Source organism: Arthrobacter sp. 05T444 (assembly GCF_056395905.1).
This window is the reverse complement of record NZ_JBFTKK010000010.1, coordinates 1-114,869: the sequence shown is the minus strand read 5'-3', so window position 1 is coordinate 114,869 and position 114,869 is coordinate 1. Positions and strand designations below refer to the sequence as shown.

Genomic DNA, 114,869 nt, shown 5'->3' with positions numbered 1-114,869 from the left:
TGTAGTCCAGGGCCGCGATGACGGTCTTTCCGGTACCCGTAGCGGCCACGAGCAGGTTGCGGTGGTATCCCTTGTCCCGCTCCGCTTCGAGGTCCTCGAGCATCTCTACCTGGTGGAGGAAGGGCTCGACTTCCAAGCCTGTTGCCGCATCCGGCGCAGCTGTGAGTTTGCCGCCGTTGCGGGCAAGTGCGGTGTCTAGCCTGTCGGCGTCCCGGTCGGGGTCATAACTGTGGAATGCGCGCTGTTCCCAGTAGCTGTCGAAGGTCACCTCAAACTTCTTCAGCAGATCAGGCGTTGCTACTGAGCTGAGGCGGACGTTCCACTCAAGGCCGTCGAGGAGCGCCGCGCTGCTGAGGTTGGAGCTGCCGACGTAGGCCGTGTGGAAGCCGGAGTTACGCCGGAACAGCCAGGCCTTCGCGTGGAGGCGCGTTGAATGGGATTCGTAGCTGATCTTCATCTCTGCGCCGTACCGCTGGACCAGGTGGTCGATCGCCCGTCGTTCCGTGGCCCCCATGTACGTGGTGGTGATGACACGGAGCCTGACGCCGCGGTCCCTGAGCTGCTCGAGAGCCGGCTCCAGGAGCCTCAGGCCGGTCCAACGGATGAAGGCGCAGAGGAGATCGACGGTGTCTGCCGATTCAATCTCCGTGCGAAGTTCGGCCGCAAGGTTAGGATCGTCCTTGCTGTTTGTTAGCAGGGCGGAGTCACTCAGCTTCGTCGTGGGACGGCGGAGTTGGCGGCGCTTGAGGGTGTCAGGGCGGTGGAGAGAGTGGAGTTGGGTGGGGCCCGGCGTGATCAGGTCGCTATGCTGCAGCTCGCGAAGAAGCCGGTTGGCCAGGGCGACACGGTCTTCTTTCTTGGCTTCAGCCAGGGCCGCTCTAACAATTTCCGCGATGTGGCGGCTAAGAATTTCTGGAGCATCATCAGCCGATACCTGCGTGAATACCGCGTTCAGATCAGCCATCGTTGCTAGCTTCTGACTCAGCTCGTCAGTGCGCAGTGCCTCATAAAGTCCCTCCGAGAGCGACGGCGCTGCCGGATCCCCATGCATTCTTTCCACTGCGCCAGGGTATTCCGTGATGGTGACAAATGACGAATAGCGTGAATTCCTGCCGCAATCACCAGCTCTGGCTAGAGTATGGCCATGACTATATCCGTGGCTGCACTCCTCGGAAAATGCGACTTGGAGTGGGCAGGCGTCGTCCAGTGGGGCGAGCAGATTCAGCTGGATCAGCCCGGCGTATACGTCGTTTCGTCGACTGCTGATTTGGAGGACTCTGTCGGACTGCTTCCGGGCTACAGCCCCGAACCTGCTTCCTTCAAGAATCTCCGACAGCTTTGTCCTGAGGTCATGATCGATGGCACTCCCGCGACGAATGAAGCTTTAACCCAACGAATCCAGGCCTTTTGGATTCAGGACTCCCCAGTTCTGTACAAAGGGCTGGCCGGGACCTCGGTGCAGAAACGCGTACGACGGTACTATGTGACCCGCATCGGCCAACGGTCCCCGCATGCCGGTGGCTGGTGGCTCAAGACTCTGAGCGGGCTCGACGATTTGTATGTGCATTATGCTCCAGCGTCGGATCCGGCAGCGGCGGAATCGTCCTTGCTGAGCGCCTATGCGGAATCGGTTCCCGTGGCCGTCCGACGACAGCTCTTCGACCCGGAACGCATTGCGCCATTTGCCAATGTGAACGTACGTCAAAGGTCTCCCAAAACGCCATGGCTTGGCCCGCTATAAGGTCGAACGGTCAGCCACCGCTTCGGTAAGCCCAAGAATGCGCTCGCAACCGGGCGGTCTTACGACACAAGAGTCATTGCCGATCTCTGCGCAGAATCACCAAGCTTCCAGTGCGAGCCATTCTGGCGGCACTCGCATCGAGTCTCAGGTGATCAGTGATGCCGACCGGACTCGAAGTAACCTGCGAATTCCAGCCCGTTCGAAATTTGCTTTGCCGTCTACGAATGGCGTGTCGGCTGTGAAGTATCGCGGAATAACTCGGAGGCGCGGTGGCGTGTGAATGGTTCTCGCTCCGGGACTATCGGTCTCGGCACGAACATCATGCGAACGCTCGGGATGCCCGGTCAAAGTGTTTGGATGACGGTGCACGGCACCACAGTGGAAATCGAAGATTAGGGGTAGACCGTTGACGCCGGGGTTCTGATTCCGGAGTGGAAAGGCATGCGCTGTACCTGACGACGCCTGGTTCTGATAAACAGGGTCTATGACGCAGCCTCACGTCTTTGTAACCATGGCCGACATCCTGCACCTGCAATGCGATGCATGGCTGCTTCCGACGGACTCACGGGTGAACATCCGCCCCTATTGGGAAAAGGCGCACCCTAACCTTCAACAGCTCGCCGACTCATCGTGTGCTGACCTCTTCCGTTCCGGACGATCCCACGCTGCGGCAATCCATGAGTGGGATCCGGAATTGCCCAGACCCGTCTTGACTGCCGTACCTACTGACAACCAGTGGTCACCGGACGTTGTCGCTGAACGGCTAGAGGCCTTCGTCGTAGCAGCTCTCCGTGTCCTGAACGGGCGCTTCAATCATCGTCCCTTCAGACTTCTGGCACTTCCGTTTTTCGGCACACAGGGAGGGGGTGCTGGCAATCACCTCGGAGCAGCTCTGCGTGCGATCTTGGACTCGATCTCAGACCTTGCCCTCCGGTATGAGGTGGATATCGTGCTCGTGCTTCGAGACCGGTCGGCCTATTCGTTGGCGCAGAAGCTCCGACGGGAAGTTGCCAACGATTCTTCATGGCGGTCTCTGGGCCCGCACCGGCATCAAACGGCTAAGACGCTCGGCCAACGGGCTCGTGACGGACAATTGGTGCCGTTCCTCGGCGCCGGTGTGAGTGTCAGCGCGGGGGCTCCAACATGGAAGGAGCTTCTGGGCCGTCTTCGAGATGGAGTCGACCTTCGAGACTTCCAGGCCTCAAACTTCGACTCGCTCGGACCGCTCGACCAGGCTGCAATTCTCGAGCAGTTTTACATCGAACAGCACGGATCCCGTGAGGCCTTTGGAAGGGCGGTTGCGGCCGCCGTCGATCTACCCCGTTACGGATTGGCACCCGCGCTCCTAGCGGGCGTTCCTTCCTCCGGGGCAATCACCCTTAACTATGATCGTCTCTTCGAAATGGCTTGCTCCGACGCACAGCGGCCACGGACTGTCATGCCCGAGAGCGTCCCCGCCGTCGGCAATAGGTGGCTCCTCAAGCTGCACGGATCCGTGAAACAGCCAGAGAGCATTGTTCTGACGAGGGACGATTACCTGGGATACAACAGCACTCGAGCAGCGCTGTCAGCCCTAGTCAAAGCACACCTGCTCACGCATCATTTGCTTTTCGTCGGATTTGGCTTAGCGGACGATCATTTCCACGAGATTGTCCATGACGTCCGCCGGGCGATCCCAGCGGCAAGCTCCGACGGTCATCAAATGGGAACGGTACTGTCTCTGTTTGATGAACCGCTGCAGCGCCTCGTCTGGGCCGGGAAGCTGGACATACTCCCGATGGCCGGTGCTGCTCCCCCTAAGGGCTCCATCGAGGAGGACATCCAGGCCGCGGTGGCAGCTGCGGGCCGTGAACTTGAGGTCTTCCTCGACATGATGGCTGCCTACGCGACAGACAATCACTCGTACCTACTTGCCCCTGCCTACAACAGGGGACTCAGCGACGGCGAGACAGAGCTTCGCCGACAGTTGCTTACTCTGGCCGGAGGGAAGAGAACCGCGGAAACATCAGAGGTGTGGCAGGTGATAGACCGCGCGCTTCGCGACTTAGGGTTGCGCGACGACAACTAGTTCGTCAGTGCGCATCCACGACTTGTAAGTGCTTCGAGACACTGCGCTTGGCAGCGCAGAAATCGTATAGGATTCCCCTGCAGGGAGGGGTCAAGCACTTGGCGACTCACTTCCTACGCCTTCTGGCAGTGAGATCAACACGACTGGACACATCTCACTCATGCCACCGAAGGGTTTGTTACCTGCAAAACAACACTCGCATTCTCTCAATGGGGAAAAATGAAAAAAATCGCCGCGACGCTCTTCGTCGTCGGAATCTCGCTCACTGCTTGCGCTTCACCGAGCTCGCCAGCCGCGACCGCTGAGTCCACGAGTCCTAGTTCGACCGCAAGTAATTCGCCCAGCCCCACTGTGGAATCAACCGCCACGCTGGAACCGGCGCCCGAGCCCACACCGAGCGTCAAGATTTACCGGCTGAATGAAGCGGCTGACCACGACGGCCTAGTAATCAAAGTGACGTCGGCAAAAGCCTCGCCAACACTGTTGATGAACACGTCGAACTACCGGCCCGACACCGACTTGGCAACGTTTGAGCCCGTACCTGCAAAAGCAGGGGCTGAATACCTCATCCTCACCACGCAGGTCACAAACAACACTAAAAAGGGCCTCGACCTGACCTGCGGCGGTCCAGTTCAAATCCGGGTCTATAACGCGGAGCAGCAGGAGTACACACCCGTCGACGATCTATACCAGATCAAGGGAAATCCGGAGTGCAACGCAAGCCTAGACCCAGGATTTTCAGCACCGATGACTTGGGCATTCCAGGTTCCAGCCAAGAGTTCAATAATCGCGGCTAGTTTTTATAACATCAACGATTTTGAGGCTGTAAATAGCGAGCCGACGCTCATCGCTCTTGATCCCAATTACTGACGGGACGAACCCGGCCTGACAGCGCCGTCCACTGAAGCTCCGCAGCGAAGCCTTGCTGCCCTTCGGTGGACGGCGCGCCCACGTCACCGGTAAATGCATTCTGGAAGCGCCGCAGGTTCCTCTAACTCATTGAGCAGTCGCCCGGCGAAGGGCACAGGGCGCGGCACCTCAAGGCGCGAAAAGCAGCTGGTTATCCCCGGCACCACAACCGCGACGGCCTCCCCCGCGTTCCGTCGGACATCTGCCCCGTCCCGGCCAACTGCGGTTCCATGGACCGCCGGAACGTGTCCCGCATCAGCGAGCAGCCACCCACTATCTCGTGCAGATCCCGCAGTTCCTTGAGCGTGAACGGTTCCTCCAGCAGCGCCCCAGGATCCGGCGCCTCCGCGTAGGCCGCACGTATCCATTCCACCGCCTTCGCCACGATCTCCGCATGGCCGTACGGGAGCCTGGCGATGAGTTCCGGTTCGCCGGAAACAGCAGCCAGCCGGATACCGTCGGACTCTAACGCACCCTCCAGCTCCGCCAGCGGCACCACGTCCACGTGCGCGACTGACAGCACCCAGCCCCGGTCATCCCGCTCAGGATCGTCGAAGACGTGCAGCTGCCGCGGCACCCGGCCCGGGATCCCCGCCTTCTCCCGTAAGCACCGCAACACAGCGTCCGCCAGGCGCTCCCGCTCGCGCAGGAAGGTGCCGGGCAGCGCCCACTCGCCGTGATGATGTTCTTCGCCCCGCCGTACCAGGAGAACCCGGAGCGCGCCGTCCTCAACGGTCAGCACCGCGGTGTCCACCGCCACCGACGGCCGCGGATAGTCGAACAGGGACGGGGCGGGAGAGTTCTTCGAGGCCTTCACAGCATTATTTATTTCAGTATTGCGTTAAAGATTCAAGCGGTGCATACTGATGTCAATTAGCTCAGATTTGAGCTAAAGATCTGAAGGAGGTCATCATGAACGTTCCACAACTGCACGTCGGGGCCGGCACCGCGCTCGGCCCCCTGAGCATCTTTCCCGTCTGGACAGCAGGCGCCGGCGAACTCGGCATCAGCAGCGGCACCCACGTCGACGTCGCCGTCACCGAGCTGGCCAGCGCTCCGCAGGTCGCCAAGCTCACCGTCACCAACAACGGCGCCCGCGCCGCCCTCCTGCTCGAAGGCGAGCTGCTCGAGGGCGGCCAACAGCACCGGACCTGCGCCCGGGATGTCGTCCTCGGGCCTGGCGAGACCCGCGACATCGACACCTACTGCGTGGAGGCCGGCCGCTGGGAAGGCGCGCACAGCCACCGCCGCCAGTCCCGTCGGGCGCCACTCAATGTCCGGTCCGAACTCGTCGCCACGCTTGCGGATCCGGGTGGCGCAGGCCGCCAGGGGCGCATCTGGAACCGAGTAAGCCGCTTCGACGCCGCCCGGGGCCGCTCCGCAACCAGTTCCCTGCTGGAGCACATGGACCGGTTCTCCGCCGAGCCCCGGCGGAACAGCCGGGTCGATGCCAACACCGCCCCGGCTCCGCTAGAGGGCCAGCGAGGCGTGGTGATAGGGCTCGGCACGCTGCCGCTCCTGCTGGAGGTCTTCGGCACGCACACGCTGTTCCGCCGCCATTACCGCCAGCTGGTCGAGTCGGTGCTGCTGGACCTGGAGGTCCTGCCAGCGCACGTGATGGCGTCAGGTCCGATGCCCGCGCAGCGGGCCCGTGACTTCGCCGCCGCGGTCCAGGCCGTGGAGTTCGGGGCGTTCGACGGCGGCATGCCGGCTCTTGAGGTCCGGAACCACGGTGCCCTGCGCAGCCGCAACATCGCACACACCGCTGGACACCTCGCGGCGGCGGGCATCGCCGTCGCCCTCCCCCAGCGCAAACCCGAGCTGGCCCACCTGACCGGCTGGAACACCAACCACCCCCTGATGGAGATCGCATGAAACTCAGCTCATTGCAGAAGGACCGCGCCGCCGGCGTCCTGGTCACCCTAGCCGCAGGCGACGCCCTCGGCGCCGGCTACGAATTCGGCGCACCGCTGCCCGACGGCACCGCGGTAAGCATGAAGGGCGGCGGCCCGTTCGGCTTCGCCCCCGCCGAATGGACCGACGACACGTCCATGGCCATCGCGATTGCCGAGGCCTTCCTCGATTCCTTCTCGGCGTCTGGCTCCCCTTCCGCGCTCGACGGAACCGTCCGGGCCTGGACGGCGTGGGCGGCGGACGCCAAGGACGTGGGGGCACAGACCAGCGCCGTCATCGCGGCGGCGCGCCGGGCAGCCACTGCGGCGGGCCGCAGCGACGTGGACGCCGCGGACTTCCTCTCCGCTGCCGCCGAGTTTCATGCCCGCACCGGCCGGAGCGCCGGCAACGGCTCGCTCATGCGCACCGCTCCCCTGGCGCTGGCCTACCTGGACTGCGACCCGGAGGAGTTCATGGCCCAGGCCGCGGCCGTCAGCGCCCTGACTCACGGGGACCCTGACGCGCGGGAGGCCTGCGGCCTGTGGTGCGTCGCCATCCGGCAGGCGGTGCTCAACGGCGAGCTGGATGTCCGGGCGGGGCTTGCTTTTCTACCGGCCGGGCGTGCGTCTGTCTGGCTGGAGCGGATAGAGGTGGCAGAGCGGTCCCGGCCGCGGGACTTCCCCCGCAACGGCTGGGTGGTGGAGGCATTCCAGGCAGCGTGGAGCGCCATCCACTACTCCTCCGCTTCCGCCGTTGGCCCCGCGCATCTCCGCTCTGCTCTGGAGGAAGCGGTCCGGGGCGGCCGCGACACGGACACGGTGGCCGCCATCGCCGGCGGGCTGCTCGGCGCCGCCTACGGCTACTCCGCCGTGCCGTTCGAGTGGCGCCGGCATCTGCACGGCTGGCCTGGGCTGCATGCACGCGACCTGATGATGCTGGGCATGGAGCTCGCGCGCGGCGAGGGCCGCCGTCTTGATTCCTGGCCGCGGGCCGCCGCGCAGGACTACAGCATGTGGGGACGTACCGAAGCGCTGGTCCGGCACCCGCACGACGACGGCGTCTGGCTAGGAGGGGTACGTTCCGTCGCCCGGGCGGCGGACTTGGGGATCGACGCCGTGGTGTCCCTCTGCCGGCTGGGCACGGAGGATGTTCCCTCAGTCGCCGCGGCGGACCACGCGACGTTCTGGGTGATCGATTCCCTTGACGCCGGAGACAACGCCCATCCCGACTTCGTGCTCAGGGAGGCCGCGGCCGCCGTCGAACGCTACCGGGCGGAAGGCAAGACGGTGCTGCTGCACTGCGTGCGGGCGGAGTCACGGACGCCTACTGTGGCGGCGCTGTATGGGGCGAAGGCCGCTGGCGTGACTCCACTGCGAGCACTGGAAGACGTGCGGCGGGTCCTGCCCGGAGCGCGGCCGAACCCGTTGTTCATGGAGCTGCTGGGCCGTCCGTAAACCCCAGCCGGCGGCGCGGCAGCTAATCCTGCATCACAGTTGCGAAATTGTCCGAACCTGCTGGTAAGAATGTGACCATGACAACAACTCCTGAACTCAGTCGGGAGCAGCGAGACGCCGCGATGGTGGAGCGCTACTCAAACGGTGAGACCCTCGACGCCATCGGGCAGAGCTTCGGCGTCACCCGCGAGCGCGTCCGCCAGATCATCGTCAAAGTCGGCGGTGCAAACGCTGAGGAATCCCGTCGGCAGCGAATAGCGGCCAAGGAAGCCGCACTCAAGGCTGCGCATGAATCGTTCCTTGCCCAGTACGCCGAACTCGCGCGTCAGATGGCCAGCCGCGGTGTCACCCGGCCGGACGCGATCCTGAAACTGCAAGCCCTCTACCCTGAGATTGACGTCGACTTGGCCGAGGATGCTTTGAAGTCGTGCACAATCGTCTTCGACAAGTACCAGGCCGAGGATATCTTTTCCAAGGAAGTCATCGCTGCCGGCATCTGGTACCTCCTCGGTTCGGAGCTGGGCCTGCCTCCCAACTTTGCTTACGCTGCTGTTCACCTTGACCTCGAGGTTGTCACCGAACTGCGGGCCGTTCTCTCTTCTGCGGAGGTCTCTGCAAGGGACACCGCCACGATCCTTGGAATCATCGGTGCCGCCCAGGAGCATGTAGTGCAGAACCCGGGCGTCAGCATCACCCGCAAGCGGTATGACGCCCTGCGCGAAGAGCTCGTAGGCGCCTTCGGGCTCGTGTCCAGGCAAGGTGCGACACCATGGCCGCCCACTCACCAGACTGTGACCAAACGCTTCCACGGTTGGAACGACGCCTTGGAGGCCATGGGCATCGGAACATCCTCTCTCGGCCGCAGCAAGGGTCTCCTAAAATTCACTGAAGCCCAGTACGCCGACGCCGTCAGCGACTTCTGCGTAGAGATGAACAGCGCGGGTCTGAAACCCACAGTTGAGCGATACGACGCTTGGGCCAAACTCGAGATCGCCGCTGGGCGCAACAGGCCCTCCGGTGCATCGGTGCGGAACATCTACGGGACATGGCTAGACGCTGTCCGTTCAGTTCAGAAGTAGAAGGGATGTCATGGAGGCAATTAATTCCGGCCCTATCATGAGTGGCATTATTCCTCCACCCGGCTGGTTCGTTGATCCCGACGCGTTGAGGAAGGCTTATCGGAGCGGCGATCCGTTTCGAACACTTGCGGCAGCTTTTGGCGGCAGCGTCAATGACATCTCCTACACGATTACGGACCAGTCAGATTCCGGAGACGACCTCGAGCGTTCAAGATCTATTCAACGGCGAAGCCTTGCCACCACCGGGGTGCTCGCTGGCCACGAAGACATGGTCGAAAGGCTGTTTGCAGCTGACATTTCTAGGGAAGACATACCGAAAGTTCTGTCAGCCCTCGGCATCGATGTGGATATTGACATCGCCGTCGAACTGCTAAACATTCCGGGTGTCCCCGGAGGCCAACTTGAAGAACCCCTCCCCCCGCGACGGCTGGGCGACAAACTCAGCCTGCTCTACATCACAGGTAAGTATCACGGAATCGAACCGGACTACGAGCTTGCGCTAGGCAAGATTTCACTTAACGCTGTAACAAAACTCCGGGAGCTTTTGCACCCGGTCCTCCCTTACCGGCGCCTCGCTGAGATCCTGGCAGTCATAGAGACAACGGCGCTCGCGATCCGGGCCCGAACGATCACGACACTCGCTTACGCCGATTACGACGCAACAGTCCAAACGCTCTCCCGGCGTCGGGTCACAGCCACAAACGATCCGGCTGACCCATGGCCGGTTCCCGCATCCACCCTCCGGCGAAGGTACGGTCATGGATTCTGGGAGGAAGCGCTGAGAGCAGCGGGTCTGCGGCTTGCCTCCGGCGCGGACCGCTTCAACGAGATCGATTATTTTGATGCCCTCGACAACTACACCGAAGAATGCATCGAATTCGAGTATCCGATGGACATCGAAATCTACGATCGTTGGGTCATTGCCGAAACGGCGACGCGCCAAGAACGCCCCTCAGCGGTGGAATTTATCCGCCGCTATGGGAGCTGGGCTGCCGCGCTAAACTCCGTCCTCCCGCAAGATGGCCAAGAGGAAACTAAACCAGACGACGGGGTGCCCAAGTACGTTGACTACGATTCCGGCTGGGGAACGTTGGAGGAGCTGGAGGAATGGGAGGAAAACCTGGACAACGACTGGCGGACCGCCGGGAAACTCATAGGCCAGCTCGTTGAAGCTATGCCCGCCGATTCTTTTCTGCATATACGATACGCCGCCCCCGCAGGTCGACAGCCCGCTCCGTACGCACGTGCGACGACCGGGTCCGAAGGGGTCTGCTGCGAAATTGTCTCGGATGCCGGTCTGACCCCGCACCAATGGCGCCTAAGCACGCATCGCCTATCCGATGACGGCTGGTCGGCTCCAAACGGAGATAATGTCAACTGGCACAAGGCAGGCGTGCCTCGTACTGAGGCCGCTATACAAATCCTCAACGGAATCCGTTTCGGTCGCGTCCCGGTGGAGGCGAGCGAGTTGGCGTGGAGCGTCGGGCATGTTCCGGATGGTTCCGGCCCCGCCAGCGGCGTCACGCTGGCGGCGGCTCTTCGAGGGGTGGTCCAGACCGTCGGGAATGCAGCTGAACAAACCGGGGAATCAGGACCATAACTTTTGCCGGACCATAAGGTCTAGGTGAGTAGATGCTGACGATTGTAGACAACCTCGCGGATCACATTGACATTCGACGATGTCATCGGCCCCATGGCGTGATGAGGCTGCTGCCACTGAGGTGCGGGGTGGGGAACCTGCGGCGCGGCCATTACAGGAGCGCTCTGGAAATGGTCAGTCCACTGCGTCCCGTCAAACCAGCGTTGGCGACCAGGAGTCGTTTGATCGTCGTACCATCCAGCTGGTGGAGTAGTCATAGAATTCCCGGCCTTCCCGTTCTAATGGCCACCCATGCCCGCGACTGCAGTGACTTTACTGCACTACGCTCCATCGGGTAAGAAGACCATGAAAAACTGGTCAACCACCTAAGATGATCAACAATGCGCGGCATGGTAGCCGTCATAGGGCATGGGGGCACAGTGAGGTGTATTCCGGAAAAACCGGAGTTCGGCGACGGACAAGTGGCCGAGAAGGTCGTGTGGGAGGCCCTTAGGAATAGCCTGCCGGATGACTGCGTGTTGGCCCATTCCGTCCAGGTACGGGATGGTCGCGCTGAGCATGAGATCGACCTGCTGGTGCTGTGGCCCGGGGTCGGCATGGCTGCGATCGAAGTCAAGGGCGGGAAGGTCGGCGTCGAGAACGGGCAGTGGTATCAGTCCGATAGGGGCGGTAAGCACGATATCAAGAGCCCTGTCGCGCAGTCCCAAGGGTCGTTGCACGCTTTCAGAAGCTGGCTCGAAAGCCGGATCGGCTCCCGGCTCAGCAGCCGCTTCGCCTACCTGGTCAGCCTTCCGTACACCGCCGTGCGCAGGGACTGGACCATGGCCGGGTGCCCCCGTTCGCTGATACTCGACGAAACGGACATGAAGTCACCGGCCGACTTGATCAGACAAGCCATAGAGCACGAAGGCAGCGGCGCCACCACCCTGGCGCCGGTGTTCCTGGAACGGATTCTTCCCCACCTCACTGGGGACCTAAATACTCACTCCGACGACTCAGTGGATCCACAGGAAGCCGAGGACGCGCAGGACCATCTCACGGAGCGGCAGGCCGTGCTGCTGCAGGCCACCAGGTCCCTGGAGCGGGTGAGGTTCACCGGCGGAGCGGGCAGCGGCAAGACCTGGCTTGCCCTGGAGAAGGCAAAGCTCCTCTGCAAACAAGGCAAACGGGTGGGCCTCTTCTGCTACAACAAGGGACTGGGCCAGTACCTGCAGCAGCAAGTATCCGGCTGGCGGCAGCAGAAACCTGTCTTCACAGGCGAATTCCACGAATATGTACGAGGGCTGGGCGTCCCGGACGGTTCTGAGCCGGACTACTTCGAGGAGGAAATGCCTCGTCTCCTGAAGGAGCTTGCGGCGAGCATGGACTCGCACGAGCGGCTGGACGCCGTTGTCGTTGATGAAGCGCAAGACTTTGCGCCGCTGTGGTGGGAGTCGCTGCTCGCCTGCACCACAAATCCTGACGGGGGCGAGGTCTACGCATTCATGGACGATCGCCAGGACGTCTACCGGAGGTGGGGCGGAGCAGCATCCGGCACTAACCATCCGACGGCTGATCTTGTGCCGATCCACATCGACGAGAATCTTCGGAACACCCGCAAGATTGCCGAGACGTTCAAGTCCTTCGCCGGCGAGCACTTCACGCCGCGCGGGGGTACAGGCCTCCCTGTCCGGAGGGTCGAATGCTATACCGAAGACGCCATCGAGGAGGCCGATAACTGCGTTGAGGCGCTCATGGACGAAGGCTGGGCCAACAACCAGATTGCTCTCCTGACCACCAAGTCGCGGCACCCGGAGCACCAGCAGTTCTTCGACAACGGCTCTATCGCCGAGTACTGGCTCGACTTCCACGCAAACAATGACGTGTTTTATGGCCATGTGCTGGGCTTCAAGGGCCTCGAGCGCTCCGTCGTGGTGCTGTGCGTCAACGGCTTCAAGGACATGGAACGGGCTGCGGAGCAACTCTATGTCGGGCTTTCCCGAGCGCGGAGCCTACTGGTGGTTGTCGGCGACGGCGCCTTGCTAGAGGAGGCCGGCGGCCGGGAGTTGAAGATGGCGCTGTCGAAGGCGGAGTCATGGCAGCCTCCTATGGCGTGACGCCACCGGTAGTCGCGCTTTGGCGAGCACGACGGCGGGCAGTTCAGTTTTTGTCAGACCCGCCCCATAGTCTTCACTCACTAAGTTCCAACCCGTCCAATGGGGGATGAAATGCCAGAACTTGCCGACGACGCGTCGCACCCGGTCACTACGCTGACCCGGGCGCCCGAAACGGTTACTGCCGCGTCAGTTCCGACTGAGTACGACTACGCCTTCCTCTACACCTGGCAGCAGGAGGCACTGAAGGCGTGGCACTCCAATGCACGCCGTGGAGTGATCGAGGCAGTCACCGGCGCCGGTAAGACGCGCGTCGGCATCGCGGCCGCGTTTGAAGCGGTCAGGCAGGGCATCAAGGTCCTCATCCTGGTGCCCACTGCGGAGCTCCAAGGCCAGTGGCTGTCCTCCCTTCAGCGTGACCTGCCCAGAGCCCGGCGCGGGGCGCTCGGCAACGGCCGCTCGGACTCGCTGGATCAGGTCGACATCCTTGTGGCGATTGTGCACTCAGCATCCAACCGGGAGACCCTGCGGAGCCACAAGGCCGGGTTGATCATCGCCGACGAGTGCCACCGCTACGCCGCGCCGATGTTCACCGGCGCGCTTCAGGAGGGATACGCCTGGCGGCTTGGGCTCACTGCCACCTATGAACGCTCCGACGGGGAGCACGAAAACCTGCTGACGCCGTACTTCGGAGGGGTCGTCTACAACCTCTGGTACGACCGGGCACTGCGGGACGAGGTGATTGCGCCCTTCGACATCGCGCTGGTCGGCGTCGACCTGACCGCTACCGAACAAGTGTCCTATGACGAGTTCTCCGACACGATGCTTGAGACGGCACGCCACTTGGAATCCTACGCCGGCATCCCGCGTCGGCCTTTCCACCAGTTCATCGCTGCGGTCGCTGCGCTGGCAGCGTCCGATTCCCCGAGCCGAGAGGCGACACTCGCCCGCAGGTACATGCGCGCCATGTCATCCCGACTCACGCTGCTGGCCGAGGCACGGACCAAGTACCTAGCCTTGGCCGCGTTGAAGGAGACCGTGGATCAGTCTCACGGCACACTTGTTTTCACCCAGACCCAGGAATCCGCGCGCCGGGCCGAGGAACTGTTCACCTCGATGGGCACCAAAGCGTCGGCGCTTTTCAGCGGTATGGCCAAGGATGACCGGAAACAGGGCATGGAGGACTTCCGCAGCGGTGCCTCGCAGATTCTCGCAGCGCCACGCCTCCTCGACGAAGGCATTGACGTTCCGGAAGCCGATCTCGGCATCATCGTGGCGGCCAACCGGAGCCAGCGACAGATGGTGCAGCGGCTGGGACGTGTCATCCGCAAGAAGGCGGACGGACGTGTGGGCCGCCTGGTTGTCCTCTACTCCAAGGGCACCGTCGAGGATCCGGATGTGCAGGGCGAGGAGTTCCTCGGCAAAGTGCTGCCATTTGCCCGCGAGGTCGACTTCTTTGACATCAAGACCGACCTCAGCCGGCTGCAGGAGTTCCTCCGCCAACCGGAGCCGGAGCAGCCGCCGGTTCCGGAGCCCGAACCGGTCACGCCGGTGGGTGGGAGCGGCACCCAGGCCGGGGAAATAAGCCCAGATGGAGCCGACCGAGAGCCGGGGGAGGATTTTCCAAGTGTCCCAGCGCCGGACAACCTCACCTGTGAACCGCTCCCCGGCGATGTGGACGAAGCCGAGCCCACGTCCTTTGATCTCGAAGACCACGAGTGGCCGGAGGAACTTGCCGGCGTGGAGGGCTTCAGCGAAGATGCCGTATCCGACTACATGCGGCGCGCCGGACGGGCTGATCTTCTGACTGCAGAGCAGGAAGTGGAGCTTGCGCAGGAAATCGAGGCGGGGCTTTTCGCCACGCACCTCTTGGGGGACGGCGCTCCCCGCGGCCGCCGGGAAGCACGGGAGCTCCGCGCGATTGCTTTGCTGGGTGAGCGCGCCGCCGACGCCCTGCTGGAGGCGAACCTTCGACTCGTCGTGTCGATCGCAAAACGGTACATGGGCCAGGGGCTGGATTTTCTGGACCTCATTCAAGAGGGGAATATCGGTCTGCACCGAGCTGTCTGCAAGTTCGACTACGCCTTGGGCTACAAGTTTTCGACGTATGCGACCTGGTGGATCCGCCAGGCCGTAACGCGGGGCTTGGCGGATCAGGGACGCCTGATCCGCCTTCCCGTTCACATGGTGGAGCAAATCCACAAGGTCCAATCGGTGCAGCGCTCGGCAGCCCTGGAGGGAGAAAACTGCAACGTTCAGGAAGTCGGCCGACGCACGGGAAACACCGCGGAGAAGGTCGAATACCTTCTGAACTTGGACAGGCCAGTGCATTCACTGGACATTCTTGTTGCAGACGGCCGAGGCGGATTCGAACCGCTGGCAGAACAATTGGTGGATCTTTTTCACGCGAACGTCATTGACCGCATCGTCAGCGAACAGCTGAAGGCGCAGATCTACGCAGTTCTCGACACTCTGACTGAGCGCGAGTCGGGCGTGATTGCACTGCGCTTCGGACTCGCAGACGGCGAGGAAAAGACGTTAGACGCAATAGGTAAGGTGTACGGGGTGACGCGAGAACGTATTCGCCAAATCGAATCCAAAACGATGAGAAAACTGCGTCATCCCTCACGATCTTTTATCCTGAAGGGATATCTGTCTGACTTCGAAGCTGCCGCCTCTGGCCCAAGCCTTGCCGGCTCGACTGAAAGCCCATCCGAAAAACTTGGTGACGCACCAGCGCCGGCCGCGTGAGACCTCTCCGCGAAGCGCGGGCGTCGGGCGTCACCGAGCCAGCGTATGCGGTGAGACACATTTGTCAGACCCTGCCGCTAGCGTGATAGAAACGACCACCAGTCAATGCATGGGGGATTAATGAAGATCGAGTTCGGGTGGCACCTGGACCGGGCGCCCTGGGCCTATACCCAACCGGGCCTCAACCGCATCCGCGTGGGCCGAAAAAACTTCACTGCGCTGCTGCAGACGCGCCTAGGCATCACTCGCCCTGACACCGGGCACGCCGAGCGTGTCAGCCAGTATCTGGAGCGGCTTCGGTCCGTTGACTCCTCCGGCGCGTGGTTCCACGACTCGTTCGAGGTTGACCCCTGGTCCACGGCGCAGGAGCTGCTCGCCGCCCGTGACGACGCCGTCGCTAACGGGTGGGATGGCTCGCTCTCCGAGTGGCAGCCAGGCCTGCCGGAACCCTCTCCGTTGCTGCGGACGCTGGCGGCAGCGGAAAGCGCGTGTGGGCAGCTCGCGCCCTCCTTGTCCGATGACGTCGCCGAGCTGGTAACGGCGCTCGACTCGCCCCTGCCGCTCGGCATCGAGGAACTCGTACTTCAGCACGCCGAGAGCACGTTCCCAAAGATCTGGCAGTGCATCATCGGCAAGCTGCGTGACCGCGGAGTCCGGGTCAGCGAAGCGATGCCCGCAAACCGCCAGCCACGGCTCACTATCCTCACCGCTGAAACGGAGTGGGAAGCCGCGGAACACAGCGCTCGGTGGCTCGCCGCCGGCGAGAATCAACGCACCGCCGTCGTCTCCTCAGACAACACTGCTGTCCTGGACGCTTATCTGACTGGCCACGGCCTGCCGGCTGTCGGCGTAGGCGCCCCATCCGTCTGGCACCCACAAGACCAGCTGATTCCGCTCTTTTTCGAGGTCATCTGGGCTCCTGCCAACGTTCAGCTCCTCGCCGAGCTCCTGACCCTGCCGGGCTCACCGGTGCGAGGGGCTGCCGCCCGCCACCTTCTTGGTGCTCTGGGGGCAGAGCCGGGGATCGGAGGCGAAGCATGGACTGCTGCTATCTCTGCCATCGCCGCCGACGAGCATCTCGGTCCCGACCTTGCGGCTGCGCTGGACCGACTCTTTTGCACTGGTCTTCTCGTCGAGGAAAACGGCGTGAGCGGCACTGAGCTTGCTGAAAGGGCAGGATGGCTCGCGGGCCGCTTGCGCGCCCGTGCCTCCAAAGACGACTCCGCCAAGGCCACCGCTTCCCTGTTGCAGCGGATCCTGGCACTCGTGGCACCGTTCCCGCGCGTCTCGCGCCGGGATCTGCGCCGCATCATCGCAGCCGTCATAACCCCTTCGTCGGGTGCGCTCAAGCCGGCAGAAGCTGCACCATGGTTGCGGCTCGGTCATCTGGCCGAGCTGACTGACGACGTTGACCAAGTGATCTGGTGGGGTTTCCAAAGCAGCCGGACGCCGTCCGTCCGACGCTGGGATGCCCACGACATCGAAGCCCTGTCCCGGGTGGGTGTATTCCTGCCAACGCCGGAAGAAATCAGTGCCTTGGAGATCGGCCAGACTCTCGCTGCCGCCAGCCGGGCCGGAGACCTGGTCCTCGTTCAGATCGAACAGCGCGACGGCGAGCGGGAGCAAGTCAATCCGCTGCTGGAGGCTTTCGCCGCTGCGCAGCCGAGCCTAGCCGAGGAGTCCCTCTCTGACCGTCTCGACGGGCTTACGCGCAGGCCCGGAGCACTCACTGACGCCACCGGCCGCTGGTCCCTCGCAGGCCGTCAGATGCAGCTCGCTCCGGTCGCCCAGCACCGCCCCGTCGCACCACCGGCCGTGCACGACGTCGGACCTAACCCTGCGTTCGTCCCGGACGGTCTCTCCTCGACGCAGCTGTCCACGCTGCTCGGCTGCTCGCTGGCATGGGTGCTCAAGCACAAATCTCGCCTCCGCGTCCCTGCCGCTGCTAGTGTGCCGACCGACAACCAGATGCTCGGGATCTTCGCCCACAAGGTTGCCGAGGTGCTACAGGTCCAGCTCCGGGCCGAACACCGGGCGGTTCCGGAGCAGGACCAGGTAAGGACTGCCGTCGACCGCCTCTTGCCGCAGCTTGCCTCAGAGCTGCTGCTGCCCGGCCAAAAGAGCCGTCTGGCCGGTGTGCGTGCCACCGTCGAAACCACCGTCATGACCTTCTTTGAACAGCTGCAGCGCGGCGGTGTGGTGCTGCAGGAGATGGAGAAGGGCTTCGAAAAAGACCTGCACTTCACCGCAGGGGGAAACAACTACACGGTCCCCGTCACGGGCCGGGCGGACGCGGTCGGCATCGACGCTGCGGGCCGGACCGTCGTCGTTGATCTCAAGTGGACCAACGGCGAGAAGTACCGTCGCGAGGAAATTCAGCGCGGGGAGGCCCTTCAGCTAGCGCTGTACCAGTGGGCCTTCAGCCCTAGCGAGTTGCCGCCGGACTCACCCACCGCTTATTTCATGCTCAAGCAGGGACGATTCGCATCGGCGCACCCGGAATTCGGTTCCACGATCCAGCCGATCCAGACCCCTTCGCGGCTGTGGCAGCAGACCATGCGGGCGGTTGATTTCACCGTTGAGGAAGTGCTCGCAGGACGGGTAACGGCAGCGGCGCCGGCAGCCAACTCCCTGGCTGATGACGAACCCGATGCGGCGGCAAGCGCAGAAGACAGCGACCGCCTGCATGTGAAGCCGAACTGCAAGTACTGCGACTTCGGCAGCCTCTGTGGACTTAAAGGGGATTACTCATGAACCTGCTGGACAACGTCACCATGGTTTCGGCGAGTGCCGGCACCGGGAAGACATTTACGCTCACAGGCAAGATTGTCGACCAGATCTCCACCGGGCTGCCGGCGGGGGCCATCATGGCCACCACCTTCACCAAGAAGGCAGCCGGGGAGCTGCGCGAGCGGATTGCGGCCCGTCTCCTTGAGCAGGCAGACGCCACGGACGATGCCGGTTCCGCGGCCGCGCTGCGGCTCGCCTCCCAGCAGTTGCCCGCGAGCCTCATCGGCACGGTCAACAGCGTGTGCGGCCAGCTGCTGCAGGAACACGCCATCGACGCCGGCCTGTCCCCTGCCCTTGAAGTCATCGGCGAGGAGCAACTCTCCAGTATTTTCCGCCTGGCCACGGATGAAGTCCTGGCCGAACACGCCCCCAGCATCCTGACCATCGCAGGACGCATGGGGACAGACGGCAGCGGAGCGCGGGACGCGACAACATGGCAGGATACCGTGCGGGCCATCGTGGATGCCGCCCGGACCAACCTGCTCGGAGCGGAGGACCTGGCAGCCTGCGCGGAACGGTCCTGGACCGGTCTCCGCGAGCTGCTCGACGCTCCCGGCGCAGACGAACGCGGTGAGTGGCTGCGGTCCCTGCGCAGCACCGTGCCCGATCTTGAGGCCATGGTCCGCGATGGCAAGACGCCTGCCGGGAAGAAGGTGACCACGACGTCGGCCATTTTTACCGAACACGTGCCCAAGATTCTCCACAAGATTGCCTCCATGGGTCCCGTGGAGGACATCTCCTGGGAGACTTGGCGAGGGGTTGTGGGGTCCGCAGCGCCGTCCGCAGTCAAAGCACTCTTTGCCCCTGTAACCGGCGCCATCAAGGAAGGCCTCCTCGCCAACCCCGCCTTCCACGATGATCTGGAGCAGTACATTCGGCGCATGTTTGCCTGCGCTGAAGAATGCCTCACCGCCTACTCGGACTTCAAACGGCTGCACGGCCTGATGGACTTCGTAGACCAGGAGACTCTGGTCCTGAAGCTTGCCCGGGAAAACGAGGCCTTCCGCCGCTCCTTCCCATCGCGCATCCGCTTCCTGGTGGTGGACGAGTTCCAGGACACCAGTCCTCTGCAACTGGAGCTCTTCCTTCAGCTCAGCAGGCTCGTAGAGGAAGCTGTCTGGGTGGGCGACCCGAAGCAGGCCATTTACGAGTTCCGGGGCACGGACCCCGAGCTCATGGAGGCTGTGGTCAAAGAAGTCAGCCACCGGGAGCAGCTGTCACACACGTGGCGTTCCCACCAGGCCGTCGTTGACCTGAGCAACGCGGTGTTCGAGCCGGTGTTCGAGTTGCACGGCATGCCGGCCGCGACCGTCCACCTTGAGCTCCCGGACGCTCATTCAGGTTGGTCTGCCGGTACGCTGGAGGCCTGGACGCGGCCGCAGACGAACGACGGCGAACGGCTGAAGGCAACAGCGGCCGGCGTGGCGGCCATGTTGGGGCGCCGGCCAGAGCTGAACCCCAGCGACGTCGCGGTGCTGGCCCGGTCAAACGCCGACTGCGTGGCACTTTCGGCAGCACTCCATGAGTTGGGAATCCGCGCCAGCCGCAATCCGCGCATGCTGTCCGACTCCCGGGAAGTGCAGCTGGCCCGCGCAGGCATGGCGTTCGTAGCTGACGGGTACGACACCGTCGCCCTCGCCGAGATCGTGGCCCTGCACCCGGGGCACTCCGCTAACGCAACCTGGCAGCAGGAGCTGCTGTCGGCCGCAGATCCTGAGCCCATACTCGGAAGGTGGAAAGAGGACCCCGTTCTCAAAGCCTTGGCTGCCCTCCGTGAACGGGCAGCAACAGCCACGCCTACGGAGGTCTTCGAGGCTGTGGTGGGTGCACTCGGGCTGCCCCGTTTGATCGCGGCATGGTCCTCCCCGGCCACCCGGTTGAGAAACCTGGACGCGGTCCGTGGTGTCATCAAGACGTACTATGAGCGCTGCCTCGCACTTCGCTCACCGGCAACCCTCCGCGGCTTCCTCACGTTCTTCGGCTCAGAGGAACAGCGGTCCGCCGACAACGCCGGAAGTGACGTTGTCAACGTCTTCACCTATCACCAGGCCAAGGGACTCGAATGGCCTGTCGTCATCCTCGAGGGGCTTGATAAGGACCTGAGGTTCGCGGCGTTTGGCGCAGCAGTAGAGCAGGACGGCGCCTTCGACCTGGCCCGACCTCTGGCCGGCCGCTGGATCCGTTTTTGGCCCAGCCCTTTCCCCTACAACGGGTCTACGCTCGATGCCCGGGGAAAGACGAGCGACGTCGCGAGCCGTGCTGAGGAACGCGACCGCCGGAACATGACCAGGCTCATGTATGTGGGCATGACCCGCGCCGTCGAAACCACCGTGCTTACCGGCCAGACAACGGCGCCGGGGCTGCTCAACAAGCTGGGTGTTCCGTCGCTCGTGTCGTGGTCGCCCGGCGACGGGGACAGCTCGGACGGTGCCATCCTGGTTGCAGATGGGACGATCCTCGCAGCACGCGTAGAAGAACTCGACCCCGTAGACGCGTCACTTCCGGCTGCAGCTCGGATGCCCCAGTTCTCCGATGTGCCCGTTGATCTACCGACCATGGTGCCACGTCCGGCTCGCTTCGCAGCGTCCTCCCTGGATTCCGCCGGACACGCAGCCTCGGTCAATGCTGTGGCAGAACTCGGTCCCCGGCTTGCGGAGCATGGATCGGACGACTGGGGCGCAGTCGGTAGTGCCGTGCACGCCTATCTCGGGACGCAGTTCTCGGTGCTCAACCCGACGGAACAGCGGGACCTCGCCGGGCGGATCGTCAAACGCTGGCAGGTGGAGGGAACGATCGACCCGTCACTGTTGCTCAGTGCAGGGATGAGGTTCGAGTCCTATCTGGACGCGGAATTCCCCGGCTGGGTCAGGCACCGCGAAGCCGCGATAGGGTGGCGACCGAACAACCAGGTCATGGAAGGCTGGATCGACCTGCTGTTGGAAGGTCCCGACGGATTCGTGTTGGTTGATCACAAGACCTACCCGGGCAATGACCCAGAAGGACATGTGCGCGACAAGTACCTTGGCCAGATGGCCGCATACCGGAATGCGGTTCTCGCCGCGACGGGGAAGCCCGTGCTGCGGACACTTATCCATTTCCCGGCGCTGGGACGCGTTTACGAGATCAGCGAGATTAATGACCAGTCTCTGACGATGAAGTAATGCCGCGGGCGGCACTGCAGCTCACTGATAAACGTGGAGTGCCGCCCCGTATCCGAGTGGCAGTCCGTGGCCGTTCAGCCAGGACACCATCACCTCTGAGGTTCCGGCCAGAGTCAGGTTCTGTGAAGCAGAGACACCTCCGAAGGGCCTGTTGCCGGCTTCATCTGATGCCGACCCCAACCCCACGCGCCAGTAGCGTGTGGTCCCGCGGCATATCTGGGCAACCTCCACCTGGTAGCCGCTTCCCGTGTTCATGGCTTGGGCATATCGCCCGATCGGCTGTCCATTGAGGCCCTTCGTTTGCACGACCAGCCAGTCGCCGTCGCGGGAAATGCCCTAAATCAGTGCGACCAGGTGGGACGCGGACTTCACATCGTGCCAATCTGTGTACAGCCGGTTGACCTGAGCTTTCCACTCCAGCGCTTCCTCCGGCTGAAGGTCCAGCATTAGCTCCAGCGCGGTCTCCGGACGGGTCATCGTATGCATCACGTCGGCTCCTTTCATTGTTGACCGATGCACCCATTGTCGGCGTCCCCACTGACATTTCTTCCGGCCCCCGTGTAGGCCAGAATGTCAGAGGCCGTTGATAGTCTGCCCGTGTCGTTGAAGAAGGGCCGCTGCCCCGGAAAAGGTGGTTCCAAATGGGAAATAACGAAGCCAACCCGGAAGTTCCTGCAGCGAAGGCGATCGCAACTATCGCGCACCGGTTCCAAACGGACAAGATCGGCGTGCCGTACATTGAGCACCCGCGCCGCGTGGCCGCGACGTTGAGTGACCCGAAGTAGGTCGCCGCTTGGCTGCACGACGTCATCGAGGACTGCGGCGTCGCCGCCAAGGATCTGGTGACCGCCGGCATCAGTGAAGAGGTGGTCGAGGCAGTCTGCCTGCTTACACGGACGGACGACAACGAAGGCGACGCGTGCTACGTGTCTATTCGCTCGAACCCGATTGCCTTGGCTGTGAAACTGGCCGACATCGAAGACAACACCGATCCGAAGCGGACGGCCAGCTTGGACGCCGCGCGTCGGCTAAAGCTTGCAGACAAGTACAACAACGCCCTGCAGTTGCTGGGCCGTTAGAGCCGGTTTGAACTCCCAATCCGGTCGGCCGCAGTCACCACCAGCGGTGCCGGCACTCCGGGTTCTGGCACGCCCACTTGGGAACGCCGATCTCCACCTTGCCGGTAGCGGGATAGACCCTAGGCTCGTAGTCCATGCAGCAGCCGGCGAACTCCGTCTTCGGGTGCTCGGCTATAACATCCGGCATGATCATTCCGTAGGCGATCCGCCAAGACTCATGCCCGCAGACCGGGCACTTGCGGGTAGCCGTGCGCTTCTTGGCGGACTTCAGTTCATCGGTCATACACGCAAATTTATCCTTGGGCACGCACATTCGCAGCAGTTACAAAAGTTGTAGAGCGCCTCATCAATTTTTGTAACTTCCCCGCCAGCGGTGCTCCATCAACACGGTCTCGATTTGTTTCTCTGGCATCAGCCCGAGTTGCACGATCACGGCGAGAATGACTACTACCTCCCCAAGAGTCGCTGACGGAGAGCTAACTGCCGACACCCTCGTGATTATGAACGACGCTCAGGGAGGTTTGTGGCCGTAGGGACCCCACACTTGCCTGTCAGGCTAGTGCAGCACAAATATTTATGCTCGTCCCGGAGCTCTTCAGTGATGTCAGTCGGAAACTCCCGTCATTGACCAGGGTGTAAACAATTCGCCCATAGAACTGCGTACTGCTAGGCCCCTTGGGGTTGTCGCTGGGAAAGAGAATGATGCCGGCGGTGCCGGTTTCAGTAACTGTCAATGTTCCATCACCGTTATCGACTGTGGTCCGATTAGAACCGGTGGGTCGGATGGTGAGCGATTTCCCTGTGTCCAAGTTGGTGTATGTAAGCGTGTAGCCTCTGCCAGCCTGCAAAATGCGTACGGGGTCGCCCTGCCTGTCGACAAACGTCCTGACGGTCACATTTGAACCGGTTGCCTCGATGCCCAGAGCGAAATCCTCGCACGCTTGACCGGCAGGCACTTCCGCAGCGAAGTCCTCAACGGGCGGTTCTTTTATTGGAGGAGCGGCAACTGCACCTTGGGTGCCGACCAGTAAGCCAGAAGCTACTAGGGCGGACGAAGCAAAAAGATGGGCTTTGGTGTACTTCATTAGTGTCTCCATGCTCGGCGGCCGTCTTTGGCCGCAAAATAACAAGGCAAGTGGCGCACCATAAAGTGCGCTTTTGGAGTCAGCGCTGCCGTTACTTTTGACGACAATGAGAGGCCTAGCTTATGTCCGGATAGCGAAAATATGAAGACCGCAGGGCTATTGATTAATACTTCTTTCTGCCTTTAATGCAGATGGCGCCGGATGGCTAAGTCGCCTTCCCCGCGTCGCCGGCCCACCGTCCGACGATGTCCCGTTCACTGCACGGGCTGACGATGATCGCGGCATAGACCGGCCGGTTTCGTGACCTGCCCGTCGCAGACCTGACGAGCTCGGTTCGATGGATATCACCCGGTAGGCCCGGGGTCTGCCACTCGACTATTCGGCGATGACCTTCTCCGTGATTCGGGAGAAGGTGTATTTTGACATATTCACGCCGCAAACCTCGCCGAAGTGGGGGGATGGCTTAGTTCTTGTCCTTGTCCATCATGGTTGCCGCGTGATTCTGGTTGTCATTATCCACGGCGCAAAGAACGCATCCCTGGCCCGCGCCGAGCACCGACTTTAAAGGTTGGCGATGCCCTCGGGGCTAGCCTGGCGTGTTAGATCTTCCATGCCATACTCGTCACATTTTCGGCGGCCAACCAAACGTGAATGCAACGTATATGATTCAGCATGTAGTCAGCAAACACTCAGATACCCCTAAGACATTGCCATGCGGAACGACCAGTTCTTTTTGTCGTGCCTAGCGCTATGCGATGAGTGCAGTCATTATTTTTCGGCAAGGAGTAACCACTTTGAACAACCCCACTGGCGCCGATTCGGCCACGGACAAGATCGAAGACCAGGATATGCATCCCGAAGCGGCTCCCGATTCTTCCTCCGATTCTATTCCGGACCAGGCGGAGGGATCCGTCGAATCTCAGGAACCACCGACGAAGGTATGCCCAAAGTGCAGCGTACAAACCCAAACGGCAGGCAATTTTTGTCCGCATTGCGGTGCTGGGTACACGGGCCAGCGTCGGCTCCCGAAGCTCAGCAAGCGCCTGGTTCTTATTGCTGTCGGCGTTCTGATTGCGGTCATTGCGGGCGTCTCGATTGCGCTTAGCATTCAACACGACAATCAGGTGAATTCCGAAAAGGCTGCCGCGGCTGCGGCCGCGCAGGCGCAAAAGGAACGGGAGGCCGAGGAAACCCGCGCCGCGGCCGCTGCGGCGGCATCGGCGGCCGCAAAAGAAGAAGCAGACTCTGCGGAGCGAGAGAAGCGAAAGACCATTGTCGCGGCACTGGAGGGGTCTGTTCTGAAAGACGCTAAGTCTCGTGTCGATAGCGGTGTCCTCGACGGGCCCATTACACGCGCATCGTGCACGCCGCTGGGCGGAGGATCCACAGACGATCTGACCGCAATCACCGGCACCTTTGAATGCATCGCCGTGAACAAAACCGAAGCAGATGGTTCAGCTTCCGGCTACCGCTTTTCGGCCACAGTTAACTGGAATGAAGCCAGTTACTCTTGGCACCTCGGCAGCTGATTTCTGCCCTCTCCCATGGATATGCCTGAAGCCTCAGGGAGCAACTAATGTAGAAAAAGGCGGGTCCGCTGCTTCATGCGGTGGACCCGCCTTTTTCAAGTGGGATTCAGCATCGTCTCATGACCTAAGGCAGCCGCCGTTGCCGGAACATCGGGAACAGCTCCCGCACGCTCGCCACGGTCTCAAGTGAAACATCCACCGCCCGCACCCCAGGCTCAAGCCCGAGATCGGCTTCAACGACCCCCATGGGATCAATCAGGATGCTGCGGCCCACGGAGACCGGGGGTGCCTGGCACACCCCCGCCACGTACACGCTGTTCTCGATGGCGCGCGCCGCATTCAGGGCCAGCCACTGCTCTGTCTTGTGGGTGCCCGGCACCCAGGACGAGCACACGAGCAGGACCTGGGCGCCGGCGTCGGCCAGTGACCTTCCCATCTCCGGGAACCGCAGGTCGTAGCAGGTCATCAGACCGAAGCGCGCTCCCCCGGACTCGAACACCACCGGACTGGTGGACGGACCCGGCTTGATGAACGTCGATTCGCCGAAGCCCTGCGCGTCGAAAAGGTGGATCTTCCGGTAGAAAGCCAGCCGCTCGCCGTCGGGCCCGAAAGCCACCAGCGTGTTGTAGGCCTTTTGCGGCTCCTCCGAGGTTTCCACCACGCCCGCCACCACCGCGATGCTGTGGCGGTGAGCGGTACGGGCCAGTTCCTGGCAGACGGGACCATCCAACGGCTCGGCCATCTCGGGGAACGTCGCGTCCACCTTCTTCTTCTCATAGGTGGCGTATTCCGGGAAGGCGACAAGCGCGGCGCCGTCGAGCGCGGCCGCGGCGGCGAACCGGTCGATCGAGGCGAGGTTTGCCTGGATGTCGGTGCCCGACTCCAGCTGCCCGAGCGCTATCCTCACGGTGGTTCCTTCCCTTCGGTCGGTCAGCGCGGTTCCGGCTGGCGGCCCAAATTCAGACGTCCGGCTCAGGCGGCCGCCTCCACCGTCGCCTTTTCCGTGGCCGTCATCTCCGGCGGTGCCGCCTTGAACCCGCGTGTGATCAGGGCCAGGACCACGATGCTCAGCACCAGCCAGGACAGTCCCAGCGTAATCGCGTTGCTGTCCAGCTGGGAGAGCAGGTAGGCGCAGACGATCGCTCCGATCACCGGGACCACCACGTAGGACACAACGTTCAGCTGGTGCCCGGCCCGGCGCTGGCGCACGTAGTGGAACACCACCGAGGCGTTGACCAGGGTGAAGGCGGTGAAGGCGCCGAAGTTGATGAACGACGTGGACGTGGCCACGTCCAGGAAGATCGCGATCAGGCCGATGATGCCGGTGACGATCAGGTTCACCACCGGGGTGTGGAACTTGGCGCTGAGCCGGCCGAAGACCGCCTTGGGCAGGACCGAGTCCCGGCCCATCGCGTACAGCAGGCGGGAGGCGCTGGCCTGCGCGGCGAGGCCGGAGGCGAACTGCGCCACCACCAGCCCGGCGAGGAAGACCGCTCCGAACAGCTGCCCGCCGATCTGCAGGGCGATGGAGCTGGCAGCGGAGGCCGAGTCCTCGAACACGCCGCCGGGGTGAACCAGCTGGGTCACGTAGGAGACGGTCACGAAGATGCCGCCGCCGATCAGGGCGATGAGCATGATGGCGCGGGGCATGTTCTTGCGCGGGTCGATGGTCTCCTCGGTGAGGGTGGTGACGGCGTCGAACCCGAGGAACGAGTAGGCGGCGATGGCCGCACCGGCGGAGATCGTGGCGACGCTGGACGTGTCGTTGAAGAACGGCTGTGTGCTGGCCAGGCCGCCGGCGCCGGAGGTGGCCACCACATTGCCGACGGACAGCGCCACAAAGAACACGATGACCAGCAGCTGGAACGCCATCAGCACGTAGTTGGCCTTGTCCGCCACCTTGATGCCCAGGATGTTCAGCCCGGTGGTGATGAGGATGAAGCCCACGATCCAGACCCCGATGGGGATGCCCGGGAACTGCGCGGTCAGGTAGGAGCCGCCGATCAGCCAGATGACCATGGGCAGGAAGAGGTAGTCGAGCAGGATGGCCCAGCCCACCAGGAACCCCACCCTCGGATCGATGGACCGGCGGACGTAGGTGTAGGCGGAACCGGCCACGGGGTACGCGATGGCCATCCGGCCGTAGCTGTGCGCCGTGAACAGCATGGCGACCATGGCCACCAGGTAGGCGGCCGGCGATGCCCCGCCGGTGGTTTCGGCGATGATGCCGAAGATTCCCAGGACGATCAACGGGGTCAGGTACGCCAGGCCGAACAGGACCAGCGAGGGCAGTTTCAGCGTGCGGGTGAGGGTGGGTGTTGTTGTCACGGGTGGTTCCTTAGGCGTTGAAGGTCTGGGGAGCCCAGATGGCGGGGCTGATCCGGCCCTGGTAAACGGGCAGTTCGATGGCGTCCTCGCCGTCGCGGAACTGGGACCAGGGGCGGTTGAGGTTTTCGGTGCCGTGCGTTCTGACGTGCTCGACGGCGGCAAGGTCCAGTTCCGCTGTCAGCAGCACCGGGGCGTCGTCGGGGGCCTCAGCCAGGGTGTTGCCCTCCGGGTCGACGATGATGCTCCGGCCCTTGCCGGTGGGGCCGGCGCAGTTGACGCTGACCACGAAGACCTGGTTCACGATGGCGTTGGCCTTGGCGAGCACCAGCTCCTGGCGGCGGTCCGGCGTCGTGGTTTTGACGACGTTGAGGATCACCTCGGCGCCCATCCAGGCGAGCTGGCGGGACACCTCCGGGAACCACGCGTCGTAGCAGATGTTCAGGCCCACCCTGCCGACGCCGGCGAGGTCCACGGTCGTGAACCGGTCGCCGGGATCGTAGGGCTCGAACGGGCGCCAGGGGAAGACCTTCCGGTAGTAGCCGGCAAGCTCCCCCTCCGGGGACAGGACCAGCTGGGTGTTGAACAGCTGCCCTTCCGGGCCGCGCTCGCACACGCTGCCCGGGACCAGCCAGATGCCCAGGTCCGCGGCAAGCTGCCGCAGCTCCTTGACCCGCGGCCCGTCCAGCGGCTCGGCGGAGGCCTGGAGTATTTCGGTGCGCTGCTGGTCGGGGTCGCCGTCGCCGAAGAGGTGCAGCTCCGGAAAGACGACCAGTTTGCTGTGCGGCTGGTCATCGAGGGCGGCTTTGACCTCGTCCGCGAACGCCGAGACGGGTTCGCCGATGAGCCGGGGCCTCGCCTGTGCGGCGATGAGGGGAAGGGTGCGTTGCATGGTGTTCTCCGCGTTGGGGATGTGATCTGGACTATATTAGATCAGAATGATCCAATTATGGGAAGAGGCGGGAATGGGCCGTAAAGTAGCGGATATGACCCGTCAGTTGGAGGACACCGCCGAGCCTTCGCCCATCGGCGCCGGCAGGCTGGCCGGCATCGACCGCCGCAGCGCCATCGACGCCGTCCGGCTGCGGATCGGCATGGCGATTTCGTTGGGGCTGCTGAAACCCGGCGAGCGCCTGCCCGACCAGGAGGACGTGGCCCTGGGCCTCTCGGTCAGCCCGATCACTGCCCGCCGCGCGCTGGCAAGCCTGGCGGAGCAGGGTGTGGTGGTCCGCCGCCGCGGCCGGGGCGGCGGAACGTTCGTGGCCGACGAGCCGCCGCGGAGCGTGCTGGCCGAACTCTCGGCTTCACCGGCCGAATCCCAGGCAGTGAACCGGCTGGTGGACCGGAGGCTGCTCTTCGAATGCGCCGTGACGCACTATGCGTCCATCAATGCCACGGCTGAACAGCTGGATGAGCTCGACCGATTGACCCGTGACATGGCCGAATCCACGGACTGGTCCGACTACCACCAGGCAGACGAGCAGTTCCACCAGCTGGTGGGCACGGCGTCGGGGCTGGGGACCGCCGTCGAGGTTTATTACGAGACGCTGGCGGAGCTCTACGCCTACTTCATCCCCTACCCGATCGAGCTGCTGCACAAATCAAACTGCGACCACGTCGCGCTTGTGGCTGCCCTGCGTGCCGGCCACGGCGACGAAGCGGTGGAGATCGCCCGCAAGCACGTGGACATCCTGCACCGGACCATGTTCATGGGCCTGGCAGCGCGAACGGACAAATGAGGGCCGCACTGACCGTGCCATCCGTTGCCGCCGCGCGGCCCCCTTGGCATACTGCGTGCATGCCTTCGCTTCCAGCCACTTCCGCCGAGGACGTCATCAACGAGCCGGTGCGGATCCAGTTCGATGCCTTCCTCGATGAGCACCGCAGCAGGCTCAATGCCTGCCTGGACGGCCTGACCGAGGAGCAGGCGCGCCGGACTTTGGTGCCCTCGCGGACCACGCTGCTGGGACTGGTCAAGCATGCGACCTTCGTGGAAAAGGTCTGGTTCGACGAAGCGATCACCTGCCGCTCCCGCGCAGACATCGGCATCCCGGCCACGCCGGACGAGTCATTCATCCTTAGTGACCAGGACACGATTGACAGCATCCAGGCCGCCCACCGCGACGCCTGCGAGGCGTCACGCCGGGCGGCATCCGCGCTGCACCTCGACGACTTTGTCAACGGGAATCGGCGGGGCCCGCTGCCGCTGCGCTGGGTGTACCTGCACATGCTGCGCGAGCTCGCCCAGCACTGCGGGCACGCGGACATTCTCCGCGAACAGATCCTCAGGGGCTGACAGGTTGGACTACAGCAAAGACCCGGGCGTCGACAACCTGCCGAGCCTGGAGACGTTTTTCACCCCATGGCACGCGGCCCTCTACTTAGGCATGCTGGCGACGGCGGCGTGGACCGCCGTCGTGATCTGGCGCAACCGGACGCCTGGGCAGCCGCTGCTGCAGGCGATTCCCCCGGGCTACCGCGGAACGGCGATGGGCGTGGTCCTGTTGGTCCGCGTGCCCGGGCGAGCGGGATGCGGGGGTTCCGGCCTGCTGAGGCAGCCAGCCGTCAGGGATTTCCCGTAAGCCTGGCCACGGCGGCAATGTCCTTGGGGGTCGTCCGGCAGCACCCGCCGAGGAGCCGGGCACCAAGTTCACGCCAGACGGCGGCTCCTTCGGCCAGGCTTGCGGGCTGCTTGTTGCCGGCTCCCCCAGATGTGTCCCCGGCCGCGGCCGGCCGCCACTTTTTGGTGACCGCGTCGTAGATTTCGCCAGAATTTGGATACGCGATCAGGGGCGTGTCCGTGGCTTTGCCCAGGGCGCCCAGGGCGGGGGAAACCAGCTCCAGCGGCACACAGTTCACGCCAATGGCCACGACGGACGGCTGCGCCCTGGCGAGCTTTGCCACCTGAGCCAGCGGTGTGCCGTCGCTGATGTGCCCTCCGTCCCGCAGCGTGAAGGAGAGCCAGCCTTCGACGTCGAACTCTTTCATGAGTGCCATCAGGGCCTCGGCCTCCGGCAAGGACGGCAGCGTCTCACAGGCAAGAAAGTCCGCTCCGGCGTCCACCAACGCGGCAATTCGCGGCCGGTGGAACTCCATGAACTCGTTTCGGCTGAGGAAGTAGTCTCCCCGGTATTCCGACCCATCGGCCAGGTATGCGCCGTACGGACCGACCGATCCTGCAATCAGCAGCGGGCCTGCACCCGGGTTTTCGGCCAGGTGCTCGCTGCGAGCCTCGTCGGCCAGGCGGACACTCAATGCCACCAACTCCAGGGCCTCTCCTTCGCCAATGCCGCGCCGCGCAAATCCCTGGGGTGTTGCCTGATAGCTCGCCGTGATCGCCACCGCTGCTCCGGCGCGGAAGTAATCGCGGTGCACTCGCTTGACGAGCTGCGGCTGTTCCAGGAGGACTTTGGCCGACCACAAGGGGTCGTCCAGATCGCAGCCGTGCGCTTCCAGCTCGGTGGCAAGTGCGCCGTCCACGGTCAGGATCGCTCCGGCATCAAGCATGCGGGAGAGCTTGGTGTTACTGGGCATTGTTTGGGCTCCAAGCGGTTCGTTCGTCCATGGCTGTCGGGCACGGTGCACGTGGTGCACGCGTTATGCACGATGGCTATGTTCATAATAAGCATTTTTCAATGCTTGTAATGATCATCACACCGTGCCACGATGGCATGCAAACACGTTACGAACCGATCAGGAGACTTCCCTTGAAGATTGAAATGAAGCCAGTACGCAAGCTGCGTGTGCATTGGCCCGTAGCTTCGGAAACCTTCTCGCGGCTCGCCAGCGGCGACGCAGAAGCATTCAAAGACGAAGCGGGCATTGCGGCCCTGCTCGACGCTGTCGCGGAATCCCCTGACCTCGGGGACTTTGGCAACTACCGGCATGTCTTCGAATCCGGTTTGGGTTTTGAGGGGTTCACTTGCGCTGAAGGCGCCAATCCTACGTTGGGGCAGGTTGGTCAGCAGACAATTTCGCCGACCCTCGTCTTGACGACGTATTTCGATGCTGCGCTCGACGACGCTGCCGTGGAACGCTTCCTGCAGCACATCGTGGATATCCACCCTTGGGAGGTGCCCGTCATTGAGCTGACAGGGCCAATCAGCGTTTCCAACACTGCCCTTCCTGCATTGGCTGAAAGCCAGGCCACGTCATGACTCAAGTCACCACAACCGCCCTCTGGGACGGCCTGCAGACGCTGATTGCCGGCAGATCATTCACTGACCTGACGCACGCCTTCCACCCCGGCCAGCCACACTTCCCGGCATTCCCCGACGAAATCAGGGAGCCCGTCTTCGATCTGGAGAAAGGTGACGGTTTCACCGCTCACCGCTACTCGATCATCGGACAATGGGGAACACACGTTGATCCTCCCTCGCATTTCATCTCAGGAGGAAGGACCCTGGACCAGATTCCCGTGGAGGAGATGGTCCTTCCGCTGGTCGTCTTGGACATCACCGAGCGCGTCATCGCTAATGCGGACGCCACTCCCAAGATGGAGGACGTCCAGGCCTGGGAACACCGCAATGGTGCCATCCCACCCGGGGCCTTTGTGGCATTGCGGACAGGCTGGAGTGACCGTTGGCCTGACGCTGCCGCCATGGCAAACAGGGACGATCACGGTGTCAGCCATACACCGGGCTGGTCGCAGGAAGTCCTCTCCTTCCTAATTGAGGAGCGGTCGGTTACCGCCGTCGGTCATGAGCAGACGGACACAGACCCGGGACTGGCCACATCCCGCCAGGATTTCACGCTGGAGACCTACGTCCTGGCACAGAACCGGTGGCAGATCGAGCTGATGGCGAACCTAGACGGACCTCCAGAAGCGGGCGCTGCCCTCATTGCCACTTGGCCCAAGCCACTGCGGGGCAGCGGTTTTCCTGCCCGGGTCTTCGCCATCCATTAGGAGGCGTTCCTCAAGTGACTAGAATCGGACCCATGTCTAAGACATCCAGCATGGGTCGGGGAATTATGGCTGTCCTAGCGGTGGGCTCCCGCAACGCAGAAGGCCTGCCTGGCGGAACGGTCGCTGATATAGCAACCGACCTGGGCAAGGACCGCAGCCAGGTTGCGCGCAGCCTGCGGACGGCCCAGCAGGAGGGGTTTCTGGTCCGCAAAGACCACCGGACCTACACCGTCGACTGGTCGCTCCTGACGGACGCGCAACTGTTGTCCGAACAACGGTTGCAGACCGACGGCGCCACCGCGCTGGCAGGCTTGGCCCGTGAAACTGATGAAGGATGCTTCCTTGGAATTCTGAGCGGAGACAGCACTGTCACCATCGGTGAGCATGTTCCGGCAAGTAGCAACATGATCGGTTCATGGCTGGGCCGGCCATACCCGGCCTACTGCAGCGATGCCGGCCAGGCTCTGCTGTGGGAAACGTCCGACGACGAGGTCCGGACCCTTTTCTCCGGTGTCGCTTTCGTGCGCCATGGCCCCAATACGCCCCTTGACGTGGAGGACTTCCTGTCACGACTACGCGCGGCCCGGGCGCGGGGATACTCCATCGTCGACGAGGAAGCCGAGCCGGGGCTGTATTCCCTGGCCGTTCCGATTCGGGACTTCAAGGGCGACGTGGTGGCAGCGCTGCAGGTCGTAGGCGCCAAGACCTCCCTGCAGCCGAGGTTGGAAGCCTGCGCCACGGCTCTCGTGTCCTGGGGAAGGTGGCTTGAGTCCATGCTGGGTCAGGTCCCGCCGAAGAATGAGCCTTAGCTGGCAACACCCTTCCGGCCAGCGCTGTTTCGCGTGCCGCCCTGGCAGGAGCCCAGCCGTTGGGCTGCTTCCCACAGGGCCTTTGCAATGTCATCTGCGCCGGACATGATCTCGGCCCGGCTGCCCAGGACGCTGAGCGCTGCAAGAACGGAACCGTCGTCGGTGCGGACCGGAACCGCCAGTTCGTAGACTCCATGCTCGAACTCTTCCTCCGCGACAACGAAGCCCCGCGCCCGGTCCCGGTCCATCAATTCGACGACTTCCTGCGGCGAATGGGCCGCCCCCGGACCGCCCACGCCAATGAAGTTGACGTCCGCAAGGAGGGCCTCAACGGCTGGCTGCTCCTCGTCCCACAGCAGGGCCCGGCCGGACCCGGTGCACCACACGGGTGTCACCATGCCGGGTTTCACGAAGCCGCCGGGAAGCGCGTCATTGCTGGAGGTCCGCAGGAGAATGACGCGGAAGCCCTCCCGGACGGAAAGTCTGGATCTCAGGCCGAACGAGGCCACCAAAGCCTCAAGTTCGGTTCTTGATTCGCGGACCCAGCCCGTATTCAAAGCGGCTGCCAGCGTAAAAAAACGTGGACCGGTCCGGAATGGCCCGCGTTCGACGCGTTCCAGCAGTCCCAGCTCGCACAATTCCTGAGTCAACCGGGAGACACGGCTTTGGTCCATCTCCAGCTCGGATGCGATCTGGGAAACGCCGAGTAGCCGCCTTCCCCACTTCTCCCGGTCTGCGACCAGCCGAACTATCCGAAGGCCTTGGGCCATGGATGACGCTTCCGCGGAAGAATCCATGCTCCGTGCTCCTTCCGCCAGATAACTACGCCTATTCTCACATGTCCCCACAGAACGCCGAGCGTGGTGGCGGGGGACGAAAGGCTCCCGCCACCAAGCTACGCGGACGATAGTTTGTGACGGCGTCAGGCGGGCTGGTTTGCGCGCGCCTTGCGACCGTACTTGAAGTAAAAGAAGGCATAGCAGGCGCCAACGAAAGTGAATCCGAAATAGAGCGCTGCCACCTGGTTCGGGTCATAGGCGATGCCGATGAGCGAGATGACACAGAGCGAGAAGGCCAGGACAGGCACCAGCGGGAACAGCGGGGCCTTGTAGGGAAGCGCAGCGACATCACCGCCGTTCTTGACGAAGGATCTCCTGTGGAAGAAATGCGAGGCGGTGATGGACATCCAGACCCCGACGACGGCGAATCCCGCGACCGATACGAGAGCCAGATATACCGTTTCAGGTGCAACGACGCTGCTGATGAGGGATGCCAGGCCACCGAGCATGCTGACGGAGAGTGCAGTCATGGGAATACCGCGTCGGGTCAGCTTCTTCAGCGCCCGGGGCGCATGCCCCTCGTCGGCAAGGGAGTAAAGCATCCGTGCGCAGGAGAAGAGGCCACTGTTACCGGCTGAAAGGAGTGCGGTGATGATGACGAAGTTCATGATGTCGGCGGCATAAGGAATGCCGATGGATGAGAAGACCGTCACGAACGGGCTTTCATCCAGCCCGACCTGCTCGAAGGGGACGGTGGCGGCAATGACAGCGATTGCCCCGACGAAGAAGATCAGCAGACGGATGACCGTGCTGCGCATCGCTTTGGGGATACTGGTGGCCGGGTCAACGGTTTCGCCCGCCGCCACACCGATGAGTTCTGAACCCGAGAAGGCGTAGAACACCGCAAGCGCAGTGACCAGGACACCCGTGAAGCCGTTGGGGAAGAGACCGCCGGAAGTGTTGAAGTTTTCAAACATGCTGGGATGGTTGGCCGCCTCGCTGAGCGGGTGGAAGCCGAACAGCGCCGCGCCGCCGAAAACGATGAGAACCACGATGGCGCCGACCTTGACGATGGCAAACCAGAACTCAGATTCGCCGAAGAATTTCGAAGAAACCGCATTGAAGCCGAACAGGACCGAGGCGAAGATAAGGCACCAGACCCAGACGTCAACACCCGGGAACCAGCGCTGCATCAGGAGACCGGAAGCCGTGAACTCCGATCCGATGGCCACCGCCCAGCAGAGCCAGTAGAGCCAGGCGGTGGTGAACCCGGTGGCCGGCCCGATCGACCTCGCCGCGTAGATATGGAAGGCCCCTGAGACCGGATAAGCGATGGCAAGTTCACCGAGGCAGGCCATCACCAGGTACACAACAAAGGCGCCGATGAGATACGCGATGACCGCCCCAAGCGGCCCGGCCTGGGAAATGGTGTACCCCGAGCTGAGGAAAAGCCCGGAACCGATCACCCCGCCCATGGCGATCATGACCAGATGCCGCGCCCCCATGGACCGCCGGAGCCCCGACTCGGTCGAGGGCGGAATGGTGGGCTGCGGTTCTAGCTGGACAGGTGATGACGGTTCCATGGTTTCTCCCAGGTGAGTGGCAGGTGTGATGCGAAGGATGCGCACGTGGCCTGGCGTGGGTCAAGCCGACTCGGGCTGCGCAGTAGCGACAGTGATGAAAGTAACACGAAACGGCCGTTCTGGTCATTAAAAACATCTTCACATGTCTATGTTGAACGTAAGTTACGTTCCGGTGTACATGCCGAATCGGCAGGCGGATGGTCAGTTCGCCCTGCTTTTCGGTCACAATCACATGCGCTGACGGACATGGAATGCGGTCAGCATTGGAGGACCGATGTAACTGACTGAAGGAGCACCATGACCACCTACGACATTGCGCTGATCGGCTTCGGCGGCGTCAACAGGACGCTGGCCGAACTGATCGCTACGCGTGGTGAGAGACTTCGTTCCGAACTGGGCTTCGGCCTGCGGGTCGTGGCCATCACCGACCTACGCTTCGGATCCTTGGTCCAGCCCGAAGGCGTGGACCTCTCCGTTGCCCTCAAACTGGGCGGCGACAATGAAACCTTTGCAGCGTACGGCGGATCCGCCGACACCAACAACGAATCCGTGATCCGCAACTGCCCAGCGGACATCATCTGCGAGGCCACCTTCACTAATCCCGAAGACGGCGAGCCGGCAGTTTCACATGTGCGCTGGGCACTCGAATCCGGCAAGAGCGTCTGCACCACAAATAAGGGCCCGGTTGCCCTCCGCGGCGCCGAACTGAGCGCCCTCGCCGAGCAGAACGGCGTGCACTTCGAGTTCGAGGGCGCCGTCATGAGCGGCACTCCCGTCATCCGCCTGGCCAAGAAGATGTTCGCGGGGCTGAAACTGAACGGATTTGAAGGCATTCTCAACGGCACCAGCAACTATGTGCTCGGGCGGATGGAAGCCGGCCTGGACTTCCACGCCGCCATCAGGGAGGCACAGGAACTCGGCTACGCTGAAGCAAACCCCGCAGCCGACATCGAGGGCTACGACGTTCAGCTCAAGGTCCTCATCCTCGCCAACGAACTGCTGGACGCCGGCATAGAGCTCAAGGACGTTCATCGGCAGGGGATCTCCACCGTGGCGTCGGAAGATATTCGGAAGGCAGCCCGCGAGGGGCGCCGCTGGAAGCTCATCGGCGCGGCACGGCGGAATCCGGACGGGTCCGTGACTGCAGGTGTATCCCCTGTATCGCTCCCCCTTGATCATGGGCTGGCCGGCGTTGCCGGCGCGACCAATGCCGTGTCCTTCGAGACCGATCTTCTGGGCGCAGTAACCATCTCCGGACCGGGAGCCGGGCGCGTGGAGACCGCCTACGCGCTGCTCTCTGACATCATCGCAATTCACGTAGCCAGGACGGAGGTATCTGCAAATGCCTGAATCCACGCTCTGTTCGGCAGAAACCGCGCTGCCACAGTTCCGTGACGTGACGAGCCCCTATGACGGCAGCGTGGTCGGCGCGGTTTCGCTGACCGATGCCACCGCCGGCAAGGCCGTGATCGAAACGGCCCGCGTCGGCGCCCGGAAGGCACGGGCCCTGTCCCGCGCCGCACGCGGGAAGATCCTGGACGGTGCTGCAACGGAGATCGAGCAGCGCAGCGAGGAGTTCGCACTAACGATTGTGTCCGAGGCCGGGAAGACGATCCGCCAGGCACGGAAGGAAGTGCTGCGGGCGGTCAACACGCTCCGCCTGTCCGCTGCCGAAGCGCGCCGGAACGCAGGCGAAGTCATCCCCTTCGACTCCTATGAAGGCTCAGAGGACCGTACCGGGTGGTACTCGCGCGAACCACTGGGCATCATTGCCGCGATTACCCCGTTCAACGACCCCCTCAACCTGGTGGCGCACAAGATCGGCCCGGCAATCGCCGGAGGAAACGCCGTGATACTCAAACCCTCCGCGCTGACGCCGCTGTCAGCCCAGCAGCTCGCGGACGCCCTCGTGAGTTCGGGGCTCCCGCCGGAGGCCCTCACAATTGTCCACGGCGGCCGGGAAGTGGCCGAAACAATCATCAGGTCCCGGGACGTACGAATGGTGTCCTTCACCGGGGGGTTCTCCACGGGTGAAAGCATCGCCCGCACGGCGGGCTTGAAGAAGCTGTCCATGGATCTCGGCGGAAACGCACCTGTGATCGTCCTGGACGATGCCGACATCGAAAATGCAGTGGAATCCTGCGTCTCCGGAGCATTTTGGGCCGCTGGCCAGAACTGCGTGGGGGTGCAGCGGATTCTCATAGCCGCCCCGGTGTACGGAGCGTTCCGCCGGCGCTTCCTTGAGGCGGCGGCCAGGCTGGTTGCCGGAGATCCTTTAGATGAACGGACGGACGTCGGGCCCATGATCAGCCCGGCTGCGCTGCATGAGCTCCAAACCAAGCTGGACGAGGCCCTCGGCGCCGGCGCCGTCCTTCTTTCAGGCAATGTCACGGACGGAAACGTGCTTCACCCGACCGTCCTGGAAGCGGTCCCGACGGACAGCCGGCTGTGGAAGCAGGAGGTTTTCGGGCCCGTGGTCATGTTCCGCCAGTTCAGCACGTTCGAAGAGGCCATCGAAGTCGCCAACGCCATCGAGTTCAGTCTTCATGCGGGCATCTTCACCGACTCCCTGGCCAGGGCCATGGACGCAGCCCAACAGCTCGAAGCAGGCGGCGTCATGATCAACGACTCCTCTGATTACCGCTTCGACGGCATGCCGTTCGGCGGGGCCAAGTACGGAAGCATGGGCAGGGAGGGCGTCCATTTCGCGTATGAGGAGATGACCCAGCCAAAGGTCATCTGCATCAGGAACTGATCGAACCGGAGGGGGCGCGGCGGCGCCGTGCGCCCCCTCCAGTTCCTCGCGGTGCTTCCCGCCGGAAGTGCGGACCTGTCCGGAGTCTGATCGCTTCACTCCGTGGCGCGGGCACCTCCGGGTCCCCGCCTGATGTAACTGGACAGCGTCATGGCCGTCACCGTGTCCGTGACGCCAGGAATGGCCGCAATCTGTTCCCAGATCTCCTGAACCCTCTCCAACGACCGGGCCTCGACCCTCACCAGCAGATCAAAGTCGCCGCTCACGACATCACACAAAACCACTTCCGGAATCGACCGCAGTACGGTGATGACGTCCGCCCCCCGCACCCGGTCCTTCCTGTAAACCATCAGGAAGGCGGACACCGACCCCTGCCCCGGTGGGCCGGCAACGATCGTGTACCCCTGGATATACCCTTGCCGTTCCATCCGTTCGATGCGTTGGCGCACGGCATTCCTCGACAGCAGGACTTTGGTCGCCAGCTCCGCGTGGCTCATCCGAGCGTTCTTCGTTAGCTCCGCAAGAATCCTCTGGTCTATCTGATCAAGACTCACTCGATCCATGCCTACCCTTCACACCAAAATTTTCCCCGGCACACCCAGAACCGAACCAACTCCACGACCGAAAGCACTCGAAAAATGACACTTCTGCAGCAAGACCGTCCACCTCTCACTGGCATTAGCTGCGTCCTGTTCGACATGGACGGGACGCTGCTGGATTCAGCACCCGGCGTTACGGCAAGTGCTGCCCGAGCCCTGGCAGCCGTAGGCGCGCCGGTCCCCGCGATGGACAAACTGCGGCAATTCGTCGGCCCGCCGATGATCGAGTCCTTCAGAACAGTCTCACAGTTGGACGACATAACCGCCCAAAGGGCCCTCCAACACTACCGCAAGGCATACGCCGACCACGGCGCTGAACAGTCTGGCCTATACGACGGGATCATCGAACTGCTTGACCACCTGCACTCGGCCGGCATGCCGATGGCTGTGGCCACATCCAAGGTGGAAGACCAAGCGGTAAGACTCGCACGAAGGTTTGGAATCGAAGGCCACTTCATCAACATCTGCGGGGCGTCCGACCGCGACGGAAGAGCGAGCAAGGCAGAGGTCATTGCCGAATTGCTGCTCCGCCTTCAATCCGAAGGCATAGACATCTCCAGTCCCGTAATGATCGGAGACCGGAGCAACGACATCGCCGGAGCAGCCCACCACGAAATCCCGACAATATTCGCGCACTGGGGCTACGGGGACGCGGGCGAAGCGTCGCAGGCGGCCGCCGTCGTCGCCTCGCCTGCAGCCCTGCTGCCACTGATCGTTGCCAACCGCCGCCCGTCGGATGACCAGCACAGTTCTGCCAAGAGGTCCTGGCCGTGATCACCGTGCTGTTCGAACAGGAGGGCTACCAGACGCTCTCCCGCCAGGCCGTGACGGACGGGAAGCTGCTGACCGTCACGGCCCGGTGGGAGTAATCAGGACCTCCGGGGGCCGTGAAGTTGCCAGACTTCAGTCGATGAGCACCGGAGGCTCGGCGCGCTCCGAAGACTCGACGCGGCCAGGGGCGGCGTTGGCAGAGCGCTTCATAGAACGGTGATGCAGCCAGTTTGCCACCGCCAAAAGCGCCACGAGTGCGAACGTGCTCAGGAGCTGGGGACGGGAATCCTCGCCGATGAATCCCACCGTGAAGATCGCGGCGAGGATGACCAGACCAAACACCGTGAGCCACGGGAAGCCGGGCATCCGCAGGGGAAGCTCCGTTCCCTCGCGGTCGGCGCGGAGGCGCAGCGCGAGCTGGGCGAGGAGCGCGGACGTCCACACCAGCAGGCAGGTCGAACCCACAATGTTCAGCAGGACGGGAAGGACCTTCTCCGGGAAGGCAAGCTCCAGCACAACCGTGACAACGCCGAAAGCGACGCTGGCCAGGACTGCGACTACCGGGACCCGGTCCTTGGACACGGAGGCAAGCAGACGCGGCGCTTCCCCGCGCTCGGCCAGGGAGTACGCCATCCGTGACGCGCCGTAGAGGTTGGCGTTGAGGGCGGAAAGCAGTGCCGCCACGGCCACCAGGGTGATGGCGGTGGCCGCGCCGGGCATGCCGGCCGCGTCCAAGACCGCGGCGAACGGGCTCTTCAGCCCGGCCGAACCGACGGGAACCACCGCTGCGATCACGAAGATCGCACCGATGTAGAAGACCAGGATGCGCCACAGCACGGTCCGGACTGCCTTCTTCACGCTGCGGGCCGGCTCCGCGGTCTCGGCTGCCGCAACCGAGACGATCTCGGTGCCGCCGAACGCGAACGCCACCACGAACAGTGCCGTGGCAATCCCGGCAAAACCGCTGGGTGCGAAGCCGGCTCCGGTGAAGTTGGACAGGCCCGGCGACTGCACACCCGGCAGCCAGCCGAAGAGCAGGGCAGCGCCCACCAGGAGGAACCCGACGATTGCTGCCACCTTGAGCAGGGCGAACCAGAACTCGAACTCGCCGAAGTTCTTCACGCTGGTGAGGTTCACGGCGGTGAGCACCACGATGAACACGAAGGCCATCAGCCATACCGGCAGGGCCGGGAAGATGGTGGCCAGCAGGCCGGCGGCACCGAGCGCCTCGGCCGCGATCACGACCACGAGCTGCAGCCACCACAGCCAGCCCACCGTGGCGCCGGCCACCGGCCCGTAGGCCTTGGCGGTATAGACGGAGAAGGCACCGCTGTCCGGATTGGCGGCGGCCATCTCGCCGAGGGCCCACATCACCAGGATGATGAGGGTGCCGGCCACGAGGTAGGAGATCAGCACGGCCGGGCCGGCCGCCTGGATGCCGGCGCCGGAGCCGATAAAGAGGCCCGCGCCGATGGCGCTTCCCAGGCCCATCATCGTGAGCTGGCGGGGTTTGAGTGCGGCGCCCAGGGGGCGGGCAGACGTCATTGTCTGTTGTTCCATGAAGAGTCCTCTGGTTGTAGGTGGAACGGATGGGATTTCAGGTCAGTCGGTTTTCAGGCCGTGTGGGCTTCCAGGAGCCGGAGCACGCGATCGTTGGAGCCTGCGTCGGCAACGGTGATCCGCACACCGTCCCCCTGGTACGCCCGGACCAAGATGCCCGCGCGGTCAAACGCATCCACCAGCCTCGCCCGAAGGCTTTCATCGGCACGGATCCACAGGAAGTTGCCCTGGCTCGCCTGGAGTTTCCAGCCCTGGGCTTCCAGCTGCGCGGCCATCCGTGCGCGCTCGTACTTGACGGCGGCGACGCGGGCTTCCATCTCCTCCCCCGCATCCAGCGAAGCGATGGCCGCCTTCTGGGCCAGCGCGCTCACGGAGAAGGGAAGGGCTGTCCGGCGCAGTCCCTCGGCGATGTCCGGTGCCGCCACGGCGTATCCCACGCGCAGGCCGGCGAGTCCGTACGCCTTCGAGAAGGTCCGCAGGATGCAAACGTTCGGGTACTGGCGGTAGAGCGCCAGGGAATCGGGGCCGCTGCCCGCTTCGGCGTATTCCACGTAGGCCTCGTCGACCACCACAAGGATGTCCGAGCGGACGGATTGCAGGAAGGCCTCGATGCGTTCTTGGCTGATCGGCACGCCGGTCGGATTGTTGGGGGTGCAGAGCAGGATAACCTTCGTGCGGTCAGTGACGGCCGCAGCCATGGCATCGAGGTCGTGCCCCTCAGCGGCGTCCAGCGGAATGCGGACCGGCCGGGCGCCTGCCAGCTCAACCAGGATGGGGTAGGCCTCGAAGGAGCGCCACGCGAAGATCACTTCATCTCCGGCGTCGCAAAGGCCGGTGATGATCTGCTGGAGGACGCCGACGCTTCCGGGTCCCACCGCTACCTCTCCGGCCGTGACGCCGAGGTGGCGGGCAATCCGTTCACGGAGTTCGACGGCGGCACTGTCCGGGTAGCGGTTCATGGTACCGGCCGCTGCGGCCACCGCGGCGGTGGCAGCGGGAAGGGGCTCGTAGTGGCTTTCGTTGCTGGCGAGGGCCGCAATGTCCATGCCGGCGCTGCGCCGGCCCGGGACGTAGGGCGGGAGGCCGGCCACCGCGCCTCGAAGGGTGGGAAGCGCGGTGTCCGGTGCGGTCAGGAGCTGATCACGGGTCATGAGGACTGATCATGATTGTGACCCGGCCCACATTGCAAGATACCCTCTACCCATTGGGACTTCTGCTCAACTTCTACTCTCTGTGGTGAAAATATGACCATCCCGAACCCCCGCACCGTGGATTCCCTCGACGGCAGGATCATCCTGGCGCTCGACAAGGATCCCGAAGCCAGCGCCCTGGCACTCTCCCGGACGCTCGGCGTCGCACGGAACACGATCCACGCCCGGCTGGCACGGCTCGAGCGCAGCGGCGCCCTCCGCTCCTTCAGCCGGCGACTGGATCCCGCCGCACTTGGATACGACCTGATGGCCTTCCTCTCACTGTCCATCAGCCAGACGCGGACAGGTGCAGTGGAAGACGGGCTCGCCGCTATTCCCGAGGTCATCGAGGTGCACGCCACCACCGGGGATGCGGACCTCATGGCCAAGGTGGTGGCACGCAGTACGGCCGATCTCTACCGCATCACCAACGAGATCCTGGAAATCGAGGGGATCCAGCGGACCAGCACGGCCATTTCCGTACTGGAACTCATGCCGCCCCGCTACGACGGCCTCCTGAGCCGGCTCTCCGAGCAGGAAACCCGCTCTTCCAACTAAGTGCGAGTGATGCACGCCACAATTGCGCATATTTTCAGTTGCGTCTGCAACTCTCTGCCAAATATCCCAATCAAACTCGACTCTCTTGCCTTTCTGCGGGCCTGCCCAGAAAATTCCTGCATGACTACTCTTACCGTCTCCGGCCGCGTGGCGCAGGTTCTCAGCAGCTATCTCAGCGATGTTTTCGGCGTGATGGGCAACGGCAACGTCTACTTCCTGGACGCAGCGGAACAGCTGGGCCTCCGCTTCTCCGCCGTCCGCCATGAAGGCGCCGCCATTGCCGCGGCCGACGCCTACTACCGGACGTCAGGACGTCTCGCAGCGGGCACCACCACCTATGGCCCCGGCTACACCAACGCACTCACCGCCCTCGCAGAGGCCGTCCAAGCACAAATCCCCGTCGTGCTGGTCACCGGGGACGCCCCGAGCAGCGGCGCCCGGCCCCAGGACGTGGACCAGGCGGCAATCGCCGCGGGCCTCGGCGCGGCGACCTTCACCGTCACCCGCGACGCCGCGGGCTCCATCACGCAGCAGGCGGTGGAGTACGCGCTGACCAAGCGGACCGCCGTCGTCATTGCCATCCCCTACGACCTCGCGGCACTCGAGGCTGCGGAAGAAGAACTTCCGGCCCCGTCGGCACCTCAGGTGACGGACGACGTCGACGGCGGACTCGGGCAGGTAGCCCGCCTGCTCGCCGTGGCGAAGCGGCCGCTGATCCTCGCCGGCCGCGGTGCGCATCTCGCCGGCGCCGGCCCAGAGCTCCGGGAGCTTGCCGACCGCCTGGGCGCGCTGACCGCCGGAACCGCCCTGGCGCTCAACCTCCTCGAAGGCGACGGATACCTCGGCGTCGCCGGCGGCTTCGGCACGGACACCGCGGCCGGGCTCATGGGTGAGGCCGATGTGGTCCTCGTGGCCGGGGCAAGCCTGAGCCCTTTCACCATGCGGTTCGGGCACCTGATCGGCCCGGACAGCACTGTCATCCAGATCGACACCGCCCTGCAGCCGACGCACCCCCGGGTGGACACCTTCGTCAGCGCGGACGTGAAGTCTGCTGCGGGACGCCTACTCCGGATCCTGGATGGCACGGCCTCGCCGGACGCCAGCCGCGCAGAAGCCTGGCGCGCGGAAGCCCGCAAACGCCTGGCCGAGGGACCGGCCCACCACCCAGGCTCCGACGAGACCCCGGACGGCCGGCTGGACCCGCGCTCCCTTGCCACGGCACTGGATGCCGTCCTGCCGGAACGCCGCACGGTGGTCCAGGACGGAGGGCACTTCGTCGGCTGGGCACCCATGTACTGGCGCATCCCGAGACCCCAGGACCTGGTCATGGTGGGGACCGCCTACCAGGCCATCGGGCTCGGCCTTGCCAGCGCCGTCGGGGCAGCCCGCGCAGTGGAGGACGGCCACACCCTGGTGCTGGCCTCCGGCGACGGCGGTTTCCTCATGGGCCTGTCCGACCTCGAATCGCTCATTGGTGCGGCGAGCAGCGCCGTCGTCGTGATCTACAACGATGCCGCCTACGGAGCCGAAATCCACCAGTACGGCTCCCAGGGCCTGACCGAAAAGCCCATGCTGATCCCTGAAGTGGACTTCAGCGGCATCGCCCGCGCGCTCGGTGCCGAGTCGGCGATCATCCGCTCCCTGGCGGACCTTTCCGCGCTCAAGGACTGGATCGACGCCGACGCCAGGGGAACCTTCGTGGCCGACTGCCGGATCACGTCGAGCGTCCGGGCCCCGTGGCTAAGCGAGTGGATGAAGGCCAAGCAGGAGGCGAAGGCGGCGGTGGCGGGCTAGCTAACCCTGGCGATAACGAAGTGATCAGGCATGCCAGGCGAATGCCACCCGCACAGTCCCGTTGAAACCCCTAGCCTTGGAACATCGGATACAAAGCCTCATCTGCTGTTCCAGGCTCCTGTTTCCGGTTAATCCTTGAAAACCACCCCGGAAAGGTATGTACCCATGCGGATACTCGTCGTCGGAGCCGGAGCCACAGGCGGGGCGTTCGGCACGCTCCTGCAGGAAGGGGGACGGGATGTCACCTATTTGGTGCGGCCGCGCAAGCAGGACGTCCTTCGCCGCGACGGGTTACGCTTCATCTCCCCCACCGCTGACCGGACGCACCCGGTAAAAACCATCACGGCACCGGACGGGTCAGAGGCCTTCGATCTGATCCTCGTCACGGTCAAAGCCACCGCGGTCGAGGGCGTACTCGGCGAGCTTGGCGCTTTCGTGGGGGCTGGAACCAGCATCATTCCCATCCTCAACGGCATGGCCCATGTGGACCGGCTTGAGCAGTTGTACCCGGGCCACGTGCTCGGCGGCCTGGCCCGGATTGTCGCCACTCTTGACGGCGATGTGGTCCGCCAGCAGATGCCCCTCACTTCCCTCACGGTGGGCGGGCTCAACGGAAACCTTGTCCCTACGGATGTTTCCGAGGCTCTGGACGTGCCCGGCGTCGACTTCTCGGTAGTGGACGACGTAGCCGGCGCCCTGTGGGAGAAATGGGTATTCATCGCGGCCGCGGGAATCGTCAACTGCCTGTTCCGGGCGCCGGTTGGACGGATCATCGAGGCCGGCGGGCGGTCCAGGATCCTGGAGGCCATCAGTGAAACCGAAGCGGTGGCGGCGGCGGCAGGACATCCCGTTTCCGACGCCGGTCATGCGCAGGCGGTCGGTATCCTGACTGAACCGGGATCGGCGTTCACTTCCTCCCTGTACCGGGACCTCAGCGCAGGGCTCCCATCGGAAGCCGAGCACATCCTCGGCGACCTTGCAGGCAGAGCCCGCAGCCTCAACGTCCCGACGCCACTGTTGGAGCTCACCCTCATCCAGATCAGGGCCAGCCTTCCAACCTGAACCACCACTCCGGCGCGGCCAGCAGGCGGCGGAGCCAGGGTCAAGAGCCGGCGAGCTGATCAACCGGCGACGCCGTGCTCTTCCCGCTGCCACAAGACCGGACAAGACCCTCTTCCCAGCAGAACTCGCGTCTAGGACCCCCCAATGGAACCTTCGTGGCCGACTGCCGCATCACGTCGAGCGTCCGGGCCCCGTGGCTGAGCGAATGGATGGAGGCCTCCCGGGCCGCGAAGGCTGCGGTGGCGGGGTAGTTGCCCGACTGGCACGAAAAAGGAGGCCGACGACGACACCCAGTGTCGCCGTCGGCCTCCTTTTTATGCCCGGCGGTGCTATCCCCCGCAGGCCGCTGGACCCTATGCCGCCATTGGAAGCGATACGTAGCTGCCCTCGATGACGCTGGCGGCAACAACGGGAGTGCCGTCCACTGTGACATAGCTGCCACGGGTGACGGGAGCCAGGTTTCGGCCGCCAGCGACGGTGACATAGCTGCCCTCGACGCCGGCGGGGACGCTGCCGGCGGGGAGAGTCGCGTAGCTGCCCCCGCGCACTGCGGTGTCAGCGGCAGTGATCCGGGTGGCGTTGTTGAGAGTGGTTTCGGTGGTCGATGAGGAGGTTGCGGGGCGTTCGGTCAGCAAAGTCATGAGTTCTCCGTGAGGTTTCGGGATAAGGGCCATACAGGTTCTTGTGCCGCTCAAGCAGGAGGGCGGTTGCGCGTCGTGTCGCTTGCCCCGCTGGCCCGGGTATGTTCACCGGTGCGGTACTCAAGGGCTACGGTGGCCTGTACCTAATTTTACGGCTTAATGTGAGCTACTCAAAATAAGGTGGGGAGACTCACGTTGCCAGCGCCGTCGGGGCAACCCGCGCGGTAGAGGACGGCCGCACCCTGGTGCTGGCCTCCGGCCGGCGGTTTCCTCACGGGCCTGTCCGACCTCGAATCGTTCATTGGGGCGGCACGCAGCGCCGTCGTCGGCACCCAGCCCACGCGCCGCCGTCGTACTCCCGACCGCGGCCGCTGGCCAGGTGACCTGACGACTACGCCCTATCGCACCGGACTATCGGCGAACAAGCCGCCACAGCGACGTGACCTCGGCCGTGCGCGCCTCGAACAGGGGATCGTCGCGGTCCGATGCCTTCGGATGCGTTGGCTTGGTGTCTAGCCGTTCCACAACCTTCAGCCCAGCCGCCGCGATGGCGGTCAGCAGATCGTCACGCGTCCGCAGGCCAAGGTGCTCGGCCAGGTCGGAGAGGACAAGCCAGGCCTCACCGCCCGGTTCCAGATGGTCGGAGAGTCCGTTCAGGAAGCGGAACAGCATCCTGCTCCCGGGGTCGTAGACGGCGTTGTCCAGGGTGGAATGCGGCGTGGCCGGAATCCAGGGCGGGTTGCACACAATGAGGGGTGCCCGCCCGGGCGGGAACATGTCGGTCAGGACGGCCTCAGCACGGTCCTGGACGCCGAGGTTCCGGAAATTCTCAGCGGCGCAGGCGATTGCACGCGGTTCATTGTCCGTCGCCACCACGCGGTGGACGCCACGGCGGGCGAGGACGGCAGCGAGCACCCCCGTGCCGGTTCCGATGTCGAACGCCAGCGTGTCAGAGGGCAGTGCAGCGGCAGCCACGAGATCCACATACTCGCTCCGGGTGGGGAAGAACGTGCCATAGTGCGGGTGGATGCGGCCCTGCAGGGCATCGACGTGGACGCCATTCCGTCGCCACTCGTGGGCGCCAATGGCCCCGACAAGCTCGTGCAGGGACACAATGGAAGGTTCGCCGATATCGCCGTACGCTTCAGCGGCGGCCTGCCGAATGTCCGGTGCGCGGCGCAGCGGCACCACCGGACCCGGATCAAGAGGAATCAGCAGCAGGCCGAGAATGCGTGCACGGTGCGAGCGGGACTGGCGGTGCCGATAGAACTTATCGGCCGGAGTTGCTGCGGTCTCTTTCTTTCCGGCGCCTATCCGCCGGTCCATGGCGTTGAGGATCTGCCGTGCGTTGTGGAAGTCACCGTGCCAGAGCATCGCGATCCCCTGTGACGCCATCCGGTTCGCATCATCGGCCGTGAGAGAGTCGGAGACCACTTCGACGCGCGTCGGCGCCGGTCTGCCGTTCGCCGAACGCCATCGCGCGGTCATGCTCTCACCAGCCTCGGCCCAGGTCACGACGGCGGGATCATTCATCGCAGCTGTGCGCGCGGGCTTGAGGACCGGCGTCGGGATTCCCACGGGAACTGGCTTGTCGGTAGTGATAAAGATCCATTCCAAGAGTCCGGGGGGCCAATCGGAGACTGACGATTGCGGCGGTGATTCGACAACGTGGATGGCTACGCCCAAGATTCCGGACCGTCATCCGGCCGCGAACCGAGCTTGGTTGATGGCCGCTGGAACCATTCAACCTGCATTGTCAGGATACAGGTGTGCGTGGCCGAGAGCGGCGCAACCGCGGCAGTATCCGATCTGCGCTGGGCGATCACGCAGCCGACGTGAACTCCCCGGCCAAACCGGGTGCCGTCGTCGTACGTGGATGACGGCGACACTCAGGGATCGCCTTGTTCCGTGGAAGTATTCACCTATGACTATCGATGGCGACACCGCCAAACTCCTAGCCTTCATTGACTCCCGCGGCATCGACGCCTCGACTGAGGTTAGCCGTGGTTGGGCTTCCATCGGAGCGATCATTGTCGATGCCTCCTTGCAGCGACGCCAAAATTACGAGGCAACCGTAAAGCCGCGCGTTGACGCTCTGGTTGCCTCATGGCCAGATGCAAGAACCACAAGTGGGTTCCGGAAACGTCTTGCTACGGGAACCCTCTCGGACGTCATCGATTGGCCATCGCCGGGCCGCCTCGCTCAGATAGACGACTTAACGTGTGTGTTTGAGGATCAGGGCATCGAAACTGTAGAGGAACTCCGCGCCAGACTCACTGACCCAGCAGAAAGGCCGGTTCTTCGTGATGCCCTCGCAGCTGTACGTCATGTGAGCCCTAAGACGCTGGACTACATCGACAGTCTCAGTGGACTCTCAACGGGGGTGACTACTGATGTGCGGATACGAAGAGTGGCCGAGACCGCCGGTATCGAGGACACCTCTTACGACAACATGTCGGCCGTGATCCGCGCTGCTGCAGACTCACGAGGGTGGCGCGCTGCGGACCTGGACGCTGCACTGTGGCACTTCGGTATTGAGAGCGCCCCGGCATCATCCACGTAAGGATTTGAGAACTCGTCCCCGGTCAGAGGCACGAACCTGGTATCCGTGGAACTACACCACCGCGGTCTAGTTCCGGCCCCGAACCGGTACACGGCAACGGGTAGGCCCGCAGGGCGCGATGCTGGCCGGCATGGACGGGGTGAATATGAGGCTGCGCGTAGTCTGGCCGGGACGCCAATTCCCATTGCTCCTCCCGTTCGTGGATCGCCCGCCCACGCCGGCAGTGACTACGGCCTGCTTTGGACCACCATCGCTCCGCTCGTCTCGCGGGTGGTTCCGGCCGACAGGGTGGGTAAAGCCCTAGCCATCGTCTTCAGCGGCAGCAGTTTGAGCATGGCCAGCGGGGCTCCCGTGGGCACGGCGCCCGGCGCCCTTCTCGGCTGGCGCGCGTCCTTCCTCTTCCTGGCCGGTTTCGCCCTGCTCCTGATGGGCCTGGCGCTGTAGTTGCTCCCGCAGGTCCCCCAGATCCCCGACGCCGTCCGCCCGTCACTGCGGTGGCCGTCGCCTGGCCGCTGCTGCTCATGGCGCACTTCGCCCTTTTCACCTACATCGCCCCGTTGATCCGCGAAGCGGGCCTGCCGGACTACGCCATCAGCCTCTCCCTCACGGTGCTCGGCGCGTCGGGCCTAGTCGGCATCTGGATTGCAGGCCTTACGGTGGATTCACTGCCGCGCCGTTCGCTGCTGATTACGACGGCGGCCGTCGCCGTTTCGATGCTCCTGCTCCCCGTGCTCGGGGTCACCCTTCCCGGCGCGATCGTGCTCATGGCCGTATGGGGTGCCGGCCTCGGTGCGATCGGCATCTACAACCAGTGCCGTAGAGAGCGCGGTTGGTCAGGGCCGGAAGCCAGGGAACCGGCGGCCCAGTACTGATAGGGCCGGCGTGCCGGCCCCTGCAGCGATGCGATAAACCAGACGCATGCTTGGCTGATCGCCCCGGAGTTAGGGCCTGCTCCGTGTGGTTTTAGCGTCCGTACAATAGCACCAAAAGGGCCGATGGAAAATTCGCCGTCCTTTGACTTCCTAGGGACGGCACAACGACCAGCGTTCTTCTGTTTTACCACTGTCGCCAATAAAGCCGCTCCGTATTCTGTTCCGCCAAGCTCGCCATGTTGTCGCGGACAGCGGGCCGTCTCTATGATCCCTCAGGTTTTGCTCAAGGTTTCCACAGCATTCGCTGAAGAACCAGAATCTTGAGTTTTGGTTAGGAGAGAATGATTATGTCGGGTTAGGCCATGGCACTGCTGTCACGGTCAAAACGCACAACCGACACGATAACGCTCCGTCACCTTGAAGAATCCCTAATTGGATTCCCTGGGGATGACCTTGTCCATGGGGGATTTAATCGGGTGAATGAAACTCTTGCCATCGGGGCTTCTTGTCCCTGGCTTTCGCCGGGTGCGGCGAAGGAGGTACGCCGCAAGCAGCCCTTGCTGTCACCACAGGGTGCTGCCGACGGTCACAGCTACAGCAACCGAGACGGCGGCGCCTGTTACGCGCCACTGTCCCTCCATGGTTAGCACTCGCTCCTGACTCCCCGACCGCCACCATTCCCGCCACCGTTGCGGGGATGAATGCCGAAGCCTTGGATAACGATTTCGTTGCCCTGGGGTTCACGAAGATCATCTACAAATTGGCGCGGGAAAGACGGTCTTGTTGCCGGGTAGCTGAACTGTCACTCGCACCGACAATCCGGGCGCAACGGTCCGTGGAGAAGCGGTTGTAGTTCACGTAACAAAATAAGGTGCATGCTGCGGCAGCCCTGCAATCCGCCCGCCAACTGGTCAGTGTTGGGGGCAACGCACAGTAGCGATCCGCGAAGTTCGCAACTGCATCAGAAAAGGGGAAAATATGTCCGACATCAAAAATGACACAGCATATTCGGCATTGCCGGAGCAGCCGATACACCACGTCCGGGTGGTCGAGGAAAAGCGCAAGAACGGCCTTGGCGTGGCGGCCCTCGTCGTGGGCATAGTCGCCGCAGTATTCAGCATCATTCCTCTCGTAGGAATGATCGCCTTCTTCCTTGGTCCGGTCGCGATCATTCTCGGCATCATCGCCTTCTTCCTTAAGAATCGGAAAAAGGGAATGGCAATCGCCGGATTCATCCTGGGTGTCGTCAGCCTCATCGTCGCCGGAATAGTGACTGCGGGTGTTAGCGCCGCCGCAAAGTCCATTGACGAAAGCATCAATGCCGAGCACACGGTGCAGTACGTGGTCACCACGTCAGGTCCGGCCAGCATTTCGTACTGGACACCGGGCGGAACCTCGACGGAAGACATCACGGCCGGATGGAAGAAGTCCATCACGTCGAAGGAGTTCAATATCACGAGTATCTCCGTCACCGGTAGCTACACTGACGCTTCCGGGGCCGTGACCTGCGAAATTCTGATCGACGGCAAGAGCGCAGGAAAGAACACGGGCAAGGGCACCGGCGCCCACGCTTCCTGCTCAGGAAGCACCTGGCAGAAGTAAATTTGCGGTAGGGCTGGTACTGGGCGCTGAACTGTCTGCCGGTACCAGCCCTGTCACGTCTGACCGTCCCGCCGCCGCCCCTCGATTCGCAGGCCATCGGCCAGCCCGGCGTGAAATCTGTGGCCATCGCGTGGCTGCTCGGCGTCGGGGATCATGAAATATCGGCAAGGAGCATCCCTTTGAGTAACCCCACTGGCGCCGACGCGCCAACGGAAGAGATCGCGAACCAGGATCAACAGCCCGAGCCGGCCGCCAGCACGACTGTCCCTTCCATTCCAGACCGTACGGCGGAGCCAGTCGAGCTCCAGGAACCCCCGACGAAGGTATGCCCTAAATGCAGCGTACAAACTCAAACTGCTGGCAACTTTTGCCCGAATTGCGGCGCTGCCTACGCAGGCCAGCGTAAGCTCCCGAAGTTCAGCAAGCGGGTCATTCTCTTTGCTGTCGGCATTCTGATTATTGCCATAGCTGGAGTAGCGATTGCACTTAGCATTCAACACAATAATCAGGTGAATTCAGAGAAGGCAGCTGCGGCAGCAGCTGCAGAGGCCCAGAAGGAACGCGAGGCCGAGGAAGCCCGAGCCTCTGCCGTCGCCTCGGCATCAGCGGCTGCAAAAGAAGAAGCTGACTCTGCTGAGCGACTGAAGCGGACGGCTATTGTCGCAGCGCTGGAGGAGTCTGTTGTGAAGGACGCCAAGTCTCGCGTCGATAAGGGTGTCCTAGACGGCCCCATTAAACGCGCATCATGCACGCCGCTCGGCGGAGGATCCACAGACGATCTGACTGCAATCACCGGTACCTTCGAATGCATCGCCGTGAACAAAACCGAAGCAGATGGCGCAGAGTCCGGCTACCGTTTTTCGGCTACAGTCAACTGGAACGACGCCAGTTACTCTTGGCACCTCGGCAACTGATTTCTGCCCGTCCCCGGGGATATACGCCTGAAGGCGATGGGGCCGTCCCGCCTAGCGGCCGGCAGCCCATCGCGCTCGCAAAGTTGACGACGAGCAGCATCAGGCGTTGGGCAAGCACGGCTCGCCGGTCGTCGTCGCCCTCGTCGTGACGCTGGCGGGCAGATGGCACGCTACCCGCCCGGCCGCAAAGAGCGCGGCTGGTCCGAACCGGAAGTCAACGAGCCGACGCTCCAGAGCTAAGAGGGGCGGTTGGCCGGCCCCCTCTTGATCAGATCGTTGTCTTTCCTGCTCACATGCCGGGTATCAGCCCCAGTTGCCCCATCATGGAGCCGACGTCAGGATGGGCGCGGAAGGAGACGGTCTTTCCGTCCCTGACGGACGCGAAGTACGTCCCGGGCCCGGCCACCGACTTGCCCATCGCCGGAATTTCCTTGTCTCCCATGTGGATCGGTCAGGTGTTGGTGCCGATGGAAGTAGATGGCGACGATGCCCAACGGACCCGCAACCAGGAACGGAATGCGCCAGCCCCACGCCTCCATCTGATCCTGGCCCATCGTGAGCTGAAGGACGGAAACCACCGCCGCCCCCACCGCAAAGCCGAGGTACCTGCCCGTGTCCAGGAAGCTGACAAAGAACCGCGGCGCCTGTCCGGCGAATGCTCACAGACGAACGTGGTGGCACCGACGTACTCGCCGCCGGTAGAAAAACCCTGCACCAGCTTGGTGACCACCAGCAGCACCGTGGCCCAGATCCCCAGCACCGCGTACCCCGGGAAGCAGGCCGACGACGAACGTCGCCGCGGCCATCAGCATCAACGTCACGGCTAGGCCCCCGTCCGCTCCGGCCATGGCCAAGGGGGCGCGAGCACCGTGCCCAGGGGCGTCCAGGTGGCGGGAGCACCCGGGGACTTTGCCAAATCTGCGGCTTTCTTGCGGCTTCCTTGAGTCGTCACCAATAGCGTGAGTCCGGTCACCTGCCGCAATCACTTTTCCTTGGGGGAAACATTGAACGATAACTCCACTATGCCCGCGCGCCCGAGGATTGGCTGGCGGCCAACGCTTCTCTTCTGGATAGTTGCAGCGATTGTGCTGTTGATTCTCCTGATCGCAGCCACTAGTGGCGGCTTTGCAGGTGTTTTGGTTTTTCTGGGCATCATCGCCTTGATCACCGGCCTATACGCATTGCTCTTTAAACGGCGGTCTTGGGTAGGCATTCCGCACCGAAAGAGCGCGCTGATAGTCACTGTGTCCGGCATTCTCGTATTTATGCTGGGCGGTGTCGTGGGAGCAGGTGCCACGCCGAACTCTAACGACAGCAGGGCATCCCTCGTGAGCGAGCAGCGGCCGACCGCTACCGCCACACCAACTGAAACGAATCCCGCTCAGTCCCCCTGTCTGACGGCCGAAGAATCCCGGACCTACAACGACGAAATCTTCATCTGCACCGAGGGCAGCGATCATCAGCTCGTGTGGCTCCCCGAGGCAGAATCCCGCAAAGTGGTAGAAGCACGTGATGCGAAGGCCAAGGCTGCAGCAGCGAAAATTGCGGCGGACAAGGTGGCAGCGCAAAAGGCGGCGGCCAAGGCAGCCGCCGATAAGGTTGCCGCCAAAAAAGCAGCTGCAAAAGCAGCGGCGGATAAGCTCGCTGCCGAAAAAGCAGCCGCCCAAGCGGCAGCGGCACGCGTGGCAGCACAAAAGGCGGCAGCACAAAAGGCGGCAGTAGAAAAAGCGGCCGCGGAAAAGGCGGCAGCAGATCAGGCTGCGGCGGCCCAGGCGGCAGCAGACCGTGCCGCCCAGCAGGCTGCCGCCGATCAGGCCGCGCAGCAGGCGGCTGTGCCCGCACCCGCTTCCGTCTACTACAAGAACTGCACCGCAGCCAGGGCCGCGGGTGCTGCGCCCGTGTATGCAGGCACCCCGGGATACGCGGCCCACCTCGACCGCGACGGCGATGGGATCGGCTGCGAATGATGGAGGTTTTCCCCCGACGAGGAAAGCCCGGCCCACCTGCACAATCTCATGGACGAGCGCGGCGGTGAAGCTGCCCAAGTGCATGAGCTGACGGCTTAACCGCTCCTGATACAACCGATAGACAAGCGGGCCCGCTGCTACATGCAGCGGGCCCGCCTTGCCGTCGTAGCCGGTCATCAGGCCAAAGCGCGCTCCCCCGGACTGTGTGCTGACCGAACTCTCGGCATCGCCGGCCGAGTCCCAGGCTGTGAACCGGAGGCTGCTCTTTGAATGCGCCGTCACGCACTACGCGTCCATGAACGCCACAGCTGAACAACTGGACGAACTCGATCGACTGAGCCGTAACTTGGCCGAAACCACGGACTGGTGGTCCGACTACTACCAGGCAGACGTGCCGGCGGCGCAAGGCGCGGTCCCGCCGTCGTCGTGGCCCCGCTGATCGCTCTGCAGTGGACCACGCTCACCGAGCTCTATGCCTATTTCATCCCCTACTCGATCGAGCTGCTGCACAAATCAAACTGCGACCACGTCGCGCTCGTGGCAGCCCTGCGCGCCGGCCAATGGGACGAAGCCGAGGTCGCCCGCAAGCACGTGGACATCCTGCACCGGACCATGTTCATGGGCCTGGCCGAGGGCGGATCCGCCTCCTCCTCCCCTGCCTAGAACACGGCCGCCCGGAATGCTCTGGAAAGCCCCTTTATTCCCTGCACAGGCGCGGTTTTCAGGAGTAGGATTTGGGCGTCGGCAGAAGTCCGGCGACTCCTGCCGCGAGGCCGGTTCTCCATCTGAAGAGCCGGTAACCAGCGTGAAAGGCAGACCAATGACTACCGCTTCACACCCCACCGAGCACCACCACATGATGGGGCTGTCCCTCCACAACACCGCCATGGGTCTTGGTGCGGTTTTCCTGCTGGTTGGAGTCCTCGGGTTCATCCCGGGAATCACCACCAATTACGGCGCCATGAACTTTGCCGGACATGAGTCCGGGGCAATGCTGCTTGGAGTCTTCCAGGTGTCCGTACTGCATAACATCGTCCATTTGCTGTTCGGCGCGGCCGGCATTGCAATGGCCCGGACCGCCCAGATGGCCCGCTGGTTCTTGCTCGGCGGCGGCGCGGTCTACGTGGTTCTGTGGATCTACGGCCTGTTCATTGACATGGACGGGGGCGCCAACTTTGTCCCGCTTAACACTGCCGACAATTGGCTGCATCTGCTCCTCGGCGTCGCCATGATCGGTTTGGGCCTCTGGCTCGGCAGGGATGCGATGGAGAGGACGAGGGGAAGCGCCACATAGCGCCACCCACGGTTCTGAATAACCGACGACGGCGGCCGTCCCCCGGGCGGGAAATCTGCACCGGGGACGGTCTGCCCTCTGCGTCCGCGGCTCCCGATGCTGCCTGAACACGGACGCGTATTCCCGGCTGATCCGGACTGGAACGTCACGTTGACGTGGCAGTCGTTCCTGTCCAGCCACCGATCCAACTGGCAAGGAGATCATCATGCTCGGAGAACAAATCGGGGAACTCAACGGCGAGACCATCAGCACGCGGGTTCTGGAAGACACTGGCCGCGGTCCGCGCACCGAAGTGACCGACCATCAGGTCGGCACGCTCTGCGGTGCCCAAGTTGACGTAAATGTCACCTATGTCGGCACGCTTCGCCCCAGCGGCACAGTCGTCGGCAACGGAAACGGATTTGTGGTCACCGCAAGCGGGCAGACAGCCACCTTCACCGGCCACGGTGTCGGTAGCTTCACCGGTCCGGGTCAACTCACCTGGCGGGGTGCATTGTTCTACGAAACGACTTCAGACGAGTTGAGCCGCCTCAACGGGATCGCAGTCTTGTTCGAGTACCAGGTGGCGGACGGCAAGTCCGAAGGCCGCCTTTTCGAGTGGAAGTAGAGCGACGTCGACGGTTCCGATCCTGCCTCCGCCCCAACGCCGGGCCTCTCACGCTATCCGCTAATTACTCCTGTCCGCGCCTTCCAGACCAGCCGGCCGCCGCGGAAATCCGATTCCCGGCCGCCAGGAACGGAGTACTCGTCTGTGACTGGATAGCCGAGCCGGCCTTTCTCCCAGCCCAGCGCCGCCCACTTGGCCCGGATCGCTCCGTGGACCTCATGCGCGCCGGTCTTCGGCGACCAGTAGATCGAAGCCCCACCCGAACCGGAGAAGTGGGTATACCGCCCTCCCCGGTCCGGGGTGCCCATCTCGTCAGTCAGCGGATAACCGAGCGGGCCCTTCTCCCAGCCCATCGCCGCCCACTTGGTCCGGATCGCTCCGTGAACCTCATGCGAGCCGGTCTTGGGCGACCAGTAGATCGAAGCCCCACCCGAACCTGAGAAGTGGCTGTACCGCCCCACCCGGTCAGGAGTGCCTTTCTCGTCACTGGTTGGATAGCCGAGCGGGCCTTTTTCCCAGCCCAGGGCCGCCCATTTGGTCCGGATCCCGCCGTGGACCTCATGCGCGCCGGTCTTGGGCGACCAGTAGATCGAGGCCCCGCCCGAACCGGAGAAGTGGCTGTACTGTCCCGCCCCATCCGCAGTGCCCGTCACGTCGGTGGTCGGATAGCCGAGCAGGCCTTTCTCCGAGCCCAGCGACGCCCACAAGGCCCGGATGGCACCGTGCACCTCATGCGCACCGGTCTTCGGCGACCAGTAGATCGAGGTCCCGCCCGAACCGGAGAAGTTGCTGTACCGCCCCACCCCATCCGGCGTGACCGTCACGTCGGTGGTCGGGAAGCCGAACGTGCCCGTGGCGCCGCCCGCCGCCTTGTAGCTGTTGTAGATCGCTGTATGGACCTCATGCGCACCAGTCGCCGGTGACCAGCAGATCACCCCGCTGACGAAGTCCTGGCACTTTCCATCCGCGACGGCGTACTGTCCGGTGAGCGCGCGCCCGAGGGACGACGCGGGGCGGCCGGCACCGATCTGTTGTGCCTTGACTGCGATTGGGTCGTCGGTGCCGTTGCCGGTGAGCATCACCTTCAGCGCGCCTTGGCCGTCATCGGTGGTGATCAGATAGAAGGTGTCCTGTGTGCCGGCCTGCCCGAGGGCGGTCGGCGTGAAGGTCACGCTCTGGAACGCGGATTCACCTGGCGGAATGGTGAGGCCCTCGGAGATGGGCGCGGTCGTCGAGAAGTCGCCCTGCGGCGCCTTCGCCTTGGTGATCGTCATCGGGATATTGCCGGTGTTGAGGATGGTGAAGTCCGCCGTGGCCGATGTTCCGACGGGGACGTCACCGAAGTCCAGCGAGGGCGGCATCTCCAGATGCGCCGTGCCGGACACGGCGGTCGCGGTCAGCGGCACGGTCACGGAACCGCGGTCGCTGACGATGACCAGCGAGTCGGCCACCGGGTCCGCCGTCGTGGGGCTGAAGGTCACAGACACCGGAACCGACGCGAGGGGTTGGATCTGCTGGCCCGCCACCGGCAGCGTGGTCGGGTCGACGCTAAGCTCCGCGTTGGCCGGCAGGGTGACGCCGGTGATCTCGACGACGGTCGCACCGGTGTTGACGATGTTGACAGTTTGCTGGCTGCTCGTCAGGGTCGGCACGTCAGTGAACTGGAGCGCGGCGGGGGTGGCGCCCAGGCCGTCTCGTGTGCCGACGCCGTGGATGCCCAGGAGCACGGTCTCGCCGTCGGCCGTAGTGACGGTCAGCGTGCCGTCAGCCTGCCCGGGAGCTGTCGGCGAAAAGGTCACCGGGGCGGTCAGGCTATCCCCACTCTGCAGGGTGCCGGTCAGGCTGCTCGAAGCTCCGATCCCGAACGGCGCCCCTGTTGTGACGGAGCTGAGCGTCACCGCCCGGGTGGCTGTGATCGTGACATTGCCGGTCTGGGTGGCGCCCACTTCGGCTGCGCCCAGGTCGGTGTCCGCCGCGCCCACGGCTGCAGTTGTCGGGGCGCCGAAGCCATGCACGTGGCCGTCGCGGGTGCCAACGTACACCCGACCGTTGTCAGTGGCCACCGAGGAGAACTTGGCGGCTGTGCCTAACGGGGCGCTGAACACCTGTTGGAGGGACCCGGTGGTGTCCGGGAGGGCGCGGTAGGCCCGCAGTTCCGCATTGACCCCGGTTGCTCCGGTGGAGTAGACCGCCCAGACGAGGGCGGAGGACCCGTCCGTGCCGGAAGAGGTCACCGCTGGCGCGCCGGAGGTGTACCCGAATGTGCCTGCGGACGTCCCGACGGAGGCGAGCAGGATCCCGCCCGTGCTGGTCGGCACAAGCTTGAACGCGCGCAGAAAACCCCTGTTCTCGACGGTGTAGAGATACCCGCCGTCGGCCGTCCCGAGAAACGCGGGCCGTCCCCACACCCCGTTGTACGGTCCGGCTGCGTCGAGGACTGCATCGGTTCCGCCCGGCCCCTGCGCCATGCCGCCCAGATTGTCCCGGTCCAGCAGGTAGACGTGGCCGTCCTTGCCGACCTGTGCCAGCAGGTGCGGGTGCTCGGCCGTGCCATAGCCGTCAGGGATGGCAACCGGGGCCCCGGAACCCAGGTCGGCGTCGCTCTGGTCCAGCTTGAGGTTGTTGGCGGGGCTGAAGAAGTCGGTTGGGCTCAGGTTGCCGTCGCTTCCAACCTGGACTCTGACCACCGATTCCGCCAGGGTACCGGGAGGCATGTTGCCCGGGCCAGCCTTCGGGGAGATGCCGTTCCCGGTGGCGAACAGGATTTGACCGGGGCCGTCGGATACCAGTCCTCCGCCGGACTGCCAGATCCCGCCCTCCGCGTTGGCGTTCCCTGATTCCGTGGCCCACATCGTTGTCTGCCGTCCGCTCGTGGACACCCCGATGACGTAGCCGACGAAGGGGGTGTAGTCGCAGTGGCTGGCGAAGCCCGCGTACACCACCCCGTCCATAAGCAGCAGTCCGGGCCGCTGCATGGCGGTCATCGCATTGAAGGGGCGGGTCGGATCGTTGGTGGGGGCGCCGCTGATGAGGACGGGGAACCCGGGCCTCTCCGCCCCGGTCACCTGGTCTAGGGAGTGCATGTACCAGTGCGGGAGCTGCGGGCTAGCTCCGTCGTTCGTCTTCGCCAGCAGGAAGACGCTGTTTGTCGCCGCGTCGAAGACCGGAGTGGAGGTGATTCCAATGTTGGGCGTGAGGTCACCGCAGCTGACGGTCGACGCCGGCCAGGCCGGCCCGAGGGAACGCTGCCACTTCGTCTCCCCTGTGACACTGTCCAGCCCGTAAACGGCGTTATTTTCCGTCGCGGCAATCACGGTGCCGCCGACAACGAGTGGCTGGGCGTAGACCTGCCCGTCCACCGCCGTGGAGAACAGCTTGCCGAAGTTCGACGACGAGACGGACGACGGCGAGAGCGTGCTCTCGGTGCTGTCCCACCCGGTCCGAAGCGTGTCGCGGCCAATCGTGCCGACGTCCGCGGCGGCGATTCCGCTGACGGACAGGCCGGCGAATGCAAGGGCTGCCGACAAAAGAGCACTCCACGCGCGTCGGCGCTGCAGCGGCAAAGAGCGCCGCGAGCGTCCTTCTCCCTTCGCGGCCTCGTTATACATTGCCGGCCCCATATGAGGAACCGTGGCCGCCGAAGCGCCTGGAGGACACCTTTGTAGCCGAGGCGCGAGTCAACGCCCCAGTTTCTCGTTGATCGCGCATGTTTGAGACCTGCTTCAGACCGTCGTTGGACTAGGCGCCGTGTCCGGTGCAGCTCAGTGCATCGGGCCCGGTAGTCCTGAGTGGGGCTCCCAAACCACCAACTTCAGGACCATCCCACTGTCAGCGTCGGGCCCTAGGAAAAAGTGGGAGTCGACCCGCAAGACACTCATTCCCACCCCCTAGGAAGGGGGTTGATGCGTCCCAGCCTGGTCCGCCGGAGGTGATCACGTTGGCTGCCGGCCGTAATGCCAGCGGCATCACCGTGGCGAAGCTCGCCGCCGGGCCCTGCTCCTAGGGATTCCACCCACGCCTAGTCAGAATGCGTAAAAGCAAGATAATGTATTCCTTGTCAAAGGATGCACATTCCTCCTGCCCGGCACAGCCGCCGACAGAGAAGGGACTGCGTCACCTCCCCGGCGCGCCGCCGCCGCGAAAGGAACCACCATCATGAACTACGCAAGCTTCGTATCCCCAGACGGCTCCCCCACCTGGGGCATCATCGCCGACGGACGCGCCTACGATCTCGGCCCCAGCGGTGCCAACCTGGCCCGCACGCTCCGCGCCGCCGTCGAGCAGGGCATCTTCGGCACCGTCGGCGAAGAGTTCCGCAACGCCACCTCCCGCGCGGAAGCGGACATCGAGTTCCTCCCCGCCGTCACGGATCCCGGCAAGGTCATCTGCATCGGCGTGAACTACCGCAGCCACCAGGAAGAGTCCGGCAAGACGGAGCAGAAGGCCCCCACCATCTTCACCCGCTTCGCCGACTCCCAGATGGGCCACCTGCAGCCGGCCCAGATGCCTGCCACAACCACCAAGTTCGACTACGAAGGCGAAATGGCCCTGGTCATCGGCAAGGATGCGTTCCACGTCGCCGAAGACGACGCCTTTGACTACGTTGCCGGCTATGCCGCCTACAACGACCTCAGCGTCCGCGACTGGCAGCTCGCGGCCTCCCAGTGGATCCCCGGCAAGAACTTCCCCGGCACCGGCGGCTTCGGCCCCTACCTCGTCCCGGCTGCCGACCTGGGCGACGTCAACGCACTCACCCTCGAAACCCGGGTCAACGGCGACATCCGCCAGAAGGCCTCCGTGGCCGATCTGTACTTCACCATTCCGCAGCTGATCGCCTACGTCACCGGCTTCACCAAGCTCTCCGCCGGCGATGTGATCGTCACCGGCACCCCCGGCGGCGTGGGCCTGTTCATGGAACCGTCCGGCCTGCTCTCGGAAGGGGACGTCGTCGAGGTGGAAATCACCGGTCTGGGCACCCTGAAAAACACGGTGGAACTCGTCTCCTGACCGGCTCTGCTCCCCCGACTGCACTCCTTAAGGAACGGAACTTTGATCGGCATGGACAAAATCATCGAAACAGACGTGGTTGTCATCGGGGCGGGCCCCATCGGCCTGGCCGCGGCGAACCTGCTGGCGGACCAGGGCGTCAACGTGATGCTCGTTGAACGCCATGCCGGGACAAGCGACGAACCGCGGGCCATCAGCGCAACCGACGAGACGCTGCGGGTCATGCAGCAGATCGGCATTCTGGACCGGCTGGCGCCAGAGATGCTCATGGACACGGGCGCCCGCTACTTCGGCCGGAAGGAACAGCTGCTGGCGGAGGTCTACCCCGCGAGCCCTCGGCTGGGCCAGCCCGGCAAGTCGCAGTTCGACCAGCCCGTGATGGAATCACTGCTCCTGGAAGCCGCCCGGGCCCGTCCGCTGATCGACGTCCGCTTCAACACTGAGGCGTTTCGCATCACGGACGGCCCCGGGCACGCGGACACGGTGCTGATCGACGACGACGGCAAGCACACCGTCCGCTCCAAATGGGTGGTGGCGTGCGACGGCGGCCGCAGCCCGGTCCGCTCCCAGCTCGGCATCCCGATGGAAGGTTCCACCCAGGTCCAGAAGTGGATCGTGGTGGACATCATCAACACACCGGGTGAGCCGGAGCGGTTTTCCGAGTTCCACTGCAACGGGACACGTCCCGTTGTGGTGGTCCCAGGGGTTAACGGCCGCCGCCGCTACGAGTTCATGCTCCTCCCCGGTGAGGAGGCCGCGACGGTGACCTCCCCGGAGGCCATCATCAGGCTGATCGCGCCGTTCCAGACGATCGTCGCGGCGGACATCCGCCGCGCTGCCGTCTACGTTGCCCACCAGCGCGTGGCCCTGAACTACCGCGTGGGGCACGTGCTCCTCGCGGGGGACGCAGCCCACATGATGCCCCCGTTCGCCGGCCAGGCCCTGAACGCCGGCATCCGTGACGTCGCCAACCTCGCCTGGAAAATCGCCGCCAACGTCCAGGGCACCGGAACCGATGCACTGGTGAACACCTACCAGGCCGAGCGGCGTCCGCACGCGGTGGACATGGTGCGCCTTTCCCACCGGATCGGCACAGTGGTGATGAACGTCAACCCCTCGCTCACCGCCATCCGCGACGCCGCCATCACCGCTTCCGGCATCGTTCCGGCCGCCAAGGCATGGCTCGCCGGCATGAAGTTCCTCAAGCAGCCGCACTTCACCGACGGCTGCGTGGTGGCCCCGGGCGCCGGTGTCCCGAAGGCAGCGGCCGCGCTGGTGGGCCGCTCGCTGTCCCAGCCGCAGGTCACCCTGCCCACCGGCGACGCCGTCCCGCTGGACGCCGTCCTCGGTACGGGGTGGGCACTCCTGCATTTCCCCTCTGACGGCGGCCCAGCCATTGTAGTCCGGCGCTTGGGCACTGAAGGGAACGGCACTGAGGGGAACGACACTGACGAGACCGACGACGGCGGCTCCCCCCTTGCGCTGTGCGGCGCCACCGCAGTGACCGACACCAGCGGTGCTTTCAAGGCTGTTGCCGGCAGCGGCGTAACCCTCGTGGTGCGCCCCGACCGCTACGTCGCAGCAGCCATCACCCCGGACACCGAGCAGACGGCCTTTGACGCGCTGGCCGCGTATGTGCCGGAGCTGCACCTCCTGCGGCACGCCGAAACAGGAACACCGGCTGCACGCTGACAAATAGACGGGCACAAAGGAGCGGGGAGGCCACGTGGCCTCCCCGCTCTTTTGCTGTCCCAGGCTGTTCCTGTACAAAGTGCAGCCGGGTACAGAACAACTGGTACAGAACGACGGCGGGGCCGCACCCGCCGGGATCGGAATCCCTGGGTGCGGCCCCGCCGTCGGGCTTCGAAGCTGCTGCTTACACCTCGCCGCCGTGGCGTTCGATGACGTCGCTGGCCAGCTGCTTGCCGAAGGATGTGTGCAGGCGGAGGGCCTCCGCCGCCCGCTCGTAGTCGTGGTCCTTCAGCGCCGCCGTGAGCTCGACGATGTGGCTGTGGTCCATCTTCCGGGCCCACTCCTCGCTGTTGAGGGCCTCGCGCCAGACCGTGCCGATTCCGAGGCGGCGGAAGGCGTCGGTGAGCTGGGCGGAGCCCGCCACGCTGACCAGGCGGTTGTGGTACTTCGCGTTCGTCTTGAGGAACTTGTCCAGGGCTTCCTGGCCGCCCTGGCGCAGCAGTGCGAGCTCGTCGGTGAACCGGCTCAATTCCGCGATGTCCTCGTCCGTGAACTTCCCGAAATGGCTGGCGAGGACGCCGAGCTCGATGGTGAGGCGGCCGTCGTAGACACTGTCCGTCAGCTGGCGGGTGATGGGCGCGGGCAGGAATTCGCCCCGGTCCCCCCGGATGACCAGGGATTCGGCCGTCAACTTAACCAGGGCATTGTGGACGTTGTGCGGATCGGACTTGGCCTGTTCGGCGATCTCCACCGGATCCAGTGCCTGGTGCAGCGGGGTGCGGCGGCCCAGCACCCAGTCACGCACGGCGTCGTAGGCCGCGAGCTCCTTGATCCTTTCCAGCCGGCCGAAAGCGCCGCGGAAGTACGCCAGCGGCTCTCCCGCGGTGGCCTTGGCATCCGTAACCTGGCCAAGGAAGACGGTGTGCGTGCCGCCGGTGGGGGTTTCCGCAACCCGGCAGACGATGGTGGCAAGGGCTCCATCCAGCATCGGGACGCCCTCGGCCGACATGGTGACCGAGACGCCGTCGAACTTGTCTCCGCCCTTGCGTCCGAACTTCATGGCGAGGTCGCTCTGGTCCTCGGCCAGGATGTTGATGCCGAACACTCCGGCCTTCAGCACGGCGTCGTGCGTGGAGCTGGAGCGGTTAAGGCAGGCGAGCATCATGGGAGGCTCCATGGACAGCGACGACACGGCCGACGCCGTCGTTCCGTACAGCTCGCCGTCCACAACCGTGGTGATCACCGTGACGCCGCTGGCGAAATGGCCCACGACGTGACGGAAAGCGGCGGGATCGACGGTGATCTCCGCGGTGGGTGCAACCTGGGGTGTATTCATTTCATCCTCCTGGGATTTAGTGCTGAAAAGTCGGGTGTGAAGAGTTTGATGAGGGGTGCCAGGCTGTCCAGCTCCTCAAGGTGCTGGACGAGCCGGACCGCTTCCTCGGCATTCCTGCGAGGGATCCTGCCGCCGAACTCGGCATTGGCGTAGTACTTGTCCAGGATCTCCGTCTCGCTCATCGGGCTGGCGTAGATGTCCCCCTTGGGCACGTCCGTCCTGGTCCTGAGCACGGAACCGTTCCGGAGCCGCAGCTCCACTTCGGCGGTGAGCGATTCCGCCGGCGGCAGCGAATCAACCAGCCGGATCCTGTCCAGCAGCCGCTGCAGGCGCGGATCCTGCATATGCTCCAGCGTGAGGTGTTCCGGCCGGACCGTCTTGTACATCAGGGCCGTGGCGGCCGTGAAACGGATGCTGAAGGCGCCGGAAACCTCCGGGCAGTCCCCGACCACGAACGGCTGGCCCACAAAACCCTTCAGGGTCCGGGGGGTCACATGGATGAGGACATCCTCGATCTCATCCTCATTGAGCCGGTTCTCGGTGGCCAGCCGCACGCAGGCGTCCAGTGAGGGGTGGCTCGCCCGGCACGAGGACCACGGCTTGATCACACAGTCCGCATAGAAGGCCCGGCCGAGACCGCGGGTCACCTTGCCGGGCGCCGGTGACGCGCAGTACATGTCCAGGAACCCGTGCGGACCCGCGATGGCGTCCGCCGGCCCGGTGAACCCGGCCTGCGCCAGCTCCGCGGACACGATCGAGTTGCGGGCGGCGAACGCGATGGGCAGTTTGAACGCGAGGGTCTGGTCGAAAATGTTGGCCACGGTTCCGGACAGTTGGTTCACCGCGATTCCCAGCGCGTTCCGGACCTGGTCCGCGTCCAGCCCCATGAGCTTGGCGGCGACGGCGGTGCCGCCGAGGCCGTTGACGGTGCCTGTGTTGTCCTGGCCGCTGTAGACGTCAAAGCCCGACGCCGCGGCGAGGCGCGAGGTGAGGTCGTCCCCCAGGATCAGTGCGGTGAGCAGGTCCCGGCCCGAGGAGCCCTGCTGCTCGGCGACGGCCAGGGCCACCGGAACCGTGGTCCCGCTGATGTGGGCGGCCGACTGCGTCTGGTCCTCGTATTCCGCACCGATCGGCTCGAAGTCGTAGGACCGCATCATCACGGCGTTGACCATCGCCGCATTGTGCGCCGGGAGGCGGATGCCGTGGACCAGCACCCGCGATTCCGGCGCGCCGCCCCAGCGGCGGGCGAGGTCCAGGACGGCGCCGTTGCCCTGGGCGCGGTGGCCTGCGGCGATGTTGCCCAGCGAGTCGATGATCCGGATCTTGGCCCGGGCCACGGTGCCGGCGTCGAGGGCCTCGAAGCTGGTCTCTGCGACGTGCCGGGCCACTGTGCCCGCCATGTTTTCAGTGCCGTTTTCGAGGCCGTTTCCGCGGCCGGCGGCCTCTGCTATTTGCGCTGTCATGGCGGAACCTAGCCCCGCGCCCCAACGGCGATCCGGTCACTGGCGGACGCGGCAGGAAAGCCGTCGTCCGCAGCGGGGATGCCGTCGATTTCCTCGAACATCGCCTTGTAGGCGCCGGTTTCCCCGGCGGCCTGGGCCTTGCGGTGGTCCAGGGCGCGGGCGCGGCCGATGCTGCCAAGATAGAAACGTTCGTAGAGCTCGATCCGGCTGCCCAGTGCCGAGCCGGCGAAGTCCCAGGCGGTGCGCATGATGCGGGCGCGTTCCTGGGCGCTGATGCCGTTCGCGCCGGGCAGGTACTTCTTCAGCAGCGGGCCCAGGCGCGGATCGTTGAAGGCACCGCCCGTGGGGGTTGCCAGCAGGTTGTGCGAGCCCATGGATTTGATGATTTCGTTGATCCGGATCATCCAGCCGGGCATGATGGCCCGCAGCGAGCTGATGTCGTCATGGCAGAAGAACGCTCCGCCGCCCCAGTCCGAGGCCCGCATTTCCGCGGAGTGGATGGCCGCGCGGGTGAGGCGCAGGTAAGTGTAGATCTCGCCGAGCATCGCGCCGACGTCGGGCTTGTTCTCGGTGCCGGTCACCTTGGCGATCTGCGTGCACAGGTCGTAGGCGAACTCCAGCTTCACGGCGGCGCGGATGGCCGTCTGCTGCTGCGTGTTGCCGGACGCGGTGCCGGCGTTGATGGAGTTGTAGACGTCCAGGTTACCGTCGATGAACACGCGGTCCCAGGGCACCAGGACGTCGTCGAAGATGATGACGGCGTCCTGCTCGTCGAATCGGGCAGAGAACGGCTTGTCCGCTACATCGGCGTCCACGCCGTAGTGGTCCCGGCAGACGGCGACGACGCCCGGCGTGGCCACCGGTATGGCAAAGGAGATCGCGTACTCCTCGAAGCCCTTCTGGATGGGTACTGCGGGGTAGACGTACAGCTCATCGGCAATCGGCCCGAGGGTGGCGAGCATCTTGGCGCCCTTGACGATCAAGCCCTGCTCGGTCCGCTCCACCACGCGCAGGGTGAGTTCCTCGTTCATGCCCTGCAGTTCGCCGACGCTCTTGTCGATCGCGGCATGCACGATGGTGTGGGTCAAAGCGAGGTCCTTTTCGATCACTTCGCGGTGGTAGGCCGCCAGCCGCTGGTGGTACACCGGATCCCCGGAGCGGTCGAAGATGTCCTTGCGGGACACATGTCCGGCCAGGACCACATTGACGTAGTCCGGCGTGCGGCCCAGCATGCCGTTGGAGTACCGGGCCAGGCGGTCGAAAGCGCGATGCCGGAGTGCGATGTCCTCCGCGTTCTTCGGCAGCGAGAGACTCACATTCATGGCCTCGCCGGTCTCCGGATGCGTGGTCAGGCAGTCCGCCGCGTACTTGTGCTGGTAGTCGAAGTAGCCGGCCATGCCTTCGACAGAACCCTTGAAGGCCGGGTGTTCCAGGACCGAGATGCGTTCCGAGCCCAGCCATACCTCGCGGCCGTCATCCAGGCCCCGCTTGTACTCTGCTCCGGTGCGTGCTGTCACTTTGAACTCCTTCTAGGCTGGCACCAGTGCTGGCACCTGGGAACTTTCACAACATTGTGAGATGAAAATGCATTCTTTGATTGATTTTATATAAAAAGAGTGACCTTGGCAATGCCCTCCTGGTGCGCTCCGGTCAGAACGACGTGATGACGCTGCGGGCGATCGCACCGGACTCCTGCAGGCGGTAGGCGTCATTGATCCCCTCGAGCGGAATTTCCTGGGCCACCAGGTCATCGAGGTTCAGGCGACCCTGCAGGTAGAGCTCGGCGTACATCGGAATGTCCCGGCGGATGTTGCTCGATCCCATGTAGACGCCCTGGATTCGCCGCTGCGAGGCGATGAGTGAGCGCAGCACGTCCACCTCCAGGGGCGCGCCCTGCGGGATGCCGATGAAGTAGGCGCCGCCGCCCACCCGGGTCATCTCGATGGCCTGGGCCTGGGTTACCCCCAGCCCGATTGCCTCGAAGGAGTGATGCACGCCGCGGCCGCTGATCCCCCGCACCTTGGCCACAGCATCATCTTCGCTGGAGTTCACCACGTGGGTGGCGCCGAACCGTGCGGCCAGTTCGAGCTTGGCCGGATGCACATCGACGCCAATGATGGTGGTGGCCCCGGCGATCCTGGCGCCGGACAGGATATTAAGGCCGATGCCGCCCAGCCCGATGACGGCAACAGCGTCGCCCGGCTGGACCTTCGCCGTATTAAGCGCCGCCCCCACGCCGGTAATGGCCGCACAACTGAGCACGGCAGCTTGGGGGAAGGGCACCTCCTTGGGGATCCGCACCAGGGTGTTGGCGTGGCAGATGGTGTACTCGGCAAAGGCGGCGACACCAAAGGCGTGCACATCCCCGCCGCCCCTGCGCAGCTTGGCGCCGGCAGCGAGCGGCCGGGAGACCTCGCCGGGATTGACACAGCGGTAGCTGTGGCCGGCCAGGCATTCCTCGCAATGCCCGCAGAACTTCACTTCGGAGCCAACCACGTGGTCCCCGACGGCGAGGTCCCGGACGTCGGGACCGACGGCGGCCACGATGCCGGCCATTTCATGTCCAACAACCATGGGAAGCGGGCGCCCGCGGTCGATCGAGGCGACGAGCAGATCCGAATGGCACAAGCCGGCAGCCTTGACCTCCACGAGGACCTCGCGGCCCACCGGATCCCCGATGCTGATCTCTTCCACATCAAAACGGCCGTTGATTTCGTTGATGACTGCAGCTTTCATCGTTGACTCCCTTGTCTGGTGGCGAGCTTGCCTGGTGATGCACTTACCTGATGGGCGTGGACTGGCGCCCGTTAAAATGTGACTAATAATCGATAATCTAGTTATTTTGCACTTCACCAGACACTATATTTATATTTATGGTCTGAGCCACGTCCATGCCGGTCATCCCGGCTCATTCATTGAGGGGAACAAACGGTCATGAAAGCAGCAGTGCTCGACGGTGTAGGTCAGCCGTTCCAAGTCCAGGACATCGACATCGCCGATCCGATGGGCCGTGAGGTGCTTATCGACGTCCGCGCCAGCGGCTTGTGCCATAGCGATATGCATGTGGCCGAGACCAACGTGGGATTCCCCATGCCCGCATTGCTCGGCCACGAGATCGCCGGGGTGGTGGCCGAAGTAGGCCCGGACGTCACGGAGTTCCGCGTCGGCGATCACGTGGTGTCCTCGCCGATCCACAGCTGCGGCCATTGCCGGGGTTGCCTGACCGGCCGCCCCTACCAGTGCCGCCATCCACAGGAAACCCAGCGGACCCCAGGCCACGGCCCGCGGCTGAGCCGCAACGGCGACGCGCTGACGCAGTTCATCGGCGTCGGCGGTTTCGCCGAGCAGGTGCTCGTCCACGAGAATACGGTGGTCTCTGTCAGCAAGGACATCCCATTCGACCGCGCCGCCCTGCTGGGCTGTGGGGTGGTGACCGGGGCCGGGGCGGCCATCAATTCGGCGCGCATCCGTCCCGGAGATACCGTTGCCGTCATCGGTTGCGGCGGGGTGGGGCTCAACGTCATCCAGGGTGCCGCCCTTGCCGGGGCGCGCAGGATCATCGCAATCGATCTGCAGCCAGGGAAGCTCGAACTCGCCAAGGTCTTTGGTGCCACGGACATCGTCAATGCCGGGGACGGGGACTCCGTGCAGGCCGTCAAGGACCTCTCCGGCGGCGGAGTCACCTGCGCCTTCGAGGTGATCGGCCTGAAGCAGACAGCAATGGACGCCGTCGCGATGCTGGACATCGGCGGGACTGCGTTCCTCATCGGTGTCCAGAAACCGGAAACCCGCCTGGAAGTGACTCCCTTCGGCGACCTGATGGGCAAGCAGAAGGGCATCCGGGGCGTGGCCATGGGCTCCACCAACCTCAAGATCGACATCCCCATGTACGCGGAACTGTACCTGCAGGGCCGCTTCAAGCTGGATGAACTGGTCTCCCGGCACATCTCGCTGGACCAGATCAATGAGGGTTACGACCTGCTGCGCGGCGGTTCAGTGGCCCGCTCGGTGATCACCCACTTCTGAATTTTTCGGATCCGCACAGACCCCTTAACACCAGTGGAGCCGCCCTTTCGGACGGCTCCACTGGTGTTTCCGGCAGCTGATGTTTCCGGCCGGTTGGTGTTTCCGGCAGGTGCGGCGGACTTAGCGCCGCGGCCGCAGTTCAGGCTCGACGCCGACCGCCTCACCGCCGGCTTCGGTCACCGCATACAATGACGGGCTCCTCGGATCGGAACGCGGCACGGCGTGGCCTTCGGGCGTCCGCGCCACGCCGTCGGCGACGAAGCCGAGCAGCAGCGCTCGCACGCGGTCCGACACCGAGTCGAAGACGTCCCCGGGGAACCCCTCGAGCATGGGCGCATCCTGCCAGTCCGCGCGGTTCCCGAAGAGGAACGGAAGTTCGAAGCAGTGCGGGGCGCCGGCGCCGTCGAGCCTGCTGCGCACGGAGAACCGCAGCAGCGTGGCCGGGATTCCGGCGCGGGCCGCCTGGCCTGCAAGCTCGGTGGCGGCGAGCCGGAACTGGTGCAGGCTCATGGCCTCCACCAGCTTCGCGTGGTTCGTCGCCCCGGGATGCCGTTCCCCGATGAAGGACAGTGCCTCGACGGCGGCTTCGAAGTGCGCGCCGACGAAGCCGGCAAGCTGTTCCGGGCCTACGGCCTGGACGGGCAGGGCGTGCAGGAACGCGGCGGCCTCATCATCGGTGCTGCTCAACAGCAGCGCGTCCACGTGCATTGCGGCCGCCGCGGCCTCGAAGTCCAGGGCCCATGACGGAACCAGCTCCCCGTCGGCGGCCGGCATCAGGCCCAGTCCCCTGCCCGCATAGGCCTTGGACACCGCGGCCTGGGCGGCCAGGATCTCCCCGGCCGTAGCCGCGGATTCCGGCGAACCGTCCCCCGCACCGTCACCGACTCCGAGTGCGGCGGCGAAAATCTTGGACCGCTCGTCGAACTCCGCGGCGTTCAGCGGCGGCTGCCAGGGCAGGCTGAACAGGGCGGTCCGGCTGAACAGTCCGCGCGCCTGCTCGGCGAAACTGAGCACGTAGGCGTACCACGCCCCTGCCGAATGCCCCGCCAGGGTGGTGGCCGAGGGATTGCCGCCGAACGCGGCGATGTTGCGGTGAATCCATGTCAACGCCTGCAGGATGTCCCCGGCGGCAAGGTTGCGTGGACCAAGGTCCGCAGTGCCGCCGGCCCCGCCGGCGCCGTCGAGCAGTCCGAGCGCGCCCAGCCGGTAGTTAACGGTGACCACCACGGCGCCGCCCTCCTGGGCGAGCCGGGCGCCGTCGTACCAGCGCACATTCCCGGCGCCGCTGATGAAGGCTCCCCCGGGCAGGAAGACCAGGACCGGGAGGTCCTTCGCACCTTCAGGCGCCCAGATGTCCAGCAGGAAGGAATCTTCGCTCTGCGGCATCCGGGACAGTGCGGGGCCGAGCAACCAGTCCAGGGATCCTGGACCCTGCGGGAACACCGTCGCAGGGGCCTGAGGCCGCTCGGGTGACGGATCACCCAGCGCGGAGAAGCGGTCTGAGGGATCCAGCCGCTCGCCGTACCGGACGCCGCGGACGCAGACGACGCCGTCGTCCGTTTCCGCGACGTACACGGCCTCCCCGGCCCGGAGCCCCGCCAGCGGTTCCGTTGCAGCGGAGCTCATGCCAGCTGGTTGTAGTCGTCGAGGTTCACGGTGCGGGTGATCTTCCAGAAGTCCAGTACCGGGTGGGGCCAGATCTGGGAGACACGGCCGAACTTGTTCTTGTACCAGGTGTGCACGCTGGGGTGGCCCCACGCCTTGGTGGCGTTGGCCGCATCGAGGCCCGCGACGAACGCGTCAAGGACTTCCTGCTTCAGATCCAGGGCCTTGAGGTCGTTTTCAATGATGAGACGCAGCGACTCGAGGATGTATTCGACGCCGTATTCGATCATCGAGTACAGGCTGCCGTTAACCACGTGGCCGGTGTTGGGGCCGGTGATGATGAACAGGTTCGGGAAGTTCGGAACTGTGAGGCCGGCGAAAGCCTTGGCATCGCCGCCCCAGTAGTCATGCAGGTCGGTGCCGTTGAGGCCGGTGATCTTCAGTGGCTCAAGGAACTGCGAGGCCTGGAAGCCTGTGGCGTAGACGATGATGTCCACCTCGTGGAGCACCCCGTCCTTGGTGACGATGCCCGCCGGGGTCATGCGTTCGATGCCCTCGGTGACCAGCGCGGACTGCGGCTTCTTCAGCGACTCGGCCCAGACGCCGTTGTCCCGGAGCATGCGCTTGCCGCCCACGATGTAGTCCGGGGTGACCTTGGCGATCAGGTCCGGGCGGTCCTGGTACTGCTTGGCCAGAATGTCGGTCAGCCCTTGGCGCCACTTCGCGTTGACGGCGGACACACTGCCAGGCTTGTCCCAGCCCGGTTCCGCCACGGTGGTGTGCTGCCGGCCTTCGACGCCGAGCCAGTGCTGCCAGAACCGCAGCCACTGTCCGTAGTGCGGGAGCTTGCGGACCAGCCACTGGACCGAGTCAGGCATGTCCGCGTAGTAGCCCTGGGTGGGCAGCATCCAGGGTGAGCTGCGCTGGAAGACGGTCAGCGATGAGACCTGGTCCACGATCGCAGGGACAATCTGGTAGGCGCTGGCGCCGGTGCCGATGACGGCCACGCGCTTGCCGGTCACGTCGACGCTGTTGTCCCACTCGGCCGAGTGCATCTGGATGCCGGCAAAGTCCTCGCGTCCCGGAACGTCCGGGTACTTGGGGCGGTCCAGCTGACCGACGGCGGAGAGCACGGCATTGAACTGCCGGCTGACCGGCTGGCCGGCGGCGTCGATGATGTCCACGTTCCACAGTCCTGTGGCCTGGTCGTAGCTGGCGGAAGTGACCTCGGTGTTGAACTCGATCTCACCTAGGATGCCGCCACGCTCGGCGACCTGCCGGGTGTATTCGAAGATCTCCGATCCCTGCGAGAACTGCTGGGGCCAGTCGTCACGCTGGGCGAAGGAGAAACTGTAGGCGTAGTTCGGTGTATCGAGGCGCACACCCGGGTAGGTGTTCTTCCACCAGGTGCCCCCGACGGTGTGCCCCTTCTCGAACACGGTGTAGGGAATCCCGGCCTGTTTCAGCCGGTAGGCAGCCGCCATGCCGGAGACCCCGGAACCGATGACGGCCACGCTGAAGTCCCGCCCCACGGCGATCTCATCGAAGTCCCACGTCGGCTTGCCGCTCTTGCCCTCCACCAGGGCCATGTCATGCATCAGCATGGGGTGGTACTCGGGGTTGGCCGCGTTGGTGATCCAGGTCACGATGTCATCGGCCTGAGCCTCGGTCAGCATCCCGACGCTGGTCAGCTGCTCCTCGCGCACCCGCTTAAGCGCCTCGAATGCGAGTCCGCGGGCCTGTGCCTGCTGTTCCGGGCTCATGCCGCCGTGCGGCTTGCCGACGATCTCCGCCGGCGGCTGCGGGGGACGCAGGTCCTCGCGCAGGATGGAGAAGTCTCCCGTTACTGCCGCAAGCGCCACCATCAGCGCCGGAAGGTCGGAGGTGTCGACGACCTGGCGCAGGAACTGGTCGTCTTCCGTGATGGGCTCGTACCGGTCCCTCCAGTAGAGGTCGTCGACAGAGCACTCCTCGCGGGCTTGGACTGCTTCGGTGGTGGAGTTGGTCACGGCGGTTCTCCTTGGTGGTGACGGAATCTTTACGGGGGCTTCGATGGCACGGCCTACACATGGAGGCCTTTCCCCAACGACGGCGTTGCGGGAGTCTCGTGCCACCGCGCCCTGACACCTGCTGTGCTTGAGGTCTCTCCGTGGGGCTGCTTCAAGTCTAGTATCGATATTGCATAAGTCAATAAAGAAAACATTATCCTGCGGCGGGTAGAATAATGCACATGTCGAAAAGTATCGAATCTGAGACCCTCAGCACCCAGATCCGGGACTCGCTCCGGGATGACATTCTGGCCGGCCGCTGGGCCGCAGGAGACAAGCTCCAGCTGGTTGCGCTCACTAAGCATTACAAGACCAGCAGTACGGTCATCCGTGAGGCGCTGACGCGTCTCGTGGGGGACCGTCTGGTGACCCTCAAGCCGAACCGTGGCTTCTTCGTGCCAACGCTCTCGCTGGCCGAGATCAAGGACATCAACGAACTGCGCTGTGTCTCGGAGGAGTTCGGGATCGGACTGGCGGTCCAGCGCGGAGATCTGGCGTGGGAATCCGAGCTGATCGCAGCCCACCACACGCTGGAGCGGACCCTTTACCGCGACGAGAGCGGCGAGCTGACGGATGCCTGGAACCACGCCCACCAGGCCTTCCATGCCAAGCTACTCGAGGCCTGCGGTGTCCCTGTGCTGATCGACCTCGCTTCGACACTGTCCGACCTGTCCCAGCTGTACGGCCGCTGGGCGGGCCACGCCACCCGCGCCACGGGCCGCGACATCGCCCAGGAGCACCGGGAAATCCTCGCCGCGGCTTTGGACAGGAATGCCGAGCTTGCCTCCCGGCTCATCCGGAACCACTACGAGACGACGCTGCACGCCATCCTGAAGTCCGCGATCGAGGAGGGCACCGCCGAGAGCGTCCGCGAGAATGCCAAAGCCTAGCCGCCTAGCTGTACTAGCCCGGGAGCCCAGCCCCAGGCGCAGGCGCAGAAAGCCCTCCGGGATCCCAGTAAGGGAACCCGGAGGGCTTTGTCAGTTGGGCCGCGTCGGGCCTAGTGGTCCCGCAGGCGGTGCAGGATGCGTGCCCGTGCATCCGCAAAGCGGGGGTCCGCCTTGGTCTCGACCTGGTCGCGGTGGTCACCGAAGCCGGTCTCGATCACGTCCACCACGGTGGCGGGCTTCTCCGCCAAGACGATCACCTTGTCCGCCAGGTACAGCGCTTCATCGATGTCGTGCGTGACCAGGATGATGGTTACGCCCAGGGTCGCCTGGAGGTCGATCACGAGGTCCTCGAGGTCGAACCTGGTCTGGGCGTCCACTGAGGCGAACGGTTCGTCCATCAGCAGGACCTTGGCGTTATAGGCCAGGGCCCGGGAGATGGCCACGCGCTGCTGCATGCCCCCCGACATTTCCCACGGATACTTGTGGCCCTGGCCCGCCAGGCCCACGGCCGCAAGGTTCTTCTCCGCGGTTTCATTCCGTTCTTTTTTGCTCACGCCGCGGCCTTGCAATGGAAAGGCAACATTCTCCAGTGTGGTCATCCAGGGCATGAGCGAGCGGCTGTAGTCCTGGAAGACCACGGCAAGGTCCCGGTGGGGGCCGTTGATGACTTCCCCGCCGACGCTCACGGTGCCGCTCCGGGGTTGGATCAGGCCCGAGAGGCACCGCAGCAGGGTGGTCTTGCCGACGCCGGACGGACCGACGATGGAGACGAATTCCCCGTCGTTTACATCGAGGTTCAGATCGTTCAGGATCTTGTTCTCGGAGTCACCGAAGCCGTAACTCATCGTCAGCCCTTGGACCTGGAGCAGCGGCTTCGTCGCCACCTGCACCTCTTCGGGCGCTGCCTGAATGGCCATGGAAGCTCCTTCAATTTTCTGTTGGATCGGGGGTGTCATTTTGCGCCTGACTTGAAGTACCAGCTCAGGATCCTGCGTTCAAGGACGACGAACAGGAGGGAAAGGATGTATCCGATGACGCCAACGAGCAGCGCGCCCGCCCACGTCTCGGGCACCATGAAGGTCGCGGAGGAATTGAGGATATAAAAACCCAGGCCCTTGTTGGCGGCGAAAAGTTCGCTCACCACCATGACCGTGATTCCGATCGGAAGCGCCACGCGGACGCCGGCCACGATCTGCGGCAGCGCGGCCGGGAGGACCACCTTGCGGAAATGCAGCCCGCGCGGGATCCGGTAGACCCTGGAGAACTTCCGGATGGTCGGTTCGACGCCCAGAACACCGTCAATGGTGTTCAGCAGCACCGGCCACATGCAGGCAAACGCGATCGTGTAGATCTTGGGCCCCTGTCCGATTCCGAACGCGCCGATGATCAGCGGAACCAGCGCGGCCTGGGGAACGGACCGGAAGAAGTGGATGACCGGATCCACAATTTCCCGCAGCCGTTTCGTCTCACCGAGGATCAGTCCCCCGATAATTCCGACGGCCACCGCGATCAGGAGGCCGGCAGCAAGGTTCCCCAGGCTGTAGGCGGCTCCCTCGGCGATCACGCCGTTGAAGAGGTCCCGGCCCAGGCTGGTCAGGATCGACTCGAGGGAAGGGATGAAAACGTTGGTGCTGTCCGCCGACGCGATCCACCAAATGGCGAACACGACGACGATCAGCCACGCCCGTTGCAGTACGTTCAGGGCCATCTGGGCGGGACTGCTGCGCACGCGCTCCGCTTCCGGTCTCCTTGCCCTGGCCTCAGTTTCCGGCTTTGGTGCCGAACGAAGGGCTGTATCAGTCATTGTTCTGCCTGTTCCATTTGAGGATCCGGCCCTCGGCGAAGTTGAGCAGGCTGGCGATACTCCAACCCACCAACCCGGCGAAGAAGAGGTATGCGAACGCCGAATCCCATCGCTGTGCCTGCTGGGCCAGGGTGATCTGCCGGCCGATTCCCGGCGTCTGACTGAGCACCTCGACGCCGACGGCCACGAGGATGGAGATCGAGGCCGAGATCCGGATTCCGGTGGCAATGAAGGGGGTGGCGCTCGGGAGCAGGACCCGGCGGAACCGGAGCAACGCGGGAATCTGGAAGATCCGCACTGTATCCACCACCGCAGATTCCATGCGCCGGGCGCCATAGATTGTCTGCACCAGCACGGGCCAGAGGCAGGACAGGGCGACGACGACGGTCTCCATCTGGGCTGTGGCACCCAGGAGCATGATGACCACCGGCATCAGCGCCAGCACCGGGAAGGAACGCCCGAAGTCGATCAGGATCGACGTCGAGCGGTCCAGCGCGCGGACGGAGCCGATCAGCAGGCCGAGTACCGTTCCAACTGCCACTGCGATTAGCCAACCGCTGACGGCTGCGGTCATGGTCTGCGCCAACGCTGACCAGAACGTTGCCGAGGCCAGCGACGCGCCGATGGAGGACGCAAGGGCGGCGACTCCTGGCGTCATCGAAGGAAGCGTGCCGCTCCAGATGATTACCTGCCAGATGGCCAGGAGTGCAGCCACTGCCAACAGCCGCTGGGTGGTCAAACCCCAGTCCGGCGACTTTGTGCTTGTCTTCATATCGATCTCTCCGTCATGTTCCTGAGCCCGTGCAGCGTTACTTGGTGAAGCGCGGCGCGTCGGCCCAGAGCATGGCCTCGGCGGTCAACGGCTTACTGACGAACCCGAGCTCTTTCATGGCGTCGATGCCGGCCTGTCCGGTCACCAGGTTGATGGAAGTATTAACCGGCACGTAGGACTTGGGATTGACCTTCGCGGCGTCCACCTGCTTGATCCGTGCGGTGATGTCCACGATCGCCTTGACGTTTGCCGGGTCCGCGTAGAACTTAGCTGCCTTGGCCATTGCGTCATTGAACTTCTTGGCCGTACCGGGGTTGCTTTTGAGCCACGCGTCGGTGGCAGCCCAGACGGTGACGGGCATGTTGCCCTGGAATTCGCGCACCGGGCTGGCGATGCTCTTGAAGCCCGCGTCGACGAGTTGGTGGTAGAAGGTATCCGCCGCGAACGCTGCATCAACCGTTCCCTGCTCCAGAGCTGCCTGCATGCCCGCGTAGGGAACGGCGATTTCCGTAATCGACTTGGGGTCGATTCCTGCCGCTGCTGCCGCCTGGAGCATCGGGATGTCGCCACCGGTGTTCACGCCGACGACGGCCACGTTCTTGCCCTTCAGATCAGCGACGGTCTTGATGCCGCTGTCCTTGGGGATCAGTATTCCGGAATTGTCGACGTTGGGATCAACGACGCCGTTTCCGGAGATCACCTTCACCGGCATGCCCTTCGCCGTGGCTGTGGTCATGACGCCCCAGGATGCCGTGGTGATGTCCGCCTGCCCGCTGACGGTCTGGGCCAGGTTGGCCGAGGGATCGGCACCGGGGACGATTTCGACGCTCAGGCCGGCTTCATCGAAGAAGCCCTTTTCCTTGGCGATGTACGCCGTTTCGAACTGGATGGGCGCCACGACCACCTTGATGGACGTCTTGCCTTCCGAGGCGCCGGCGGCACCGCTAGCAGTGCTTGGGGCCCCACAGGCGGCGAGGGACAGCAGGGTAAGACCGGCAACAGCCGGTGTCAGGACTTTCGCCAAAAGTGAGCGGCGTTTGTGCTTTTCCATCCAGAATCTCCTCATTGAGTACTGACGCGAATAAATGCATAATTCCTATAACAATGTATCTTGGACAACGTGATGTGGCAACCATCACAGATTGCATAACCCGATTCCGCAGTAAGCAGCCTCCCGGAAGGAAGCCAATGACGCCCCTTACCCAGACCCTCCCCACCACTGCCCGGCCGGACCTGCTGGGCGGGCCGCTGCGCCTGCTGATCGACGGAGAGTGGGTGGAAGGCGGAGCCGAGCCGCTGTCCATCATCGATCCATCCTGCGGAGAGCACCTCGTGGATTCCGCTTCCGCCAGCGCCGATGACGTGGACCGTGCAGTCCAGGCTGCCCGCCGGGCCTTCGACTCGGGTCCGTGGCCGGCACTGTCGCCGGCGCAGCGGAGCCGTCTGATCTGGAAGCTCGGAGAGGCCATCGACGCCGCCGGTGACGAGCTGGCCCTGCTCGAAACGCTGAACACGGGCAAGCCCCTTGGCATTGCCCGGGCATTCGAAATCGGCGGAGCCGCGGAGTCGTTCCGCTACAACGCCGGCTGGGCGACAAAGCTCAGCGGCGAGACGCGCAACGTCTCCCTGCCCGGGGAATGGCACGCCTACACGCTCAGGGAAGCCATCGGCGTCGTGGGTTTGATCGTTCCGTGGAACAGCCCGTTGGCCATCACCGCCGCCAAATTGGCGCCCGCTCTGGCGGCAGGCTGCACCGTGGTGCTCAAGCCCGCGGAACTCACGCCCCTCACAGCGGTCCGGTTGGGTGAACTGGCCCTGGAGGTCGGCTTCCCGCCGGGCGTGCTGAACATTGTCCAGGGCCTCGGCGCCGTCGCCGGCCAGCGGATCGCGGACCACCCGCTCGTGGACAAGATCTCCTTCACCGGATCGACAGCCGTGGGCAAGCACCTGCTGGCCTCCTGCGCGGGGAACCTGAAGCGCGTCTCATTGGAGCTCGGCGGCAAATCCCCTGTGGTCATCTACCCGGACGCGGACCTCGAGCGGGCGATCGACGGGGCGGCGATGAGCATCTTCGGAAACGCCGGCCAGGTGTGCGCTGCGGGCTCCCGCCTGTACGTCCACGAGGCGGTGGCGGATGAGGTGATCGCAGGAATCTCGCAAAGGGCAACGGCGCTGCGGATCGGCGCCGGGACCGACCCGCAGACCCAGATCGGTCCGGTGATTTCCGCCCAGCAGCGCGAAAGGATCCTCGGCTATATCCAGAGCGGCCGCGAGGAGGGCGCGGAGCTGGTCACGGGCGGCGCCGCAGTTCCCGGGGATGGCTTCTTCATCCAGCCCACCATCCTCCGCAACACCACTCATGACATGAGGGTGGTCCGGGAGGAGATCTTCGGGCCCGTGCTCTCTGCGGCAACCTTCCGCGATTCGGACAGTGTTGCAGACATAGTGGCGCGCGCGAATGACACGGTCTATGGACTCTCCTCCACCATCTGGACGAAGGACATTTCCAGGGCCCACCAGTTCGCACGCAGGATCAAGGCGGGCAACGTGCGGGTCAACGCCGCGGGCGGCATGGATGCGAATATGCCGTTCGGCGGGTTCAAGCAGTCCGGCTGGGGCAAGGAGAACGGCCGCGAGGGCGTGGAGGCCTACACCGAGGTCAAGTCCGTCGCGATCAATATCAGCGGCGCCTAGTCGGCAGGCGAAAAAGGGCAGGCGAAAAGGGACAGGCGGAAGAGGCAGGCGGAAGAGGCAGGCGGAAGGGGCCGGACGCTGGTTTGTTCAACCAGCGTCCGGCCCCTTCCGCCGTTAAGGGAAAGCCGGGGACAGCCGCTCTACAGCGGGACAGCCGACTCCTCGACGCCGTCGGGCGCCTCCGCTCCGACCTCGCGGTAACGCCGCGGCCAGACCCCCTGTTTTCCGGGCGACAGGATGCCGTTGGGATCCAGCGCGTCCTTCAGCGTCTCCTGGAGCCGGCGGATGGCGTTGTTGTTGTAGTCGAAACCGTCGGCGATGACGTCCATGTAGTCCACATGGCTGCGGTAGGGCGCGTAACCATGGCTGCGGGCAGCCGCCAGCAAGGCTGAGTAGAGCGCCCGTGCGCGCGCCAGCTGCTCCTGGTTGTCGTTTTCGAAGAAAATCATGGTCACGTGCACCATGTGGCGCGGGTACAGGTGGTAACCGATGTACAGGTCGAAGCCGAACCGGCGGTACAGTTCTTTGGCTTCCCGGTAGAACGCCCACACTTCCTCCCCGCGGGCGGGAATGATGGGGGCCGCATCAATATGCCCGCCGTTTTCTGCCGCCCATGCCACCGTGGACAGCGGCTTGAGCGTGGGCACTCCGGCCATCTGCGTGCGGTCCATGTCGGCAATGTCGTCATAAGCGACCTGCACGCCTTCCGCACCTTCATAGAGACGGGCTTTGACGGTGAACCCTTCAAGTCCGGCGAAGCGCTCCCGAATGATCTCAAGCCTTCGCTGGGCGAGCCCTTTGTCGCCGTAGATGGCGAACTTGGCGTTCCACTGGCCAATGCCCATCTCCTGGCGCATTTCCTCCAGGCGGTCGTCCGGAATGGACCCCTCGCCCTCATACCAGCGCGAGCGCGGACCGTTCATGGTGGCCGCCCGCACCACGTTGCCGCAGAGGGCGTTGTTCTGGATGACGTCCTCGCGCCGGAGCTGGGTCAGGATGTCCACCAACCTGGGCATGTCCTCCTCGCGCTCCACCACAACGTCGCCGTTGATGTAAACATCCGGCCAGGGCATCAGCCAGAGTCCGATCTTGGTGACAATGCCGAGATTGGACTGGGTGAAGATGCTGTCCAGGGTCGGGCCGAAGCCGCCTTTGAAGATGGGCCCGAGTTCCGTTCCCTCCATGGCCCACATTCCGGTCCGCACCAGTTCGCCGTCCGGCAAAACCACCTCCATGCCGCAAATGGACTGCACATGGTCCCCCATGGGCGTCATGCCGTAGCCGCGGTCCAGCGCGTTGCCCAGGATCGACCCCCACCCGAGGGCGGGAACTGACATCCACAGCTTCAGGTCCTTCTCCTGGATGTGTTCGAAGAGGTCGAAGAAGCTGACTCCGGGCTCGATGACGGCGTAGTTAAGCTGGTCGTTCACCTCGATGATCTTGTCGAGGCGGCTCAGATCGAGCGCCACCATTCCCCGTGTGCGCGGTTCCGGTCCCCCGTAGCCCAGGTTCTTGCCCTTGGAGAAGGACCACAGCGGAACGCCGGTGTCGTTGGCGAGCCGGACGGTCGCCTGGACCTCCTCCACGCTCCCGGGACGCACGCCCGGCCACTTCGCCCGGCCGGTGTTCAGGGGGTACGGATCGATGTAGCCCTCTTTGGGCGTGGCACGGACAACATTGTCTGCGCCGACAATGGCTTCTGCCTGGTCGAGGAATCTGGCTTGGGCGTCCATCTACGTTCACGTCACTTTCGGAGGAGGTGCCGCTGCTGCGGCGGTAACTGTGGCGCCGGCGGTCGGAGCCATTTCTTTCATGATGACAAGCAGAGCTTCTCAAGTAAATCGTCTCTTTCTGCTCAACGTTGTCAGTAGAATTGACAATGTGAATATCAGCCTCAACCCCTCGATCACCCTCCGCCAGGTCCTTCACTTCGTGGTGGCGGCCGAAACCGGAACCATGAGCGAGGCGGCACGGCGGCTGCACATGGCGCCGTCGGCCATCTCCATGTCCATCGCGGAACTCGAGCGGATCGTCGGAGCGCAGCTGTGCATCAAGCGCAAGTCAAAGGGACTCACGCTGACGTCGACAGGCATCGTCGTGTTCCGTCAGGCACGCCAGCTTCTTGATCTCGCGGACGAGATCGCGTCGCTCTCCAAGAGGGACAGGACGGACATCCGCGGCCCGCTGACCGTCGGGTGCTTCATGCCACTGGGGCCCACCATCATCCCCCCGATGCTGGCCGACTTTGCAGGCCAATGCCCACACGTGGAGGTGGATTTCATCGAGGGCTACCACGAGGATCTTCAGGAGCGCCTGCTCAACGGTTCCATCGACGCCGCCTTCGTCTACGACATGGACATTTCCCCTGCTCTTAAGACGGCCCCGCTGCTGTCCGTGGAGCCCTACATCCTGCTTCCGGCTGACCATCCGCTGCGTGAGGCAGAGGTGGTCTCGCTCAGGGACGTGGCAGCCATTCCGCTCATTTTCTTCGACGCCCCGCCCATTTCCACGCGCATCCTGGACATGTACCGGGATGCCGGGCTCACTCCGGACATCCGGCACCGCTCGCGCAGCTACGCCACGGTCCGGTCCCTGGTGGCGAGCGGCCGCGGCGTTGCTGTGCTCTTCCAGCAGCCCATGCTGGACGCGCCGTACGAGGAGCTGAAGGTTGTCCTCAAAAGGGTTGCGGAGCCCCGTGTCAACACCCGCACCCCGGCCACCGTTTCGCTGGCCTGGACGCGGAGCATGCGGCTGAATGCCCGCGCCCAGGCGTGGGTGGATGTCGCCGTCGAACGGTTTGGTTCCGCCGGCTCCGCTGCTGAGCAGGCCTAAGCCGAGTGGCCCTACGCAGACGGGTGTGAGAGTCCAAGGTTGTCACGGAGCGTGGTGCCCTCATACTCGGACCGGAAGTAGCCCCGGTCCTGGAGTTCCGGCACCAGCTTGTCGCAGATGAGCTTGAATCCGCCCGGGTTGAAGGGAGCATTGAGGTTGAACCCGTCGCAGGCCTTGGACTCGAACCAGTCCACCATGCGGTCAGCCACCTGGGAGGGAGTGCCGGCCATCCACTGGTGTCCGGTGGAGCGGGCCAGATCCACGATCAGCTCGCGCAAGGTCATGCCCATGTCAACACTCTTCTTGCGGTAGATCTGGTAGCGGCTACCCATCCGGGGGTCGTCGGAGAACCACTCGACCGGGATCGATTCATCGAACTCCAGCTCGGAAAGGTCCATCTTGAGGTCGGCGCCCACCTGCTTGCGGCCGTTGCCCAGGTGCACGTAGCCGGCCAGCTCGTTCGCGAGGTCGTGTGCTTCCTTCTCGGTGTCGCCCAGAATCGGCAGGATGCCCGGGATGATTTTGACGTCGTCGGGGTTCCTTCCCCTCTCGGCCACCATGTTCTTGAACTTGGTATAGAACTCGATGGACGGTTCCTTGAACGGCTGGGCGGTGTAGATGCCGTCAGCCACGGAGGAACCCAGGTCCATTCCTGGTCCCGAGGATCCCGCCTGGACCAGCACGGGACGTCCCTGCGGTGACCGTGGCATGTTGATAGGGCCCTCGACTTCAAAGAACTCACCCTTGTGCCGGATGGCCTTGAGCTTGCTCCGGTCCACGTACTCGCCGGAGGCCCTGTCCACGATGATGGCATCATCGGACCAGCTGTCCCAGAGGCGCTGCACAACGTCAACGAACTCGGTGGCCCGCCGGTAACGCACGGCGGGGTCGGGAACGTCCTCCACACCGTAGTTGCTGAAACCGTCCGACGACGTGACGATGTTCCAGCCGGCCCTGCCGTTGGACATGTGGTCCAGTCCGCACAGCTGCCGGGCAAGATTGTAAGGCTCGGAGAATGACGTGGACATGGTCCCGATCAGGCCGATGTTCTTCGTCCTGGCGGCCAGAGCCGCGAGCACGGTCATAGGTTCATAGAACCCGTTCATCTTGATGTCGCCCCGCATCACCGTGTTGGCATGGACGATGTCGCCGAAGAATACGGCGTCAAGTTTTGCGGCCTCGGCCATGGCAGTCAGGTCTGCCACGAAATCAAGGTTGCCCAGTTCTTCGGCCCGGCTTCCTTCCATCCGCCAGCTGTCCTTGTGGTAGCCCGCGGGCAGCATGAAGGTGGTGAGCACCATGTGATTCTTAGGCTTCATTGCCTGGTTCCTTTCGTGATGTGCGCCTATCCGAGCGCCTCGCTGCCTCCAGCATGGCAGTCATGAGTTGTCGCGTAAATGAGAAGTTTCAGCGCTATGAGTTCAATAAAATTGACAATGCTACGCGCGGACAACCCGCCGCCGAACTGACACCGCCCGCCAGGGCGCATCAGCCGAGGGTGCCGCGTGCGGGTATGCCTAGACTGTGTCGAGTTTGAGGCGCGAGCCCTCACGCGTCAGGCGCACTGCCACGAGGCCCGCCGCCAGGATGACGATCCAGAACGCGGCCACCATCCATACGCCGCCGCCGGCTGCGAGAACCAGGCCCGTGGCGATCATCGGGGTAAAGCCCGCGCCAATCATCGAGGCTCCCTGGTAAGACAGGGACGCTCCCGTATAACGGACGCCGGTGGGGAACTGTTCGGAGATGAAAGCGCCGATGGGTCCAGCGAGTGCCCCCTGAACCAATCCGTTGCCGACAACCACTGCCACCGCAAAGCCCCAGAGGGTCCCATTCGTCAGCAACATGATCAGCGGAAATGCCAGAAGGACGGCTGCCACGCCCGCGCCGGTGAGGACAGCGCGCCGGCCGATCCGGTCACTGAGCCGTGCTGAATAGAAGCAAACGGCCACCGTCACCACGGCGGCGACTCCCTTCCAGTTCAGGACGCCGGAGCGGTCAACGCCGCTTGCCACCGCCATGGAGACACCCCAGACAGTCAGCAGTCCCTGGCAGGCGTAAAACCCCAGGGTCGCCACGAGGGTGACCAGAACGACGCGCGGATGGTGGCGGAGCACCTCGAACAGAGGCGGGTGCTTGATCTTGGCGGCCTCGGCGTCGAGCTTCTGGAAGACGGGCGTCTCTGCCACCCTGAGGCGGATGATCATGCCAACCAGGATCAGCAGGGCGCTGAGCAGGAAGGGTATCCGCCAGCCCCAGACCAGGAACTGGTCGCCGGTCAGGGCGGATACAGCGGACACGACCAGGGTGGCCAGCAGCCCACCGGCCGGTCCGCCGGCATTGGCGAACGCTGCCGCGAGGCCGCGCTTGTTCGCAGGGGCGTGCTCCAAGGCCATCAAAGTGGCGCCGCCCCATTCCCCGCCGACAGCAATGCCCTGGATGATCCGCAGGAGCACCAGCATAATTGGCGCCGCAACCCCTATTTGTGCCGTCGTGGGCAGGAAACCTATAACGACGGTGGCGCCGCCCATCATGAGCATCGACAGCACCAGCATTTGCTTCCGGCCGAGGCGGTCGCCGAAGTGGCCGAAGATGATGCCGCCTACGGGCCGGGCAACGTATCCTGCCGCAAGGGTCGCAAAGGAGGCAAACAGGGAAAGACCCGGACCGAGGTTGGCAAAGAAAACTCGATCAAAAACCAGGGATGCAGCGGTGGCGTAAAGAATGAAGTCGTAGTACTCGATGATGCTGCCGATGAGACTGGAGCCGAGGATGCGGCGCATGTCCTTGGTGTTCAGCGAGTCGGCCGCTGCTGGCTTCCTGCTCGAGGGCAGATTCACCGGCCCCTTATTTCTCTGGGCTGTTTTCGGGTTCAACGTGATCTCTTTTCGAAAGCTGTGAGAGTTTGGTGACCGACGGCGTTGTTGGTCACGTCCCGAGGCAACCCCTTCATTCGCACTTCCAAGCATGACGCAGATCACAGAAGAAGGCCAATCGATCAAACATAACTTTGGCGAAAGTGTTTAATCTGCGCCGGGAAAGGGTCTGGGACATGGGAACGCGGAATCCGTCAGTGGTGCAGGCTGCTGAGGGACCGGCGGTCCACCGGAGCAAGCCCGAACTTGCGGAACTCCAAGGGGCGGTATTCGCCCCACATGTTGTACCAGTTCTCGTCCTCGCCCCACACCACCGGAGGACGGGAGTCGTCGTAGATCTGCTCCAGATCCGTGTAAAGCTCGACGACGGCGCCCGAGGTTTCCACGAAGTAGGCGGCGATATTGTGGCCGGCCCCGTGACGGACCGGGCCCCAGATCAGCTCCCGGCCGAGTTTGTTCAGCCTGTCACCGAGTTTGCCGAGGTCAGCAATGCTTTGCGTCTGCCACGCATGGTGGTGCAGCGTTCCTTCGCCGCGGACCAGGGCGATGCCGTGGTGATCAGGGTTGCAACGCATGAAGTAGGCAAAGTCGTCGCCGATGACGTCCGAGAGCCGGAAGTCCAGGACCCGATGCAGGAACCGCATCATGCCGCCAACGTCCCTGGGGTGAAAGTTGACATGCCCGTAGCGGTCCGGGCCGAAGGACTGCTGGAGGGAAACGTTCTCCTGCATGCCCACGTAGATTTCGAACACGAAGCCTTCGGGCCCAATAAAGGAGAAGCCATCCTCGATACCAACACCGCGGGGATTATTGCTGACGATAGTGAAGTTCTCATCCTCCACGCGCCGGCGGATCTCACGCAGTGCGTCGCCATTCGCTGCTACAAGGCCTAAACCATCAACGCCATCGACATCCGACTCGACGTAGACGAGTTCGTGGTGGACATTAGCGGCAGCGAGATACACGGCATCGGACGTCCGCTCCGTTTCGCGGAGTCCGAGGATCTGAGTTGCATCAAAGACGGATTTACTGAGTTCGGTCGTCTGAATACTTACGTGGCCCATGGCGCTGATCAATCCCCAAGACATCCTTGTCTCCTACTCGTTACGCGGCACTTTCAGATCGCGTCATCAACGGACCTGCATTACAAAATACTATCGTACTTAGAATCGATTATCTATCGAAAAAGTATAATCGCTTCCGGTGCGGGGTCCGCCGACGGGGCCGCGCGGCGGAACCCTTGCGGCGGACGACCGCCGCGGAGCGTGCTGACCGAACATCCTGCACCGGACCATGTTCATGCGCCTGATGGACGGCGGAGCATAAACAGCGCCTGCCCAAGAGTGGTATTCCCGCCGAGACAGGGACTGACAGACCCTGCCTCCCGCTGAATAAATCGGGTAACTTTGATGAAGGACTCCGGCAACCGGCGCCGCCCTCCTCCCCTCTCCTTGAATGGAACCACCCGTGTCTTCCCCGACCTCCGCTACCGCACGTGACCGATTGCCCTTCGGCGCCCTGCTGGTCCTGGCCGCCATCGGCTTCACCGCCATCACCACCGAACTCCTGCCCTCCGGCCTGCTGCCCCAGATCAGCGCCGGCCTGAACGTCTCCGAACCTGTGGCCGGCTATCTGACCGCCGGCTACGCAGCCATCATCGTGGTCGCCGTCATTCCGGCCACCATGCTGCTCGCGCGGGTTCCCCGGAATGTGCTGCTCGTGGTGCTGGTTTTGACCTTCGCCATCAGCAACGTCCTCGTCGGCCTGGTGTCCGACTTCGGCGCGGCCCTGGCCGCCCGGCTGGTGGGCGGCCTGGCCCACGGCGTGCTCTGGTCCACCATGGCGCCGTTCGTCGCCCGGATCGTGCCGGCCCACAAGGTGGGCAAGGCGATCGCCGTCGTGTTCACCGGCAACAGCCTGGGCCTGGCCATCGGAGCCCCGGTGGGCACCGCCCTCGGCGGACTCCTCGGCTGGCGTGCATCCTTCCTGATCCTCGCCGGGACCGGCATCCTCCTGGCCGCCCTGGCGCTCTGGCTTCTCCCCACAGTCCGCCGCATCCCCGACGCCCCGCGCCCCTCCCTTCGCAAGGCGATCGGCCAGCCCGGCGTCAAGATCGTGGCCGTCGCCTGGCCGCTGCTGCTCATGGCGCACTTCGCCCTCTTCACCTACATCGCCCCGTTCATCCGCGAAGCAGGCCTGCCGGACTACGCCATCACCCTCTCCCTCACGGTGCTCGGCGCCTCCGGCCTGGTCGGCATCTGGATTGCAGGCCTCACCGTGGATTCACGGCCGCGCCGTTCGCTGCTGATCACGACGGCGGCCGTCGCCGTTTCGATGCTCCTGCTCCCCGTGCTCGGGGTCACCCTTCCCGGCGCCATCGTGCTCATGGCCGTCTGGGGTGCCGGCCTCGGCGCGATCGGCATCTACAACCAGTCCGCCATCCTCCGGGCCGGCCGCGACTACAAGGACGCCGCGAACGGCCTCACCGTGCTGACCATCCAGGTGGGCATCACCATCGGGGCGGTCTACGGCGCGGCAGCCCTCACCACGGCCGGGCCGCTCCTGGTGCCGGTAGCGGCCGCCGTTCCGGTGGCTGCTGCCCTGGTGATGATTCTGGCGGGCCGCAGGCACGCCTATCCGCCAGGCAGCCGAGAGGCCGGCCGGGCAGGGCACCAAAGCACGGAACCGGCAGCCCAGGACGCACTGCCCAGGCACTAATTGCCCCAGAACTTAATCCCCCAGAACTAAAGGGGCGGCGGACGTCCATGACGGCGTCAGCCCGCCGTCGGCCTCCCCTGTTGCCCCGCGTGAGACGCCCCCGCGGCCTCGTAGCTGCTGTCGAACGGGAGCGTATCCATCTCCAGCAGGGGGTTGTGGTCCTGCGTCGCCACCAGCTCGCGGGCGGCTGCTTCCGAGTCCACGCTGGGCATGGAACCCGGCAGGTGCCGATGGGCGGATTCCGGCAGGAAGTAGATGGCGACAGCCGCGATGGCCGACGTCGCCATAAGGTAGAACGCCGGCATCAGGTCGTTGCCCGTCGCCTGGATGAGCGCGGCGATGATGAACGGGGCGGTGCCGCCGAAGATCGCCACGGCGAAGTTGTAGGCGATGCCCATGGCAGAGTAGCGGTGCGCCGTGGGAAACAGTGCCGGCAGCGCCGATGCGAGAATGGCAACGAAGAACGCCACCGGAAACGCGACCATGGCCAAGCCGGCGAGCGTGGCCGGAACGGTTCCAATCGAGATCAGAAGGAACGCAGGAAGCGCCAGGACCACCGTGCTGACGGCCCCGATCCAGAGCACGGGGCGGCGGCCGATCCTGTCCGAGAGACGTCCCGTCAGGGGGATGCACAGGGACATGACCACCAACACCGGAACGGTCAGCAGCGTCCCGTGGATCTCGTCGTAGCCCTTGTTGGTCGTGAGGTACGTGGGCATGTAGGACGTGAGTGCATAGCCCACGGTGTTGCCGGCGGCCACGAGGATCATGGCCAGCACGATGCTGCGCCAGTGGTCCTTGAAGATCCCCACCGGTCCCACCGGGCGGAGCTCGTCTCCGGTCTCGTGGTGGGCGGCGGCCACGGCTTCCGCCTCCTGGGTGGCCTTGAAGGCGGGCGACTCTTCGATCTTCAGGCGGAAGTAGATGGCGACGATGCCCAGCGGACCAGCGACGAGGAACGGAATGCGCCAGCCCCATGTCTCCATCTGTTCCTGGCCCAGGACCAGCTGGAGGGCGGACACCATCCCGGCCCCCAGCGCGAAGCCGAGGTAGCTGCCCATGTCCAGGAAACTGACGAAGAAGCCGCGGCGGTGGTCCGGCGCGTGCTCGCACACGAACGTGGTGGCGCCGGAGTACTCGCCTCCGGTGGAAAAGCCCTGGATCAGCTTGGTGACCACCAGCAGTACCGCGGCCCAGATGCCCACCACCGCGTACCCGGGAAGCAGGCCGACGACGAACGTCGCCCCGGCCATCAGCATCAGGGTCATGGCCAAGACCTTCTGGCGGCCGATCTTGTCGCCGAGCCAGCCGAAGAAGACGCCTCCCACAGGGCGGGCGATGAACGTGGCGCCGAAGGTTCCCAGGAGAAACAGGTTCTGCACGGCCCTGTCCGCCTCGGGCAGGAACACCGGACCCATGGTGGTGATCAGATATCCGAAGACGCCGACGTCGTACCACTCCATGGTGTTGCCCACGATGGTTCCGCCGAGCGCCTTCCGCAGAGTGCGAGGGTCGACGACGTTGATGTCTGACACACGCAGGCGACGCGCCTTCAACGGCTGCTCGGTCATAATGCCGTCACCGCCCCAACATTCTGGGTTCTGAGCCCGGGAAGTTCTGCTGGCATTTCTTCCTCCATTGGAGGTCGCCTGTCATCCGCCCATTTTCCCACCGTCCTCCTGCCCCGGCAAGGAAAGCCACGAGGACGAACATGCGGCCAGCAGCTGATGCTGTAATCGGGGTTGCCAACTAACTGGGACTGATTGGACTAACGCCAACTCCAGCACCCACCTGTATCATCCTCTGTGCGTCAGTCCGGGCGGCACATCAGTGACCTCATCTTCAGCAGGAAGTGCCGTGCCGACGGAATTCCCTGATGAGATCTGCCGCTTGATCTGCTCAAGCTCATCTTTGAGCTGGTCAACGGTGGCACGGTATTTTTCGAAGTCCGCCGTTCGGCGCCTAGCCACGGCGTAACTGACGCTGGCGGCGAGAATCGCAAGCGGGAACGACACCAGCAAGGCCCAGCCGGACGCGGCAAGGAAGTCCAGCGCTACGGGAAGTGCCTGCTTGAATGCCAGGAACTCGTTCACCCCGCCGACCACTCCGTTCAGAGCGGAGTCTAGGGGGCCCAGAAACTGCCCCACGACAGGCGTCCCGGAAAACGACGGAGCGCTCAGCGGTGGCTCTCCCCCTGCAGACCAGCGCGAATCACCGAAATGGTTCAGGACGTAGATCCCGGCACCCGCGTTGAGGGCCGCGAAGAGCAGGACGGAACCAAGCGCAGTCCAATGAAGCCTGCGCGGACGCCAGACGCCCGCCACAAGCGCGAAGACGGTGGCCGCAACCCAAGAAAAGATGCGGAGTTCGTCGCGGCTCATGCCCCCCAGTAGATCCAAGGAATTCCCCGCCCCTTACAGTTGGAATCAATGCTTGTTCCGGTCCGAAGCGAGCCTATCCCAGTCACCCCGGCGTATGCCGCGGCAGCCACTGGGTGCAGGCTGCTGAAGTGGCGAGCTCTCACTGACTAGGCACTATTCCTTGGCGCGTTCGGCATGAATTTCCGCATCACCAACGCGCTGATGTCCACCGCGGAGTTCGGAATGGGACCGCGTGAATTCGGGCTACTGGGCTCCATCATGGCCGTCGCGACCTTGGCCGGCGCCCTACTCGCGGCCCCGTCGTTCCGGCCGCCGGCTGCGTCTCCTGCTCGGCGGGGCCCACGCACTCGGGTTCTTCACGCTGGTAGGCAGCGTGTCGCCGTCGTTCTGGCTCTACGCCGTAGTTCTGATCCCGGTGGGCCTCGCCTCCATCACGTTCCTGAACAGTTGCAACACCAGCATTCAGCTCTCCGTGGAGCCGCAGTTTCGGGGGCGGGTGCTGGCCCTCTACCTGGCCGTCCTCCAGGGCGGCACTGCCGTTGGGGCGCCGCTCATGGGGTGGATCGCCACGGAACTCGGGGCGCTGGTCGGTGGCAGCCGGCGGCATCATCGTGCTGCTGACCGGTCTGCTCGCGGTAATCGCGGTCACCCGGCGCAGCCGGCTGACCGTCCGCACGCCGGCGGCGTGAGGGTCTCGGATGCCTAGTCCGTGAGATGCATGGGTTCAGCCTTGCTTGGAGGCCCAGTCGGCGACGCGCTGTGTGCTTTCCTCTTCGGAGAGGTCCTCGACGCGGGTCATGATGGACCAGCGCACACCGTACGGGTCCCGGATGCTGGCGAACCGGTCTCCTGAGACAAAGGTGGACAGCGGCTCCCGAATGATGGCCCCTGCTTGTTCGGCGCGCGCCACGAGGGCGTCCGCATCGGCGCAGTAGAAGCCGACGGAGTAGCAGTCATCGTCGCCGTTGGGCGCCGGGACAAGGTGGTAGTCGGGGTTGGGCTCGCCAATTTGGAGCCGCCCCTCGCCGAAGTCCAGTTCGGCGTGGACCACGATTCCGCCGATCTCGGTGGCATTCACAGTGCGTGCGCCAAAGACGTCCTGGTAGAAGGTGATGGCCTCCTTGGCCGAGGGGATCGCCAGGAACGGCGTGAGGCTCGTGAAGCCGTGCGGGATGCCGGATGTTGTGTGCTTGCCGTCGGCGGCCGCGGTCAGTTCGGGGCTTGTAGTATCAGTCATAGATCTCACGGTACGCACAGGTCCGCTCAGCGGCTTGGAGAATTGCGACAGCTTGGATGAAGGAGTGTCCTCCCATGGTGGGTTCGTTCAAGGGAATCCTCTACCCTGCCCGGCTTCCCACGTTTCACCGTGTGCCCGCGCCCGAGTCCATCACGAACCTGGTGCAGTGGTTTTGGATCCCCGAATGGGACATTGAGCCAGGGCACACGTCACGCCAGCACGTGATCGCGTTCCCGACGTCCAACCTTGTGGTTCAGAAGGATCTCGTTGAGTTCGCAGGCCCAACTACCCGTCGAACACATCGCGATCTCACGGGCCGAGGCTGGGCGGTTGGTGCACTCCTGCGTCCCGCACTCGTTCCGCGTTTCACGGATGATCCGGGGAGCCTGCGGGATGCCACGCTGCCACTACCGCTCGAGGATCTGCATGCCTCCGTGTCGGAGGCGATGAGCAGGACCGAACCACGGGAACGTCGACAACGCGCGGTGGAGGCTTTCACTGGCTGGCTAAAAGCGCAGAGTCCAGAGGTGTCAGAGGAGGGCGTTCTTGCCAACGCGATGATGGACATTACCGGACGATGCACCGACGTAACCCGTATTGAAGACGTTGCGGCACGTCTGTTCGTCTCGCCGAGAACCCTTCAACGGGTGGCGAGGAAGTACATTGGCCTGAGCCCGTCCGCGCTCATCCGAAGACGCCGCCTCCAAGAGGCCGCCGACCGGTCACGGACCGACCCGTCGGCGGACCTCGCGACGATAGCCGCCGAACTCGGCTATGCCAATCATGCCCATCTGACGAACGACTTCCAAAAGACCCTGGGATTCACGCCAAGCACGTACCGGCGATCCGTCGTCCTGGACCAAGCGCGGAGCACGTCGTCGCGTTAGCATTTCTCCCAACACGTCTGACCAGTAGGGCCCATGCCGCACATCGTTGACTTCAAGAACGCCATGCTGCGGCCGCCCGACGGACTGGCCGCGTACGGCTACGGGCTTGTAGGCGACATCGGTCAGTACGAGCACGTCTGGCGCATGGTGTATGTGCTCGGTCCGGAGGGGATCATCGTGTCCCTGGCCGAGCGGATCGGCTGACCGCTGTCCGGAGCTGGGGTCCGGGTTATCCACGGCTGGAATGGTGCGCGGACCCCACGAAGATCAGGGCTTCACGGGTCAGGGACAGCCATGACTCCTCATCGTCGGCAGTGACGGTAAGCCACTCCTTCATCGCCCGGCCCTTGCCGGCGTCGAACGGTTCACCGGCCCCGGACCCGATCAGCGCGGTGACGCGATCATGTGGCAGCTTCACGACAAGCCGGTTTCCGGCAATCATCGCGAAAATCGAGCCGTTGACCTTCAGTGCGGACGAACCGAACCCTCGGCGTCCCGGTTCACCCGGCACCATTACCCCTGGGCTGGCCCTGAATTCGTCCGCCAGCGCGTGGAACCGCTCCTCGGGAAGCATGGAATCATCGTCCCTCCCCCGGACCCCGGGGAACAACCCCCTGACCGAGCTGGCCATGCCGGGCCAGCGTTGACGGTCAGGGGCCGGACGCTGTGCGACGATGACGGAATGGAACCGACCACGGAAGTACTGCGTTATGCCGCCTTTACCACCACCCCCGACGGCGGAAATCCGGCGGGAGTTGTCCTGGATGCAACCCGCCTCGACGACGCCCGGATGCAGGCCATCGCGGCCGACATCGGATATGCGGAAACGGTCTTTGTCACCGAGCCGACGGTTGACGGAGACTTTCGCCGAAACCGTGTCCGGTACTTCTCCCCGATTGCCGAGGTGCCGTTTTGCGGCCATGCCACTATCGCTTTGGCCGTCGCGCTGTCAGGGCGTGACGGCACGGGGACCTTTATCTTCGACACGGCGGTGGGACCTGTCACGATCGAGACTGCAGGCAAGGGCGCAGCGGTGACGGCATGCTTCACAAGCGTTGAGCCGCGAGTAGCCGAGTTCCCCGACGCTGTTCTGACCACCCTGCTCGACTTGCTCGGCGTGGGCCAGGACGAACTCCACCCTGAGTACCCTCCGATGATCGCTTTTGCCGGTAACTGGCATCCCATTCTCGTCTTCGCAGAACGACAGACGTTTGACTCATTCGTTTTCGACCCAGATCCCATGCGCACGCTGATGGATGCCCAGAACTGGGCCGGCACCGTCACGACGCTCTGCGAGATTGGACCGGGCGAGTACGACTCGCGCAACCTCTTCCCGGTGGGCACCATCACCGAAGATCCGGCGACCGGTTCGGCTGCCGCTGCCTTCGGCGGATACCTCCAAATGCTTTCACTCGTGAAGCCGCCCAGCCGCGTCGTACTGCACCAGGGCAGCCATGTCGGCCGCGCAAGCGTGCTCACTGTCGACATTCCTCCGTCCGGCGGGATTATCGTGAGCGGTGAAGCCGTCGAGATCTCTCGAATCGTATGAGCCGGCCTTGAGCTAATCCACGCGGGACTGCAGTGCCCCTGGACCAGGCTGCTGCCGACAGTTTAGCCGGCAGACCCGAGAGACTCCCCTCCCCTGCGGCAGTCGCTCGCGGCAGCATCGGAAACCCTTCCCGGCGTGTGCCGGGAAGCCAAGTACCTGGCGAAACGGCTGGCCGCCACCCGGGCTCCGCAGGACGAAGCGGAGGTCCAGAGCAGGCTGGCGGCATAAACGTAACGCACGTGGACACATCCGCGTCCCTGGTCGACCAAGGTCTGGGCCCAGCCCCGGCCGACCCGGGGCCTCCGGCTGCGCGGGATAATGGAAGCATGACCGATCAGCATGAGGACCGGGACCCGTGGGAAGAGTTCGACCGGCTCAAACCCGCAGGCCCCGACCGCGTCGCGGGACTACCCGGAGGCCAGCCACTGGGCTTTGGCTTCCGCACCGGCGTGCGCAGTGCAAAGGTGGCCTTCGGGTTCGCCGTGTACGCCCTGGTCCTTGGAACCGTGCTGGTCCTCACCGGCGCGATTGTGTTCACCGCCAAGGGGCAGTGGCCGTTGCTTGGACTGATGGTGCTGATCGAGGCCGTCTTCGTCTTTGCCTTCAGCCGGCTGGTGCGCCAGGCGCGGAACCGGCGCTCCGCCCAGTAGCCGGAACCCGGCCGCAGGACCCCGGTTCCATGCTCGCACTGGTAACTGCCGCCGTCGGCCTGCCGGCTGGCGGAAGATGGCGGGAAGCCTGCCGACGTCAAGGCAGAATGGAAACCATGACCCTTACGACCTTCGCCCTCGTCCGCCATGGCCAGACCGACTGGAATGCACAGCGCCGGCTGCAGGGATCCACCGACATTCCGCTGAACGACGTCGGCCGCGGCCAGGCGCGCGACGCCGTCGCCGCCCTGTCCGGCTACGAGTGGGATGCGATCGTGTCCTCGCCCCTAAGCCGTGCCGCGGAAACCGCCGACCTGATCGCCGCCGGGCTCGGGCTCAGCGTAGCCCGGCGGGTGCCGGAGCTCACCGAGCGCAGCTTCGGACCCGCGGAGGGCCTGCAGGACGGTCCTGAACTGGACAGACTTCGCATCCCCGATGGTTTCCGCGGCGCAGAAAGCGAGGACGAGGCAGCCAGCCGCGGGCTGGCCTCCCTGGAAGCGCTGGCTGAGGAGTTCCGCGGCCGCCGCGTCCTGGTGGTCGCCCACGGCACGCTCATCCGCGTGAGCCTCAGCCGCGCCATCGGCCGCACCCTGCCAAGCATCGACAACGCCGTGCTCAACCTGGCCCACCACCATGCCATTGACGGCTGGCAGCTTGAGTATCTGAACGGCGAGCCGGTGATGGTGGCTGCCGGTACCTGACCGGCTTTGCGCGGCTGCATCGACCGGGCACGACCCGGCTGGCGTTAAGCCAACTTCTGTCTCCCTACGCCGCCTTGCGCTCCCGCCACAGCAGCGACACCACGAACGTCACTCCGCTCAGCACCAGCATCACCAAAACGATGCGGCCCCAGTTCTCCTGGTTCACCCCGGTGCCGTAAAAGATGCCGATCATCACGGTGGCACTGATGGCGCCGACGTACCGGCAGGTCTGGAAGATCCCGGCGGCCACTCCCCTGTCCTCCGGCGCGGCGGAGAGGTAGAGCCCCTGGTTGGAGGCGATGCTGACTGAGCCGTACGGCACGCCCATCAACGCTGTCAGCACCAGCACGAGCAGGATTGCGAACGACGCCGTCAGCAGCCAGAGTGCCGCTGCCGCCACCGCCAGAAGTACGACGCCGGCGATCAGCACCCGCCGCACACCGAACCGGTCGATGGCGCGCACCGCGAGCGGAGTGATGACTACCGACATGGCTGCGAGCGGCAGCATCAGCACGCCCACCAGGCCGGGGTTGTAGCCCGCGGCCTCCTGCAGCAATTGGGGCAGGCCGAAGAATGCGAAGTAGTAGACCCCGCTGAACACCGTGAAGCCCAGATACACCAGCAGCAGCGGACGGTTCCTGCCGAGCAGCCGCAGGTCCAGAAACGGCCTGCCGAAGCTCAGCTCGCGCCAGGCGAACAGCACGGCCAGCAGCATGGCGCCGCCCAGCAGCCACCAGCGGAACCCGGGCAATGCATTCAGGAGCCCCATCAGCAGCAGCACCATGGCGCCCACGAACGCGAGGATGCCGGGGATGTCCGAGTCACGCACCAGGGTGGCCACGCTGCCCTGCTCCCGCGGCTCGTCCGCGGGTGCGACCTTCCGGACGATAAGCAGGGCGGCCAGCGCCAGCGGCACGTTGATCAGGAACAGCGCTTGCCAGCCCACCAGGCTCACCAGCAGCCCGCCCACCACCGGGCCCACCGCTGCCCCGGATGTGTTGGCCATCTGAATGCGGCCCAGCGGCCGGGTGGAGGTTGAGTTCGCCTGCCGGGCCAGCGCACCGACCATGACGACGGCGCTCGGGTATGCGGTCGCCGTCCCCAGCGCCATCAGGGCGCGGGCGATGCAGACGAACACGAAGTTGGGCGAGAAGGGCGCCAGCGCGCAGGTCACCGCCACCAGCGCCATGCCCAGCATGAAGAGCTTCCGTGGCCCGAACCTGTCGGCGAGCCTGCCCATCAGCGGCTGGCCCGCGGCCGAGGTGATGTAGAAGGCGGTGATCACCCAGGTGACCGTGGCGACGTCGAGCCTGAAATCCTCGCGCAGGACCACCAGGGCGACGGCGATCATTGACGAGTTCAGGGGGTTTAGCGATGTGCCCAGGCTGAGGCCGGCCACGGCGAGGCCGGTGCGGGAAGAGTTGCTCACGGCAACAGTCTTCCCCACACGAGGGTTCCGCAACGAACTCTGTGAACGGGCGCGCCCGCGGACCCTCATTGCCGGTGGTGACCGACCAGCTCTGAACCGGATTAGCGTCTGGTGCTTCATTGCCGTTTGAAGGCCCCGTGAGAGTATTCGGCTGTGAGTACTCGACGCGGGCCTTGAACATTCTTGCCTTGTGAGCCGACCGGGGCAGCAGTACCATCCCCTCACCTGATGGCTTCTGGAAGTGGGCAATGATGCTCGATACGGCGCACACCACACGAGCGGGCGCACTCCGCGACCTCGTCACAGAACTCCTGGGACTGTGGCTGCTGCTGGCCGTCTTCCTTGACGGATGGGCGCACCTGAACCTGCCCAGCCTGGAGACGTTCTTCACGCCGTGGCACGCAGCCCTCTACTCCGGCATGCTGGCGACGGCGGCGTGGACCGCCGTCGTGATCTGGCGCAACCGGGTGCCCGGGCAGCCTCTCGCGAAGGCTGTTCCGGCCGGCTACCGGGGAACCGTCGTGGGGCTCATCCTCTTCGCTGTCGCCGGCAGCCTGGACCTGCTGTGGCACGAGCTCCTGGGCATCGAGGTCTCGCTGGATGCCCTGGTCAGCCCCACCCACCTGCTGCTGGGCTTCAGCCTCTTCCTCATCCTGGGCACCGGCGTCCGGAGCGCCCGGGCGACCAGCCCCTCCGGGAACGTGGCGTGGACCCCGGCGGCGCTGTTCGCCGTCGTACTGATGACCGGGCTGGGGGCGTTCTTCCTGATTTACGTCTCCGTCTTCGTTCGGCCGGGGCCAACGGCCCTCTTCACCCCGACACCGTTCGGCAGCCCCGGACGCAACCAGTCGGAGATGCCGGTGGTCATCACCCTGGCAAGTTACCTGCTGACCACGGCACTGATCATTGCTCCGTTCCTCTTCACGCTCTCCACGGCGAAGCGCCCTGCCCGCGGGGTCGTCACCATGCTGGTGGCCGCTGCAGCGTGGCTGCCCGTGGTGATGGTGGGCCTGCACCCCTTTGCGATCGCCGGAGCAGTGGGAGCCACGGTGGCCGCCGTCGTCGCTGACCTGCTCCTTGCCCGGGTGCCAGAACCCTGGCTTCGCCGGCGGCTGCCCGCGATCACCGCAGGAACCGCGGCGCTGCTGTGGACGGGCCAGCTCGTCGCCTTCGCGGTGACCGATGCCATCCGCTGGCCGGTTTCGCTGTGGCTGGGTGCTGTGGTGCTGAGCGCAGCGGAGGCCGCAGGCCTCGCCCTCCTCAGTTCCTGGAGTCCTGCTCGTTCCGCAACGGAGACTGCCGCACAAGGCAGTCCCGCCGCGGACGCACTGTGAGGGACTATTCAGGGATTGCGCCGACCTGCTGCATGAGCCTCAAGTTGTCCGTGGTTCCCCAGTGCTCGGCCACCTTGCCGTCCTCGACGCGAATTATGTCAGTGGTGCCAAATTCGACGCTCCTGCCCGTTGCTGCCATGCCGGCCATCTCGCCTCGATGCGTACCCGTGAGAATTACGTGGCAGGCCTCCATGTTTCCGCCGGCCACGGAAGCCTCGATGGTCTTAACCTTGATATCCGGGAACGCCGTCCGGATCGCGTCCACGAAGTACCGGACCCCATCCTTGCCCGGCGGTTGCCCTGGGAGAGCCTCTTCGTGATCGATGTAGTTGTCCGTCGCCAGCTCATCAATGAGATTGAGATTTCCGCCCTCGATTATCTCCCTGTAAAAACGTTCTATCAGTCCAGCCCCGTCAGCCATTTTCGTCTCCTCCATATCGTGAAACCGTTCAAAACTGCCCCCCGGGTGCACTTAGGTCCCGGGCAGCAGGCCCAACTGACCCATCAGGGCTGCCACGTCCGGATGGGCAGTGAACGTCGCGATCTTGCCGTCCTTCACGGTGGCAAAGTACGTGCCCGTTCCGGTTACTGCTCTGCCGGTCGCCGGGATCTCCCGGCCACCCATCATCAGCGGCCCGGTATTAGTTCCAGTGAACACAATTTCCGCAGCCACCTTGTCATCGCTCACCACCCTGTTGGTGGTCTTGGAACGCATGTCCGGAAACGCCGAAAACCAAGCTTCCATGTAGGACTGCACCTGGTCGCGGGAGCGGAAGGGCTCCGGAGCGGAAACATCGGAAAACGTAAAATCCTCGGCCAACAGGCTGGCAAATCCAGCCGCATCATGCTGGTCCCACGCGGCCATCCCGCGGTCATCAACCTGCTCAACATCAGCGATCGACATCACACATCTCCTCCTTGAAATGTCTTGATGCGCCTCATCGTAGGCCGTTCAATACGGGAGTCAATGGCCCGGCGAAACCCCTCGCAACGGCCTCATCGGCAGCCCGCCGGCATGGTCAGCACACCTGTTAACCTCCAATCCAACTCCCCGCACACAGGCGTCCACGTGGCTTCCATACTGTGGACGGGTCGGCGGCTCAGCGCCGGCCACCGTCTTCCAGGAGGAACCATCACCATGCGCACAGTCCTGACCGCAGCGGCCGCCGTCGCCCTCTTCACCTCGCTGGCGAGCCCCGCCGTCGCCGCCCCGAACGCCGACGCCGGCACGCCGTCGTCGAACGCTGCAGGCACCGCCGCCCCTATCAAGACCACGGAGCGCAACGGCTCCTTTGACCTGCAGGCCCACCGCGGGGGCCGCGGCGAGTGGACCGAGGAATCCCTGGCCGCGTTCGCCAACTCGCTAAAGCTGGGTGTGAGCACGCTGGAGCTGGACACCCACCTAACCGACGACGGCAAGGTGATCGTCTGGCACGACGACACCATCCAGGCGGACAAGTGCGCGGACACCGCGCCGGCCACCCCGGGCGATGCCGAGTTCCCGTATGTCGGCGACCGTGTGGCCGAGCTGTCGCTGGCCCAGATCAAGACGCTGAACTGCGGTTTCAAGCAGCTGGCCGGCTACCCGGAGCAGCAGGTGATCGAGGGCAACCGGATCGCCGAACTCAAGGACGTCTTCCAGCTGGTGCGCGACTACGGCGCCAAGAAGGTCCGCTTCAACGTAGAGACCAAGGTGGAGGACGGCAAGGCCGGCGGCGAAGGCTCGGTGGCGCTCACCAAGGCCGTGGTCACCGAGATCTACATGGCGGGCATGTCCGGCCGCACCACCGTGCAGTCGTTCGACTGGTCCACGCTGAACTACACCAAGAAGATCGCCCCGCAGCTTCCCCTCGTGGCCCTCTCCAGCGGCGACGCGTGGCTGCAGGTGGGCAAGCCCGGCGCCGCGCCCGAGCTCGGCGGCATCGACATCGACGACTACGACGGCTCCCTGGCCAAGGCAGCCAAGGCGCAGGGCTACGACGTCATCTCCCCCACGTTCCGCTCTGTCACCCCGCAGATGATCGCCGACGCGCACGAGTTCGGCCTGCCCGTCATCCCGTGGACCGTCAACACCACCGCGGACATGGCACGCCTCATGGACCTCGGCGTGGACGGCATCATCACCGACTACCCCACCCGCCTGCGTGCGCTCATGGACCAGCGCGGGCTGAAGCTGCCGAAGGCATACGCGCCTGTCGCATAGCTTTTACAGCCACAACGCACGACGGCGGGTCGTCCCCTTTCGGGGGCGGCCCGCCGACTTGTCTCCTCAACGCCGCCACATCAACGGCTGGGTGCGCTGAGGATCGCAGACCCCTCAGGCGTGGCATGATCGTCTCCGTGTCTATTGATGAGGAGGGGCAGGTGGCACTGACCAGCGCCATCGTGCGGCCCAGTGTTGAGGCGTGGGCGGCACTTCCGCGGCGAGCCCATGTCCGTCGGGAAGGTACTTTCGCGTGGCTTATCGGCGTGCTGACGACGGCCGGGGCCTTCATAGTGGACCGCGGGTGGGAAACCCTTGATGATCCTGCCTGGGCCGGCGCCTACCGCGCCATCGACATGTTCGGGATGGCGAGCATTCTCCTCGCCTTGAGTTTTTCTGTCGTCGGATTCCTGCTCCGCAGATACGCACTGGTGGCTGCACCCTTGGTGTTGCTGGCTGCTGCCATTCCGCACACCCTGGACGGCTATGCGTCAGCGGTCGTGTGGTGGCTGGGCGCTGCCGCAGCCGCCCTGTGGGCCGTCAGTGCGGCTGCTCGGCCGTGGCATCAGTTGCGTGCGGTCTGTCGTCTCGCGCAGGCTTCCCTCACGGGACGCACGACGGCGGTGGGCCCTAACGCCGTACGGGCAGGAAACCGGGCGCTTCGACGTGGCCTGCTGAGGCTTCCGCTGTTTCTGGCTGCGGCGTGCGGCGGCTGGGCACTGGCCTTCGGGGTGTTGCCCACGGAGCTTGGCCATACCTACGAGGAACTGGGGGAAGCGTCGTCGTCTAGCTTTTTTGCGGCGGCGGGAACCGCGGCGAGCATCGTCGCCATCGCCGAAGCGGTCAGTCAGGTGTGGCGGACGTACGCCTATGGCCGGGTGGGACGGAGCTTGGTCTGGGAAATACCCTCCGGCCGCGGCGTGGCGTCATGGTGGCCATACGCAAGAAACGATGCCGGGCAGGTGCCGATGGAGGCCGCTGAAGCGCCCGGCTGCAACTGTTTGGCGGAGTTCCGCCGGGCCTTCCCCGATGGGGAGAACGATCTCATGTGGAACGAAGGAGTGCCTGCCGCGGACTACTGCCCAATACATGGCCTCGACCGGATCAACGAGCTGACTCCCACGGAGTTCACCGCACTCGCTGAGGAAACCTGGCTGTGGGATGCAGGCTCCGATCTGCCGGAACCTGCAGACCCGGATGCCAGACGGTTGCTCCTGTACGGCCTTGCCGGGCACACCTTTGCCGGTATTCCCGTCCGGAAGCACGGCGGCCGCATCGACGCGGACTTCCCAGGAGTCACCCCTGTGCGTGAAGCCGATCCGGCAATCTTCGGCCCGTGGTGGGACAAACCACTACGCCCCGAGGCAGGGGCGCAGGACATCATCGATCTCCGACCAGCCGGCTATACCGGATCCGCATTCCGATACCGGCATGGCAGAGCATGGTTTGAGACCGCGCCGCCTTTCGCCGCCAGACCAGAACCCTGACATCCCGGCTTGGCCTGTCCAGGCCTTTGTGCCGTGGCCAGGCTCGGGCATCCGTTGGCGCGGCAGGCTGCCGAAGGCAGGGCAAGCTGACATACTGCTTTGTGAGCCTTGGGGGATCACTTGAAAATCGTGCTGTACGTCATCTGGGCGCTGTTCGTTGCCGGCGTCATTTACTCCGTCATCCACGCGGTCAGGAAGAACAGACAGCACGAGCAGATGGCAGCCGATTGGCCGCGCGTGCAGGCCACCGTGACCGGCAGCCGCGCCGGCTGGAGCGGCGGTACCGGCAACATGACGCCCAACCGGCGCTTCTGGCCCACGTACCAGTTCACCGACGAGCACGGTAGGCCGTTCGGAGGAGAATCCGAGATCTCGTTTGCGGAGCAGCCGGTACCCGGATCGCCGGTGGAGGTCGCCTACAACCCGGCCGACCCCAACGAGTCTTTCCATGTCTCCTCCCAGACAAGAACCGCGCTGGGCTGCCTGAGTCTGTTCTTCGCCGTCTTTGCCGTCGCCCTGTTCTGGTTCATCGGCGTCTTCCCGCTGGGCTGATCCGCCTTCCGCCACCCGTAAGCACAGCGAACTCGTGGAGCAACATCGTGAACAAAATCCTGGCGGCAGCAGCCGTAGTCGCACTGCGTAAGTTCAGGCGCCGACAGCATCTGGCTGGTGGCCTCCGAGGGAGAGCGCCCGTCCCGGCCGCTCTGCTGGCGTTCAGCCTGCTCCTGACCGGCTGCACCGTGACCAGCGGGCCGAGGACGTCCACAACGACGGCTACACTCGCCCCCGGCGCCTTCTCCATGCTCGATGACGCAGGCGTCGAGCAGATCAAGGCGAGCCGGACCGCCCGGCTGGACATGAGTTCTGGGACTCTGGAGAAAGCTGCCGTCAACGTGGGCGTCAGCGAAAATTTCGGGCCCGAGATCAACACCAAGGGTGCCGGTAAGATCGATCTCACGATCGTGGGTCCGGCCGGGGAGGTCACCGGAAAGACGGACAGGATCCGCTTCCTTTCGGGGGAAACACGGGCGGACTTCAGCGAGGTCACGTACTTCCTCACAGCGGGATCCAGGGAGGAGTTCTACGAGCTCATCCGTGACGGCGTGCAGCGCTACGGCATCGCCAAGGAATCCGCCGAAGGCTGGATCAGCTCCACTGAGAGCGACCCGGCCAGTAAGAGCGACTTTTCCATCACGTCGGGCTTCGCCACTGGCCTTGAGGTGAACTACGACCTCCGCTACAACGGGGCCAAGGGCGTCCAGGTCATCATCGTCCACGTCCACCCCGCCGCCTAACCGCGACGCAGCGGGAGGAGTGCCCGCGAGCTCCGTTAGGGATCCGGCGACCAGCCCAGGGGCGTCACCTATGCGGTTTCGACAGGCTCAACCAGCGGGGGTTTCGACAAGCTCAACCAGCGATGCCGGGGTCGAGCAGCTGGGCGAGGTGGCGTCCGGGCCGCTCGGTGTCCAGGTGCTTGACCTGCATGGCGCAGGAGAAGCCGTCCGTCAGCACCACGGACTCCCCGCTGGTCTCGCGCAGTGCCGGCGCCAGCGCCTGCTCGGCCACCAGCATGCTCACTTCGAAATGCTCCTTCTCGAAGCCGAAGTTGCCTGCCACGCCGCAGCACCCGGTGGCGTCCACCACGTCGGTGATGCCGACGGCGGTCAGCGCGGCGCGCTGTGTTCCGGCACCAAAAACCGAGTACTCGTGGCAGTGCGTCTGCAGCACCACCTGCTCCGGCAGCGGTTCGGACGGCGCCGGCGACCAGCCGGCCCGTGCCAGCTGGTCCACATGCGAAGCGAAGCTCCGCACCCGTGCCGCCACCCGTTTGGCCTGGTCCGTGTGGACCAACTCCGGCAGATCCTTGCGCAGCGCGGCCGCACAGCTGGGCTCCACCACCACAATGGGGCGGTCCGTGCCGTCGTCGAGCACTTCGGCGGCCTTGCCCAGCAGCTTCTTTGCGGTGTCGAGCTGGCCGGTGGAGATCCAGGTCAGACCACAGCACGCGTCGGCCGAGCACTCGGTCCGCTCCCCCGCGGCGGTAAGCACGCGGGCAGCTGCGCCTGCGACCTCGGGGCGGAAACCCCTGGTGAACGTGTCCACGAACAGCACCACGCCGTCGTCTGTATTGACTGCACCGGCACCGCCGGCACTCAGGCGAGTCCCGCCGTCGTGCCTCCTGCCGTTCCTGCCCGGCATCACCACGCCGGCCGCGGCAACCTGCTTGCGCCATTCGCTGCCGCCGGCGAACCGTGGCATGGAACGTTCGGTGGTCATCCCGCCCAGCGTGGCTGCCACCTTCGCCAGCGGCGTGGCCAGTACGGCGTTGACCAGCGGCGCCGTGCGGCCGGTGATCTTCAGCCAGCGAGGCAGCCAGCCCAGGGAGAAGTGCGAGATCGGACGCATCCGGCCCCGGTAGTAGTGGTCGAAGAATTCCGACTTGTAGCTGGCCATGTCCACGCCCGTGGGGCAGTCGCTGGAGCACGCCTTGCAGGACAGGCAGAGGTCCAGGACCTCGCGGACCTCCTCGGACTTCCAGCCCTCCTCCACGGTGCGCGCCCCGCGGACCATGTCCTGCAGCACCCGGGAACGGCCGCGGGTGGAGTCCTTCTCGTCGCGGGTGGCCCGGTAGCTGGGGCACATCACGCCGCCGGCGTCCGTGCGGCAGCGGCCCACGCCGATGCAACCCTGGACGGCGTGGACCCACGGGTCGATCCCGCTACCACCGGCGTGCGCCGGGTTGTCCGTCTCCGCAGCCGACCCGCCGCCGGAGTGCAGCGGCCGGAGGTCGAAGCTGGTACGCCACTCCCGCTCCGGCACGCCGTCCAGCGACAGGTTCTCATCCATCGGGTCCGGGTCCGTGAGTGACCCCGGGTTCAGGATGCCCGCCGGGTCCCACAGGCTGCGGTAGGCGGCAAACGCCTCCAGCATCCGCGGCGAATACATGAGCGGCAGCAGCTGCGACCGGGCCCGGCCGTCGCCGTGCTCGCCGGAGAGCGAGCCGCCGTGCCGCACCACCAGCCGCGCGGCGTCGGCCGAGAACCGACGGAACACGTCCCGGCCCTCCGCCGCGCGCAGGTCGTACGTGATGCGGATGTGCATGCAACCGGCGCCGAAGTGCCCGTACATGACGCCCTGCAGGCCGTAGCTGTCCAGCAGTCCGCGAAAGTCCGCCAGATAGTCGGCCAGGTTCTCCGGCGCGACGGCGGAATCCTCCCACCCGGGCCAGGACTCACCGCCTGTGGAAAGACGGGACGACAGCCCGGCGCCGTCCTCGCGCACGCGCCACAGCGATGCCCGCTGGGTTGGGTCGGGAACGGGCCGGCCCGCCACGAGGCGCCCGTTCTGCCGCAGCCGCTCGAGCAGCCTGTTGGCCTCGGCCGCGACTTCGGCGGGGTCGTCGCCGTCGAGGTCCACGTACAGCCAGGCCTTGCCCTCCGGCAGCCCCAGCACCGCGCCCTCGCCGCGGCGGAAGCGCATGGTGTCCACGATCGCCTCGTCAATGCCTTCCACAGCGGCCGGGGAGAATTCGAGGATGGTTTCGATGTCCCGCGCCGCGTCCACCACGTCCGCGTAGCCGAGGCACACCAGCAGGGCACTGGCCGGCTTGGGCACCAGCTTCATCCGGGCTCCGGTGACGATCACGCACGTGCCCTCGGAGCCCACCAGGGCACGGGCCACGTTGAAGCCCTTCTCCGGCAGCAGATTGTCCAGGTGGTAACCCGAGACCTGCCGCTGGATCCGGCCCAGCTCCACGCGGAAGTCGGCCATATTGTTGTGCGCCAGCTCCTGAAGCGAGTCGGTCAGGGCGGCGGCGCGCGTCGCCGCAACTTTGTCCGCCGCGTCCGTGGCGCGCAGGCCCGTGGCGGTGGCGGTGAGCCGGGCGCCGTCGGAAGTGACGACGTCGAGCTCCACCACGTGGTCCGATGTGCGGCCGTAGCGGACGGAGTGGTTCCCGCACGCGTCGTTGCCCAGCGAGCCGCCCACGGTGGCGCGGTTCTTCGACGACGGGTCCGGGGCGAAGGTGAACCGGTTGCCGGTGGCTTTCTCCACCTCGCGCGAAAGCACGGCGAGCACCACGCCGGGATCCACGGCCACGGTGCCCGCCGCCTCGTCGATCCCGTGGATCCGGTGCATGTGCCGGGAGAAGTCCAGCACCACGCCGGGCCCGATGGCGTTGCCCGCCATCGACGTTCCGCCGCCGCGGCTGATGAGCGGGGTCCCGGTCTCCCGGCACACCGCGAGCGCTGCCTCCACGTCCTCCACGGACCGCGGGAACACCACGGCCAGCGGCGGCACCCGGTAGTTGGAGGCGTCGTACGCGTACTCGGCCAGGCGGCGCGGCGAACTGTCGGCGCTGATCCCCGCTGCGGACAACCTTTCCAGCACCTTCTGCTGTGCGGCGTTATGCACCGTGCCGGACTCTTCAGCGGAAGGTACGACGGCGGCGACGTCCGTAGCGGCGGTAGCGTCAGTCTGCTTCATATTGGCCAGCGTAGTCCTCAGGTGTCTCCTTCAGCTGGCGCAGCCACGCCTTCAGCTGGCTGGCGTCCGGTGCCATCAGGACCCGCTGTTTGATGCCTTCCCTTAGCCCTGTGATGAACGGGCCCGGGTCGCCGGAGCCAGCCGCGTCCGAGGCATTCTCCGCTATCCATGGATCCTGGATGGTCTTCGGCGATTCAATCCCTGCGTGCACCAGCGCGCCCACCACTTCCACCCGGAACGGGTAGATGTGCCAGGCATCTCCGCTGCCTGGCACGGCTTCCGCCCGGCGCACAAGCGCCGCCAGCCTGCACAGCCGTTTGAGGACCAAGGGGCTTACCTGAAGGTAGGCGCTGATGTCACTCTGCCCCACTTCCTTCTGGTGCAGGTCACCGGGCTTTGCTAGGCCTGCTTCCCGGAGCTGCTTCTCATAGGGCGCGAATGCCTCCAGCTTCCAGAAGTCCTGCCGGGCCGTCACGCCCAGAAACTGAAGAAAGGCCGGGCTGGAACGGAGGTCCTTCAGCTCGGGATCCTGCCGCGCCCATACCTTGAGTCCCGGGATCGTAAAGGCATACCTCAGCTTCTCCGTGACTTCGGCTTCGCTAGCCAGTCCGCCCTTCCTGGCAATGCTGCAGGCGGCAGCGTAAGCCGCGCCGGGCGCGAGTGAGGCGCATGCCTCGTTGTACCAAGTGACGAAGTACGGGAGCGGGTGGCCAGTGGACGGGCTTGCTATTTTCTCCCAGGCTTTGGCGCCCGCGTCGGCTTCCGCGTCGGATGCTACGCCGCTGCCGGCTCCGAAAAGGTCGTGGTAAGCGAGTGCAGCATGCAGGCGCATGCCGTGAGCCAGTGGTCCGGGGACGCGAACGCGCCTGCCGGGCTCGAGCGAGTTCAGCAGATCATGGGCACGTGCCCGGGCTTGTGAACGTAGCGCCTTGAATTCGTCCGTCACGGGCAAGTTGAGAACTGCGCTCAGGAAGGTCATTTCAATCCGGTACAGCAGACACGTGTAGCCCGCCGCCGACTTGGTCTCGGCGTCCATGTCGTTTCTCATCGCTTTGGCCTTGTGGGACAGCCAATCCGCATACTTCTTGAATGTTTGTGAGTCAGTAGCGTGCCGGTACATTCGGTTTTGCAGCGCTATTTCTGCCAGCATGTTCTCCGGGTCCAAATCAATGGCCTTACCCAAGAGCGTCCTCCCAGGATCCCCTGCTGCCCATTCCTCCGTGGTCGCTATGTCATGCAAACCGAGACTCCGCCAGTCCGTCGCACCGCACAATCCCTCGAATCCGTGGTGCTTGCCTGCCAGCGTGACGAGCACGAAGGCGGCAGCCATTTTGTGCAGCTCCGACGCTGTTCCAGAGCCCGGTTTCGCCTGCGATCCCTTTCCGGCCGGCGCCGCTCCTCCCCCCGCCTTCCCCGGCAGGCCAAGTGCCGTCCGGTCTATGGTGGCCGCGGCCACCGCCCAACTGTTGCGCGTCATGGCAACCGTTATCGAATTCTCGTTGGCAGGCGAAACCACCACGTTCCACGGCGTGACACCAAATATTGAAGTCAGTATCTTTTGGGCCGCCGCCAGAACCTTGTTGCTGAGTGCGACGGTGAGGGCGCTGTCTCCCAGTGCCGACACATCTGTGCCCTGAGGGACCTCGATTCCGCGCGGAGGTGCGGCGCCAAGTTCGTCGAGGAGTGCGGCAACATAAGAGGCGTCAGCTTTGCTTGGCTCGTCGTCGTCGCCGCGAACCTCCAGCGAGATGCGAAGCCTGCTGCTGAGATAGAAGGCCAGGGACGCTGCACCGGCGAAAGGGACCAGGCACACGCCGGCGAGCGCCCAGAAGGTGCCTGCGTCTAAACTCTCTGCTTTCAGCGCCGCCAGCACGGAAACTATCCAATAGGAACCCCCGAATATCAGTCCCAGACCGGCAAATAGCAGCACTGCCCGCAGCACAGAAGTAACTTTGAAAAAAGGCATCTTCGGGACAAAGGCGAGAAGCCTCCCGATGAGCAGAAAGAAAACCACAAGGCCAAGCAACGCCAGCCCCGCACCTGACAACGGGGTAGCAACGTTCTTCACAAAGCGGTCCCAGTCATTGGCCGCCTGCTTCGCAGGGTTGGTCTCGGGTTTCTGGGGCTCGTCTGCCATCTGCTGGGCCTTCAGGATGGCGTTGAGCCGTTGTTCCTCGCACGCCGTGCTCATGGTCTGGGCCTGTTGAGGCACTGGCCCGCGAATCTTGTCGATAAGCGCCAGCGCATCCGCGGGTCTCTTGTTGCTCGTGAGCTCCTGGGCCTTTTTGCACGCGTCTTGAAGGGGCTGCGCTGGTGCGGCGATTGCGCCCGCCGTCTCACCTGCTGCGTCCGCCCGGCCCACGACGAACCCTGGTCCGGCAGGGACGAATAGCACGGCAAGTGACAGCAACATGCCTAGGAGTAAGGCCCTGGCTTTTCGCAGCCGGTGTCGATCGAGGAAGGTTTCTGATACTGCCACAGGTATCGAAGCAGCTGCATTCGAAAGTTCTCTGCTCATGGTTTTCGCCGACCTTAGGAGCCGTTGTGGCTAATTTTGCGCTCGTGACGGATAAAGGGAAAGAGCGGTTTTGGCAGGTTGAATGTGCCTGCTGACGGTCGATAAAGGCGATGGCCTGCGACTCCGACATGCAAAATGGCCCCGGCAGACTCAGAGGTCTGTCGGGGCCATTCGTCGTTAAGGTCAGGGCATCCACCCTGGCGGAGGCCGCTCAGAGGCGCTACTTCGCCGTAATCGTCCAGTCACCCTCGGACTTGATCTGCACGAAGCCGGGCGTCAGCTGGACCGTGCCGCTGTAGGTGCCATCCTCGTCGACCGGCAGTTCCGGAGCGTCGGCACCGAAGCCCTCCACCAGAAACTGACCTTCGCCCTTGTTGGTAATGGCAGCCTTGTCGGTGGGCGCGTCCCAGTAGATGACTTTGTCACCGTGCCCGCTTGCCTTGCCGGTGGCCGTGGGGACGGCGTCCACATCCTCCACCTTCAGGGTCCAGGCTGCGTCGGCGCTGATGGCGAACTCGGAGGTTGCGGAACCGGTGCTGGTGTCCACAAGGTGGGAGCCGGTGTAGCCGCCGACGGTGTTCACGAGCATGATTTCGGCCCCGTTCGTCTCCAGAACCGTGTTGCCCGAGCACGCCTTGCAGGTGAAGGTCACCAGCGCCGGTATCCCCTTCAGGTCCACAGTCTTGACGTCGTCGCCGGTTCCCGCGAAGGACTGCGCAATCAGACGGGGACGGTCATCGCCGGCAACAGCTTCCTCGGATGCCCCAGCCGACGCGGAAGGAGACGGAGCCGCGGACTCGTCCGTGAGAGGCGCAGCCGAGACGATCGGCGACGTGCCGGCGCTGTTGATGGCCAGTGCCGCGCCGGCCCCGATGACGGCACCCACGAGGCTGCCGCCCACCACAAGCACCGCGGAGACGGCAATCGCCACCACCCTGTGCTGCGCATAGCCAGCCAACGGCCGGCCGGCCTTGTCCCGCTGCTTCCCCGCCAGGATGAGGATCAGGTCAATGAGGGTCCAGAAGCCCAAGCCGCCGGCAGTCAGCAGCTTGGCAGTGCCTGTACCGATCTTGCCAAGGTAGAAGCGGTCCACGCCCAGGCCGCCGAGGAACAGCGACAGCAGCCAGGTGGTGACGAAGAACTTCTCCGGAGCCGCCCCGAACTGCGGAGCATACTGCTTGCCCGCGTACTGCCCCTGCCCAAACCCGCCGGGGCTCTGCTGGCCTTCAAAAAACCCCGGCGCACCATAGGTGGTGTAGTCGGGCGCCGGCGGAGGTGGAGGCGGGGTCTGGCCGGGCTGGCTCATGGCTGTCCTTTCGGGCTGGCGACGGCAGGGGTCACCGATTTGGGCGGGGTGATGGGTTTGCGGCGAGTACCGCGGGTGGCTGCTGAGCCGTTTGGCGGACCATCGGCTCGGCGGGAAGGGGAGGTTGCAGGTAGCGCTGGGGACTGTCCGGACTCTCAGCTTTTGAGGGCTGGCTGGTTCCGGACGTCGCATTGAGTCAGGACGGCGCAGTGAGTCACAGGGGTGAGTTCACCGGAAGTGACACGAGTGATCCCACTTGAGTGTTTTCACGGCTGATTTCACACGGCTTTATCGCTTGCACATGCGCTGATATCCCCCAGTTTGACGCTCCGGCGTCTCCGCCCCCTGAAGGGATATTACACGTGCCCGGACAGTCCAAACAGCACTGTCCACGCCGGTGCGGCCAACGTCACCAGTGCCTACTGCCTGATCTTCGCCACCGTCATCAAAAAGGCTGAATCTTCCTCTGCGTCCAGGCTGTGCAGCCCGTCCGGAATGATCAGCAAATCACCTGTTTTGCCCTGCCAGGATTCGCCGCCGGACCGCAGCCAAAGCGAGCCGCGGAGGACAAAAATGGTTGCCTCGCCGGGGTTCTGGTGCTCACTGAGACTCGTCCCCGCCTTGAGCGCCATGACCGTTTGGCGCATCACCTTCTCGTGCCCGCCGAACACGGTGTCGGCAGCCCGCCCGCTGCCGGCCGAAACTGCAGCCTCGAGCTGCTGCGTGGCCAGTGCGTCAATCGAAATCTTCTGCATGGGGCAACCGTACCCACCGGCGGGGCGCAGGGAAATGGGCAATCGCTCCAGGCCCGCCCAGGCCACCGTAAGAGTTCACGCCCCCAGGCGGTTCCCCGCCCCAGTCCGAAGCCCACGGCCCCTCTGACCGCTGACCCTCGAACCGATGAACTGCGACCGGCAGGGAGGTGCCGGCCGGAGCTGGGACCGACATGACGCCCGGCGAACCTGGGACTAGGGTAGATTCCACGGCTGAAGACACCCGGCCAATGGATCGCACCCACGGAGCTGCCACCATGACCGAGGCCCTCGCCGCCAGTGACACCCACGCCAGTGACACCAACGCCACCCCCACCGAAAACACCACCGATTACGACGCCGGCCTCCGCCAGCTCGCTGCCGGAACCTTCGGACTCCCCCACCTCCGCGAAGGCCAGCTCGCCGGGATGCGCGCGCTCGCCGCCGGCCGCGACGTCCTCGCCGTGATGCCCACCGGCTACGGAAAGTCGGCCATCTACCAGGTGGCCGCGCTGCACCTGCACCAAAACCGAGCCGGCCACAGCGGAAGCCCGGATGCCCCCGCAGGCGGTCCCGCCGTCGTCGTTTCCCCGCTGATCGCGCTGCAGGAGGACCAGCTGGACGGCCTGCTGGAGGACCTCGGCGGGGACGCCGCCGTCGCCATCAACTCGGGCCGCAGCGATTCCGAAGTGAACGGCGCCTGGGAAGCCGCCGAACGCGGCGACGCCGTCTTCCTCTTCCTCGCCCCCGAGCAGCTGGCCAAGACCGAAACCGTGGAGCGCCTCGCCGCCCTGAACGTCTCGCTGTTCGTGGTGGACGAGGCCCACTGCGTCTCGTCCTGGGGCCACGATTTCCGCCCCGACTACCTCCGACTCGGCGAGGTCCGTGGGCAGCTGGGCAACCCGCCCGTCGTCGGCCTCACCGCCACCGCCTCTCCCCCGGTCCGCGACGAAATCCAGCAGCGCCTGCGCATGAAGGACGCGCTGGTCCTGGTCCACGGCTTCGACCGGCCCAACATCCGGCTCGACGTGGTCCGCCACCTTGAGGACCGGGACAAGCGCCGCGCCGTGGTGGAGCAGGTGGCTGAACTCAAGGGTCCGGGCCTGCTCTACGCCGCCACCCGCAAGGACACCGAGGCGTACGCCGCTGAGCTCACCGAGCGCGGGCTGCGCGCAGAGGCCTACCACGCCGGGCGGAAACAGAGTGAGCGGGACCGCGCCCACGAGCAGTTCCTCGACGACGGGCTCGACCTCGTGGTGGCCACCACCGCGTTCGGCATGGGCATCGACAAGCCCAACGTCCGCTTCGTCATCCACGCCGACATCCCCGATTCCCTGGACAGCTACTACCAGGAGATCGGCCGCTCGGGGCGCGACGGCGAACCGGCCGCCGCCGTCCTGCACTACCGGCTCGAAGACTTGGGCCTGCGCAAATTCTTCGGCACGCACACTCCGGACGAGGAATCGCTCATGGCTGTTCTTGTTGTCCTGCGCGCCGCTGACGGACCGTTGAAGCAGAAAGTCCTTGCCGAGCAGACCGGCTTTTCCCCGCGGAAGCTCACCGGATTGCTGAACCAGCTGCAGGAGACGCGCGCCGTGAAGACCGGCAAGCGCGGCATCCGGCTGGAATCCGGCGCCAAGCTGCCCGCGGTGGTGGAGCGCGCCGTCGAACTCGCCGAAGCGCGCCAGCGCGTGGACCGCTCGCGCATCGAGATGATGCGCGGCTATGCCGAGACTGACTCCTGCCGGCGCCAGTTCCTGCTGGGCTACTTCGGCGAGGACCTCCCCGAGCCCTGCGGCAACTGCGACAACTGCGCCGACGGCTCCGCCTACGAGGAGGATTACGACGACGGCGCCGCGGCCGCCGCGGGCGGGGAACCGTTCCCGCTCCAGGCCTCTGTTGTTCACAAGGAGTGGGGGCCGGGCCTGGTGATGCGGCACGAGGAGGACGTGATCACCGTGCTGTTCGAGCAGGAAGGCTACAAGACGCTGTCCCGGCAGGCCGTCCAGGAGGGCAAGCTGCTGACAGTCGCGAAGTGACGGCCAGCCCCGCCGAATCAGGAAGGGGAAGGCCACTTACTCCCGGGACCGTCCGGTGCCAGAGTCGGAACATGACTGAACAGCCAGGCGGACTGGTTCTGACCTTGGAATGTACTCTCGATGCGCCCCGTGAGCGCATCTTCAGCCTGCTGACCGAACCGCCGGAACTGGTGAAATGGTGGGGGCCGCGCGGCTTCACGACGCCTGAAGCGGAAGTCAACCTCCGCGAGGGCGGCGCTTACCGCCTGTCGATGCAACCGCCGGACGGCGATCTGTTCCACCTGGCCGGCGAGTTTTTCGAGATCGACCCGCCGAATCGACTCGTCTATACGTTCCATTGGGAAGAACCCACTCCGGACGACCGTGAAACCGTCGTCACACTGTCCCTTGAGACCGCAGGTAACGCCACGCTTCTCACGCTCTCGCAGACTGGGTTCGCGACGGAGGAGCGCCTTACCCTGCACCGGGACGGCTGGACCGAGAGCTTCGATAAACTCCGGATGCTGGCCAGGGCCTAGGAAATCGACGACAGGGCGCGCCGTCACACGTTGACAGGGAGACGTGACCCGTGCCATATTTCTTGCATGAGCAACCTGTTGGACAGCTGGACAGTTGGACAAGACAAGGTGATCCGGGTCGGCGCCGCCGAAGCCGTGTTCACCTCCCTCCGAAACGCCATCGAAGGCGGCAAGATCCCCGTCGGCGCCAGGCTGGATTCCGAGGCATCCCTGGCACAGCAGTACGGCGTGAGCCGGTCCATGGTCCGTGAAGCACTTCGTTCGTGCAACGCACTCGGGCTGACGGCAACGTACACGGGAAAAGGCACGTTCGTCATCGCCGACCGCGTTGCCCAGGACCTCAAGCTCGGCAAGTATTCGGCACGTGACCTCGTGGAGGCGCGCCCTCACATCGAGGTGCCGGCCGCTGCCCTGGCTGCCGAACGCCGGACTCCCGAGGATGTGGAGGCACTGCGCGAAATCCTTGATGCGATGGCGGACGAGGACGACCTCCAGCACTGGGTGCTTCTGAACGCCGAGTTCCACGCCACCATAGCCCGGTGCAGCGGCAACGGCGTCTTTGCAGGCGTGTTGTCAGACATCCGCGAGGCCATGGCGGACCAGTCGAACACCCTCAACCTGGTAGCTGACCGGCGCAAGGCATCTGACGCCGAACACACGCGCATCTTCAATGCCATTGAGCGGGGATCCGCACAGGAAGCGTCCCGGGCAATGACAAGGCACCTCCACGGGGTGGAGTGCGCTCTGGTCAGCATCGTCCCCGGCGGCGAGAAATAACCATCGAGACGGCTGAATCCTTCTGCCTCCGCGTTGCCTCAACCACTGTTGTCTGGACCGCCTTGCTTGAACTACGTTCTTGATCCGCCCCGCCCGGACCACTTTGCCGGGCCACCTTGCCGGGACGCTGCTGCCTGAACAGCTGCTGACGGTGGCGCATGCCCGGCTACTCCATGATGCGGCGCACCGCTGTTCGGCGTCCTGGGCGGCGGCCATCACCCAGGCCCCACAGACCACTGATTTCCACCGCAGACCAATAACTTCCACCGCAGACCAATAACTTCTGTCCAATCCCGTCAATGAAGCCGTGAGGACCCATCATGACCATCACCAATACCGCTCCGGACGTCCGTTCCGAGCATGATCTCCTGGGCGACCGGGACGTTCCGGCCGCCGCGTACTGGGGTGTGCACACGCTCCGGGCCGTGGAGAACTTCCCCATCACCGGCCAGCCGCTGTCCACGAACATG

Annotated in this window: 101 protein-coding genes and 2 pseudogenes (1 of these 103 running past the window's edge); 58 read left to right on the top strand and 45 right to left on the bottom strand. The window is 64.5% G+C overall.

The window, feature by feature from the left end; genetic code table 11:
• Positions 1–964 carry the beginning of a DEAD/DEAH box helicase gene (locus tag AC1DD3_RS11845; protein ID WP_476881738.1) on the bottom strand. 2,096 nt of this gene lie to the left of the window's left edge, so the window shows 964 of its 3,060 coding nt (coding positions 1–964); the start codon lies at positions 962–964; the stop codon falls past the left edge of the window.
• Positions 965–1,144: 180 nt separating this feature from the next.
• Between AC1DD3_RS11845 and AC1DD3_RS11840 the strand changes: the two genes are divergently transcribed.
• The 3 genes from AC1DD3_RS11840 (at position 1,145) to AC1DD3_RS11830 (ending at position 4,679) form a co-directional block, all read left to right on the top strand.
• Positions 1,145–1,741 (top strand): hypothetical protein, encoded by a 597-nt coding sequence (locus AC1DD3_RS11840; protein WP_476881737.1) that lies wholly within the window; start codon positions 1,145–1,147, stop codon positions 1,739–1,741.
• A gap of 709 nt (positions 1,742–2,450) precedes the next feature.
• Complete coding sequence (locus tag AC1DD3_RS11835; protein WP_476881736.1) at positions 2,451–3,809, top strand: SIR2 family NAD-dependent protein deacylase; 1,359 nt, start codon at positions 2,451–2,453, stop codon at positions 3,807–3,809.
• A gap of 219 nt (positions 3,810–4,028) precedes the next feature.
• The gene (locus tag AC1DD3_RS11830; RefSeq protein ID WP_476881735.1) at positions 4,029–4,679 is read left to right on the top strand and encodes a hypothetical protein; all 651 of its coding nucleotides are present in this window, start codon (positions 4,029–4,031) and stop codon (positions 4,677–4,679) included.
• A 190-nt stretch (positions 4,680–4,869) separates the two neighbouring features.
• Here the strand turns inward: AC1DD3_RS11830 and AC1DD3_RS11825 are convergent, their stop codons facing one another.
• Positions 4,870–5,535, bottom strand: a complete 666-nt coding sequence (locus AC1DD3_RS11825; protein WP_476881734.1) for an NUDIX domain-containing protein — start codon at positions 5,533–5,535, stop codon at positions 4,870–4,872.
• 95 nt (positions 5,536–5,630) lie between these two features.
• Here AC1DD3_RS11825 and AC1DD3_RS11820 point away from each other — a divergent pair, with 95 nt between their 5' ends.
• The 4 genes from AC1DD3_RS11820 (at position 5,631) to AC1DD3_RS11805 (ending at position 10,744) form a co-directional block, all read left to right on the top strand.
• Positions 5,631–6,593 (top strand): ARPP-1 family domain-containing protein, encoded by a 963-nt coding sequence (locus AC1DD3_RS11820; protein ID WP_476881733.1) that lies wholly within the window; start codon positions 5,631–5,633, stop codon positions 6,591–6,593.
• Positions 6,590–8,065: an ADP-ribosylglycohydrolase family protein gene (locus AC1DD3_RS11815; protein ID WP_476881732.1), complete on the top strand. Its 1,476-nt coding sequence runs from the start codon at positions 6,590–6,592 to the stop codon at positions 8,063–8,065. The genes AC1DD3_RS11820 and AC1DD3_RS11815 overlap by 4 nt, the downstream gene beginning before the upstream one ends.
• A 77-nt stretch (positions 8,066–8,142) precedes the next feature.
• Entirely contained in the window at positions 8,143–9,144 is a 1,002-nt protein-coding gene (locus AC1DD3_RS11810; RefSeq protein WP_476881731.1) for a sigma factor-like helix-turn-helix DNA-binding protein, read from the top strand.
• A 10-nt stretch (positions 9,145–9,154) separates the two neighbouring features.
• Positions 9,155–10,744 carry a TY-Chap domain-containing protein gene (locus tag AC1DD3_RS11805; protein ID WP_476881730.1) on the top strand — a complete coding sequence of 530 codons (1,590 nt, stop codon included), beginning with the start codon at positions 9,155–9,157 and terminating at the stop codon, positions 10,742–10,744.
• Positions 10,745–10,764: 20 nt separating this feature from the next.
• Here AC1DD3_RS11805 and AC1DD3_RS11800 read toward each other — a convergent pair whose 3' ends face one another.
• Entirely contained in the window at positions 10,765–11,001 is a 237-nt protein-coding gene (locus AC1DD3_RS11800; protein WP_476881729.1) for a DUF2510 domain-containing protein, read from the bottom strand.
• A 132-nt stretch (positions 11,002–11,133) separates the two neighbouring features.
• Here AC1DD3_RS11800 and AC1DD3_RS11795 point away from each other — a divergent pair, with 132 nt between their 5' ends.
• The 4 genes from AC1DD3_RS11795 (at position 11,134) to AC1DD3_RS11780 (ending at position 21,539) form a co-directional block, all read left to right on the top strand.
• Positions 11,134–12,840: a nuclease-related domain-containing DEAD/DEAH box helicase gene (locus tag AC1DD3_RS11795; protein ID WP_476881728.1), complete on the top strand. Its 1,707-nt coding sequence runs from the start codon at positions 11,134–11,136 to the stop codon at positions 12,838–12,840.
• A 111-nt stretch (positions 12,841–12,951) separates the two neighbouring features.
• Positions 12,952–15,588, top strand: coding sequence for a sigma-70 family RNA polymerase sigma factor (locus AC1DD3_RS11790; protein ID WP_476881727.1), 2,637 nt, complete (start codon positions 12,952–12,954; stop codon positions 15,586–15,588).
• A gap of 120 nt (positions 15,589–15,708) precedes the next feature.
• Positions 15,709–18,342 carry a PD-(D/E)XK nuclease family protein gene (locus tag AC1DD3_RS11785; protein WP_476881726.1) on the top strand — a complete coding sequence of 878 codons (2,634 nt, stop codon included), beginning with the start codon at positions 15,709–15,711 and terminating at the stop codon, positions 18,340–18,342.
• Positions 18,339–21,539, top strand: a complete 3,201-nt coding sequence (locus tag AC1DD3_RS11780; protein ID WP_476881725.1) for a UvrD-helicase domain-containing protein — start codon at positions 18,339–18,341, stop codon at positions 21,537–21,539. The genes AC1DD3_RS11785 and AC1DD3_RS11780 overlap by 4 nt, the downstream gene beginning before the upstream one ends.
• A gap of 336 nt (positions 21,540–21,875) precedes the next feature.
• Here the strand turns inward: AC1DD3_RS11780 and AC1DD3_RS11775 are convergent, their stop codons facing one another.
• Positions 21,876–22,028: a hypothetical protein gene (locus AC1DD3_RS11775; protein ID WP_476881724.1), complete on the bottom strand. Its 153-nt coding sequence runs from the start codon at positions 22,026–22,028 to the stop codon at positions 21,876–21,878.
• A 152-nt stretch (positions 22,029–22,180) separates the two neighbouring features.
• Here AC1DD3_RS11775 and AC1DD3_RS11770 point away from each other — a divergent pair, with 152 nt between their 5' ends.
• Positions 22,181–22,324 (top strand): hypothetical protein, encoded by a 144-nt coding sequence (locus tag AC1DD3_RS11770; RefSeq protein WP_476881723.1) that lies wholly within the window; start codon positions 22,181–22,183, stop codon positions 22,322–22,324.
• 57 nt (positions 22,325–22,381) lie between these two features.
• Positions 22,382–22,618 (top strand): hypothetical protein, encoded by a 237-nt coding sequence (locus AC1DD3_RS11765; protein WP_476881722.1) that lies wholly within the window; start codon positions 22,382–22,384, stop codon positions 22,616–22,618.
• 34 nt (positions 22,619–22,652) lie between these two features.
• Here the strand turns inward: AC1DD3_RS11765 and AC1DD3_RS11760 are convergent, their stop codons facing one another.
• Together AC1DD3_RS11760 and AC1DD3_RS11755 are read right to left on the bottom strand one after the other, a co-directional pair.
• On the bottom strand, positions 22,653–22,901 hold the full coding sequence (locus AC1DD3_RS11760) for a hypothetical protein (protein WP_476881721.1): 249 nt from the start codon (positions 22,899–22,901) through the stop codon (positions 22,653–22,655).
• 268 nt (positions 22,902–23,169) lie between these two features.
• Positions 23,170–23,703 (bottom strand): hypothetical protein, encoded by a 534-nt coding sequence (locus AC1DD3_RS11755; protein ID WP_476881720.1) that lies wholly within the window; start codon positions 23,701–23,703, stop codon positions 23,170–23,172.
• Positions 23,704–24,497: 794 nt separating this feature from the next.
• Between AC1DD3_RS11755 and AC1DD3_RS11750 the strand changes: the two genes are divergently transcribed.
• Positions 24,498–25,232 (top strand): hypothetical protein, encoded by a 735-nt coding sequence (locus AC1DD3_RS11750; RefSeq protein WP_476881719.1) that lies wholly within the window; start codon positions 24,498–24,500, stop codon positions 25,230–25,232.
• A 124-nt stretch (positions 25,233–25,356) separates the two neighbouring features.
• On the opposite strand, the gene AC1DD3_RS11745 is transcribed toward AC1DD3_RS11750, so the two are convergent.
• From AC1DD3_RS11745 to AC1DD3_RS11735, 3 genes are all read right to left on the bottom strand, one after another.
• Positions 25,357–26,139 (bottom strand): carbon-nitrogen hydrolase family protein, encoded by a 783-nt coding sequence (locus AC1DD3_RS11745; protein WP_476881718.1) that lies wholly within the window; start codon positions 26,137–26,139, stop codon positions 25,357–25,359.
• A gap of 65 nt (positions 26,140–26,204) precedes the next feature.
• Positions 26,205–27,560 (bottom strand): APC family permease, encoded by a 1,356-nt coding sequence (locus AC1DD3_RS11740; RefSeq protein WP_476881717.1) that lies wholly within the window; start codon positions 27,558–27,560, stop codon positions 26,205–26,207.
• A 10-nt stretch (positions 27,561–27,570) separates the two neighbouring features.
• Entirely contained in the window at positions 27,571–28,449 is an 879-nt protein-coding gene (locus AC1DD3_RS11735) for a carbon-nitrogen hydrolase family protein (RefSeq protein WP_476881716.1), read from the bottom strand.
• Between the two features lie 94 nt (positions 28,450–28,543).
• Between AC1DD3_RS11735 and AC1DD3_RS11730 the strand changes: the two genes are divergently transcribed.
• From AC1DD3_RS11730 to AC1DD3_RS11720, 3 genes are read left to right on the top strand one after another with little or no spacing between them, the layout of a single operon-like run.
• Positions 28,544–29,296 (top strand): FadR/GntR family transcriptional regulator, encoded by a 753-nt coding sequence (locus tag AC1DD3_RS11730; protein ID WP_476881715.1) that lies wholly within the window; start codon positions 28,544–28,546, stop codon positions 29,294–29,296.
• A gap of 59 nt (positions 29,297–29,355) precedes the next feature.
• Positions 29,356–29,853, top strand: coding sequence for a DinB family protein (locus tag AC1DD3_RS11725; protein WP_476881714.1), 498 nt, complete (start codon positions 29,356–29,358; stop codon positions 29,851–29,853).
• Positions 29,854–29,857: 4 nt separating this feature from the next.
• Positions 29,858–30,139, top strand: a complete 282-nt coding sequence (locus AC1DD3_RS11720) for a hypothetical protein (RefSeq protein ID WP_476881713.1) — start codon at positions 29,858–29,860, stop codon at positions 30,137–30,139.
• Here the strand turns inward: AC1DD3_RS11720 and mmuM are convergent.
• Positions 30,123–31,091: a homocysteine S-methyltransferase gene (gene mmuM, locus AC1DD3_RS11715; protein WP_476875919.1), complete on the bottom strand. Its 969-nt coding sequence runs from the start codon at positions 31,089–31,091 to the stop codon at positions 30,123–30,125. The genes AC1DD3_RS11720 and mmuM overlap by 17 nt on opposite strands.
• A gap of 173 nt (positions 31,092–31,264) precedes the next feature.
• Between mmuM and AC1DD3_RS11710 the strand changes: the two genes are divergently transcribed.
• Genes AC1DD3_RS11710 through AC1DD3_RS11700 form a run of 3 tightly spaced genes read left to right on the top strand, consistent with a single transcriptional unit; the run spans position 31,265 to position 33,272 of the window.
• Entirely contained in the window at positions 31,265–31,714 is a 450-nt protein-coding gene (locus AC1DD3_RS11710; protein WP_476881712.1) for a hypothetical protein, read from the top strand.
• Positions 31,711–32,463, top strand: coding sequence for a cyclase family protein (locus AC1DD3_RS11705; RefSeq protein WP_476881711.1), 753 nt, complete (start codon positions 31,711–31,713; stop codon positions 32,461–32,463). Before AC1DD3_RS11710 ends, AC1DD3_RS11705 begins: the two co-directional genes overlap by 4 nt.
• A 32-nt stretch (positions 32,464–32,495) precedes the next feature.
• Positions 32,496–33,272, top strand: coding sequence for an IclR family transcriptional regulator (locus tag AC1DD3_RS11700; protein ID WP_476881710.1), 777 nt, complete (start codon positions 32,496–32,498; stop codon positions 33,270–33,272).
• On the opposite strand, the gene AC1DD3_RS11695 is transcribed toward AC1DD3_RS11700, so the two are convergent.
• Positions 33,269–34,069, bottom strand: a complete 801-nt coding sequence (locus AC1DD3_RS11695; RefSeq protein ID WP_476881709.1) for an IclR family transcriptional regulator — start codon at positions 34,067–34,069, stop codon at positions 33,269–33,271. The genes AC1DD3_RS11700 and AC1DD3_RS11695 overlap by 4 nt on opposite strands.
• Positions 34,070–34,194: 125 nt before the next feature.
• Positions 34,195–35,634 carry an amino acid permease gene (locus tag AC1DD3_RS11690; protein WP_476881708.1) on the bottom strand — a complete coding sequence of 480 codons (1,440 nt, stop codon included), beginning with the start codon at positions 35,632–35,634 and terminating at the stop codon, positions 34,195–34,197.
• Between the two features lie 297 nt (positions 35,635–35,931).
• Between AC1DD3_RS11690 and AC1DD3_RS11685 the strand changes: the two genes are divergently transcribed.
• Positions 35,932–36,984 (top strand): homoserine dehydrogenase, encoded by a 1,053-nt coding sequence (locus AC1DD3_RS11685; RefSeq protein ID WP_476881707.1) that lies wholly within the window; start codon positions 35,932–35,934, stop codon positions 36,982–36,984.
• On the top strand, positions 36,977–38,389 hold the full coding sequence (locus AC1DD3_RS11680) for an aldehyde dehydrogenase family protein (protein WP_476875912.1): 1,413 nt from the start codon (positions 36,977–36,979) through the stop codon (positions 38,387–38,389). The genes AC1DD3_RS11685 and AC1DD3_RS11680 overlap by 8 nt, the downstream gene beginning before the upstream one ends.
• A 95-nt stretch (positions 38,390–38,484) precedes the next feature.
• Here AC1DD3_RS11680 and AC1DD3_RS11675 read toward each other — a convergent pair whose 3' ends face one another.
• On the bottom strand, positions 38,485–38,952 hold the full coding sequence (locus AC1DD3_RS11675) for an Lrp/AsnC family transcriptional regulator (protein WP_476881706.1): 468 nt from the start codon (positions 38,950–38,952) through the stop codon (positions 38,485–38,487).
• Positions 38,953–39,027: 75 nt separating this feature from the next.
• On the opposite strand from AC1DD3_RS11675, the gene AC1DD3_RS11670 reads away from it, so the two are divergent.
• The gene (locus AC1DD3_RS11670; protein ID WP_476881705.1) at positions 39,028–39,762 is read left to right on the top strand and encodes an HAD hydrolase-like protein; all 735 of its coding nucleotides are present in this window, start codon (positions 39,028–39,030) and stop codon (positions 39,760–39,762) included.
• Between the two features lie 129 nt (positions 39,763–39,891).
• Here AC1DD3_RS11670 and AC1DD3_RS11665 read toward each other — a convergent pair whose 3' ends face one another.
• A complete protein-coding gene (locus AC1DD3_RS11665) occupies positions 39,892–41,319 on the bottom strand; it encodes an amino acid permease (protein ID WP_476881704.1) in 1,428 nt (475 codons plus the stop codon).
• A gap of 53 nt (positions 41,320–41,372) precedes the next feature.
• A complete protein-coding gene (hisC, locus tag AC1DD3_RS11660; protein WP_476881703.1) occupies positions 41,373–42,470 on the bottom strand; it encodes a histidinol-phosphate transaminase in 1,098 nt (365 codons plus the stop codon).
• A gap of 93 nt (positions 42,471–42,563) precedes the next feature.
• Between hisC and AC1DD3_RS11655 the strand changes: the two genes are divergently transcribed.
• The 3 genes from AC1DD3_RS11655 to AC1DD3_RS11645 all read left to right on the top strand — a co-directional run bounded on the left by AC1DD3_RS11655 (position 42,564) and on the right by AC1DD3_RS11645 (position 45,923).
• The gene (locus tag AC1DD3_RS11655; protein WP_476875907.1) at positions 42,564–43,067 is read left to right on the top strand and encodes an Lrp/AsnC family transcriptional regulator; all 504 of its coding nucleotides are present in this window, start codon (positions 42,564–42,566) and stop codon (positions 43,065–43,067) included.
• Positions 43,068–43,187: 120 nt separating this feature from the next.
• Positions 43,188–44,861 (top strand): thiamine pyrophosphate-binding protein, encoded by a 1,674-nt coding sequence (locus tag AC1DD3_RS11650; RefSeq protein WP_476881702.1) that lies wholly within the window; start codon positions 43,188–43,190, stop codon positions 44,859–44,861.
• A 165-nt stretch (positions 44,862–45,026) separates the two neighbouring features.
• Positions 45,027–45,923: a ketopantoate reductase family protein gene (locus AC1DD3_RS11645; RefSeq protein WP_230117378.1), complete on the top strand. Its 897-nt coding sequence runs from the start codon at positions 45,027–45,029 to the stop codon at positions 45,921–45,923.
• Positions 45,924–46,276: 353 nt separating this feature from the next.
• Here the strand turns inward: AC1DD3_RS11645 and AC1DD3_RS11640 are convergent, their stop codons facing one another.
• Both AC1DD3_RS11640 and AC1DD3_RS11635 read right to left on the bottom strand, forming a co-directional pair.
• The gene (locus AC1DD3_RS11640) at positions 46,277–46,564 is read right to left on the bottom strand and encodes a hypothetical protein (protein WP_476881701.1); all 288 of its coding nucleotides are present in this window, start codon (positions 46,562–46,564) and stop codon (positions 46,277–46,279) included.
• Between the two features lie 411 nt (positions 46,565–46,975).
• Positions 46,976–48,052, bottom strand: a complete 1,077-nt coding sequence (locus AC1DD3_RS11635; protein ID WP_476881765.1) for a methyltransferase — start codon at positions 48,050–48,052, stop codon at positions 46,976–46,978.
• 436 nt (positions 48,053–48,488) lie between these two features.
• Here AC1DD3_RS11635 and AC1DD3_RS11630 point away from each other — a divergent pair, with 436 nt between their 5' ends.
• From AC1DD3_RS11630 to AC1DD3_RS11610, 5 genes are all read left to right on the top strand, one after another.
• Positions 48,489–49,127: a hypothetical protein gene (locus tag AC1DD3_RS11630; RefSeq protein WP_476881700.1), complete on the top strand. Its 639-nt coding sequence runs from the start codon at positions 48,489–48,491 to the stop codon at positions 49,125–49,127.
• A gap of 45 nt (positions 49,128–49,172) precedes the next feature.
• Entirely contained in the window at positions 49,173–49,571 is a 399-nt protein-coding gene (locus AC1DD3_RS11625; RefSeq protein WP_476881699.1) for an MFS transporter, read from the top strand.
• Positions 49,572–49,621: 50 nt separating this feature from the next.
• Positions 49,622–49,999: a hypothetical protein gene (locus AC1DD3_RS11620; RefSeq protein WP_476881698.1), complete on the top strand. Its 378-nt coding sequence runs from the start codon at positions 49,622–49,624 to the stop codon at positions 49,997–49,999.
• Positions 50,000–50,977: 978 nt separating this feature from the next.
• On the top strand, positions 50,978–51,601 hold the full coding sequence (locus AC1DD3_RS11615) for a DUF4190 domain-containing protein (RefSeq protein WP_476881697.1): 624 nt from the start codon (positions 50,978–50,980) through the stop codon (positions 51,599–51,601).
• A 179-nt stretch (positions 51,602–51,780) separates the two neighbouring features.
• Positions 51,781–52,515 carry a hypothetical protein gene (locus AC1DD3_RS11610; RefSeq protein ID WP_476881696.1) on the top strand — a complete coding sequence of 245 codons (735 nt, stop codon included), beginning with the start codon at positions 51,781–51,783 and terminating at the stop codon, positions 52,513–52,515.
• A gap of 289 nt (positions 52,516–52,804) precedes the next feature.
• On the opposite strand, the gene AC1DD3_RS11605 is transcribed toward AC1DD3_RS11610, so the two are convergent.
• Both AC1DD3_RS11605 and AC1DD3_RS11600 read right to left on the bottom strand, forming a co-directional pair.
• Positions 52,805–52,957, bottom strand: coding sequence for a hypothetical protein (locus AC1DD3_RS11605; protein ID WP_476881768.1), 153 nt, complete (start codon positions 52,955–52,957; stop codon positions 52,805–52,807).
• Between the two features lie 28 nt (positions 52,958–52,985).
• A pseudogene (locus AC1DD3_RS11600) lies at positions 52,986–53,342 on the bottom strand (MFS transporter); the annotation flags it as partial.
• Between the two features lie 132 nt (positions 53,343–53,474).
• Here AC1DD3_RS11600 and AC1DD3_RS11595 point away from each other — a divergent pair.
• From AC1DD3_RS11595 to AC1DD3_RS11575, 5 genes are all read left to right on the top strand, one after another.
• Positions 53,475–54,482 (top strand): excalibur calcium-binding domain-containing protein, encoded by a 1,008-nt coding sequence (locus tag AC1DD3_RS11595; RefSeq protein WP_476881695.1) that lies wholly within the window; start codon positions 53,475–53,477, stop codon positions 54,480–54,482.
• A 205-nt stretch (positions 54,483–54,687) separates the two neighbouring features.
• Complete coding sequence (locus tag AC1DD3_RS11590; RefSeq protein ID WP_476881694.1) at positions 54,688–54,921, top strand: hypothetical protein; 234 nt, start codon at positions 54,688–54,690, stop codon at positions 54,919–54,921.
• Positions 54,909–55,145 carry a hypothetical protein gene (locus tag AC1DD3_RS11585; RefSeq protein WP_476881693.1) on the top strand — a complete coding sequence of 79 codons (237 nt, stop codon included), beginning with the start codon at positions 54,909–54,911 and terminating at the stop codon, positions 55,143–55,145. Before AC1DD3_RS11590 ends, AC1DD3_RS11585 begins: the two co-directional genes overlap by 13 nt.
• Before the next feature lie 157 nt (positions 55,146–55,302).
• The gene (locus AC1DD3_RS11580) at positions 55,303–55,776 is read left to right on the top strand and encodes a DUF4383 domain-containing protein (RefSeq protein WP_230117388.1); all 474 of its coding nucleotides are present in this window, start codon (positions 55,303–55,305) and stop codon (positions 55,774–55,776) included.
• 205 nt (positions 55,777–55,981) lie between these two features.
• Entirely contained in the window at positions 55,982–56,383 is a 402-nt protein-coding gene (locus AC1DD3_RS11575) for a hypothetical protein (protein ID WP_476875898.1), read from the top strand.
• Positions 56,384–56,436: 53 nt separating this feature from the next.
• Here AC1DD3_RS11575 and AC1DD3_RS11570 read toward each other — a convergent pair whose 3' ends face one another.
• The gene (locus AC1DD3_RS11570; RefSeq protein ID WP_476881692.1) at positions 56,437–59,910 is read right to left on the bottom strand and encodes an Ig-like domain-containing protein; all 3,474 of its coding nucleotides are present in this window, start codon (positions 59,908–59,910) and stop codon (positions 56,437–56,439) included.
• Positions 59,911–60,538: 628 nt separating this feature from the next.
• Here AC1DD3_RS11570 and AC1DD3_RS11565 point away from each other — a divergent pair.
• On the top strand, positions 60,539–61,390 hold the full coding sequence (locus AC1DD3_RS11565; RefSeq protein ID WP_476881691.1) for a fumarylacetoacetate hydrolase family protein: 852 nt from the start codon (positions 60,539–60,541) through the stop codon (positions 61,388–61,390).
• A gap of 51 nt (positions 61,391–61,441) precedes the next feature.
• The gene (locus tag AC1DD3_RS11560) at positions 61,442–63,082 is read left to right on the top strand and encodes an FAD-dependent monooxygenase (protein ID WP_476881690.1); all 1,641 of its coding nucleotides are present in this window, start codon (positions 61,442–61,444) and stop codon (positions 63,080–63,082) included.
• A 184-nt stretch (positions 63,083–63,266) separates the two neighbouring features.
• Here the strand turns inward: AC1DD3_RS11560 and AC1DD3_RS11555 are convergent, their stop codons facing one another.
• From AC1DD3_RS11555 to AC1DD3_RS11540, 4 genes are all read right to left on the bottom strand, one after another.
• Positions 63,267–64,418: a flavin reductase gene (locus AC1DD3_RS11555; protein ID WP_476881689.1), complete on the bottom strand. Its 1,152-nt coding sequence runs from the start codon at positions 64,416–64,418 to the stop codon at positions 63,267–63,269.
• On the bottom strand, positions 64,415–65,881 hold the full coding sequence (locus AC1DD3_RS11550; protein ID WP_476881688.1) for an MmgE/PrpD family protein: 1,467 nt from the start codon (positions 65,879–65,881) through the stop codon (positions 64,415–64,417). The genes AC1DD3_RS11555 and AC1DD3_RS11550 overlap by 4 nt, the downstream gene beginning before the upstream one ends.
• A gap of 8 nt (positions 65,882–65,889) precedes the next feature.
• Positions 65,890–67,398 carry a 4-hydroxyphenylacetate 3-hydroxylase N-terminal domain-containing protein gene (locus tag AC1DD3_RS11545; RefSeq protein ID WP_476881687.1) on the bottom strand — a complete coding sequence of 503 codons (1,509 nt, stop codon included), beginning with the start codon at positions 67,396–67,398 and terminating at the stop codon, positions 65,890–65,892.
• A gap of 133 nt (positions 67,399–67,531) precedes the next feature.
• Positions 67,532–68,617 carry a zinc-binding dehydrogenase gene (locus AC1DD3_RS11540; protein ID WP_476881686.1) on the bottom strand — a complete coding sequence of 362 codons (1,086 nt, stop codon included), beginning with the start codon at positions 68,615–68,617 and terminating at the stop codon, positions 67,532–67,534.
• Between the two features lie 198 nt (positions 68,618–68,815).
• Between AC1DD3_RS11540 and AC1DD3_RS11535 the strand changes: the two genes are divergently transcribed.
• Positions 68,816–69,907: a Zn-dependent alcohol dehydrogenase gene (locus tag AC1DD3_RS11535; protein ID WP_476881685.1), complete on the top strand. Its 1,092-nt coding sequence runs from the start codon at positions 68,816–68,818 to the stop codon at positions 69,905–69,907.
• A gap of 120 nt (positions 69,908–70,027) precedes the next feature.
• Here the strand turns inward: AC1DD3_RS11535 and AC1DD3_RS11530 are convergent, their stop codons facing one another.
• On the bottom strand, positions 70,028–71,533 hold the full coding sequence (locus AC1DD3_RS11530) for a carboxylesterase family protein (protein WP_476881684.1): 1,506 nt from the start codon (positions 71,531–71,533) through the stop codon (positions 70,028–70,030).
• On the bottom strand, positions 71,530–73,521 hold the full coding sequence (locus AC1DD3_RS11525; RefSeq protein WP_476881683.1) for a flavin-containing monooxygenase: 1,992 nt from the start codon (positions 73,519–73,521) through the stop codon (positions 71,530–71,532). Before AC1DD3_RS11525 ends, AC1DD3_RS11530 begins: the two co-directional genes overlap by 4 nt.
• Positions 73,522–73,742: 221 nt before the next feature.
• Here AC1DD3_RS11525 and AC1DD3_RS11520 point away from each other — a divergent pair, with 221 nt between their 5' ends.
• On the top strand, positions 73,743–74,450 hold the full coding sequence (locus AC1DD3_RS11520; protein ID WP_476881682.1) for a GntR family transcriptional regulator: 708 nt from the start codon (positions 73,743–73,745) through the stop codon (positions 74,448–74,450).
• A 110-nt stretch (positions 74,451–74,560) separates the two neighbouring features.
• On the opposite strand, the gene AC1DD3_RS11515 is transcribed toward AC1DD3_RS11520, so the two are convergent.
• The 4 genes from AC1DD3_RS11515 to AC1DD3_RS11500 are packed head-to-tail and all read right to left on the bottom strand — an operon-like array spanning position 74,561 to position 78,077.
• A complete protein-coding gene (locus AC1DD3_RS11515; protein WP_476881681.1) occupies positions 74,561–75,367 on the bottom strand; it encodes an ABC transporter ATP-binding protein in 807 nt (268 codons plus the stop codon).
• 35 nt (positions 75,368–75,402) lie between these two features.
• On the bottom strand, positions 75,403–76,254 hold the full coding sequence (locus tag AC1DD3_RS11510; RefSeq protein ID WP_476881680.1) for an ABC transporter permease: 852 nt from the start codon (positions 76,252–76,254) through the stop codon (positions 75,403–75,405).
• Positions 76,247–77,026 carry an ABC transporter permease gene (locus AC1DD3_RS11505; RefSeq protein ID WP_476881679.1) on the bottom strand — a complete coding sequence of 260 codons (780 nt, stop codon included), beginning with the start codon at positions 77,024–77,026 and terminating at the stop codon, positions 76,247–76,249. Before AC1DD3_RS11505 ends, AC1DD3_RS11510 begins: the two co-directional genes overlap by 8 nt.
• A gap of 37 nt (positions 77,027–77,063) precedes the next feature.
• On the bottom strand, positions 77,064–78,077 hold the full coding sequence (locus AC1DD3_RS11500) for an ABC transporter substrate-binding protein (protein ID WP_476875884.1): 1,014 nt from the start codon (positions 78,075–78,077) through the stop codon (positions 77,064–77,066).
• 137 nt (positions 78,078–78,214) lie between these two features.
• Between AC1DD3_RS11500 and AC1DD3_RS11495 the strand changes: the two genes are divergently transcribed.
• Positions 78,215–79,720, top strand: a complete 1,506-nt coding sequence (locus AC1DD3_RS11495) for an aldehyde dehydrogenase family protein (protein WP_476881678.1) — start codon at positions 78,215–78,217, stop codon at positions 79,718–79,720.
• Positions 79,721–79,860: 140 nt separating this feature from the next.
• Here the strand turns inward: AC1DD3_RS11495 and AC1DD3_RS11490 are convergent, their stop codons facing one another.
• Positions 79,861–81,453, bottom strand: coding sequence for an FAD-binding oxidoreductase (locus AC1DD3_RS11490; protein ID WP_476881677.1), 1,593 nt, complete (start codon positions 81,451–81,453; stop codon positions 79,861–79,863).
• A 148-nt stretch (positions 81,454–81,601) separates the two neighbouring features.
• Here AC1DD3_RS11490 and AC1DD3_RS11485 point away from each other — a divergent pair, with 148 nt between their 5' ends.
• Positions 81,602–82,552 carry a LysR family transcriptional regulator gene (locus AC1DD3_RS11485; RefSeq protein ID WP_230117407.1) on the top strand — a complete coding sequence of 317 codons (951 nt, stop codon included), beginning with the start codon at positions 81,602–81,604 and terminating at the stop codon, positions 82,550–82,552.
• An 11-nt stretch (positions 82,553–82,563) separates the two neighbouring features.
• Here AC1DD3_RS11485 and AC1DD3_RS11480 read toward each other — a convergent pair whose 3' ends face one another.
• The 3 genes from AC1DD3_RS11480 to AC1DD3_RS11470 all read right to left on the bottom strand — a co-directional run bounded on the left by AC1DD3_RS11480 (position 82,564) and on the right by AC1DD3_RS11470 (position 86,516).
• Positions 82,564–83,871, bottom strand: coding sequence for an NtaA/DmoA family FMN-dependent monooxygenase (locus tag AC1DD3_RS11480; protein WP_230117408.1), 1,308 nt, complete (start codon positions 83,869–83,871; stop codon positions 82,564–82,566).
• A 198-nt stretch (positions 83,872–84,069) separates the two neighbouring features.
• A complete protein-coding gene (locus AC1DD3_RS11475) occupies positions 84,070–85,392 on the bottom strand; it encodes an MFS transporter (RefSeq protein ID WP_230117409.1) in 1,323 nt (440 codons plus the stop codon).
• 230 nt (positions 85,393–85,622) lie between these two features.
• Entirely contained in the window at positions 85,623–86,516 is an 894-nt protein-coding gene (locus tag AC1DD3_RS11470) for a VOC family protein (protein WP_230117410.1), read from the bottom strand.
• Positions 86,517–86,895: 379 nt separating this feature from the next.
• Between AC1DD3_RS11470 and AC1DD3_RS11465 the strand changes: the two genes are divergently transcribed.
• Positions 86,896–88,146, top strand: a complete 1,251-nt coding sequence (locus tag AC1DD3_RS11465; RefSeq protein ID WP_476875880.1) for an MFS transporter — start codon at positions 86,896–86,898, stop codon at positions 88,144–88,146.
• Between the two features lie 56 nt (positions 88,147–88,202).
• On the opposite strand, the gene AC1DD3_RS11460 is transcribed toward AC1DD3_RS11465, so the two are convergent.
• Positions 88,203–89,717: an MFS transporter gene (locus AC1DD3_RS11460; RefSeq protein ID WP_230117412.1), complete on the bottom strand. Its 1,515-nt coding sequence runs from the start codon at positions 89,715–89,717 to the stop codon at positions 88,203–88,205.
• A gap of 225 nt (positions 89,718–89,942) precedes the next feature.
• Positions 89,943–90,527, bottom strand: a complete 585-nt coding sequence (locus tag AC1DD3_RS11455; protein WP_230117413.1) for a hypothetical protein — start codon at positions 90,525–90,527, stop codon at positions 89,943–89,945.
• A 232-nt stretch (positions 90,528–90,759) separates the two neighbouring features.
• On the opposite strand from AC1DD3_RS11455, the gene AC1DD3_RS11450 reads away from it, so the two are divergent.
• On the top strand, positions 90,760–91,233 hold the full coding sequence (locus tag AC1DD3_RS11450; RefSeq protein WP_476881676.1) for an MFS transporter: 474 nt from the start codon (positions 90,760–90,762) through the stop codon (positions 91,231–91,233).
• Between the two features lie 18 nt (positions 91,234–91,251).
• On the opposite strand, the gene AC1DD3_RS11445 is transcribed toward AC1DD3_RS11450, so the two are convergent.
• Positions 91,252–91,764 carry a VOC family protein gene (locus AC1DD3_RS11445; protein WP_230117414.1) on the bottom strand — a complete coding sequence of 171 codons (513 nt, stop codon included), beginning with the start codon at positions 91,762–91,764 and terminating at the stop codon, positions 91,252–91,254.
• 74 nt (positions 91,765–91,838) lie between these two features.
• Here AC1DD3_RS11445 and AC1DD3_RS11440 point away from each other — a divergent pair, with 74 nt between their 5' ends.
• On the top strand, positions 91,839–92,651 hold the full coding sequence (locus AC1DD3_RS11440; protein ID WP_476881675.1) for an AraC family transcriptional regulator: 813 nt from the start codon (positions 91,839–91,841) through the stop codon (positions 92,649–92,651).
• 33 nt (positions 92,652–92,684) lie between these two features.
• Positions 92,685–92,855: a VOC family protein gene (locus tag AC1DD3_RS11435; RefSeq protein ID WP_230117416.1), complete on the top strand. Its 171-nt coding sequence runs from the start codon at positions 92,685–92,687 to the stop codon at positions 92,853–92,855.
• Positions 92,856–92,880: 25 nt separating this feature from the next.
• On the opposite strand, the gene AC1DD3_RS11430 is transcribed toward AC1DD3_RS11435, so the two are convergent.
• A complete protein-coding gene (locus AC1DD3_RS11430; protein WP_230117417.1) occupies positions 92,881–93,225 on the bottom strand; it encodes a TfoX/Sxy family protein in 345 nt (114 codons plus the stop codon).
• A gap of 108 nt (positions 93,226–93,333) precedes the next feature.
• Here AC1DD3_RS11430 and AC1DD3_RS11425 point away from each other — a divergent pair, with 108 nt between their 5' ends.
• The 3 genes from AC1DD3_RS11425 to AC1DD3_RS11415 all read left to right on the top strand — a co-directional run bounded on the left by AC1DD3_RS11425 (position 93,334) and on the right by AC1DD3_RS11415 (position 95,551).
• On the top strand, positions 93,334–94,200 hold the full coding sequence (locus AC1DD3_RS11425) for a PhzF family phenazine biosynthesis protein (protein ID WP_230117418.1): 867 nt from the start codon (positions 93,334–93,336) through the stop codon (positions 94,198–94,200).
• Between the two features lie 326 nt (positions 94,201–94,526).
• A complete protein-coding gene (locus AC1DD3_RS11420; RefSeq protein ID WP_230117419.1) occupies positions 94,527–94,850 on the top strand; it encodes a hypothetical protein in 324 nt (107 codons plus the stop codon).
• A gap of 116 nt (positions 94,851–94,966) precedes the next feature.
• Entirely contained in the window at positions 94,967–95,551 is a 585-nt protein-coding gene (locus tag AC1DD3_RS11415) for a histidine phosphatase family protein (RefSeq protein WP_230117420.1), read from the top strand.
• Positions 95,552–95,615: 64 nt separating this feature from the next.
• Here the strand turns inward: AC1DD3_RS11415 and AC1DD3_RS11410 are convergent, their stop codons facing one another.
• Complete coding sequence (locus AC1DD3_RS11410; RefSeq protein ID WP_230117421.1) at positions 95,616–96,980, bottom strand: MFS transporter; 1,365 nt, start codon at positions 96,978–96,980, stop codon at positions 95,616–95,618.
• A 248-nt stretch (positions 96,981–97,228) separates the two neighbouring features.
• Here AC1DD3_RS11410 and AC1DD3_RS11405 point away from each other — a divergent pair, with 248 nt between their 5' ends.
• Complete coding sequence (locus AC1DD3_RS11405; protein ID WP_230117422.1) at positions 97,229–98,314, top strand: hypothetical protein; 1,086 nt, start codon at positions 97,229–97,231, stop codon at positions 98,312–98,314.
• Positions 98,315–98,318: 4 nt separating this feature from the next.
• On the opposite strand, the gene AC1DD3_RS11400 is transcribed toward AC1DD3_RS11405, so the two are convergent.
• Both AC1DD3_RS11400 and AC1DD3_RS11395 read right to left on the bottom strand, forming a co-directional pair.
• Positions 98,319–98,735, bottom strand: a complete 417-nt coding sequence (locus AC1DD3_RS11400) for an ester cyclase (RefSeq protein ID WP_230117423.1) — start codon at positions 98,733–98,735, stop codon at positions 98,319–98,321.
• A gap of 51 nt (positions 98,736–98,786) precedes the next feature.
• Entirely contained in the window at positions 98,787–99,218 is a 432-nt protein-coding gene (locus AC1DD3_RS11395) for an ester cyclase (RefSeq protein ID WP_230117424.1), read from the bottom strand.
• 165 nt (positions 99,219–99,383) lie between these two features.
• Here AC1DD3_RS11395 and AC1DD3_RS11390 point away from each other — a divergent pair, with 165 nt between their 5' ends.
• The 4 genes from AC1DD3_RS11390 to AC1DD3_RS11375 all read left to right on the top strand — a co-directional run bounded on the left by AC1DD3_RS11390 (position 99,384) and on the right by AC1DD3_RS11375 (position 103,299).
• Complete coding sequence (locus AC1DD3_RS11390; protein WP_476881674.1) at positions 99,384–100,517, top strand: glycerophosphodiester phosphodiesterase family protein; 1,134 nt, start codon at positions 99,384–99,386, stop codon at positions 100,515–100,517.
• Between the two features lie 137 nt (positions 100,518–100,654).
• Positions 100,655–102,004 (top strand): hypothetical protein, encoded by a 1,350-nt coding sequence (locus AC1DD3_RS11385; protein ID WP_476881673.1) that lies wholly within the window; start codon positions 100,655–100,657, stop codon positions 102,002–102,004.
• 120 nt (positions 102,005–102,124) lie between these two features.
• Positions 102,125–102,556, top strand: a complete 432-nt coding sequence (locus AC1DD3_RS11380) for a DUF3592 domain-containing protein (protein ID WP_476881672.1) — start codon at positions 102,125–102,127, stop codon at positions 102,554–102,556.
• Positions 102,557–102,603: 47 nt separating this feature from the next.
• The gene (locus AC1DD3_RS11375; protein WP_230117428.1) at positions 102,604–103,299 is read left to right on the top strand and encodes a hypothetical protein; all 696 of its coding nucleotides are present in this window, start codon (positions 102,604–102,606) and stop codon (positions 103,297–103,299) included.
• A gap of 112 nt (positions 103,300–103,411) precedes the next feature.
• Here the strand turns inward: AC1DD3_RS11375 and AC1DD3_RS11370 are convergent, their stop codons facing one another.
• The 4 genes from AC1DD3_RS11370 to AC1DD3_RS11355 all read right to left on the bottom strand — a co-directional run bounded on the left by AC1DD3_RS11370 (position 103,412) and on the right by AC1DD3_RS11355 (position 111,068).
• Entirely contained in the window at positions 103,412–106,489 is a 3,078-nt protein-coding gene (locus AC1DD3_RS11370) for an FAD-binding and (Fe-S)-binding domain-containing protein (protein WP_476881671.1), read from the bottom strand.
• On the bottom strand, positions 106,476–108,902 hold the full coding sequence (locus AC1DD3_RS11365) for a hypothetical protein (protein ID WP_230117431.1): 2,427 nt from the start codon (positions 108,900–108,902) through the stop codon (positions 106,476–106,478). The genes AC1DD3_RS11370 and AC1DD3_RS11365 overlap by 14 nt, the downstream gene beginning before the upstream one ends.
• 325 nt (positions 108,903–109,227) lie before the next feature.
• Positions 109,228–110,313, bottom strand: a complete 1,086-nt coding sequence (locus AC1DD3_RS11360) for a TM2 domain-containing protein (protein ID WP_476881670.1) — start codon at positions 110,311–110,313, stop codon at positions 109,228–109,230.
• A gap of 419 nt (positions 110,314–110,732) precedes the next feature.
• Positions 110,733–111,068 carry a cupin domain-containing protein gene (locus AC1DD3_RS11355; RefSeq protein WP_230117433.1) on the bottom strand — a complete coding sequence of 112 codons (336 nt, stop codon included), beginning with the start codon at positions 111,066–111,068 and terminating at the stop codon, positions 110,733–110,735.
• Positions 111,069–111,316: 248 nt separating this feature from the next.
• Between AC1DD3_RS11355 and AC1DD3_RS11350 the strand changes: the two genes are divergently transcribed.
• The 4 genes and pseudogenes from AC1DD3_RS11350 to aspA form a co-directional block, all read left to right on the top strand.
• Entirely contained in the window at positions 111,317–113,104 is a 1,788-nt protein-coding gene (locus AC1DD3_RS11350) for a RecQ family ATP-dependent DNA helicase (RefSeq protein WP_476881669.1), read from the top strand.
• 71 nt (positions 113,105–113,175) lie between these two features.
• Positions 113,176–113,622, top strand: coding sequence for an SRPBCC family protein (locus tag AC1DD3_RS11345; RefSeq protein ID WP_476881668.1), 447 nt, complete (start codon positions 113,176–113,178; stop codon positions 113,620–113,622).
• 66 nt (positions 113,623–113,688) lie between these two features.
• Positions 113,689–114,399, top strand: coding sequence for a FadR/GntR family transcriptional regulator (locus AC1DD3_RS11340; protein ID WP_230117436.1), 711 nt, complete (start codon positions 113,689–113,691; stop codon positions 114,397–114,399).
• Positions 114,400–114,719: 320 nt separating this feature from the next.
• Positions 114,720–114,869: pseudogene (aspA, locus tag AC1DD3_RS11335) on the top strand (aspartate ammonia-lyase); the annotation flags it as partial.

Bases quoted from the DNA above. Each gene is read 5' to 3' on its own strand.
- AC1DD3_RS11840 (WP_476881737.1), top strand. From the start codon at position 1,145: ATGACTATATCCGTGGCTGCACTCCTCGGAAAATGCGACTTGGAGTGG.
- AC1DD3_RS11830 (WP_476881735.1), top strand. From the start codon at position 4,029: ATGAAAAAAATCGCCGCGACGCTCTTCGTCGTCGGAATCTCGCTCACT.
- AC1DD3_RS11820 (WP_476881733.1), top strand. From the start codon at position 5,631: ATGAACGTTCCACAACTGCACGTCGGGGCCGGCACCGCGCTCGGCCCC.
- AC1DD3_RS11815 (WP_476881732.1), top strand. From the start codon at position 6,590: ATGAAACTCAGCTCATTGCAGAAGGACCGCGCCGCCGGCGTCCTGGTC.
- AC1DD3_RS11810 (WP_476881731.1), top strand. From the start codon at position 8,143: ATGACAACAACTCCTGAACTCAGTCGGGAGCAGCGAGACGCCGCGATG.
- AC1DD3_RS11805 (WP_476881730.1), top strand. From the start codon at position 9,155: ATGGAGGCAATTAATTCCGGCCCTATCATGAGTGGCATTATTCCTCCA.
- AC1DD3_RS11800 (WP_476881729.1), bottom strand. From the start codon at position 11,001: ATGACTACTCCACCAGCTGGATGGTACGACGATCAAACGACTCCTGGT.
- AC1DD3_RS11795 (WP_476881728.1), top strand. From the start codon at position 11,134: ATGGTAGCCGTCATAGGGCATGGGGGCACAGTGAGGTGTATTCCGGAA.
- AC1DD3_RS11790 (WP_476881727.1), top strand. From the start codon at position 12,952: ATGCCAGAACTTGCCGACGACGCGTCGCACCCGGTCACTACGCTGACC.
- AC1DD3_RS11785 (WP_476881726.1), top strand. From the start codon at position 15,709: ATGAAGATCGAGTTCGGGTGGCACCTGGACCGGGCGCCCTGGGCCTAT.
- AC1DD3_RS11780 (WP_476881725.1), top strand. From the start codon at position 18,339: ATGAACCTGCTGGACAACGTCACCATGGTTTCGGCGAGTGCCGGCACC.
- AC1DD3_RS11770 (WP_476881723.1), top strand. From the start codon at position 22,181: ATGGGAAATAACGAAGCCAACCCGGAAGTTCCTGCAGCGAAGGCGATC.
- AC1DD3_RS11760 (WP_476881721.1), bottom strand. From the start codon at position 22,901: ATGACCGATGAACTGAAGTCCGCCAAGAAGCGCACGGCTACCCGCAAG.
- AC1DD3_RS11755 (WP_476881720.1), bottom strand. From the start codon at position 23,703: ATGAAGTACACCAAAGCCCATCTTTTTGCTTCGTCCGCCCTAGTAGCT.
- AC1DD3_RS11735 (WP_476881716.1), bottom strand. From the start codon at position 28,449: ATGCAACGCACCCTTCCCCTCATCGCCGCACAGGCGAGGCCCCGGCTC.
- AC1DD3_RS11730 (WP_476881715.1), top strand. From the start codon at position 28,544: ATGACCCGTCAGTTGGAGGACACCGCCGAGCCTTCGCCCATCGGCGCC.
- AC1DD3_RS11725 (WP_476881714.1), top strand. From the start codon at position 29,356: ATGCCTTCGCTTCCAGCCACTTCCGCCGAGGACGTCATCAACGAGCCG.
- mmuM (WP_476875919.1), bottom strand. From the start codon at position 31,091: ATGCCCAGTAACACCAAGCTCTCCCGCATGCTTGATGCCGGAGCGATC.
- AC1DD3_RS11705 (WP_476881711.1), top strand. From the start codon at position 31,711: ATGACTCAAGTCACCACAACCGCCCTCTGGGACGGCCTGCAGACGCTG.
- AC1DD3_RS11700 (WP_476881710.1), top strand. From the start codon at position 32,496: ATGTCTAAGACATCCAGCATGGGTCGGGGAATTATGGCTGTCCTAGCG.
- AC1DD3_RS11695 (WP_476881709.1), bottom strand. From the start codon at position 34,069: ATGGATTCTTCCGCGGAAGCGTCATCCATGGCCCAAGGCCTTCGGATA.
- AC1DD3_RS11690 (WP_476881708.1), bottom strand. From the start codon at position 35,634: ATGGAACCGTCATCACCTGTCCAGCTAGAACCGCAGCCCACCATTCCG.
- AC1DD3_RS11685 (WP_476881707.1), top strand. From the start codon at position 35,932: ATGACCACCTACGACATTGCGCTGATCGGCTTCGGCGGCGTCAACAGG.
- AC1DD3_RS11680 (WP_476875912.1), top strand. From the start codon at position 36,977: ATGCCTGAATCCACGCTCTGTTCGGCAGAAACCGCGCTGCCACAGTTC.
- AC1DD3_RS11675 (WP_476881706.1), bottom strand. From the start codon at position 38,952: ATGGATCGAGTGAGTCTTGATCAGATAGACCAGAGGATTCTTGCGGAG.
- AC1DD3_RS11670 (WP_476881705.1), top strand. From the start codon at position 39,028: ATGACACTTCTGCAGCAAGACCGTCCACCTCTCACTGGCATTAGCTGC.
- AC1DD3_RS11665 (WP_476881704.1), bottom strand. From the start codon at position 41,319: ATGGAACAACAGACAATGACGTCTGCCCGCCCCCTGGGCGCCGCACTC.
- hisC (WP_476881703.1), bottom strand. From the start codon at position 42,470: ATGACCCGTGATCAGCTCCTGACCGCACCGGACACCGCGCTTCCCACC.
- AC1DD3_RS11655 (WP_476875907.1), top strand. From the start codon at position 42,564: ATGACCATCCCGAACCCCCGCACCGTGGATTCCCTCGACGGCAGGATC.
- AC1DD3_RS11650 (WP_476881702.1), top strand. From the start codon at position 43,188: ATGACTACTCTTACCGTCTCCGGCCGCGTGGCGCAGGTTCTCAGCAGC.
- AC1DD3_RS11645 (WP_230117378.1), top strand. From the start codon at position 45,027: ATGCGGATACTCGTCGTCGGAGCCGGAGCCACAGGCGGGGCGTTCGGC.
- AC1DD3_RS11640 (WP_476881701.1), bottom strand. From the start codon at position 46,564: ATGACTTTGCTGACCGAACGCCCCGCAACCTCCTCATCGACCACCGAA.
- AC1DD3_RS11635 (WP_476881765.1), bottom strand. From the start codon at position 48,052: ATGACCGCGCGATGGCGTTCGGCGAACGGCAGACCGGCGCCGACGCGC.
- AC1DD3_RS11630 (WP_476881700.1), top strand. From the start codon at position 48,489: ATGACTATCGATGGCGACACCGCCAAACTCCTAGCCTTCATTGACTCC.
- AC1DD3_RS11615 (WP_476881697.1), top strand. From the start codon at position 50,978: ATGTCCGACATCAAAAATGACACAGCATATTCGGCATTGCCGGAGCAG.
- AC1DD3_RS11605 (WP_476881768.1), bottom strand. From the start codon at position 52,957: ATGGGAGACAAGGAAATTCCGGCGATGGGCAAGTCGGTGGCCGGGCCC.
- AC1DD3_RS11580 (WP_230117388.1), top strand. From the start codon at position 55,303: ATGACTACCGCTTCACACCCCACCGAGCACCACCACATGATGGGGCTG.
- AC1DD3_RS11575 (WP_476875898.1), top strand. From the start codon at position 55,982: ATGCTCGGAGAACAAATCGGGGAACTCAACGGCGAGACCATCAGCACG.
- AC1DD3_RS11565 (WP_476881691.1), top strand. From the start codon at position 60,539: ATGAACTACGCAAGCTTCGTATCCCCAGACGGCTCCCCCACCTGGGGC.
- AC1DD3_RS11560 (WP_476881690.1), top strand. From the start codon at position 61,442: ATGGACAAAATCATCGAAACAGACGTGGTTGTCATCGGGGCGGGCCCC.
- AC1DD3_RS11555 (WP_476881689.1), bottom strand. From the start codon at position 64,418: ATGAATACACCCCAGGTTGCACCCACCGCGGAGATCACCGTCGATCCC.
- AC1DD3_RS11550 (WP_476881688.1), bottom strand. From the start codon at position 65,881: ATGACAGCGCAAATAGCAGAGGCCGCCGGCCGCGGAAACGGCCTCGAA.
- AC1DD3_RS11540 (WP_476881686.1), bottom strand. From the start codon at position 68,617: ATGAAAGCTGCAGTCATCAACGAAATCAACGGCCGTTTTGATGTGGAA.
- AC1DD3_RS11535 (WP_476881685.1), top strand. From the start codon at position 68,816: ATGAAAGCAGCAGTGCTCGACGGTGTAGGTCAGCCGTTCCAAGTCCAG.
- AC1DD3_RS11530 (WP_476881684.1), bottom strand. From the start codon at position 71,533: ATGAGCTCCGCTGCAACGGAACCGCTGGCGGGGCTCCGGGCCGGGGAG.
- AC1DD3_RS11520 (WP_476881682.1), top strand. From the start codon at position 73,743: ATGTCGAAAAGTATCGAATCTGAGACCCTCAGCACCCAGATCCGGGAC.
- AC1DD3_RS11515 (WP_476881681.1), bottom strand. From the start codon at position 75,367: ATGGCCATTCAGGCAGCGCCCGAAGAGGTGCAGGTGGCGACGAAGCCG.
- AC1DD3_RS11510 (WP_476881680.1), bottom strand. From the start codon at position 76,254: ATGACTGATACAGCCCTTCGTTCGGCACCAAAGCCGGAAACTGAGGCC.
- AC1DD3_RS11505 (WP_476881679.1), bottom strand. From the start codon at position 77,026: ATGAAGACAAGCACAAAGTCGCCGGACTGGGGTTTGACCACCCAGCGG.
- AC1DD3_RS11500 (WP_476875884.1), bottom strand. From the start codon at position 78,077: ATGGAAAAGCACAAACGCCGCTCACTTTTGGCGAAAGTCCTGACACCG.
- AC1DD3_RS11495 (WP_476881678.1), top strand. From the start codon at position 78,215: ATGACGCCCCTTACCCAGACCCTCCCCACCACTGCCCGGCCGGACCTG.
- AC1DD3_RS11490 (WP_476881677.1), bottom strand. From the start codon at position 81,453: ATGGACGCCCAAGCCAGATTCCTCGACCAGGCAGAAGCCATTGTCGGC.
- AC1DD3_RS11480 (WP_230117408.1), bottom strand. From the start codon at position 83,871: ATGAAGCCTAAGAATCACATGGTGCTCACCACCTTCATGCTGCCCGCG.
- AC1DD3_RS11470 (WP_230117410.1), bottom strand. From the start codon at position 86,516: ATGTCTTGGGGATTGATCAGCGCCATGGGCCACGTAAGTATTCAGACG.
- AC1DD3_RS11460 (WP_230117412.1), bottom strand. From the start codon at position 89,717: ATGACCGAGCAGCCGTTGAAGGCGCGTCGCCTGCGTGTGTCAGACATC.
- AC1DD3_RS11455 (WP_230117413.1), bottom strand. From the start codon at position 90,527: ATGAGCCGCGACGAACTCCGCATCTTTTCTTGGGTTGCGGCCACCGTC.
- AC1DD3_RS11445 (WP_230117414.1), bottom strand. From the start codon at position 91,764: ATGACTGATACTACAAGCCCCGAACTGACCGCGGCCGCCGACGGCAAG.
- AC1DD3_RS11440 (WP_476881675.1), top strand. From the start codon at position 91,839: ATGGTGGGTTCGTTCAAGGGAATCCTCTACCCTGCCCGGCTTCCCACG.
- AC1DD3_RS11435 (WP_230117416.1), top strand. From the start codon at position 92,685: ATGCCGCACATCGTTGACTTCAAGAACGCCATGCTGCGGCCGCCCGAC.
- AC1DD3_RS11430 (WP_230117417.1), bottom strand. From the start codon at position 93,225: ATGCTTCCCGAGGAGCGGTTCCACGCGCTGGCGGACGAATTCAGGGCC.
- AC1DD3_RS11425 (WP_230117418.1), top strand. From the start codon at position 93,334: ATGGAACCGACCACGGAAGTACTGCGTTATGCCGCCTTTACCACCACC.
- AC1DD3_RS11420 (WP_230117419.1), top strand. From the start codon at position 94,527: ATGACCGATCAGCATGAGGACCGGGACCCGTGGGAAGAGTTCGACCGG.
- AC1DD3_RS11415 (WP_230117420.1), top strand. From the start codon at position 94,967: ATGACCCTTACGACCTTCGCCCTCGTCCGCCATGGCCAGACCGACTGG.
- AC1DD3_RS11405 (WP_230117422.1), top strand. From the start codon at position 97,229: ATGATGCTCGATACGGCGCACACCACACGAGCGGGCGCACTCCGCGAC.
- AC1DD3_RS11400 (WP_230117423.1), bottom strand. From the start codon at position 98,735: ATGGCTGACGGGGCTGGACTGATAGAACGTTTTTACAGGGAGATAATC.
- AC1DD3_RS11395 (WP_230117424.1), bottom strand. From the start codon at position 99,218: ATGTCGATCGCTGATGTTGAGCAGGTTGATGACCGCGGGATGGCCGCG.
- AC1DD3_RS11370 (WP_476881671.1), bottom strand. From the start codon at position 106,489: ATGAAGCAGACTGACGCTACCGCCGCTACGGACGTCGCCGCCGTCGTA.
- AC1DD3_RS11365 (WP_230117431.1), bottom strand. From the start codon at position 108,902: ATGTTGCTGTCACTTGCCGTGCTATTCGTCCCTGCCGGACCAGGGTTC.
- AC1DD3_RS11360 (WP_476881670.1), bottom strand. From the start codon at position 110,313: ATGAGCCAGCCCGGCCAGACCCCGCCTCCACCTCCGCCGGCGCCCGAC.
- AC1DD3_RS11355 (WP_230117433.1), bottom strand. From the start codon at position 111,068: ATGCAGAAGATTTCGATTGACGCACTGGCCACGCAGCAGCTCGAGGCT.
- AC1DD3_RS11350 (WP_476881669.1), top strand. From the start codon at position 111,317: ATGGATCGCACCCACGGAGCTGCCACCATGACCGAGGCCCTCGCCGCC.
- AC1DD3_RS11345 (WP_476881668.1), top strand. From the start codon at position 113,176: ATGACTGAACAGCCAGGCGGACTGGTTCTGACCTTGGAATGTACTCTC.
- AC1DD3_RS11340 (WP_230117436.1), top strand. From the start codon at position 113,689: ATGAGCAACCTGTTGGACAGCTGGACAGTTGGACAAGACAAGGTGATC.